Here is a 115343-nt window from a genome sequence, read left to right as displayed (position 1 = left end):
ATGGTTTTTCCCTTTAGTAGGCTTCGAAAATTTTAAAACACTTCAGATATTATCATTGCTTATAAACGGAATGTTTTTTTATTTTATTCATGTTGTGATTACCAAAAAAATCATGGATGCTGATAAAGACATTATGAATTTCAAGTCTGAAGTTTCGTTTTTAAAGCAGCAGCTCAATCCACATTTTTTACTGAATGCCATGAATAATCTTTATGGAGAAGCCTTGTCTGAACCAGATAAAGTACCTGACCGAATCCTGAATCTTTCTGATATGCTGCGCTACCAAATCGAGGCCACAAAAAAAGATTATGTTTTGGTTGAAGAAGAAATTGCTTTCGTGAAAAAATATATTGAATATTATACCTTTAGAAACAATCGCTTAAATGTGACCCAAAATTTTAACGGCAATTTTGATGAAATAGAGATTCCGCCTTTGTTCTTTTTGCCTTTGGTAGAAAATGCGGTAAAATTCTCTTCTGAAACGGCAGAGCCTTTTATTATAATAGATTTAGAAGTAAAATCCCGAAATTTGACTTTTACAATAAAAAACAATTTTATCGATTCGGGATCACGACTTTCGAGTACGGGAATTGGAATTGAAAACTTAAAAAGACGTTTAGAAGTTTACCGTTTAAGACATGACTTAAGCTGTAAAAAAGAGAAAAATATGTTTGTTGTAAAATTAAGTATATGGCACTTACCTACCGCTGTCTTATAATCGACGATGAATCGCCGGCACATAAAGCGCTGGCTTCGCATATTTCAAAATTTGATGAACTGGAGCATTCCGACAGTGCTTTCAGCGGAATGGAAGCGCTCAAACTGCTTAATGCCAACCAATATGATATTATTTTTCTGGACATTAATATGCCTGTTATTTCCGGTGTCGAATTAATGGAACTCCAACCCAACCGACCGCTCACGATTGTAACAACGGCTTATTCTGATTTTGCACTTTCAGCCTACCAAAACGATGCGATTGATTATCTGCTAAAACCCATTTCACCTGATAAATTTGCTAAAGCGATTGAAAAAGCTAAAACGTATTTCTCCGGAAATAGCCTGAAAAAAGAAAACAATACTGATACCAAAGTTCTTTCGTACCGCTTAAACGGACAAAATATTGATATGCCGCTGTGTGACATTATTTATATCGAAAGTCTGGGCAATTATATGAAACTCTATTGTACCAGGTTCAATTTGCCTCATATTGTCTATGGTTCGCTTTCGAGCATAGCCTCAGAAATTGACAGTTCAAGTTTTGTTCAGGTTCATCGCTCTTATATTGTAAATGTCAACAAAATCTCTGCTGTTACGTTTAAAAACCTTACTATGTCTAACGGCGAAGTGATTCCTGTTGGGCGCAAATACCAGATTTTACTGGATAGTTTCCTGAAGTAACATTTATTTAAACAACATTTTAAAATCCTCAACTTAAATTGGTTGAGGATTTTTTTTACTTTTAACACTGAATTACCGTACAAATACCTGATGCAGATTATCTAAATTTCGGTAATCTTGCTTCAACAAATGTTAAAGTAAACTAACCAAAAACAACCATGATAAATTCTCCAGTATTAGACACCGCTATTGGGTTAATTTTTATTTTCCTAATATATAGCTTGCTGGCAACTTCTATAAACGAAGCAATAGCCACCCTTTTTAGTTTAAGAGCACGAACATTAAAAAGAGGCATAATTGAAGGCATGCTATCTGACTGCAAAAACAACCAATGGGTATGGAAAAGCACTTTAGAATCTATTGGATCTTTTTTTAAGGAATTAGGCTTTTTAATAATAGGCTATAAACCTAAAAAGAAAAACAGACTGGGAGATAAATTTTATGATCATCCTATTATAAAAAATTACGGTTCAAGCGATCGTTTTTCAATTCCGTCTTATATTCCAAAAGAGAATTTTTCAACTATACTTATCGAAATCTTAGATGAATATTGGGATAAACATAAGAATAATATTGCCGCATATCTAAAAGAAAACAATATTACAGATGTTGTTGATTTAGAAAATCTCCCTCAAATTACTAAAATAAGCTATTTGGTAAAATATCTCCAAAAAACTGAAAAACCAAAGGATGATTGTAAAGAGGAAGACATGCATATCGATAAGGAAATCCTAAAGATATTGGAATTGTATCTTAACAAAAGCTACCAAAATATAGAAACTTTTACAGCTCAATTAGAAAAGTGGTACGATGACACCATGAACAGAGTAAGCGGCTGGTATAAAAGACAAACACAGTTTATTTTATTTTTTCTTGGTCTGGCTATAGCTATAACTTTCAATGTCGATATTATTGATATTGCCGGAAAACTCAGCACAGATAAAGACGCAAGGGATAAACTGGTGGAAATATCCATTAAAAGTGCTGAAGAATTAAAAGATGATCCAAGAGTACAGCCGAAGACTCAAAATCCAGATTCAACTGCTGTAGAAAAAGATAGCGCTTCTATTGCTGACTACAAAAAAGAGGTTGAAAAAGTAAAAACAGAATTAAACGGCAGAATTAAGGATGCTAATAATTTACTTGCTGTTGGCTGGGGAGATTATGGTCGCAAAAAAGACAGTATAACTTATATCGAAAAATATAAAAGTTGTTTTAAATCGTTTAAGGATACCATCAGAAAAACAGATAGTATAAAGTATTTTAAAACACAGGCTTTAGTAAATCAATATTCTAAAGACACTTCTTCTACTGGAAAGAAAAAACTAGCTGAACTAAAAAAGATATTTAAAGAAGATAGTATTCAGTACAATGATACCATAAAATTAAATCAAAAAGCTTTTGCTGAATTATACAAATCAAAACAATACCGAATTAAAGCGTCTTACGTTTTCTCAAATTTTTATAAAGGGAGAAAGCCTTTAGGTTTTTTGTTGTTAGCTTTTGCTATTTGTCTTGGTGCACCTTTTTGGTTTGATTTATTGCAAAAACTAATTAAAATTAGAGCGGCGGGCAAAAAAGAAGAAACCGGGGATGGAAGTGCAAATTCAAATTCTACCTCAACTTCACCTCCTGTACAGGTAACAGTAAACAACAATACTAACCCCGAAGCAATAGGATAGTTATGGAACGATATAAAGTAATAGTACCCAAACTTAATGTACGTAAAGCCCCTGTAGCTGATTTTAATGATAAAAGTAACATTATCACTACTGTTAGTGACGGATTAGTTCTTGACTTAGAAGAATATCATAATGTTCCTAATCCAGGTTTAGGAAAATGGTATACGGATGGGAAGGGGCAATTTTATAGTGGATTAGGGCTGGTAGGAGAAGATCTAAAAGTAAATAAACTTGTATCACTTAAATATCCTTGGTGGATAGATAACAATCTATACTCTATCCCTGAATTATGGAAAGAAAACGAAAAAACAAAAGTAACAATTGCACTGCTAGATACTGGAATTAGCGAACATGAAGACTTTAACTTCAACAATATTATTGGCTATAATTACTTGGATAATTCAGCTAATTATAAAACAGATATTAATGGACATGGTACACATCTCGCTGGTATTATGATAGCCCAAGGCAAAAAAACATATGGAGTAGCACCTAATGCTAATTTATTTGTTGCAAAAGTATGTGATGATTCGGGAACGCCAAATATAAAAGCTGTTAAAAATGCTTTATTAGACATTTATAACTCTAAAAATGGAGCTAGTGGCATTTCAATAATTAATATGAGTTTTGGCTTAAAAACAATAAATGAAGATGAATATAAAATAAAGTTAGAAATAGAAAGCCTATTAAGGCAAATATATATTGAAAAAAAAATCATCTTAATTTCTTCAAGTGGAAAAATTGATGATAAAAAAGATTCTTTCCCATCAACACTGAATGAATGTATATCAGTAGGTTGTTTAAATTCAAAATTTGAAAGACATCCATTTTCTAGAATTACAAAAACCTTAGACATAATGGCTCCAGGAGATGAAATACTATCTTCAAATGGTATAAACAATGTAAAAAAGGACTCTGGAACAAGTCAAGCCGCAGCTTATATTAGCTCAGTATGCGCATTAATATTACAAAGACAGAAAATCTTAATTACAGATCCTGAATTTGTTAAAAAAAGTCTTTTTGCCTCAGCTTATTCAAATTCATTCCCATTAGAAGAATATGGACACGGAATTGTAAATCCTAATAAATTTTATACTGATCTAAAAAACTAACCTAAATGAAAAAAAATCTAACCATTGTTTTTATTGCTTTTATAATTCAAAGTTCATTCTGCCAAAATGCATATTATGATGCCTTGAATTTAAAAGAATGTATAGTAAACGGTAAATTTATCCTTAGCACCGATACAACTGATACTGATTCAAATTTGAAAATGGCAAAATACTTGATCATAATCAATAAATACTATAATAATAAATTCAAAACTCCAAAAGAGATACATGATAATCTAGGCGATTATGACCCCGAATCTCCAAACGAAAATTACAATCCTTTTCTTGCTCAATATTTAAGTCCTGGAAGTGTTCAAAGCTTTGATTTATCATCGACTTCAAAGAAAAAAGCATTTGAAAATTTATCTAGTGGTTTTTCAATAGGCGGCTCTACCAATGTTACAAACTTCGCTGATGGTCTTGCTAAATTTCTAATCAAAAGAGCCAAACAAGAGTTACTAATTTCTTTTTTTAACAACTTAAGAGACTCAAATAAAAACCCAGAATTTGCTATTTTATTTCCAAACACCAAATTATTGGTCGATAATTTTGAATCATGGGAATATGCTAATATTATCAATACTTTAAAAGAAGCATTGAATAAGGATTTAAAGCAACTTTTAGGTAATATCCCTAATTTGGTTAATCTTAATACAACAAATAAAAAATATACAGCAGAAGTTAAAAAAAGAGTAACAGCCATTCAGGCTTTCTTTAGTTCAGATGATGGTAAATTATTTTGTGCTTCCTTAAATATTGGAAATGGTTTCATAACCGGACAAAAAATACCAGATATTATACATTCTATTACAGGCCCAAATTCGTTAGCAAGTATTTCTACATTAACATCCGATGAAAAAAATGTTTTCAAATTATTAGATATTCTAAGTTATAGTATAAGAAGTAATGAATATGGGAAAAGTTATATTTCGTATTCTGATTTCAGTGGCTTATCAAGCGATACAAAAAAAATATTTTTAGGATTACTATATCAACAATTAAAAAATGAAAATATAGAAATTTCAGGAGTTAAACTTTATGACTTCTTACAAACAAACAGTCCTAAAATAGAAAATTTCGTTATTAATTTAATCTCTAATTCAGACGCCATTACAGATGCATATAACAAATTATCCGAAGCAAAGAAAAAAGGGGAAACTGATTTAACACCTTATTGGAGTGTAATATTTGAAAATGCAAATTCTTTTTTTCAAACGACATTAAATTTACAGTCAATAGATTCTAGATTTAAATTCTCAGACAACTTTAAAACAGTATTGAATTTAAGCACTAATACATTAGGAATAGCAAGTGAAATTTCTAGTAAAAATTACAATGCAGCAATTGTTAGTACACTTAATCTGATTTCTGAAAATATAAAAACTAAAAATGGAGACGAATTCAAAGGCTTCTTTGTAAAATACGGTTCATTTGCTGCTAATGTAGTTGAAGCACAAAACAGTGACGAAGTTGAAGAAGCAATAGAATCTGTTGCTTTACCTGTAGGAAGTGCTTCTATCAAGAAAAAAACATGTTTTAATATAGCTTTAAATGCTTATTTAGGAGGTTTTTATGGTAACGAATATTTAGCAGACAAATCAAGCAATAAATGGGCAGCTATAAGCGGTGTATATGCTCCTGTTGGAGTTGCTTTTAGTTGGGGAATTAATCAAGGAGGTACAGGTTGCAAAGTTGGAGACTTTTTTTTCAAAGGCTTTTCTCTAACTGGATTAATTAACATAATTGATATTGGAGCAGTTGCTTCCTTTAGATTACAAGATACTACTACTGAAAAACTTCCTGAAGTCACTCTACAAAATATTTTAGCACCCGGTCTCGGAGTTGTGTATGGATTGCCTAATTTTCCTTTATCTATAGGATACACATACCAATTAGGTCCTACACTACGAAACATTACTCCTGAGGCGGCAACAGTATCTCCGCAATTAAACAGAAGATGGCAGTTCTTTATAGGGGTCGATATTCCAATATTTAATTTTTACACTAAATCGAAATAATTTATACCATATATTTAAACTAAAAAGCTACAGGAACTTTTCATACTGCAGCTTTTTTTAATTTCAAATCCTCTAAACAAAAACACAAAATTCTTACATTTAGCATCACCAATAAACAAACCCAAATCACACAAAATGAAAAACCTCATTTTATTATTCACATTGATAATTACCACAATTTCATTTGCACAAACTGAAAATCAAGTCAATAGAGAAGAAACAAGAACCGCTGACGAAAAAATTGAAGCCACTTCGCAAATAGTTAATTATGATAATGAAATATTTAAAGCAGGAAGTATTGAAGTCAATCCAGACTATCCGGGAGGTGCTGAAGCCATTAATGCTTACCTAAAAAAGAAAATTAAAGTGAGTAAAGAAGAACTTGAAAAACAAGGGTCTCAAAAAGTTTTTGCTCAATTTGTAATAGAAAAAAACGGACGTTTGAGCGATATCAAAATTCTAAGAAGCAACAGCAATGAATTATCAGAAGAATTTACCAAAGCTCTTAAAACTATGCCGAAATGGAATCCTGGAAAACAAAACAATAAAATTGTTAGAAGTTCTTATATTTTAATTTACCAGCCTAATAGTTAAGAAATGAATTGGGCAATTCAACATACCGTCATTTTACCGAAGCGATAGAACTTGAAAAGTTTAACCAGAGTTCTAATTAATATCTTACACACTAAAAAACATAAAGAACCCAAAAAGCTGCAAGCCAAAAATTGCAGCTTTTTTATTTCTTATAAATCTAATCTTTAAAAAAAGTATCTTATCAAAATATTTTTCTTACATAAATAGTTACCTTAGCAAACCAAGAACTTTTTAATGTAATTTTTTAGAAAATGTCCATTCTTAATTTCCTATTTAGAAAATCAGAGTTAGAATGTCCAAGATGTCTCGGTAAAGGTTTTGTTGACTGGGACGATATCCGACGTTTGAATAAACTTTTAAAATGGGTTCCAGCTCCCTGCGCCTACTGTAATGGTTCTGGTAAAACGACTAAAGAAATGCTTGAAAAAGTTCCTGTAGATATTACGTATCTCACTATTGATTTACCGGAATCTGAAATTGAAAAAATAAAAAACGGCGACCCGGAAATACTTGAAAAAGGGAAACAAAAAGAAATCTTTTTAGAAAATCTTATAAAATATGTCCAGGATCATTATCTGGATAAAAATATGGCAGCTGAAGATATTGCCGATTTATACCTTCGTACCGAAAATGAAAATGCAGAGTTTTCTATAGAAAGACAAAACCTAATTCTATACATTCAGCGGATAATCGAACTCAAAAAATCCGAACTAAATTAGTTAACTAAATCTGTACATAATAAAAAAACTTAGCAACTTAGAACCTAAAAAAATCAAAAAACAGGTATAAATACGCATTGCCAGAACTTTAATAAGTACTAAACTTGCTATGAATAATTTTTTCTTTTAGAATATAGTCTTCCGCAAGGAAAGCTTGTAAATTTTGTCAATTTTTTTGAAGCTAAAAAAGTGAGATTTTTAATCGCTGGTAACGATTAAAAATCTCACTTTTACTTTAATATTACATCAAAGTATTAGTCGCTGCTTTGTTTATAAGCCGCAATTTGTTGTTCTAAATGAGTGATAATTTTTTTTAAACTATCAATCGTTTCTTTACGCGCATCCGCAAGCTCTTTATAATTAACACAATGCTCTGTAACCCTTTCAACCCTTTTATAAGTCTCGCCGGCATCACGTAAAACATTCAGTTTAATCATATCTCCTTCGCCAGTTAATAGCCATTCCGGATCAACATCGGTATACTTTTTTAAGATATTCTCTAACTTATCAACTCCTATTGTTTTATTATTTTTTAACTGGCTTGCAAAGGAGCCGTTCGACATACCTATTATTCTTTCAAAGGCGCTAACTTTTACCCCTTTATAGTCTAAATATTGTTTAATCCTGATTAATGTGTTCTCTCCCATATATTATTTCTTTAGAAAAAATCCTACAAATACTTGTTTTTAAGAAATTACCCGCCTACATTTGTCTTACTTTTAATACAAAATAAGCCATGGACAAAAATATAAAATCTCAGCCAAGTTACAACCAAGATGTGTTAAAGATTATAAAAGAAAAGCACGGTTATTCTTACGATTATATCAGAAAGTCTATTCGAGGAGACCGTACAGGCATTATATGCGATATTATAAAGGCTGAATATAAGAGACTTGACAATGAATATAAAATTGTAAGAGAAAGCCAGGTTAATAAATTAAAAGAAGAAAAAGAAAGCATAAATAAAAAACTCAATAGAGGAAATATATAAAAATAAAGATTACCAAAAAGAAAGCCCCCCGCTCCTATCGTCATCTGGAGTTCATTATCTATACAAGAACCCTAACTTTTATATTTTTATGAAGGGGGTCTTTAAAATCTATTTCCGCAATAGAAAAATACTTAGACAAGTGACTGATTCAGAACTGTCTAATACAATCTTCCGGAAAGGCACAGCCGTAAAGATATTTTGTCTTTACGGCTTTTGTTTAGCGATAAACCAAGTTTATTCTAAAATAGAAACTTTCTCACTTACGCAGATATAACAGCCTTAACAATCAAAAAATTATATCTTTGCATTTCCACGCCACAAAACAAATTAAAGCCCGGAATCAATATGACACGAGAACATTATATTCCCTTTAATAAGGAATTCTTACTCGAGCAACAAATTGCAGCTTTCGCCGAAGACAAACAAAAGGTTGATGATTTTAAAAAACTATTCGATATAATCGAACATTATTATCATTATGAATCTTTTAACCTAAATCGAAACCTAAAACAAAACTACGCCTTATACGATCCGGATTTAAGCGAAAAGGAACGTGAAAACTTCATTTCTAAAAGTGATTTTTCTGTTTTTAAAGAAACACTCCTTGCTGTTTTAGAACGTGGAAATTATTACAGAATTGACCAAAGTACTTTAAAAGAAGCCTTTCGCGAATCTGATTTAATAGGCCTAAACCTTGCCATTGATTTTAATGCTTTTAAAGATTATGAACTGTATGCGCGCGGCCATCATAAAACAAAAGAAAAAGTCAGAAAATATTATTTCTGGAAGAAAAAAGTTGAAATAGAATATTACGATCGCGTCCTTATCTATCTTAATTACAGCGATGCCGATTATTTAACCAAAAAGAAAGTAAAACTTGGTAAAATGCCGATTGATCCGGGATCGATCGCTTTAAAAATCTTTAAGCGGGTTCCTAAAAACGATCTTGAAACTATTTTTCCAAACGCAGTTCCTAAAATGTCTTTAAAAGACAAACTGCTACTTTGGGTTCCGGGACTTTTTGGTGGTCTTTCGTTATTAAGTGCCAAAGTAATTCCGGCTTTAATTAATATGTACGATGCCTATCAAACAGGTGAAACTATCGATTTATTAAACAGTAAAACGTTTTTAAATCAAGGATTAATCGCGTTAGGAATTTTAGCAGCGTATTGTTTTAGACAATACAACAATTTTATAAATAAGAAAATCAGATATTCTAAAATGCTTTCAGACAGTTTGTATTTTAAAAACATCGGAAACAACAGCGGTGCCTTTTATTCTCTTTTAAATTCATCCGAAGAAGAAGCTTTAAAAGAAACTATTTTGGCATATTCATTTTTAAACAAAAGTCAAAACCCGCTGACGGCTTCTGAATTAGATCTACAAATCGAATCCTGGTTTAGTTCGAAGTTAAAAACTGAATTGGATTTTGATGTAAATGATGCTTTACTAAAACTAAAAAGCATTGGCCTCGGAATTGAAACTAACGGAAAATGGACCGTTATTCCCGTAAACGAAGCGCTCATTAAAATTGACGAATTGTGGGATAATGTTTTTGATTATAATGTGACTAAAAAAATCTAATTTCAGTTTCACGCATATCTGGCAGATTGAGCAGATTTTTTAGAAGATACTTTGGTGTATATTTCTTTTTTAAAAACCTAAAAACGAAATCCACTAAAACTGCATAATCTGCGAGAGAAATTTTATTCGGTAATAAACCAAACAGAAATTTCATTAGATTTACGGTAACTAACCTTAAAACCACAAAAATGAGAACTTTAGATCAATGGTTTGCAGAATATGCCGTAAGTCATCAAAATCCTAAAAACAAAGCCATACACTACATTTGTGTCCCGGCAATTTATTTTTCTATTGTTGGCTTATTAATGAGTATTCCGAGTAGTATTATTGCCAATACTTTGCAACTTAATGCGCCTATTATCGAAAACTGGGCATTTGTAGTTTTACTTTTTGTTCTCGTTTTTTACATCAGATTATCGATTGCAATGGCCGTAAAAATTGCCATTTTTTCAGGAATTTGTTTAATTGTAAATTATTATATCGGACAGGTTTTTCCGTTGTGGGCATTTTCAATCGGTGTTTTTGTTATTGCATGGATTGGCCAGTTTTACGGACATAATATTGAAGGGAAAAAACCTTCGTTCTTAAAAGATCTTCAGTTTTTATTGATTGGTCCGGCTTGGGTTGTAGAAAATTTGTTTTCAAGAAAATAACAATCTAAATTTCCAATAAAAAATCAAATTTTATGGAATCCATAGTTTCTTATACCCGCGAACAATATCAATATGTAAAAGGCTCCAGAAATGTCTTGTTTGAATATTGCGAAACGATTTCCGCAGAAGATTTTGTGAATCAAAACAGCTCTTTTGGGCGCGGCGGCAGTATTAGAAATCTACTGGTTCATATTGCCAACACTTATGAATATTGGATTGCCAATTTTGCTTTGAAAAAAAATAGAATCTATGCCGAATATGAAAACTATAAAACCATAAAAGAGGTTAAACTTCTTTTTGAAATTGTAGACGATTTTATGGAAGAATTTATCTCACAAATAGATCAAATTAAAGATTTCGAAATCCAAAACACCCAAAACACTGCAAAACCACTACAGCTTTTCAGCCATGTTATCACTCATGAATATCATCACAAAGGTCAAATTTTATCCCTTAGCAGACATTTGGGGTATACACCTGTTGATACTGATATTATGAGATAAGTTAGAACCGTAATATTCTGCTGGTATATTTTTTGGATTTAGAAAGAGTAAACTATTAATAACTTCAAAATTATACATCATGAAAGTAACGTATTATGGCCACTCTTGTTTTTCGGTTTTTGCAAATGGAAAACACCTTCTCTTCGATCCTTTTATTACGCCAAATGAATTAGCAAAAGATATTAATGTTGATGAAATAAAAGCAGATTACATTTTTATTTCGCATGCGCATTATGATCATATTTTGGATGTAGAAAGAATTGCTAAAAACACCGGCGCTAAAGTTCTCGGAAACTTCGAAATCTACAACTGGCTTTTAAAAAACGGAATTGAAAACGCACACCCAATTAATCCCGGAGGAAAATTTAGTTTTGATTTTGGAACTGTAAAATCCGTAATTGCACAGCATCCAAGCAGTTTTATGGACGGAACTTATGGTGGAATCGCAACTGGTTTTGTCCTTACAACCGTTGACGGAAATTTCTATTACAGCGGCGATACGGCCTTGACTTTAGATATGCAGCTTATTTTGAAATTTGCTAAACTTGATTTTGCCGTTTTCCCAATTGGCGACGGCTTAACGATGGGAATTGAAGAAGCTATTGAAGCTGCAAAACTGGTCGAAGTCAATAAAATTTTAGGTGTACATTATGATACTTTCGGTTTTATAAAAATGGATCATCAAAAAGCTTTGACTGATTTTCAAAACGCAAATCTGAATTTATTTCTGCCAAAAATTGGTGAAACAATCGAGTTATGATTTTCTATATTTCGCTAAAAACTTTTTTTTATGCGATATAACACAAAAAGCAAAAAATTAAAAAACCGCTTTTTAGCTTCAAAATCCTTGATTTACAATTATTTTTCACGCGGGCATTAAAATTGTTTGATTGAGATTATTAACCATTTTCAATCACAAACTATGAAATCATTTTCAATCGTACTTGTTGGTTTAATACTCATTTTAAATTCACAAATCATGAACGCACAAAACAGTAAGGCCCTGAACTCAAAAACTGAATTTGCAGAAGTTTCCGGGCGAAAAATTGCTTACCGATCAATTGGAAAAGGAACACCAATTATTTTAATTAACCGTTTTAGAGGAACACTTGATACCTGGGATCCGTTATTTTTAGATCAGCTGGCCGAAAAACATCAGGTTATTACTTTCGATTATTCAGGAATTGGATATTCAACCGGAAAACTGCCAACAGATGTAAAAGAAGTTGCCAAAGATGTAAAAGATCTGGCTGATTATCTCAAAATCAAAAAAGCAATTTTCATGGGCTGGTCATATGGCGGATTGGTTACACAAGCTGCCATGCATCAATATCCTGATTTGGTTACACATACCATATTGTTAGGAACAGGCCCAATAGGAAAAAGAGTTGTACCGCTTGAACAATCTTTTCTGGATCATGCTTTAAAGCCTATAAATGATTTTAATGATGAAGTGATTCTTTTCTTCGAACCAGAATCCGAAGAAAGTACAAAAGCCGCAAAAGCATCTCACGATCGAATTGCTCAAAGAATTGATGTTTCTAAAATTCCGTCAACTATGGAAGTTTTTCAGCTGTATTTTGCAGGAGGCGAAAATGCTGCCGAAGACAAAGAAAATTACAGAGACAAACTTAAAACAACCAAAACACCAATATTAATAATTTCCGGAGATCACGACACAAGTTTTGCTGTAGAAAATTGGTATCCGCTGACCAAACAGCTCCCAACATCACAGTTAATTATTCTGCCGCAGACAGGGCATGCTCCTCAGCATCAAAATATTCCATTGGTAGTAAATTACATCGATAATTTTCTGCAGAATACGAAATAGATTTTCCGGAAATTAATTTCAAAAGGTTTTAGTCTCAAAAAAGAAACTAAAACCTTTTTTATTTTAATACATTTATACTTGCTAATCTCAAATGAATCTTCGTTAATTTTATAGACCCGCAAAATCAATACATTATGAGAAAAATAATTGTTTTGTCGATGATTTCGTTAGATGGCGTGATGCAGGCGCCGGGCGGACCAAAAGAAGATCAATCAAATGATTTTAAATTTGGAGGCTGGACAGCACTGTTTGGCGACGAAGTGTATGGTAACGCTGTAAAAAAAGAACTACAGCCAGCAGATTATCTTTTAGGCAGAAAGACTTTTGAAATTTGGGAAGACTATTGGCCCAAACATGCCGATATATGGCCGGGAATTAACGACGGAAACAAATACATTCTCTCTAAAACCAGAAAAAAATCAGACTGGAAAAATTCTAATTTTATTGAAACTGTTTCCGATATAAAAAGACTTAAAGCTTCTGAAGGTTTAGACATTCAGGTTTGGGGCAGCAGCGAACTTGTTCATTTACTTTTGAAAAATGATTTAGTTGATGAACTAAAATTAAAAATTCATCCAATCTTACTTGGAAAAGGAAAACAACTATTTGATGACAATGCACATCCATCCGGATTTACTTTAACTGAAAACACCGTTACAACAACCGGAGTAATTTTAGCCAGTTATAAACGGGCAGGAGATATCAAAACAGGTAACGCCGGAGAAACTATTAAATAATTAACCTTAAATAAACCAAAACATTAAAACCATGGAGAACAAAAACAATGTACCTGTATTTACGCTGAGTATTGTAGCGATAATTGTTGGTGTGGCAATTTATAAACAATTTGACTTTGAGACTTTAAAATTTGAGAAACCGGCACTGGCTGCTGTCTATTTAATAGTTTTTGTTTTTTCTGTTTTTGTTCTAATTAAAAATTTTATAAAAAAACGTTCTGAGAAATAATTAAGTTATTCAAGAAAACTTTGAAGGCAGGGTTTAATTTACTTAGCCTTCATTGCTCTTATTAATTTATCATTACGTTTGTCTGCTCTTGAATTTTGTAAGGAAATCACAGCCCAAATTGCAGCAGGAATCCAGCCAATTAAAGTAATCTGCAAAATTAAACAGATAATAGCAGTAAAAATTTTACCTCTCAATAAAAAAGAAAGCCACGGAAAAAATATTGCAATTAATGTCATCATAATAAGTTTGATATTTTTAGTTAAAACATTTTTAGCTCAGTTTCGACTCCCAATTTAGCAAAGTTTTCTCAAAACTATAAAAAGCCTGCAAAATTTAAAGTTTTTCAATCTTGAATAGTTTTTCTGTTTGAATTAATAATATGGGTTAGAGCTGCATTTCGTTCAATTTATTACAGTATTGAACCTATGAAATTTTGGTGCAAACTCAGGAAGTTTTTAGTACTATTGAAGTGACATTTTGCAACGTTGAACCCACCATTTTGCAAGAATATTTTATATCTTCCGAAAAAAATTAACAATTAAAAACCAACCATCTAGAATGAAACACTTTTTTTCAATTATTACACTATTTATTTTTATCAGCTGTTCAAGTCCTAATAATACAGAAGAAGTTCAAATACCAGATCCAAAAATTGAAAGCGTTTCGACTAATTCAACCAATATAGGCGATACTATTATAATTAAGGGAGAAAATTTTGACCCAAATTCAACTTATATTGTTACATTTAATGGTACTAATGGGCAAATTACTCAAATTACTTCAACTACAATAAGTGTAATAGTTCCGGTGGGTACAACTTCTGGTCAGCTTCTATTAAATGCAAATGGGGTAAAAGTTAATGGAGGTTATATTTCTATAATTGGTCAAAATCGTCTATTTGCACACAATGAACATGAAAACATTGTCGAATTAAATCCTACTACAGGTATAGTAATCAAAAACATAGTTTACGGTACAGAATCTGATTATTTAAGTGAATTAGAATATTTTGCCCCAACAAATGAAATTATTGGACAAGGATTTATTTCAAACAGCGGAAATAACATTTACAAACTTTTTAAAGTGAAGCTTGCAGACAAGAGCGTAAAAGAAATTACTTACAAAGGTTATGACCAATTGATCGTAACAACAACAGGAAAATTATATGGGTACATATTGTATAAAGGCCTTATTGAATTAAATCCCAATACAGGTTCCGAAATTGGAAGCTTAATAAATACCGGAAGTGATCTAATTTACGGGTTTATTTACAATCCTAAAACAGATGAAATAATGGGAGATAAAGATAAAGTTGAGAATGGAAAAGTAATCCACAGACTTTGCAAAATAAAACTTTCTGACAAGTCAGTATCTGAAACGGTTTATTACGGCTATGACGAATTAATTCCTGCGACCAACGGAAAATTATATGCCTTTAGATCTACCAAAAAAATAGTAGAACTTGATCCTGCTACGGGTTCAGAAATCAAAACTTTAGTAAATATTACCGACGAATATATAAGCCATCTTACGTATTACCCGCAGACCAATCAAATAATTGGAAAGAAAATTATATACAATAATCACATTCCTACCTATAAACTTTTAAAATTAAACCTATCAAATAATTCATTATCCGAAAATAACATCATTCAGGATGATTATCACTATTTTATTGTAACCAATTAAAAAGAGATCGTCCGGCAGATATATTTAGAAAACGAAATGTTATTTTTCTATAAAGTAGTCGATGCACAAATTCAGTTTGAAAAGAACGAAAAAGGAGAAATTTCAAATTTATTTTTATTACAGAACGGAAAAAAGATAGAAGCAAAACGTACGAAATAAAATCTGCCGCCAACACACGCTGTAAGCAATTTGTGCATTTGGCTGAATTTAAAGATAGTTTTGTATTTGGAAATTGTGCATAATGAAAAATCTCGCGTCTTTTAATCTCAAACTCATGCAGCGCCTGAACACTTGCGGTACTATCTTTCAACACTAGGAAAAATCAATAACATAATATAACAAATGATTAAATTGAAAAGTATTGCCCGTTTATTTACATGTATTACTTCCGTATTGGTTTTATCAGCTTATACTGTAACGGAAAATCCTATAATCACAAAACAAAAAAAACAAAGCGTCTCAGAAGTTTCAGGAATTTATGAGTTTCAAACAAGCTGGCTTCAGTCAACTGCTAATTTTAAACCCGATGGAACTTTTGAAATGAGTTATTCAATTGGCGAAAAACATACAACTTCTGGAACCTGGACTATTAAAAAAGATATCTTAATTCTAAAAAACGATGACAATTTCCCTGCAAATAAAAAATGGCTGATTAGAAATGATAAACTTTATCCCATTTTAAAATCAGCAAAGGAATATGATATGAATTTTTTCTATACTGCAAAAAAACAAACTGTTGAAAAAGCAAATTGTGCTGTATTAAAAAATTGCAGACTAAGATATTCTGAAGCAAATGATGATTCGACTTACATAACAATAAAAGACAATGTATTTATGGAGTTTCCAAATGCCGATAAAGAGTATATTAAATCAAACCTCGAATGGGTAAACGAGTGCGAATACAATGCAACAGTAACCGAATTAACTGCTAGCGGCCTAAACTTTAAAACAGGCGACAAAATAAACGTCAAAATTGATAAAATCGACAACGATATGATTTACTACACAGCCTCTTTTGAAGGTCAAACCGTAACAGGGAAATTTATAATTATGAAGTGAGAAGTGGGAAGTGGGAAGTGGGAACTTAGGAGTCATAAAAAAGCCTGCAAAATGTATATTTTGCAGGCTTTTTAAATTGTATAGTGACCCCGGAGGGGTTCGAACCCCCAACCCTCAGAGCCGAAATCTGATATTCTATCCAGTTGAACTACGAGGTCAGTTAATTTTAGATTTATGATTTTAGAATTCAGATTAAATCTAAAATCTAAACTCTAAAATCTAAAATTTTTATTTACGAAAGTAACTTCTTTACAATTGTAGAAATGGTTTTTCCTTCAGCAGTTCCGCCTAATTGAGCAGATGCTAATCCCATTACTTTACCCATCGAAGCAATTCCGGAAGCTCCTGTTTCTGCAATGATTTTTGCAATTACAGCTTCTACTTCTGCTTCGCTTAACTGAGCTGGTAAAAACTTTTCAATTACTGCTACCTGAGCCAATTCTGGTTCAGCTAAGTCAGGACGGTTTTGCTCTGTAAAGATTCTTGCGCTTTCTTTACGGGTTTTAACTAATCTTTGAAGTAATTTAATTTCTTCATCTTCTTTTAAATCTTCTTTAGATCCTGAAGCTGTTGAAGCTAATAATAATTCAGATTTTACTGCTCTTAATGCTTCTAATGCTACTGTATCTTTTGCTTTCATGGCCGTTTTGATCTCGTCCATGATTTTTGCTTGTAAACTCATCTTTATGTTTTATTTAAATAAGCTTTTGCTTATAAATTGATATTTGTATTGAAAGTTGTTCTCGACTTTTTATAAATAATAAACATTTGTCAGGCTGAGTCGAAGTCCTTTCCGAAAAAGAAACCCTTCGACTACGCTCAGGGTGACAATATTATTTTAAAAGTACTATTTAAAAGTCAAATTTCTAAATTCTGTGCGAAGATAAAAAAAATAACCCGAAAATTAAATCCAATTTTCGGGCTATCCTTATATTAAGATTGTAAAAATTAATCTACGTTGTCGTGCAAAAATGAATTATTTGAACGCAATTGCAAATCGTTGTTACTATCAGTTCCTACTGAGATTCTCGAATTTGTATTATTTGATTGTGAATTCGATAAATCGATTCCTAATCTTTTATAAGCCGGCTCTTTTTCCAGCTCATCGATTCTTGAAACGTTATTGTGGAATTTATAATTAAATTCTTTTAGTTTCTTTCTTCTTTCTTCTGCTCTTAAACGAAGTGTTTCTTCAATTGTTAATTCCATTGGAGAAACTTCTGAAGTTGTTGTAAAATCTGGCTGACTTGCAAAATCAGCTCTTGGTTTCAGAGTGATGTTCAATTCTTCCGGAACCGTATCTTCAACCACTTTTTCAACTGGTTTTGAAGATGTTAATTCATTTTCAACTTCCATATATTCTTCAAGAGAATATTTGATGATTCCGTTGTCAGAAAGTTCTGTTACAGGCACAAATGAAACCGGATCGTTTACTTTAATGTTACGAGTTTCGTTTGTCAGTTCAAAAACAATTTTATTATCCTGTTCTGCAACTGGCTCTCTTTTAACTTCTGGCTCTGATTTGAAAAGCGGAAGATCAAATGAAAAAGTTGTTTGTTCTTCTCTTTCAAAAGTTCTCTGCTGTACTGGTTTTACTTCCTGAACCGTCTGCGCCGCCGGAGTTGTAATTTTAAAATCAATATCAGTAATTGGCGAAACGATTTCAAAAGTTACGTCCAGGTTTTTAATAAACTCAGACATTACAATCAATTCTTCCTGATTGATTGTTGGTGTTATCGGAGCAACTGGAGCTTGTACGGGAGCAACCGTATCTTCCATTAAATCAAAAATAACTTTCTCTTCTGATTTTGCAGTCGGTGTTTCTGCATTCAAATCAAAAGAAGCAAGTGGTTTGTTTGTTAAATTATGAACACTTCTCTGCTCATCTTCTAACGTATGAATGATTTTTTTAGGCTCTGTATTAACAATTTCGTTTTGCTGTTCAACATCAAAACCAGTAGCAATAATAGTTACAGCAATAGCATCACCAAGGCTTTCGTCTTCTCCAACCCCCATAATGATATTTGCATTATAACCTGCTTCTGCCTGAATGTGATCATTGATTTCTCCGATTTCGTCAAGCGTTATTTCATCAGATCCAGAAACGATAAGCAACAATACGTTTTTGGCACCTGTAATTTTGTTATCATTTAATAATGGAGAATCCAATGCTGATACGATTGCATCTTTGGCTCTGTTTTCTCCCTGCGCCACAGCAGATCCCATAATAGCCGTTCCGCTGTTTGCCAAAACGGTTTTGGCATCACGTAAATCGATATTTTGGGTATAGTGGTGCGTAATAACTTCGGCAATACCTCTAGAGGCTGTTGCCAAAACTTCATCTGCTTTAGAGAATCCGGCTTTGAAACCTAAATTTCCGTAAACTTCTCTTAATTTATTGTTGTTGATAACAATTAAAGAGTCAACTTGTTTACGTAATTTTTCGATTCCTAATAATGCCTGCTCCTGACGTACTTTCCCTTCAAACTGAAACGGAATTGTCACGATACCTACTGTAAGGATTTCTCTTTCTTTTGCTAATTGTGCAATAACGGGAGCTGCACCAGTACCGGTTCCTCCACCCATACCAGCGGTAATAAATACCATTTTAGTCCCGCGGTCTAACATTTTTTCAATGTCAGCGATGCTCTCAATAGCCGATTGTTGTCCTACATCAGGATTTGCTCCTGCTCCAAGACCTTCTGTTAAATTTACTCCTAACTGAATTTTGTTAGGCACTGAACTATTTTGTAATGCCTGAGAATCAGTATTACAAACTATAAAATCTACCCCTTTAATACCCTGTTTAAACATGTGGTTGATGGCATTACTGCCTCCTCCGCCTACACCTATTACTTTGATTACATTTGATTGATTTTTCGGTAAATCAAATGAAATACTTCCAAATTCTGAGTTGCTCATCATCTTTTTGGTTTTTGAAATTCTTATTTAATACATTTTTTACCTCTTGACTTGGGGCAAGAAAGTAATCCTTCTCTTTTATTATTCTGCGTTGTCTAAAAAATCTTTGATTTTATCGACATATCTATCAAAAAATGATCTCCTGATTTTTGTTTCTGTAGATTCTGCACCAGCCTTTACTGTTTTTACTTCTCTTGGCTGTTCGATAGTTTCTACTTTCTCAACGTAGTTTTCTTCTACTTCGTATCGCTGTTGTACAGGCGGTTCTACATTTCTGTAAACCACTTTTGGCTGTTCATTTACAACTTCCATTCTAATAGCACTTTGCGTTCTATTTTCGATGCTGTTCATTACTAAACCAACTGCTGTTGCAAATAACGGACTTGAAATTTCTTCGCTTGAATTTCCTGCTAAATGCTCATTTGGATATCCAATTCTGGTGTCCATTCCGGTGATGTATTCAACTAACTGCTTAATGTGTTTTAATTGAGCACCTCCACCTGTAAGAACAATTCCTGCAATTAATTTTTTGCGTGGATCTTCGTGTCCGTAAGCTTTGATTTCTGCAAAAACCTGTTCTACGATTTCCACTACTCGGGCATGGATAATTTTAGAAAGATTTTTTAATGAAATCTCTTTTGGCTCTCTTCCTCTTAAACCTGGAATTGAAACAATTTCGTTGTCTTTGTTTTCTCCCGGCCAGGCTGACCCAAATTTTATTTTTAAAAGCTCTGCTTGTTTTTCGATAATCGAACAGCCTTCTTTAATATCATCTGTAATTACATTTCCTCCGAAAGGAATTACAGCGGTATGACGAATAATTCCGTCTTTAAAGATCGCTAAATCGGTTGTTCCACCTCCAATATCGATAAGTGCAACTCCAGCTTCTTTTTCTTCCTGACTTAAAACAGCATCTGCCGAAGCTAATGGTTCTAATGTTAATCCTGATAATTCAATTCCTGAACTCTGAATACATCTTCCAACATTTCTGATTGAAGAAGCCTGCCCTACTACAACGTGAAAACTAGATTCAAGTCTTCCGCCGTACATTCCGATAGGTTCTTTAATTTCAGATTGTCCGTCAATTTTAAATTCCTGCGGCAGAACGTGAATAATTTCTTCTCCCGGCAACATCGCCAGTTTATTAACCTGATCGATTAGAAGCTGAATATCTTTTTCGCCAATTACTTCTTCCGGATTATTACGGCTGATGTAATCTGTATGCTGAATACTTCTAATGTGTTGTCCGGCGATACCCACAACGACATCTTTTATTTTGTAACCTGAATTATTTTCTGCTTCAAGTATTGCTTGCTGAATAGACTGAATAGTTTGAGTGATGTTGTTTACAACACCTCTGGCAACGCCTAAACTTTTGGATTTACCAATACCCAAAATTTCCAATTTGCCATACTCATTCTTTTTGCCTATCATGGCAACTATCTTTGTTGTTCCAATATCTAGACCTACTGCAATATTATCTTTTTCCATTTTCTATTATTTTGTGCAAACTACTTGTTCCGTAAACCTAAGGTCAATCTTGCTGTATTTGTATAACGAACTATCTAAAACTGCTTTTTGAAAAAAGGCCTTATAGTTTCTAAATTTTTTATCAACATTCATTGTACGACCAAAATCTATGAAGTAATCATAGTTTCGATTAAACATTTTTAGGCTGCCATTAGGCATAATTTGTATTGCAATGATGTTTTTTTTCAAAAACGCATCGTCGTAAATTGTGCGAAATAAAGCTGCTAAATCTTCGTTATTTTTTTCATTTATTGCCCCTGAAACAAGAGGAACTCGCGCCGTAAAATTATCTGACAAGGGCATTTTATTACCCTCATAGTCAATATAAAAAGAGCGATCACCATCATAAACTCGCGCTATTGGTGTCTTCTGTTTTACTACCGCTTTTAGAACGCCGTCGATACTTACAAAAACATCTGACTTCTCAATCATGTCTTGCGTATCAAGGTTTTTTTCTATCTTATTCAAATCTACTTCATCTTTTCTAATACTGGAAGCGTCCCTTTTATTTTCTATCAACAATTTATTAACCGTTTCCGGTTTTACAAACAGCGTATTTTCTCCTACAAAAACGACCATAGATTTTTTTAATTTTCTATCTCCATTTCGGTGCTGAGCGAAAGAATATAAAAAAAGTACGAGCCCTAAAATGAGTACTAATCGAATATTTGTCCAATTAAATATTTTCATTTAGCATTTTTTTGATTGACGGTACCATTTCACCAATATCACCAGCTCCTATTGTTACAATTATTGGCGCATCACTGGCTTTGATTTCCGCTAATAAATCTTCTTTTGCAACAATTTTTTTGTTCGAATTGGTCATTTTTTCCAGCAGCCATGGCGATGTAATCCCTTCCATCGGTAATTCGCGTGCCGGATAAATATCCATTAAAAACACTTCATCAAACTGAGAAAGGCTTTCGGCAAAACCGTCGGCGAAATCTCTTGTTCTGCTGAACAAATGCGGCTGGAAAACTGCCAGAACTTTGCGTCCCGGATATAATTCTCTAACTGCCTGATGAACAGCATTTATTTCTGTTGGATGATGTGCATAATCATCTATGTAAACTAAATTATCAGATTTAATTTGATAAGAAAAACGTCTTCTAATTCCGTTAAATGAGGCAATAGCTTTTGCAATGGCGTCGGTTGGGGTGCCATACGTTTTCGCCATTGCAATAGCCATTAACCCATTCATTAAATTGTGTTTTCCCGGCAGCCCGAAACGAAGATCTTTCATGATTTCTGATGGCGTCTGCACATCAAAAACATAACTTCCGTCTTCAATTCGAACATTATAAGCTTTATAAACGGCATCTTCATTTATAGCGCACTGAACACCTTCAAGAGGCAATTCTTTGGTTATAAATAATTTACTTTTATCTTCTACTTTCGAAGCAAATTCTACAAATGAAGCCTGGATAGCATCACTTGTTCCGTAAATATCCAAATGGTCTGCGTCCATTGAGGTTACGCAGGCAATATTAGGATGTAAATGCAGGAACGAACGATCAAATTCATCTGCTTCTACAACGGTTACAGTTTTTCCGTTTCCAATTAAATTAGAATTATAATTCTCTACAATTCCGCCTACAAATGCCGTAACATCAGCCCCGCTTTCGTATAGAATATGTCCTAAAATACTTGATGTTGTGGTTTTGCCATGTGTTCCGGCAACAGCGAAACTAAAAGTGTCTTTGGTGATAATCCCTAATACCTCGGCACGTTTTTTAATTTGGTAGTTTCTTTCAATAAAATAATTCCACTCTGAGTGCGTTTTTGGAACTGCCGGCGTAAAAATCACAAGTGTATTCTCTACATAATAATCACTCGGAATTAAACTAATATTGTCTTCAAAATGAATATCAATACCGCTTTCGATTAATTCACTAGTAAGCATTGATGGTGTTTTGTCGTAACCTGAAACCTGTTTTCCTATGTATTTGAAATAGCGGGCCAGGGCACTCATTCCGATGCCTCCAATACCAATAAAATAAACGTTCTGTATTTGATTTAAATTCATTTTAATTTTGCTTTAAGCATTATGTTTTAGGCTTTAAGCCTTAAAATTTAATCCTATTTTCAAACTCATTTACCACTTATAATTTTATAAAAAACTAGTAATTAAGCTTTTATATTTTTTCGTTCTTTTCTAACCAAAATTGCCTAAAATACTATTCGACAATTCTCTGAATGTTTCATAATTTTTCTAAAAAGTTATATTATAACAACTTTTTAATTTCTTCCACAATCACTTTTGTTGCATCTGGTTTTGCCAATTTTTTAATATTGGCACTTAATTGTTTTTGTTTTCCATCATCTTTCAGCAGCGCTTCAAAAACAATGCTAAACTCGCTGTCCAGCTCAGATTCTTTCAACAAAATTGCACCTTTGGCTTCTACAATTGCCTGTGCATTTTTAGTTTGGTGATCTTCAGCTACATTTGGAGACGGAATAAAAATGACCGGTTTACCCACAATGCATAATTCTGAAACTGATGACGCTCCTGCTCTCGAAATTATCACATCTGCAGCGGCATAAACAAAATCCATTCTTTCAATAAAATCAACCACTTTTACGTTTGGTTGATTGTGTTTTTTGTAATCTTCAAAATATAATTTTCCGCATTGCCAGATTATTTGAACATCTTGCGAAAGAAAATTTGGCAATTCTTTTTCAATTAACTGATTGATTCTTCTCGCTCCTAAACTTCCTCCCAAAATCAACAGTGTTTTTTTATTTGGGTCTAAACCGTAAAAAGCAATAGCTTCATCTCGTTTGCTTTCGATATCAATTAAATCCTGGCGAACCGGATTTCCTGTCAAAACGATTTTCTCTTTTGGAAAAAATCTTTCTAAATTTTCATATGCTACACAAATTGCATTGGCTTTTTTGCTTAGCAATTTATTGGTGATTCCCGGAAAAGAATTCTGTTCCTGAATTACTGTCGGAATTCCAGCCGACCCTGCCGCCTGCAATAATGGTCCGCTGGCAAAACCTCCCGTTCCAATAACTACATTAGGTTTGAATTTTTTAATGATTCTTCTTGACTCTAATAAACTGCTTGCTAGTTTTAAAGGAAACATCATATTTTGTAAAGTCAGTTTTCGCTGTAAACCGGCGATCCAAAGACCTTTTATTTCGTAACCAGCCTGAGGCACTTTTTGCATTTCCATTTTGTCTTTGGCACCTACAAAAAGAAATTCAGCATCCGGAAATTGTGATTTTAATTCGTTTGCAATCGCAATTGCAGGATAAATATGTCCTCCTGTTCCTCCTCCGCTTAGTATGAATTTATGCTTTGTCATAACTAGTTTTATCCTTTTATTTATTTAAAACTGCATTCATCGGATTTCTTGAATTATCCTGAATTGAATACATTGCTTCTTCTTCGTAAATTTCTTCTCTTTCATCTACCGGCAGATCTTCTTCGGCTAGTTCTTTGTCTATCAATCTTTGAAGCGCTTCTTTTCTTCTTTCTTTTTCTTGTTGTTCTTCGGCGATTTCTTCTTCTTTCTTGGTTACACTAATGATAATTCCAAGTGAGAAACAAGTCATCCAGATTGAACTACCTCCGGAACTTATCAGCGGAAGTGTCTGCCCTGTTACCGGCAGCAATTCTACGGCAACCGCCATGTTAATCATCGCCTGAAATATCATCGGAAATCCGAGACCGACGACGACTAATTTTCCGAATAATGTATTGGCTTTATGTGAGGCGATTACAAATCGGAATAACAATAATAAATACAACAGTAATATTGAAACTCCGCCGACTAAACCATATTCTTCTACTACAATCGCATAAATAAAATCGGAAGATGATTGTGGTAAAAAGTTTTTCTGAACGCTTTTTCCCGGTCCTAATCCGCCTAATCTTCCTGAGGCAATTGCAATTTTTGCTTTTTCAATTTGATAATCATCTTCATCTGGTTTATCTGTGGTAAAGTTCATAATACGGCTTTCCCATGTTGAAACCCTGCTGAAGAATCTTGAATCCGGAAATGCTTTTGCTACCAAAAGGAAAAACGCCAGCATTATAACTCCTGAACCAATAATAAACGCAATATATTTTAATGGATATTTCCCAATAAACGTGAGCATCATTACCATTGAAAAAATCAACGCTGTTGTCGAAAAGTTAGCTGGTAATATTAATGCTAATGTGATAAATACCGGAACCCAAAGCTGAATGAATGAGGTTTGAAACGGCTCATTTTCTTCTTTGGTTTTCGACAAATAACGTGCTACGTAAATAAACAATACGCTTGCCGCTAATGTTGATGTCTGAAACGTGATCCCAATGAACGGCACCTGAATCCAACGGCTGGCATTGGCTCCTGCAATTACGGTTCCTTTCAACAAAGTATACAACAACAACAACCAAACTATTGGAAGCGCAATTTTAGAAATCGCTCTAAAATAATGATACGGTACTTTGTGAACCCAGTAAATAATCAGGAAACCAATACAAACGTGAGCTAGGTGTTTTACTAAATAACCCAAGGTATTTCCGGTTCCGTGACCTATGTACGCCAGATTACTACTTGCACTAAAAACAGGCATAAATGAAAACAACGCCAATAAAGCCACGAATGACCATATTACCCTGTCTCCTTTTAATTTGTTTACCAGCTCCTTCATATTTTAGATTTTAGAATTTAGATTTCAGATTTTTTCTTCCTAAACCTTTAAACTAATTTTTACTATTTATCCTGTTGTTTACTGTTTTTAAACTACTTACAAAAATGGCAGTCAGTTCATTTCCTTCTTTCCAAATTATTTCTAATTCAGATTTTGCAATCCACATTTTTTCTTTTATAATTTCTAACCAAAACAAAGTTTCATCTGCTTCTTCTAAAACAATATTCATTTTAGCTACAAATTCTCTATCGCTTCTGGCTCTGCATACTGCTCTGTAATTTGCTCCAACAGATGTTCCACTTCTTACTATTTGATTAGTAATTGATCTAATCACATTTGTATTTGGCATTTTCTCCGCCAATTCAATTATCATTAATGAGAACTTTTTGGTTCTCACCTTCATTTCATCCGTCGTCATAATCAAAAAGAACTTTTTAAGTTCAAAGATTGAACAATCTAAAATCTAAAATCTAAAATTATAAATTATGCACTGCTTGTTTAAATTGTTTTCCTCTGTCTTCGTAGTTTTCGAATAAATCGAAACTTGCGCAGGCTGGAGATAATAAAACTGCATCGCCTTTTTCTGTTAATCTTTGAGCTGTTTTTACAGCGTCGTTCATGTTGTTTACTTCAACCATAATGTCTACTACGGCTCCAAAAGCATCAATAATTTTACGGTTATCGATTCCCAAGCAAATGATTGCTTTTACTTTTTCACGAACCAATGGCATTAATTCGTTGTAATCGTTTCCTTTATCAACTCCACCAACAATCCAAACTGTTGGAACATTCATACTATCTAGAGCAAAAAAAGTAGCGTTTACATTTGTTGCTTTTGAATCGTTGATATATTGTACATTCTGGATTTTTAATACTTTTTCTAAACGGTGTTCAACACCTTGAAAATTAGATAAACTTTCACGAATCGTTGCATTTCTAATTTGCATCAGTTTTGCTACAGAGCTTGCTGCCATTGCGTTTTTCATATTATGTTTTCCTTCTAACGCAATGTGTTCTGTATCCATTGTAAACTCTTCTTGGTTGATCTTTATTTCCATTTTATTGTTATTTATAGAAGCTCCTTCGTCAAATGATTTTGTCAATGAAAAAGGAATTAATTTTGCTTTTGTTTTGTTGTTTTTTAACCATTCTGTGCTTGCCTCATCGTCTGCATCGTAAATGAGATAATCACTTTCGGTTTGGTTCATCGTTATTCGGAACTTCGAATTGATATAATTTTCATATTTATATTCATATCGATCTAAATGATCCGGACTGATATTGGTTATGATTGCTATATCCGGCCTATAATCTATTATTCCGTCTAACTGAAAACTGCTTAATTCAAGAACGTATGCGTCGTATTTATTTTCGGCTACCTGCCAGGCAAAACTCTTTCCTATATTTCCTCCCAAGCCTACATTGAGTCCGGCCGATTTAAGCAAATGATGCGTCAACATTGTTGTTGTTGTTTTACCGTTACTTCCTGTAATTCCAATGGTCAATGCTTCTGTGAAAGGCTTTGCAAATTCAATTTCCGAAATCACTTTTATTCCCGCTGCAACTAGTTTTTTTACTATCGGAGACTTGTCCGGAATTCCGGGGCTTTTCATCACAACATCAGCATTTAGAATTAAATCTTCAGTATGCTGTTCTTCTTCCCAGGCAATTTTATTAATGATAAGAACTTCTTTATAGCTTTCTTTTATCTTTCCAAAATCCGACACAAAAACATCGTATCCCTGCTTTTTTCCCAGGATCGCGGTTCCAACACCGCTTTCTCCTCCTCCAAGTACTACTAGCCTCATCTATCTTAGTTTTAATGTAACAATTGATAAAATGGCTAACATTACGGCAACAATCCAAAAACGGGTCACAATTTTACTTTCGTGATATCCTTTTTTCTGATAGTGATGATGAAGCGGCGACATCAGGAAAATTCTTCTTCCTTCGCCAAAACGCTTTTTAGTGTATTTAAAATAACTTACCTGAATAATTACCGAAGCACTTTCGGCAAGGAAGATTCCACAGAATAAAACGATTAATATTTCTTTACGAACTGCAATCGCTAAAACAGCGATGATTCCGCCAATTGTCAAACTTCCTGTATCTCCCATAAATACAGATGCCGGAAATGAATTGTACCAAAGAAATCCAATTAACGCTCCAACAAATGCTGATATAAAGACAGTCATTTCTCCCGAATTGGGTATGTACATTATATTGAGGTAATTTGAGAAAATGATGTTACCGGAAACAAACGTAAATATTCCGAGTGCGAGGACCGAAATTGCAGAAGTTCCTGCCGCGAGTCCGTCAATTCCGTCTGTTAAATTAGCTCCGTTTGAAACTGCTGTGATAATAAAAATCACAACCGGAATAAATACTAACCAAGCCCATTTCTCATATCCATCTCCCATAAAAGACAATACTTCGGCATAATCAAATTCGTTGTTTTTTACGAAAGGAATTGTAGTTGCTGTAGACTTTTCTTCAACTCCAGCAGGTACAATAACAGTCGAGTTTACAGCAGTTTTAAACACATCTGTACGACCTGTATCTGTTCTTACTGTAACGGCAGGATTAAAATAAAGAACTGCTCCAACAATGATCCCAAGACCAACTTGACCAATAACTTTAAAAATTCCTTTTAATCCTTGTTTATCTTTTTTGAATATTTTGATATAATCGTCTACAAAACCAATCGTTCCCATCCATAAAGTAGTTACAATTAGCAATACGATATAAATGTTATGCAGCCTCGCAAACAACAAAACCGGAATTAATGTGGCAAAAATGATAATTAAACCTCCCATTGTTGGTGTACCGGCTTTTTCATTTTGACCTGCAAGACCCAATTCACGCACCGTTTCTCCTACTTGCTGACGGCGCAAAAAGTTAATTACTCTTTTACCATAAATTGTTGACAAAAGCAATGAAAGCATAAATGCCAATGCCGATCTAAATGTGATGTATTGGAAAACCCCCGTTCCAGGAAGGTCCAATGTTTTGTCAAAATATTCAAATAAATAGTACAGCATATTTTTCTATTTTTTTAAATTCCAATCTCAAATTAAATTCCAATTTTTTAAAAACCCAAAATCTAAAGTTTATTGGGATTTGGAATTTCCTCTTTATTATTTATTTAGTTGATCTAAAATTTCTTTTACTGTTTCCATATCGTCAAAATGATGGCGAACACCATTTATTTCCTGATAGGTTTCATGTCCTTTTCCTGCAATCAGAATAATATCATTTGGCTGAGCCAATTGACAAGCGGTTTTAATAGCTTGTTTTCGATCTGTAATTCTTAATATCTTTTTATAATTATGAGCTTCTACACCTTGTTCCATTTCATCTAAAATCACTTCCGGATCTTCGTTTCTTGGATTATCTGATGTTAAAATTGCTTTATCACTAAGATCTGTTGCAATTTTTGCCATAATTGGTCTTTTTGTTTTGTCTCTGTTTCCGCCGCAGCCTACAACTGTAATCAATTGTTCGTTTTTTGTACGGATATCATTTATCGTTTTTAAAACATTTTCTAAAGCATCAGGAGTATGTGCATAATCTACAACAGCTGTAATTCCACCATCTGATACGATATATTGAAAACGACCTGAAACACTTTCTAAATCAGACAATAAACGCAACGCCTCAAGGCTATCCAGTCCTAACTCAACAGCTGTTCCGTAAATTGCTAAAACATTGTAAGCATTAAAAGTACCAATCAGTTTCACCCAAACTTCGTTATCATTAATTTTTAATAATAAACCCGATAATTGGCTTTCTAAAATTGTAGCTTTAAAATCAGCATACGATTTCAGAGCATACGTAAACTTTCTTGCCACAGTATTTTGAAGCATTACAGTTCCGTTTTTATCATCAATATTTGATAACGCAAAAGCCGTTTTTGGCAGCGAATCAAAAAATGATTTTTTTACATCTCTGTATTCAGCAAAAGTGGCATGGTAATCTAAATGATCGTGCGAAAGATTCGTAAAAATTCCGCCCACAAAATGCAAAGCTTCTGTACGTTTTTGATGGATTCCGTGTGAACTTACCTCCATAAAACAATGCGTAACTCCAGCTTCGATCATTTCATTTAAATAATGATTAATGGTAATTGAATCTGGTGTTGTGTGCGTTGCCGGATACTCTGTTTCATCAACCATTATTTTTACAGTTGATAATAACCCCACTTTAAATCCTGCTTTTTTAAACAACTGAAATAACAATGATGCTATAGTTGTTTTTCCGTTTGTTCCTGTTACTCCAACTAATTTTAGTTTTGCAGAAGGATCTCCAAAATAATTAGCCGCCATAAAAGCAAGCGCCGCATTAGTATCTTTTACCTGAATATAAGTAACCTCTTTCTGAATATTTTCAGGAAGTGTATCACAAATAATAGCTTTTGCACCAAGTTGAATCGCTTTTTCTATATAATCGTGTCCATCAGAAAGCGAACCTCTGATTGCCACGAAAATATCATTTGCTTCTACTTTTCGTGAATCAAATTCTATTTTTTGGATATTGATATCTGTTGAACCAGTTACAGATTCAATAGCCACTTTATATAATATGTCTTTTAGTATTTTCACGATAATTCTAATACTATAGTTGTGTTTTTAATAATACTCTGACCAGCCTGAATTGACTGATTTTTTACTTTCCCTACTCCATTTACTTTTACTTTTAAACCTAAATTTTCCAGTAAAGCAATGGCATCCATTCCCGGCATTCCTTTTAAATTAGGAATTTGATTTAATTTTTTGTTTGATTCTTTATCAAACTTATCATAACTGATTTCTTGTTTTGGAATCTTAGAATCCAGTTGTTTTATTTTATTTGTTGATGGCGCATCTGTAAATATTTTTTGGGCAATTCTTTTAAAAACCGGCCCTGCCACGTCTGCTCCGTAATAATTATTTTTTGATGTATTTGGTTTATGTACCACTACAATACATGAATATTTTGGATGATCTGCCGGAAAATATCCTACGAATGAAGACGCATAATACAATGCTGATTTCCCTTCTTTTCCTCCATAATTCATCTGAGCTGTTCCTGTTTTTCCTGCCATCGAAAAATCTTTCGAATACAATTTAGATGCTGTTCCTTTTTTAACTACATTCAATAAAACTGCTCTAATTTTTTTAAGCGTTTCAGGCGAACAAATTCTCGGATTAATAACTTCTGTATCAAATTTTTTAATGGTTTTATTCCATTCTTTAACTTCTGATACAAATTGCGGCTTCACCATTACACCATTATTAGCAACTGAATTGTAAAATGCCAGTGTCTGCATTGGTGTAACTGAAACTTCGTATCCAAAAGCCATCCAAGGGAGTGAAGTTCCTGACCAGCTTTTATCTCCCGGATGCGGGATAATCGGCCTACCTTCTCCTTTAAAATGTAATCCTAAAGTTTTATCTAAACCAAAATTTTTAATATGATTTACAAATTTTGACGGGTTGCTTTTGTAATTATTATAAACTGCCTGAACCATTACAGTATTTGACGAAAGTTCGAATCCGCGTGCTAATGAAACTTTCCCATAGCCCCCATTATGCGAATCACGAACAGATCTTCCGTAATATTTAACAACACCGCCGTGGCTGTCATAAACCGTACTTGTATCTGCTACTTTATCTTCTAAAATGGCCATTAAATCGACTAGTTTAAAAGTCGATCCCGGTTCGTGAGATTCAGCAATGGCATAATTTGTTGTTTCGTAATATGATCCGTCTTCTGCTCTTCCTAAATTAGAAATGGCTTTTACGTAACCTGTTTCTGTTTCCATAACTACAACGCAGCCGTGATCTGCTTCGTAATCTTCTAATTGTTTTAAAAGAGCGTGGTGCGCAATATCCTGAATAAAAACATCAATTGTAGAAATTACATCGTAACCGTCAATTGGATCTACTTCGTTTACATCACGAATGGGTTTCCATTGTCCTTTTGCAATTTTTTGCTTTAAAATTTTACCGTCTTTTCCGTTTAGGTAACTTTTAAAAGCCCACTCTATTCCTTTTCCTACTTCTATTCCTGTAGCTGGATCGATACGATCGTAACCAATGGTTCTTTCTGCAATTTTACCAATTGGGTGTTTTCTAACTGTCTCTTGCTCAACGATAATTCCGCCTTTAAAAGCTCCTAATTTGAATAATGGAAATCCTTTGATTTTCATGTATTCTGTATAGCTTAAATTGCGGGCGATTAAATAATATCGATTTTTATTTGTTCTCGCTTTTCTTAATTCTTTTTCGTAATAACCAGATGGTCTGTCTAAAACTGTTTCTAAAGAATCAGACAATTGTTTTACATATTTTTCAAAAGTTTCTTGCTTTGGCGCTTTTGCATCAAAACGAATCTCATAATTTGGAATTGATGTTGCCAGTAAACTTCCATCTGCTGAATAAATATTTCCTTTATTGGCCGGAATTACAAAATTTCTAACTGTACGCTGTTTTGCCAGTTGTCTGTAATGATCTCCTTCAACCCATTGAATATTAGTTAATTTAACGACAATAGCAATTGCCATCAAAAAGATGAAAATTGCTACGAGGTAAATTCTGTAGGATATATGTTTATCGTCTACTGCCATATTCTTTTAAAGAAACTTTTTTCTTCTTCTTTTTTAACTTCTATTTTTATTGGTGGAACTGTCGATGGAAAAATTTGTTTTTCCTGCATCTTATCTGATATCGTTGATTCCATTTTTAATTTCATCAGTTCAGAGCGTCGGTCTACAAATTCAGATCTGAGCTCTTTTACTTCATTATTTAATTTTGCGATTTCAAAAACCTTTTGCTCGTATCGCTGTGTATTTGCAATCATTAAAATCGCCAGCAGAATTATAAAAACAATAAACCGCCAGTTTTTTACTGCATCATCGTTTATTAAAAATCTTGCTTTTAATATGCTAAATACTCCGCTTTTCATTTTTTCTACCTATATATATTATAGCTTCTCAGCAATTCTCAATTTGGCACTTCTTGCTCTATTGTTGATTTTGATTTCTTCGTCGTCCGGAACAATCAGTTTTCCAATAGTTTTAAACGGTACTGAATAGTTTCCGTAAAAATCTCTTTCTGGTTCACCTTCAAACATTCCGTTTTTAATAAATCTTTTTACCAGTCTGTCTTCAAGAGAATGATATGATATTACTGAAAATCTTCCTCCTGGTTTCAAAATTTCAAGAGACTGTTCAATAAATTCTTTCAAAACATCCATTTCCTGATTTACCTCAATTCGAATGGCCTGATAAATCTGAGCCAATATTTTATTTCGAACTTTCTCCGGTAAATATCTTTTTAAAACTTCTTTCAGTTCATCTGTCGTTTTGATTGGGTAATCTCTTCTTGCTTCAACAATTGTTCTTGCCAAAACCGGTGCGTTTTTCAACTCCCCATAATCAAAAAAAACACGACGTAAATCCTGTTCTTCATATTCGTTAACTACACGAAAGGCATTCAAATCATTTTTCTGACTCATCCGCATATCGAGTTCAGCATCAAATCGGGTTGAAAAACCTCTTTCAGGAACATCAAACTGATGTGATGAAACCCCTAAATCTGCCAGAATTCCGTCAACCGCTTTTACACCGTGAAAACGAAGAAACCTTTTTATGAATCTAAAATTCTCATTAATCAGCGTAAATCTTTCGTCTGGCAGTGCATTTGCCAATGCATCTTCGTCCTGATCAAAAGCAAACAGCTTTCCGTTTGGCCCTAATCGTCTCAAAATTTCTTTTGAGTGTCCGCCGCCGCCAAACGTAACATCTACATAAATGCCGTCTGGTTTAATATCTAAACCATCAACCGTTGGATGAAGTAAAACCGGATTATGATATTCCATTGTCGTCGTCATTAATATTTCCCATTACTTCCTCGGCTAAATCAGCAAAATCCATATCTTCGCCGCTTATTGATTTTTCATATAAATCTTTATCCCAAATTTCCACAATATTAACCGCAGATGAGAATACAACATCTTTAGAAATACCTGAAAAAGTCACCAAATCTTTTGGAACAAGCAATCTTCCTAATGCATCAATCTCTACCACTTTTACGCCGGCAGTAAATCTGCGAATGAAATCATTGTTCTTCTTCACAAAACGGTTCAACTTGTTAATTTTCGCCATCATCAAATTCCATTCATCCATTGGATACAATTCAAGACATTGTTGAAAAACAGAGCGCTTCAGGACAAAACCGTCCTGAAGAGAGGTCGCCAGCTGCTTTTTTAAAGGTGCAGGTATCATTAACCGCCCTTTTGCATCGACTTTACACTCGTATGTCCCTACAATTGAATTCAAGAAAAACTACTTAACATGTTATACAGCAAAAATATAAAAAAAATTACCACATATTACCACTAAATACCACTTTGTTAATAAGTTTAACCACTTTTCTACCACCTTGTTTAATTATAACCAAATCAATACTTTAGATATTAATCAGTTCGAAGATCAATTCTTTTAACAATTACGAAAAATAAATAGTATTTTCCTTAAAAAAGTAATTATTATGCAATGAATTTAACATATTCATAATGTAGTAAAAAACATTCTAAAACCTGATTTTTAACCACTTATAAGTTCTACTAAAATTATGTAGTTAAAAAATCGCAGCAAAAATTCATTTTTATTTATTAAACCCTATATTTGTCGAAATTGAAATTGGCATAAAACTAGATGGACAAAAACTACAAAAAAGAAGGCAAATACAGCTATTTTGAAGCTGGCGAAGGAACTCCAATTGTTATTTTACATGGATTAATGGGAGGTCTTAGTAACTTTGATGGTGTAGCGCAATATTTCCCAGCGAAAGGATACAAAGTTGTAATCCCGGACTTGCCAATATACACTCAAAGCATTTTAAAAACAAACGTAAAAAGTTTTGCGAAATACGTAAAAGACTTTATCACTTACAAAGGATTTGACAAGGTTATTCTTCTAGGAAACTCTCTTGGAGGACACATTGCTTTGTACCATACAAAACTTTATCCAGAAAAAGTTGCCGGACTTGTAATTACAGGAAGTTCTGGACTTTACGAAAGCGCAATGGGAGACAGCTATCCAAGAAGAGGCGATTACGAATACATCAAAACAAAAGCTGAAGCTGTATTTTATGACCCAAAAATTGCAACTCCGGATCTTATCGACGAAGTGTATGCAACGGCAAATGATCGTATCAAATTAATTAAAACGCTGACTATTGCCAAAAGTGCAATTCGTCATAATATGGCAAAAGATTTACCAAAAATGACAGTTGAAACCTGTATTATTTGGGGTAAAAATGATACTGTAACACCCCCAAATGTTGCTGAAGAATTTAATACTTTATTGCCAAATTCAACTTTGTATTGGATTGACAAATGTGGACATGCTGCTATGATGGAACATCCTCAGGAATTTAATGAAATTCTTGAAAAATGGCTTACCGAAAAGAATTTATAGCATCTAACTTTTGATATTTGAGGTTTTAAAACCCGAAAAAACATGAAAATTAATACCGCCGAATTTATTGTCAGTAATTCTGATGCATCAAAATGCCCGAAAGATTTTCTTCCGGAATATGCATTTATAGGCAGATCCAACGTTGGTAAATCATCATTAATAAATATGATTACCAATAATAAAAACTTAGCCAAAACATCGGCAAAACCGGGAAAAACACAATTGATAAATCATTTTAAAATCAATAATAACTGGTTTTTGGTCGATTTACCGGGTTATGGTTATGCTAAAGTTTCAAAAAAAACAAAATCAGTCTTCCAACAGTTCATTACTGATTATTTTGAAAACAGAGAACAATTAGTGTGCGCTTTTGTTTTGATTGATATTCGTCATGAAGCTCAAAAAATTGACATTGAATTCATGTCATATATGGGCGAAAGCGAAATTCCGTTTTGTATTATTTTTACCAAAGCAGATAAAATCAGTAAAGGAAAAATTGACTCCCATATTGCCGCTTATCGCAAACAAATGTTTGCCAACAATTGGGCCGAAATGCCTCAGTATTTTGTAACCTCATCTACAGAATCAATCGGAAAAGAAGAACTTTTGTCTTATATAGACGAAGTAAATCAGGAAGTTTTTAAAAATAACTCGGAATTTTAGAGTTAAATTTCCAATGCTTCAAATTCCAAATCCCAAGGTAAAAATCAAATTTTAAAATATAAAAAATCCCAAATTCCATTTTAAATTGGAGTTTGGGATTTTTTTATAAATATTCATTCTCAAATATTGGAATTTGGAATTTTTATTTATTTTGAAATTTAAAAAAACTTACTTCGCAAGTTCCAGTTTTTCTGCAAAGTAATCACAGAAGTCCTTCATTGTATCCGACATTTTTTCGTCATCTGTTGCTCGTTTAAAAGTATCAGCCATAGCCACTAAAGTTTGGTGAAAGAAAACTTTCATTTCATCTACAGGCATATCTTTTGTCCACAAATCAATACGCATTGTTTCCTGCGCTTTACTGTCCCATATTGACAACATGATCGCTTTTGCTTCTTCTTCGGCAACACCGCCATCTTGAGCGCTCCATGTTAATTTTTCCGGAACACGGTTTTCGTCTAATTCAACGTTGAATTTAATTTCTGATTTTATAGTATTTGACATTATTTCTTAGGTTTATATTTTGACTTTTCGAAAATTTCTTTTGCGTTTACTTTTAATAATTCCGACAGCGATACATTGTTATTCTTCATGTACGAACGAACAATCTGCCAGCCTATCCAGGCCCCAACCCTTCCCGGAGAATCATTATCTATTTCTAAATAAAATTTAGAGAATGGAGCAGGTGCTATAAATCGGGTTGTAAGTTTAGGATCTAAACTATACAACATTTCATTTTCAAGAAAATATCGCCACATATAGCTTTCATTTTCTTCACACCATTTTATTTGTTCGGGCGTATATCCCATTTTTTCTGCATCTGTATAATTTGGCAAAAGCAAATCTTTTGCATACAGCTGTTTCCCTTCAAAAATCATTTGTGAAACTAAATTTTTATCAGGAAAAGCCGGGATGTTTCTGTATGTAAAACTCGAAACCACATCCGGCATAATTTGTCTTTCTTCAAAATTGTATTTTATATAATTAGGAAACTCATAAAACTTATGATCTTTGCCTAAATACAACTCCAAAGCAACCACAACCAGACTGTCTGCATAAATTGCCTTTGCATTATAGTCCATTTCTCCAATTACAGTAACTACTTTTGGAGTTTTAGTTTTTGGGAAATAATATTTTACGTGTTTAAAAAGTTCATTGAATTCTTCGCGAACAGGCTCAAAGTTGCTGTATTTTTTTTGTACTTCTTCGTAGACTTCTCTCCAAATTGGCTCTTTCATTTTTTGAAGCCAGATATTATCATCATTTCCAGGAAAAAAGTATGGATATTGTTTTTTTAATTTAGAAAGATCTTCAGGTTTGGTTTCAAAAAACGCTTTATCAAAGCGTTCAACTTTAATATCAACCGGAATTTCTTCTACTTCTTTTTCAACCTTTGTTTTTTGGTCACAAGACAAAAAAAACAAGCACAGAACCACTACAAAGCGATACATTTTCATTTTATTTTATTTAGATTTGTGTTGCTGGATTTTTAGGTATTTTTTTACTTAAAAAAATAATTCTGCAAATATACATCCCTCCATCTTAAAACTTGAACTATTATGGCTAAAAAAAGCACAATTCAGACAGAAAAAGTAAATACACATATTGTTGAATGGTTAAAAAACTATGCGGCTAATGCAAAAGTAAATGGTTTTGTAATCGGAATCTCAGGTGGAATTGACTCAGCAGTGACTTCTACCTTGTGTGCGCAGACCGGTTTGCAAGTTTTATGCGTTGAAATGCCGATACATCAAGCTGAAAGTCAGGTATCAAGAGGAAGAGAACATATTGAGCAGCTAAAAAAACGTTTTTCAAATGTCTCAAGTGTTAAGACTGATTTAACTGACACTTTTGAGGCTTTTAAAGCAGCTGTGCCTACTTCAAAAGATTCAACAAAAGTTAATTTATCGCTAGCCAACACAAGAGCACGATTAAGAATGACTTCTTTATACTATCTAGCTGGAATTCACGGGCTTTTAGTGGCCGGAACAGGGAATAAGGTAGAAGATTTCGGTGTAGGATTCTACACAAAATATGGTGATGGAGGTGTCGACTTAAGTCCAATTGCCGATTTAATGAAATCTGATGTTTATGCTTTAGGAGAGTATTTAACAGTTCCGGAATCAATTTTAACAGCTGCTCCAACTGACGGACTTTTTGGAGATAACAGAACCGATGAAGATCAATTAGGCGCTAGTTATGACGAACTTGAATGGGCAATGATTGCCGCAGAGTCAGGAAAATCAGCAGATGACTTTAATGGGAGAGAAAAATCTGTCTTTGAAATTTATAAAAGATTAAACACCAGCAACAAGCATAAAATGGAAGCAATACCCGTTTGTTTGATCCCAAAAACGTTAAAATAATTTTTTTAACATTTGTCAATAATTAATTACAGAATTTATTTATTAATTTTACAGCTCCAAAAACATGATAACAATTCTAAAAAGGTAAAATTATGATTAAAGTATGTCTTGCAGACAATCATCCTGTGACTCACTTTGGCGTTAAGTCTTATTTCAAAGACCACGATCAAATTTCAATTGTTGCCAACGTAGGCAATTTTTCAATGGTTAGAGATATTCTTCAAACGAAGGAGATCGATATTCTAATCTTAGATTTAGAATTAGAAGGTCTTTCAAGTATCTTCGAAGTAAAATCAATCTTGAAAAATTTCCCAAAGACAAAAATTGTAATTTTCAGTGACCTAGCTGAGCAAATGTATGCTCCAAATGCTATTAAAGCTGGAGTATCTGGGTATGTACACAAAACAGAAAAACTTGAAACTTTAGGTCTTTCTATTATTAAAGTACACGAAGGAAAAATTATCATCAACGAAACAGTTCGCAAAAACATGGCCCTTATTGCTAAACAAAGCAAGAGCGAACGTTTGTACAGAAAACTTTCTAACCGTGAAATCGAGGTTTTACGTTATTTAAGTGATGGTAAGAAAAACAACGAGATTTCTAAAATCTTAAGTCTGAACGAAAAAACGATCAGTACTTACAAACTAAGATTATTAACGAAATTAAACGTTACTAACTTAGTTGACTTAGTTAACAAAGCTAAAACTTTAGAAATTATCTAATTAATTTGATGGGAATTTGATTTGCTTGGGCAGAATCATCAACCATAAAAAAAGCTCTATATTGTTAATCAGTATAGAGCTTTTTGATTTTTACCCGCCATGGTAAGGCACTACTACCCTTCCGAGCTTTTTAGAGAAATTATTCAATAGTTTCGAATAATCAACCACCATCGATAACAATTCTGAATTATCTTCCTGAGGATCTGTAATCAGTGTGTTTTTCAATTCATGAATCAGTTTTGAAACCAAAAACCATCTCATGGAAAAAATTGTATCAGAAACATTTTGCTCAATAGTTACGTTTTTATGTTTCGGATAAATATTTTGTCCTTCCCAATTATGAATGGTTACTTTTTCGTCTTCCATCAGAATATTGGTTACTTCCTGAGCAAATTCAGGCTGTAAATGCATTAGATATTTATCTAAACTAAACGTTTCATTTTGATTATAAAAATCAATTAATCCATTAAAAATATTCTGAAATAATTGATTTGATAGTTCTACCTCGTCTTCCTGCAGACTTAGATAAATTTTCTCGTAAACCTTATATTTTCTTTTTTCAGAAACCTCTTTTACATTCCCTTCTTCATCTGCTTTTAAGAAAACATCTTCAAAGTCTTCTAAAACATTTCCGTACAACAATAGTATTTCGATAATCTTTCTTTCGAAACCGTATAAAATATCTACTTTTTCAGGTCCTTGCTGATGTCCCATATCACCAGGATAATAATCCTCGGGCGGCCCGGTTCGCGGATCTTCCGGATCTCCTCCTGAATAATTGGCTTGTTTTGAAGGCTGGTTTCTAACAACCTCAAAAGGTTTTTGTTCCTGTTTTTGTCTTTTATTTGCTTCAGAAAGATCTTTTTGAATCAGCTGTGCCAGCGTACTTACTAAAACTTGTTCAGAAATATCCATAATTCGGGCACATTCCTGAATATAAACTTCGCGCTGAATTCTGTCCGGTATTTTCGAAATACTGGCAACCATATCTCGGATTAAATCGGCTTTTTTTATAGGATCGTTTTTGGCTTCTCCCATCAAAATAGAAGCTTTAAACTGTATAAAATCTTTACTGTTTTCTTCTAAATACCGCACTAAATCGTCATGCGAATTTTTTCTGGCAAAACTATCCGGATCTTCTCCATCGGGGAAAGCACAAACTCTAACGTTCATTCCTTCTTCCAGAATTAAATCGATACCTCGAATAGAAGCACGAAGTCCGGCAGCATCTCCATCAAAAAGTACGGTAATATTTCGCGTTAAACGATTTACTAATCGGATTTGATCTGGTGTTAAAGCTGTTCCCGAAGAAGCAACTACATTTTCGATTCCGGCCTGATTAAACTGAATTACATCGGTGTAACCTTCAACGAGATAACAATTATTTTGTTTGGCTATAGCCTGCTTTGCCTGAAAAATTCCGTAAAGTACTCTGCTTTTATGGTAAATATCACTTTCTGGTGAATTGAGGTATTTTGCTGCTTTTTTATCGTTGGTTAAAATACGTCCTCCAAAACCCAAAACACGTCCCGACATACTGTGAATAGGGAACATTACACGCCCTTTAAAACGGTCAAAAGGACGATCTTCTCTCGCAATGGTTAAACCTGTGCTTTCCAGAAATTCCAGCTTATATCCTTTTCCCAGAGCTTCTTTTGTTAAAGCATCCCAGGTTTCAGGAGAATATCCTAAAGCAAATTTTTTGATGGTTTCATTTGTAAATCCTCTTTCTTTAAAGTAAGATAAACCAATTGCTTTTCCTTCTTCAGAATTAATTAAAACATCCTGAAAATACTTCGCCGCAAATTCTGAAACCAGATACATACTTTCACGAACATCTGTTATGGCTTTTTCAGCCTCTGTCTGCTCGGTTTCCTCAATTTCGATATTGTATTTTTTAGCTAAATAACGAATAGCTTCGGGATATGTAAAATGGGAATGTTCCATCAAAAAGGCAACGGAATTTCCTCCTTTTCCGGAACTAAAATCTTTCCAGATACCTTTTGCAGGAGATACCATAAAAGAAGGCGAGCGCTCATCTGAAAACGGGCTTAATCCTTTAAAGTTACTTCCTGCACGCTTTAAATTAACAAAATCGCCAATAACCTCCTCTACTCGAGCAGTTTCAAAAACGGCGTCTATGGTACTTTGTGAAATCAAAACGTTAGATTATTTTTTAAAAATTAGAGCCTGTAAAAGTACACAAATCAAACCTGAATTTACAAAAAAAAGTGCCTCTTTCGAAGCACTTTTTCTACTTACTAAACTCAACTTTATTTTTAATTTAAATCGAAACGTAATCCTAAAGAAATATTATTCTCTTTCACTAAATTATCCTGAAACAACGGATTCAGATCGTATTTAAGATACAAACTCACATCTCTGTAACCAATGTAAGAACTCAAACCGTAAATAAAATTATTTACATTATAATCGCCTTTTATTCTCGTTTTGTATTTTAAATCATCTTCTTCAAACTTCAAAATTTGCTTTGATTTTACGTTGATTCCGGCATAACCACCCACTCCAAAACGAAAACTTTTATGTGTTTTAAAATAGGTTTTCCCATTTTTTTCTATCGGTCTTGTAAAATCAAATTCTAAATGTACCGGAAGCACCAAATACACATTTCTAAAACGAGATTCTGTTAAATGTACCGGATTTACTTCAAGGTCTGTCTGATCGCCGTTTACAACAAAACTTCTGTTATCTGTTGCTCGAATGTTATTATACATTAATGAAAGTCCGTATTTTGCATGAAGCAGATTGTCGTTTTTCATTAATCTTGAATTATAGGTAAAACCCCATTCGTAGAAATGCGAGCCTATAAAACTATAATTTGAATCCTGTAGTTTTCCGTCGACCATAGTGTTGTTTAAACCCATCGCAAACACAAACTGCGATGTTGTTCTTTTTTCGCCATGAATAGAATCTTTATGCTGTTTTGGAGATTTCCAGCGAATCATATACACTCTCGAAGAATCTTCTTTGATTTTTCCGTCGACTTTTTTCTGCACTAAATCGTTTAGTTCGTTTTGAGCCAAAGTAATTTTCTCTTCCATAATTACTGCTCTAGCTTCTGCCAATTCTTTTTTACGCTTATCGGCCTGTTCCTGTGTAATTTTTCCTTCTGATAACTGAACATTTACTGCTTCAACTTCTTCCTTTAAAGCTTCTTTTTCTTCTTTTGTAATCTTCTCAATTTTATTGGCTATTCTTTTTGTTTCAGATTCGAAAGTTTCTTGTCCCAGAACTTTGCTTACAAATAAGAAAACGAGGATTACGAGGTAAATGGTAAAATTTTTCATGATTGATTTTTTTTATTGATTGTGATTGATGATATTTTTTAATTGTGAATGGTTAATTGTGAATGGTTAATTGTGAATGGTTAATTGTGAATTCTATCTCCCCCCGGATTAAAATCCGGCGCTACGATATGGATCGTTCCTTCGGAACTTTAAATCTATATTTTTTATTCTTGCTCTCTTTTTTCTTTCTTCTTTCTTCTTGCTTCTTACTTCCTGCTTCCTGCTTCCTGCTTCTAAAAATCTAGCCTTACTCCTGCTGATTTCTATTCGCTAAAGCAACTTTTACCGTTTGGTAGTTTTTATTGACTTTTGTGATTACTTTTTCCCGAAACGAAAGTTCAAGTTCACCATCGACCTGATTAAGCAAATCGGCTGCATTTACTCTTACTTTTGCTTTTTTTACCGGATTTTCTGCTAAAACTTTATTCTCGGCCGTTTCTAATAATTGGTCTACATTTTCTTTTTTAGAATTTTCGGCAACTGCACTTTGATTGTTGATTGATTGTTTTTCCTGATTATTGATGATTGAAGACTCCTCTATTTGATTTGATTCATTTTTACTAGTTTTATTTAGTGTTTGATTAAAGTTGTTTTCTTTTTTATTTGATTTTTGATTTGAAGTTTCTGTCAAAGCTTTTTCAACAATTACTGTTTCAGCCTGAACTGAATCAGCTTTATTTAAGATTGGTTTTGTAACAGAATTTGTTTTAATATTTTCTTCGATTACAACACTTTTAACAACTTCAACTGAATTTTTCTTTTGATTGAAAAAGAAAGTTCCAACCAATAAAAAACCAATAATACTCGCAGCTATATAAAACCATTTTTTATTTTTCTTTGGCTTTTTTCTTCGGCGATACTCAACATAGCGTCTAATCGATCCCAGGCTTTTTCACTAGGTTCAATTTTGCGTTGATTTAATTTTTCACGGAAATCCTTTTCAAAATTATTCGGTTCCATTATCTTGTTTTTTTAAAATAGTAATTTGTGTTTGCAGCATTTTCCTGGCGTGCGATAATTGCGATTTCGATGTTCCTTCATTAATTCCTAACATCTTGGCAATTTCATTGTGTTTATATCCTTCGATGGCGTATAAATTGAAAACCATTTTATAACCATCTGGCAGAGCATCAATTAAAAACTGAATTTGTTCTACCGTAAACTGGCTGTCGATTTCATTAAAACTTTCTTCTGTAAAAAATTCATCTTCGGCAAAACTTACTTTTTTCTGAACTCTTAAATACGAAATACATTCGTTAACCATAATTCTCCGAATCCAGCCTTCGAAACTTCCTTTGTGTTCAAAGTTTTTCAGATTGGTAAAGGCTTTCATAAAAGCGGTTATCATTACATCTTCTGCCAGCTGAATATCTTTTATATATTGTCGGCAAACGCTTAACATTTTCGAAGAATATTTACCGTAAATCTGCTGCTGCGCCTGACGATTGTTTTCGACAGCCAGCTTTATGATTTTGGTTTCTTCTTGATGTAAATGAATAATTTTCATTAATACGCTTTCGGTTTGGTTTTGGTTTTAGAAACAGACTTCTATTAGCATAGACGCATAGAGTTTTGAAATGGTTGCATGGGGAGAAAAATTTTCAATAAAAAAAATCAAAATCCCAATAAAACAAAAATAGATAACTGATTTACAACAAAGTAAACCAATTATCTAATTAATAAATTTTCTGATTTTCTAATTAAAGAAACTATTTCTTTCTCTCAATTACATAATTCACCATCAAAGTAAGAGCTGATTTAAACTCAGAATCTGGATAGTTTTCTAAAAGAGAAAGCGCTTCCTGCTGGAATTCGACCATTTTGTTTTCGGCGTAAGCCAAACCATTATTATTTTTTACAAAGGCAATAACTTCTTTTACGCGTTTTTTGTCTTTGTTGTGGTTTTTGATGGAGTTTATCAACCACTTTTTTTCCTGCGGAGTACAAGTATTTAAAACGTGAATTAAAGGCAAAGTCATTTTTTGCTCTTTAATATCGATTCCGGTTGGTTTTCCGATGGCTTCTTCGCTATAATCAAATAAATCATCTTTGATTTGAAATGCCATTCCGATTAGTTCACCAAACTTTCGCATATTTTCAACCTGAATTTCATCTTCAATTACGGCTTTCGCGCCAAGCGCACAACAAGCCGCAATAAGTGTTGCTGTTTTTTTCTGATGATTTCGTAGTAAACATCTTCGGTAATATCAAGTCGGCGAGCTTTTTCTATTTGAAGCAATTCTCCTTCGCTCATTTCACGAACGGCAACAGAAATGATTCTCAATAAATCGAAATCACCATTATCTATAGAAAGCAATAAACCTTTAGACAATAAATAATCTCCAACCAAAACGGCAATTTTATTTTTCCAAAGCGCATTGATTGAGAAAAATCCGCGACGGCGATTACTGTCATCAACCACGTCATCGTGAACCAAAGTTGCAGTGTGAATAAGTTCAATTACCGAAGCACCGCGATAGGTTCTTTCGTTTACAGTACCGCCAGAAACCATTTTTGCAGTAAGAAAAACAAACATCGGACGCATTTGTTTTCCCTTGCGGTTTACGATATAATAAGTGATTCGGTTTAATAACGCAACCTTCGAAGTCATCGATTCATGGAACTTTTTCTCGAAAAGTTCCATCTCGTTAAAAATAGGCTGCTTTATTTGAGACGTAATATTCATTTAGGTTTCAAATATACTATTTTAAATAAAAATACGTTGTGTATTTTAGGTTAGGATTTTAATATTTTACATCATAATCTAAAAACACCCTCCAAAAATAGCTCTAACTAATACTGATTTGAATTCATTAACTAAAAAAGAACCCAAAACTATTTATTTATGAAAACAAAATTTTTATTAATTGGAACATGTATAATTACATTGTCTTTTTTCATTAGCTGTAATTCTGATGAAAAAACAAATGACGGATCATCAGCTGCGATTACAAATGACGAAATTATAGCTAATGCTAAAATTGATGCCTCTGTAGAAGACGTTACGAATATTGCTGAAGATCAATTTAGTGCTCAGCTTAACATAAATTCAAAACCTAGTGGACCAATAAAAAGTTTCCTTCCAAGCTGTGCCACAATCACTACCGTTTTAACCAATAATACTTGGACAAAAACCGTAGATTTTGGTGTTGAAGGATGTACACTGAATAACGGAAATACCGTAAAAGGAAAAATGGTTGTGTCTTTTTCAAACGATTTTAGCTCTTCTACCCAAACCATCAGCTATACATTTGAAGGGTTTTATCATAATGGCAGAAAACTTCAAGGAAGCAAAAGCATTGTGAGAACGATTAAAGAAACCAATATATTGGTAACGCCACATCCAGTTTCAACGGCTTCGATAGATTTAACAATTACTTTTGATGATGGAAAAGTGTATACCAGAAAAGGTAGTTTGGTAAAAGAAATGACTTCTGGTTATGATACTTGGTTTGATTGGGATGATAATGTGTTTGTTGTTACAGGAAGCGGCTCTACAACTTTCCCTAATGGAGATACTTTTTCGGCAGAAATTACAACTCCATTAGAATTTAATGCTGCATGTAGAAAATCTTTTGCAGTAAAAGGAATTGTTTCTATCACTAAAAATGGCGCTTTAGCAACTATTGATTATGGAAACGGAGAATGTGATACTCTTGCAACAGTAACAAAAGACGGAGTTACAGAAGAAATAGATTTGAAAAAATAAGCATCCTTTTTGTCCAAAATAAAAAGCATTAAAAACGAGAAATACTTCTGTTTTTTAATGCTTTTTTATATCGTGTAAAACCAATCAAATGTCCCGATGGGACATATGCCCGATTGTCAATATTTTTTTTCTACCTATCAGATACTCCTAGCGGAGTATATTCTGGTGAATATTTTTATGCTTCTTTATTGGCTAATTGTCCGCAGGCTGCGTCAATATCTTTACCTCGGCTTCTTCTTATCTACCGATCAGATACTCCTAGCGGAGTATATTCTGGCGAATATTTTAGGCTTCTTTGTTGGCTAGCTGCCCGCAAGCGGCGTCAATGTCTTTTCCTCGGCTTCTTCTTACTTTTACCACTACTCCAATATTTTCTAGCGCTTTTATATAAGCCATAATCGATTCTTCTGAAGCTTGTTGGAATTCACCATCATCAATCGGATTATATTCAATCAAATTGACTTTACAAGGCACATATTTACAGAATTTAACCAAAGCATCAACTGAAGCTTTATCGTCATTAATTCCTTTCCAAACTACATATTCGTATGAAACTTTGCTTTTTGTTTTTCTATACCAATATTCTAATGCTTCTCGTAAATCTTTTAACGGAAAGTTTTTACTGAAAGGCATAATGCGGGCACGCGTTTCGTCTATAGCTGAATGCAGAGAAACTGCCAGTTTAAACTTCACATCGTCATCTGCCATTTTTTTAATCATTTTCGGAATTCCTGAAGTAGAAACCATAATTCGTTTTGGAGACATTCCTAAACCTTCCTCTGATGTAATCATATCGATAGCTTTAATGACATTATTATAATTCATTAAAGGCTCTCCCATTCCCATAAAAACAATATTCGAAAGTGGATGATTGTAATATAGACGACTTTCTTTATCTATAGCCAGAACCTGATCGTAAATTTCGCCTGGTTCTAGATTTCGCATTCTTTTTAATCTTGCTGTTGCACAGAAATTACAATCTAAACTGCAACCAACTTGACTAGAAACACAGGCAGTAGTTCTTGTTTCTGTCGGAATTAAAACCGATTCAACCACTAGTCCGTCATGAAGTCGAACGGCATTTTTTACTGTTCCGTCACTACTCTTCTGCATTGTATCAACCTTAATATGATTGATTACAAAATTATTCTCAAGCATTGATCTTGTAGCTTTCGCTACGTTTGTCATATCGTCAAAACTGTGAGCGCCTTTGCTCCACAACCACTCATAAACCTGATTTCCACGGAAAGCTTTATCTCCATTTTCAACAAAAAAATCGCGAAGCTGTTCTTTTGATAAGGCTCTTATGTCTTTTTTCTCCATTTGCATGCTGCAAAGTTAATCACTTTTGCCATTTTTTGTTTGGTTTTTGCATTCATTCTTAATTAAGCTTCAAAAAAAGCTGATCAAAAAATTATATTGGCATTTTCCCACACAGAATACAACACATTAACAAACAAGCATTTAGTAATTAATTTCATTTTAAAAAATTAAAATCATAGCAATAATAAGGCTTTACGCACCTTACTATAACAATTTAATAAAACTTTCATCATGATTTTTATCATTCCTTTTCTTTCGTGCGCGCGATAATTTTGGTCCAAGAAATAAGAAAAAGTTTTTCATTCTCTAACCACTAAATGAATTTTAAAACTTCCTTATTTAAATGATTAACCTATACTTTATCAACATGAAAACAATTCAATCCTTTTTACTAACAGTAATTTTCACCACAATTTCATTACATACAAATGCACAAAGAAATTATACCGTAGCTGCAAACTCAACTTTTGAAGTAGCGGGAACCTCTACCGTACACGACTGGGTAATGAAATCTACAGAAGGAACAGGAACAGCCAATTTAATCATTAAAGACTCTAAACTGACAGGCATTAATAGTTTAAATGTTTCCTTATTGGCTGAAAGCTTAAAAAGCTACAAAGCAAGCATGGACAAAGTGGCTTATGAAGCAATGGATACCGAAACACACAAATACATTGAATATGTTTTAAAATCTGCTGAAAAGCTTGATGAAACAACTTGGAACTTAACGGGTGTTTACACTATTGCAGGCGTAAGCAAAGAATTTAAAACTCAGGTAAAAGTAACTACAAACAAAGGAAGCATCATTTTGCAAGGTTCTAATCAAATTACTTTTGGCGATTTTGAAATGACACCTCCAAAAGCTGCTTTGGGAGTTGTAAAAGCAGGAAAAGATCTAACTGTAATCTTCAATATTATCTTAAGCTAAATCTTAATGTTAAAAAACATTCTTTTTTAACATTTTATCTCTTCGAATTAAATGTTAAAAAATAGCAATTCAATAAAATGAAGCATCTCTTTTTGCGTAACTGATCGATTCTATAGAAAATGAAAACGTTGTAGTTATTAAATACCTATTTAATAAAATTTTAACAATGACTTTTATCATGTATTAAGCTGATTTATAGAAGGATCTTTGATACAAGTTAAAACAACATTCTTAGTACTAAATAGAAACTGGCCGACAATTAACTTATTTTTTATAATATAAACATGACAAAAATGAAAACAAATACATTAAAACTTTTCGCCGTTGTAACAGCATTTTTAGGAATCAGCTCTTTTGCAACAGCACAAAAATCATATGCTTTAGATAGCAAATCAACTTTTTCTGTTGCGGGTACTTCTACACTTCACGACTGGGAAATGAAATCGACTTCTGGAACTGGAACAGCTACTTTAAACATTACTAACGGAAAACTAACAGACATTGAAGCTTTGACTGTAACTCTTTTAGCAGAAAGCGTAAAAAGCGAGAAAAAAAGCATGGATAAAGTGGCTTATGAAACTTTAAAAACAGACAAAAACAAAAACATTAAATATGTTCTTAAATCTGCTGAAAAAGTAAACGAAACAACTTGGGAACTTACAGGAACTTATACCATTGCTGGAGTTAGCAAAGTTTACAAAACCTCTGTAAAAACAACGGTTACAAAAGATGGTTTAAACCTTCAGGGAACTAACAAAATCACTTTTACAGATTTCGGAATGAAATCGCCAACGGCAATGCTTGGAACAATAAAAACAGGTCAAGACCTAACACTAAAATTCAATTTAAACTTTAATTTATAAACGCCATGAAGAAAATTTATATTCTATTCGTCACATTAATCAGCACATTTGCTGTTCAGGCACAAGTAAGCTTTGGAAACATGCAAAACCAAATCTCTAGAGGAAAAGACGGTATCAACGTTTTTGACGTACAAAAAGACACTAGAGAATTTAAAGGTCTTAGTATTGACCTTGGGGGTGCTTTCAACATGGATTTTCAAGCAACAAATTCATTCAACGACCAACCTAATAACATTACGACTACAACTACTACAGCTACTGGAACAACCACTAGATCAATTACAGGGTATCGTTTAATGAATACTGAAAACAATTTTACTCTTCCTGCTGCTGATATGTATATTGGTGCTCAATTATTTGATGGAGTAAGAGTTAATTTAGATGTTTATTTGGCTTCAAGACACCACAATGATTCTTATGTAAAAGGTGGTTACTTACAAATTGACAAGTTAGACTTCATCAAAAAAGATTTCTTGGCTGATGTAATGAAATATGCTACAATTAAAATTGGGCAAATGGAGAACAATTTTGGTGATGCTCACTTTAGAGGTTCTGATAATGGTAATACAATCAGAAATGCATTTGTTGGAAACAACATTATGTATTCTTTCACTACAGAAATGGGTATGGAGGTTTACTACAACAGAAATGGATTGGTTAGCATGTTAGGTGTTACAAATGGTAACTTAAATCAAAGTAATGAAGAAGTTTTTTATCCTGCTGGTCCAAACGCTAATACAACGCACAGCCCTTCAATCTTAGCTAAACTTGGTTATGATAAACAGCTTAATCAAGATTTAAGAGTAAGAATAACTGGTTCTTATTACCATAATGCAAACCTTGGTAATGCAAACATATATGCGCTAATAGATCAGGATTTGGTTATTGGGGTATTTTGAATAATAACGCTTACAAAAACACGATCACTAAGACTGATGCTGATGGTACTGTTATTTCTACAACTACTACAGATGTTCCTACTAGTTTTAATAAAACATCTACTCCAGAGGCAACGTTCAACCCTAATTTCAAAAATTGGGCTACTACATACATGATTAACCCTTTTGTAAAATATAAAGGACTTGAATTCTTCGGAACAATCGAATTAGCATCAGGAGGAGATAAAGCTGGAACTGATGACAAACGTACTGCTAATCAATATGCTTCAGAGCTTATTTACAGATTTGGAAACACTGAACAATTCTATATTGGAGGAAAATACAATACCGTATCTGGAAAATTATCTAATGCTGATGCTAAAAAGGTTACTGTAGATAAATTTGAAGCAAGTGCTGGTTGGTTTATGACTAAAAACATTTTAGCTAAACTAAACTACGTTAATCAAAAATATAAAGATTATTCACAATTTACTGGAGATCCTACTACTGGAAATCTAAACAACTTTTATGGTGGTAAATTTGAAGGTTTAGTATTCGAAGCAACAATTGCATTCTAATATAAAAAAAATGAAAACAAGATTTTCAATCTTAATTATGGGTTTAGCACTTTTCTTTTTCTTCGGAAGTGCTAAACCCACTTTTTTTGCAGAAGATACAGCTGTGCCTATCAATAAAATAAAAATAGAAATCACAGGTCTATCAACTGTTGGCAAATACAATTGCTCAAACACCTTTTCTATAAAGGATACTGTTTACGTAAACTCAGTTAAAAAAAACACTTTTAATACTGACATCAAAATGTCAAACTTTGATTGTGGCAACAAAATAATGACGAAGGATTTGCAAGGAACAGTAAAAGTCAAAAAATTCCCCAACAGCACAGTTTCCATAAGCGATATAAAACCAGTGGGGAAAAATTACAAATGCAGATTAAACTTTTTTATAACAGACAAAACACTCAAATACAAAGATTTTATGCTTTATAATACCGACGATAAAATCCAAGGAACGCTTAGTTTGAAATTCTCTGATATTGAGTTGGAGCCACCAGTAAAAATGGCTGGTTTGATTAAAGTAAAAGACGATATTGTAATTAATTTTAGTTTATACAAAAACTAATATTTTTCTTCCAAAAAAAATAAGGAGAATCAACATAGTTTTAAAATTTTGGCATAAGAATTGTTTTGTTCTTAAAAGAAAAAATAATCTTACAAAGAGCTCAATCATTTTAAAATTTGTAATTTTATTTTTCAGCCATGTAACCTTTAAGTTTTATCAACCTAAAAAAAATTGAAATTATGAAAAAACAAATTTTAAGTTTAGCTGTTATTGCTTTATTAGCATTCGCTGTTCAATCATGCGAGAAAAAAGAAAACAAACCTGCAGAAGATGAGTTAACGCTCGGCAACAAAGTAGATTCTCTTACCTCTGATATCGAAGAAGTAAAAGATAGCGCGGTAAGCAAAGCTGAAAATGCAGCAACTAAAGCAAAAGATGCAACAGAAACTGCAGCTCAAGACGTAAAAGACGCGACTAAAAAAGCAGCAAATGATGTGAAAGATGCCACCAAAAAAGGTGCTGAAAAAGTAGAAAATGCTGCAAAAGCTGCAAAAGACGGAACCGTAAAAACAGCTAAAGAGGTAAACGAAGCTTTGAAAAAATAAATTTCATAGTAATCTTAACAGAAACCATCCGCTCACGGCGGATGTTTTTTTTTATGCCCAATCGCAAGCAGATATTTTTGTATTTTTGTTTTCAAATTACAAGATACTTCAACATGCATTTTATATCTCAAGAATTAGAAGATTACATCGAACAGCATTCTGAAAATGAACCAGAATTGCTAGCGAAACTTAATAAAGAAACCTACCAGAAAATACTTTTGCCAAGAATGCTAAGCGGTCATTTTCAAGGCCGTGTTTTAAGCATGCTTTCAAAATTAATTCGTCCAGTCAATATTCTTGAAATTGGAACTTATACGGGTTATGCGGCTTTGTGTCTATGCGAGGGGATGCAGGAAAACGGACAACTTCATACCATTGATATCAAAGAAGAATTAGTCGATTTTCAGCGAAAGTATTTTGACGCATCGCCTTGGGGAAAACAAATTTTTCAGCATTTAGGGGAAGCCGTAAACATTATTCCAGATTTAGACCTGAAATTTGATTTGGTTTTTATTGATGCCGACAAAGAAAACTACTTGAATTACTGGGAAATGATTGTTCCAAAAATGAATAAAGGCGGTATCATTTTATCTGATAATGTTTTATGGAGCGGAAAAATTCTAGAACCGGTTCATCCAAACGATGTCAGCACAAAAGTGCTTTTAGAATACAATCAGCTTTTAAAAGACGATCCAAGAGTGGAGACTGTTTTATTGCCAATTCGTGATGGATTGACGGTTAGTCGTGTTCTATAAATTTTTAGATTCTAAGGTTCTGAGACACTAAGATTTCTAAATTTTTAAACTGAAAAATATATTATTGAATTGCCTCCAGCTTTAGCTGGAGGAATCTGATCTAGAATCCAAGGCTTTAGCCAAATTAAGCAATCGATAATTTGGCTAAAGCCTTTTTATTTGCCCATAAAAAAACCTCCAGCTAAAGCTGGAGGCAATTTATAATATATATCTTTAAAAAACTTAGTATCTCAGAATCTCAGAATCTTAAAAACTTAGCACCTTTAAAAAACTTAGTATCTCAGAACCTTAGTATCTTAGCATCTTAAAAATCTATCCCGGAAAATACTGCGGTTTCAGCTTTCTATAAACTAAATAAAGCAAAAATCCGAAAAGAGCTCCGAAGAAATAGCCAGTAAGAATATCACCTGGAAAATGCAATCCTAAATAAATTCGGCTGTAAGCAAAAATTAAAGGCCACAGAAATATAAATCCGAAATATTTGAAATAGGGCTTTAGAATCAAAAATAAAAAAGTCGCAACCGCCATAGTATTAGCTGCATGTCCAGAGAAAAAACTATATGATTTTCTAACCTGTACAACTCTAATAATTGAATTTATTTCCGGATCATTGCATGGTCGCAAACGCTGGAAAGTATGTTTGAATAAGTTACAGGTTTGATCTGTAAAAGCAATCAAAACTGCAATAAAAAGCAATAAATACAGGGTTTGTTTTCCTCCTATTTTTTTATAAATAAGATAGAATAGAAATAAGAAAAATGGCGTCCAATACAATTGATTGGTAATAATAAGCCATAATTTATCGTATGTTTCAGAACCTAATCCGTTAAGAAAGATTAAAAGATCTTTATCTAATTCCTGTATTTTTTGAAGCATTACATTTGGCGTTTTATAGGTCCAGAAAGAGTGTCAATATCTTCTTTTACCTTTTCGATTTCAGTTGCAGTATCTCCTAAAAGATTTCCTGTATCTCCAAGTAAATTTGATTTTGCATTGTTAATTTCTGCATTGATATTTCCAGTAATATCGTTCAGAGATTTTGCATCAAGACCATTTGCCTCTGCTCCTTTCTGAATTTCGCTTTTAATATCATTAGTTGCATTTTTTAATTGAGCCATAGCTTTTCCCATTGTACGTGCAATTTCTGGCACTTTATCTGAACCAAAAAGCATTAGCACTATAAACAGTATAAAAACTAATTCTCCTCCTCCTATACCAAACATAACTTTTAATTTTGTAGTCACAAAGATATTAAATTTTGCAGCTTAGAGTTTTAAAATTAACTTAAAAAGTCCTTGAAAATGCATTTAATTAAAATAAAAAAGCTCATCAAGCATTTATAGACTTGATGAGCTTTTTATATTTTTTTAATTTATCTAGTCAAATTTTGACTTTGTTTCCACTTTTGGCCAAGAGTTATTGGTTACATCAATATCAGCCGTTAGCAATTGCGGGTCAATTTGAATACTCTTAATTGCTTTTGTTGTAGCATAAACTTTTTTAGCGGTATCATTACTTTTTCTCCAGATTTGTGCTGGATATTTGTAATTATCTTTAGAACCATCTTCGTAAGTAATCTCAACCAAAATAGGCATGATCATTCCGCCTGGCTTGTTAAATTCTACTTCGTAGAAGTACTTAGGAGATTTAATGCTAGCTTTTTCTTCTGCTGTAAAAGTCTGATCTACATAATCTGCTAAAGGTTTGAAATCTTGCACTTTTAAAGCTTTTTTTCTTAGAATCACTTACTTCTGCATTATCTCCTGCAACCAAGTAAACAAAAAGGTCCTTTTTCATATCCAAAACGTCCTTTTCTAACTTTTACGTCTTTGATATCTGTAGTTGGAGTATCTGAAACGTAATATTGTTTTACGTCTTTAATTCCGATATCAACAAAATCAGTTGAATAGAACCAACCTCTCCAGAACCAATCTAAATCTACTGCTGAAGCATCTTCCATTGTTCTAAAGAAATCTTCTGGGGTTGGGTGCTTAAACTTCCATCTGTTTGCATATGTTCTGAATGCATGATCGAATAATTCTCTTCCCATAACTACTTCTCTTAAAATATTAAGACCTGTAGCTGGTTTTCCGTAAGCATTATTTCCAAATTGGTGAATCGTTTCAGAGTTTGACATAATTGGTTCTAAAAACTTCTGATCACCACTCATGTAAGGAACAATATTTTTTGCAGGTCCTCTTCTTGATGGGAAATTTGAATCTAATTCTTGTTCAGCTAAATATTCTAAAAATGAGTTTAAACCTTCATCCATCCAAGTCCATTGACGCTCGTCAGAGTTTACAATCATTGGGAAGAAAGTATGTCCAACTTCGTGGATAATAACACCAATCATTCCGTTTTTAACTTCTTTGCTCGTTACCCCATTTTCATCAGGACGACCAAAATTCCAACAAATCATTGGATATTCCATACCTTGATCTTCTGCAGAAACAGAAACTGCTTTTGGATAAGGATAATCAAAAGTATGAGAAGAATAGCTTTTTAGAGTATGAGCAACTACCATTGTAGAAGTTTCTCCCCAAAGCGGGTTTGCCTCTTTTGGATAAACAGATTCTGCCATTACGGTTCTGTTTCCAATTTTCACAGCCATTGCATCGTAAATGAATTTTCTTGAAGAAGCAATCCCGAAATCACGAACATTTTTAGCGCTGAATTTCCAAGTTTTTTTCTTCTCAGAAAAACCTTTTTCTGCTGCTTCTGCTTCTGCCTGCGTTACAATAACTACAGGTTTATCAAATGATTTTTGTGCTTGTTCGTATCTTTTTACCTGTTCAGCTGTAAATACTTCACTTCTGTTCATTAATTCTCCAGTTGCGTCGATTACGTGATCTGCAGGAACTGTAATGTTTACATCAAAGTTTCCGAAAGGAAGAGCAAACTCTCCGCTTCCCCAGAACTGCATATTCTGCCATCCTTCAACATCATTGTAAACCGCCATTCTTGGATAGAACTGAGCGATTACATATAATTTATTGCCATCTTTCTCGAATAATTCATATCCTGAACGACCGCCTTCTTTTCTATAGTTATTGATATTGTACCACCATTTAATAGAGAATGAAATTTTTTCCCCAGGTTTTAAAGGCGAAGTCAGATTAATACGCATCATGGTTTCGTTGATCGTATATGACATTGGATTCCCTTTAGCATCTTTTACCTGTTCGATATTAAAACCACGCTCTAAATCTTTCTTTAAATATTTAGAAGAAAAACCTTCAAGCGGTAAAACCTGATTGATTTTTTCGCCCTCTGCTAATGAAGTCTGTCCATTTGCTCTTGCTTGATTTTGGTCCAGCTGAATCCATAGATACTCTAAGCTGTCTGGTGAATTATTAGTGTAGGTGATGGTTTCAGATCCGCTTAATTTTGAATTTTTATCATCCAATTCAACATCGATTTTATAATCTGCTTGTTGTTGGTAGTAAGCTGGCCCTGGAGCTCCAGAAGCTGTACGAAACATGTTTGGTGTTGCCAGCAAATCGTACATTTGGCTAAACTTGTTCGTGTCGTACTTTCCCTGTTGTTTAGTAGGTGTGGTTGTTGCTTTATCCTGCGCCACTAACATTGCAGGAAAAAGTAAGAATAATGAAAGTTTTTTCATAAATTTTTAATGGTAATTTCTTTAGGCTGTGAAAATAGTAATTAAAACATTAATTTTACCAATACATTAATATTTTAACAATTCTTTCCTTGAAGATTCTGTAAAAAGAACACTTCTTTTTGTGTCGAATGCTGAAATATGTGTAATGTTTTGCTGTTCTGAGTTCCAATCCACCAAAATAGTGTTTGAAATCTCAAGGGTTTTGAATTTATCTATATCCTTAATTCTAGAATAACAAACCAAAACATCATCAGCTTCAACTTCTTTAGATAAAAAAGTTATGACCTTTTGCTGTCCATTTACTTTAATTGAAAAATGTTCAGATAGATATTTTTTTAATAATTCAACATCTGCCGGAGTTTCTTTGCTAGTACCAACAAATGTCTTTTTGTGATACTTTTTCTCCATAGCATTATTCAAATCATCAATAAAAATTCGGGAAGTAATCTGCAGCATCTTCTTTTCAGCAGCATAATTTACTTGAAAAACCCCTACATAAAATTTATGAAAAGCAAATGCCGAAGTCAATACAAACAAAACTCCAAGCAAGGGATAAATTATTCTTTTTTTCATTTTTGAGCAGCCTCAGCTTTCTTAAATTCTTTATTCTTATTAATCATAAAATCCATCAACTGAAACTTCTGATCTGGATCTACCAATTCTTTAGAATGCGGATCGTTTGAGCAATACATCAAAAACAATTCGACTTCATCATCTTTAAGATTGAGTGTTTTAGAATAAAAATCTTTTGTAAAGTTATCTTTAGCATATTCTACAAAAGCAATATCTGTGATTTCTTCCTCTTTTACTTCGTCTTTTTTGCTCAAAAGCTTTTTGACGTCTTTAAAAATTCGAACAAAATCGGTACCATATTTTATGGTCTGATCAGAAAGCATTGCATTATTTTTTGCGGTAGACTGTTTATCGTCTTCAAACTGCATATCTACATATTTCTGAGAACCACCTTGTAATGATTTTACTTTTAATTCCTTATGAACTACAACTTCTTTAAGCTGATTATTAACCAAATCCAGCTTTATTTTCAAAAGAACCTCAGCACAATCTTTTTCAGTTAAAACCACTTTTTTTGATTGAAATGTCAAGCCAGAAAACAACAAAGTATCTTTAGGTTGTGCCATGATATCAAACAAACCGCCAGAACCAATAAATGTTCTGACATTCGCATTAATATTCATTACATAACCACTTTCAATGGCCAAAAAATCGTTTATAACCTGACCGTGTAATGGTTTCCTGAAACCGTTTTGCCCTAATACAAATTGACAAAATAAGCAGACAACGAGTACTCCTAGTTTATTTTTCATTTTCGAGAATTATTAGATATTTTCTTGCTAGATCTGTAATTAAAAACATACTCATTGTTTTGTTTTTAGTATTCAAAGATACAGCAAAATCGGCATCATCCACACAAAATAATTGAAATCCTTTAATATCATCGACAGGAATTTTCAATCTATCTGTATAATAATTCTCCTCAAAAAGATATTCCAATTTTCTAAAAAGTGCTTCTTTCTTCTCTACATTCACTTCTTTTTTCAGCATTGCAGTCCGTCCCGAAATTTTATTTAATAGTTTATCAATAGATGTTGAAGTCGCAGTATAAACTTTTCGTTCTGCTGGCGTGTATTTTTTTTGTCCGTACGGAATAATCCCAAGATTTTCGGCTGTTATATTAGCATTTTCATTAACAACCACCTCTTTCAGCTCCACTTCTTTTGCAGTCATTTTTACAACTAAAGAGCTATTTATTAAATGTTCTGGAGCAATTCTAATCCTTACAGGATCGAGATTTACGGCTGAAAAAACCAAAACATCTCCTTCCCGAACAGCAATGGAAAAATTACCATCAGAGTCAGAAACGGCAGTTGCTTGAGTAGCATTATTTATAATATTTACTCCTTCAACAGGACTAGATTGCTCTTGCACTTTTCCTGCTAAAAGTTTAACATCATTTTTTTGCCCAAAACCAATCTGAACAAAAAAAAGAAAAACAACAATGGCTATAATCTTATTTACTCTCACCAGCAATCATTTCTTTATATTTAACAGCCAATTCTCCTAAAAGAAATTCTGTAGAAGTTTTATTTTTAGAATTCAAAATAGCCGTAAACTTATCATTTTCTATAGCATAATATTCAAACCCTTTCACATAATCTGCCGGAATTTTTAATCGGTCAATAAAATGATCTAGGCTAAACATATTTTCCAGAAGTCTCATAAAAAACTCCTTCTTCTCAACAGCAACTTCTTTTTTAAGCATAGCCGTTCTTCCAGAGAAGAAATTTAGCAACGGATCCGCAGAAATAGAACCTCCAGCCATCATTCCCGCATCTGCTGTAGCATTTAGCGCAGTCGCTGTCTGCAACTTACGCTCCGCTGCAGTGTATTTCTTTTGTCCTAAAGGCACTATCCCTAAACTTTCAGCATTAATATTATCGTATCGCTTCACAACAACTTCTTGCAGTTGATACATCACCATAGTAAGATTAACAGAAAAATTAAGATTTGAAAAATCTTCTTGCTTCAATAAGACTCTTTTTTCTTTAAAACTTATTGAAGAAAAAACCAGCACGTCATCAGGCTTTGCTAAAATCGAAAAAGATCCGGATGCATTTGTCGTTACCGTTTCTTCTGTTTGCGCATTAATCACATAAACACCTTCTAAATCTAAGGTATTAGAAGTTACTTTCCCATTAAAAACAGAACGTTCCAGAGTTTGTGACCAGCAAGCTTGCCCCGCCATAACAATTAAAAAACAAGTAATTTTCTGAAACAAAATGAAATAAATTAAAAATATTCTTAAAACGGTAAAAATATCCTAAGTCATTCCAAATTTAATATTAACGACATGGTAAAAATATGTTAATTAAAATATTAAAAATTCAAACAAAAACAGAGTTTTTAATACCTTTAACAAACAAAATTTGAGTTTAAGAATCATGAAAAGCATTATCATTGCAAGCACTTCTACTTTGCACGGAGGCAACTACTTAGAATACATTTTACCTACTTTAAAAACACATTTTAAAAATTGCAAAACAATTTTATTTATCCCCTATGCTCGTCCAGGAGGAATTTCGCATGACGAGTATACGCAAAAAGCATCAGAAGCTTTTAACAGCATCAATATCAATGTTAAAGGAATTCATGAATTTGAGAATCCACAGGATGCAATAAAAAATGCTGAGGGAATCTTTACCGGCGGAGGAAACACTTTTTTATTGGTTACCCAGCTTTACAAAAACAATATTATGCAGTTGCTTTCTGAAACCGTAAAAAACGGCACGCCTTATCTTGGCTCAAGCGCTGGAAGCAACATTTGCGGTTTATCAATGCAGACCACAAACGACATGCCTATTATCTACCCTCCAAGCTTCCAGACTTTAGGATTAATTCCATTCAACTTAAATCCGCATTATCTGGATGCCGATTTGCAATCTAAGCACATGGGAGAAACTCGCGAAACAAGAATAAAAGAATTCCATGCTTTCAATTCAATTCCTGTTTTAGGTTTAAGAGAAGGGAGTTGGCTGGAAGTTAAAGGAGAAAAAATTACTTTGAAAGGAGCTTTGTCTGCGAGATTGTTTCAGCAAAACCAAGAAGCTCAAGAATTAGAAACAGAAAGCGATTTGAGCGATTTGAAATAATTTTTTAAACCATATAAGTGATATAAGTTCATGTTAAAAGCTCAATAAAAAACTTTTATTTTTCTTATATCACCTATATGGTTCAAAAAACACAAAAACAAAAAAGCCTCAAACAAATGTTTGAGGCTTTTGAAGAGCGAAAGACGAGGCTCGAACTCGCGACAACCAGCTTGGAAGGCTGGAGCTCTACCAACTGAGCTACTTTCGCATTAACCGGGTGCAAAACTAAAAAATTTAATTTTTAAAACAAAATAAAAATCAAAAAATTTATTCTCACATAAAGTAAAACGTGTTTACTTTTTAGAGCGAAAGACGAGGCTCGAACTCGCGACAACCAGCTTGGAAGGCTGGAGCTCTACCAACTGAGCTACTTTCGCATTGGTTGTGCAAATATAGAAAGAAAGTTCAGTTCAAAACAAGCTTTTGGGCAAAAAAAATCAATAAAATTCAACATTTTTTTATAACTTATTTAAAATTAAAAAGTTATAAAAGTATTATTTTTTCAAAAAATCATGATTACAATCAGAGAAATTCCATCAAAAGAAACTTATACCGTTCGTCAACCTGTTTTAAGAAAAGGAAAACCTATAGAAAGCTGTGTCTTTGAAGGAGACGACCTAGAATCTACGCATCATTTCGGTTTATCTGAAAACGAAAATTTAACAGGAATTATTTCGTTATTCGAAAAAATCAATCCTATATTTGCCGCTCAAAATCAAGCTCAGATTCGAGGGATGGCTGTTTTAGAAATCCACCAGAAAAAAGGAATCGGAGAAGCTTTGGTAAGACATTGCGAGGTGTATTGCAATGAAAACCAAATAGATTTAATTTGGTTCAACGCCAGAACTGCTGCTGTCGGATTCTATCAAAAAATGAATTACCAAACACTTGGCGAAGCATTTGATATTAAAGATGTTGGCGAACATTATTTGATGTTTAAAAAATTATAAAATGAAAAAACTTTACTCTTTAGTAGTAATATGCCTCTTTTTGGGCTGTAAAAAAGAAGACCCAAAACCTACACCTATTATCAAAAAAAAGGTGCCAGCAATTATACTTACTGACGAGAGAACAGTTGAAATAGATACAGCATTAATAGCAGTTTATAAAAGTGAAACCTTAAAACAGTTTTATGCCGGATCTGAGAATCAAACCGTATGGGGAAACCTTAAAAAGAGAACTTTTGTTTTATCGCAATTAGAAAAATCAGAAGAATTAGGCTTAGAACCAGAAGATTATAAAATATCTCAGCTGAAAAAGTTTGAAAGCAAAGTCGCTTCGTTAAACGATAAAGATTTGGCTACGTATGATATTTTGCTGACTTATAATTTTGAAAAATATCTAAATCATATCTATAAAGGAAAGCTAGATCCTAAGAAGCTGTATACCAATTGGGATTTGGACGAAAAAGAATTTGATGTGAATTCTGTTCTAATTAAAGGATACAACAAAAATAAATTAGATAGCATTGTAGAAAATATTCAGCCTAAAACAGAAACATACAAAGAACTCCTAAAAGCGTTGGAAATCATTAATACTTTTCCAGATGACAACATAAACACAATTGAAGCAACTGATAAAATTGTTTTAAACGATACGAATCCTGCTTTAGCAAACATTAAAAAAAGACTTTTGTATTGGAATGACATGTCTGGAAAAGATAGTCTTAGCAATATTTACAACCACAAAACTTTTGAAGCAGTTAAAAGATTCCAAGAAAGACACGGATTAGCCTCTGACGGAGTTATCGGAGCTGGAACTATTCGTGCCCTAAATTATTCTAAAGAAGATCGAAAAAAACAGATTATAGCCAATTTAGAGCGTTGGAGATGGTATCCGTCAGAATTGGCCGAAAACTATTTCATTATCAATATTCCAGATTACAGCTTAAATGTTGTCGAAAATAAGGACACCACTTTAGTTAGAAATATTGTAGTAGGAACCAGCAAAAGAAAAACTCCTATTATTACTTCTTTTTTAAAAACGGTTGTTTTTAATCCGACTTGGACTGTTCCTCCGACAATTTTAAAAGAAGATGTGGTTCCGGCTATGAAAAGAAACCGAAATTATTTGGCTAATAAGAACATTACTATTTACGATACTGCCGGAAAAGTAGTTTCGCCAATGGCATGGAATGAAAATAAGCCAAACAACTATCGTTATGTACAAAGTCCAGGCTATGACAATTCATTGGGATTAATGAAAATCTTGTTCCCAAATCACCATAGCGTTTATTTACACGATACCAATCACCGCAATATTTTTGGACGCAATAACCGCTCTATGAGTTCTGGCTGTGTACGTGTTGAAAATCCATTAGAACTTGCTCAACATATATTAGACGTTGACGGAAACTGGCCACAAGATAGAATTGACACTATTATTGCGAGTAAAACAACGATGAGTTTCAAGATTACCAAAAAATATGCTTTATACCAGTGGTATTGGACAGCATGGAGCAAAAAAAATCAGCTCATTTTTAGAGCTGATATTTATGATTTAGATTCGGATTTATATAAGCAATTAAGAAATTAGCCTCTCTTCCATCGCAAAACTTCTTGACGGATGGTAGATATACAAACACGATTTGTCTTTTATTAATTCGATAATATCATTTGTCAATTCAACTGGAACTGCAGGACAGCCTTGGCTTCTGCCTAATCTTTTATGATCTCTAATGAAAGATTCAGACACATAGTCTGCACCGTGCATTACAACGCCTCTTTCGCGAGCATTGTCATTTACGCCATTTTCTAAACCATCTAAACGCAAAGAAGCACCATGTTTTCCTTGGTAAATTTCACCAGTAGCATAAAAACCTAAACTGCTTTTAAATGATGAATTAAGATTTGAAAATGCTGAAGCAAATTCTTCTCCCGTATTTCTCCCGTGAGCTACAAGCGAATTAAACAAAATTGTATTGCTCGTTAAATCAATCACCCACAAACGTTTAGTGTTTGATGACAAACTGAAATCAATTAATGTTAGGATATTTTTCTTGATCACTCCTCTTTCTTTCAACAAATAAAATCCTTTTAAAGCTTCTGAGAAAGTTCTAAGCTCAGGCATTTTAAAATTGTTGGAATTTAATGAGTTATAAACGCTCTCGATTTTAGAATCAACTGTAACTTTTTCGACTTTAGCAATCGCCTTTACAGTGGCATTTTTTTTAAGATCGGCTGTGTTTTTTGAATCTTTTCCAAAAGACAATAGCAAAAACACAAATAACGGATAAATTTTGTAAATCATTGAATTTCTTTAGGTTAAACAAAAAATTTGGGTATCGCAAAAATATAAAAAAATCACGCCTTGCAAAATACAAGCCTGATTTTCAAGGCTTTTTTGCTTAAACTTTAACATTATTAACACAAATTTGCTTTTTCTGTAAGATTTTATCTTACGTTAAAAATCACAACATTTTAAGCCATTTCTTAAAAAAAGTAAAACAAAATGAAAAATCTAGAAAACTAAACTGTAACAAGTAGAACAAAATTGAGTCTATTGCTACTATAAAAAATACATTTGCATTTTATTTCGCATCAAAAAACCAATGAAAAAAATCATATTCTTCTGTTTTCTATTATTCTCTGTGTGGAGTTATGGCCAAAAAAAATCAATTCAGGCGCAAGTAACTTCGCATACTATATCTATTGATGGAAAGCTAGACGAACCTGCTTGGGAAAATGTTCCGGTTGCCACAGACTTCATTATGCTGGAACCAGACAACGGAAAAGCTATTCCGTATGAAAAACGCACAGAAGTTAAAGTCATATATAATAATGACGCCATTTATATAGGCGCAATGATGTATGATGACGACCCTTCAAAAATTTTAAAAGAGATTTCTCAGCGTGATAATTTTGGAACTGCAGATCTATTTGGCGTTTTTATAAATGGTTTTAATGACGGACAACAAGATTTTATGTTTTATGTTTCAGCAGCCGATGTTCAAGGCGATTGTATCATGACCGATGCAAATGGAGAAGACTATTCTTGGGATGCTGTTTGGATCAGTAAAGCTGCTTTGGCTGATAACGGATGGATTGTCGAGATGAAAATTCCATATTCAGCACTGCGTTTTTCTGGAGAAAACAAGCAAATCTGGGGAATCAATTTTTTCAGAGAAATTAAACGTGACCGTTATAAATATACTTGGAATTTTGTTGACAGAAAGATTGGAACTTTTACACAACAGGCCGGAACTCTGGAAGGAATTGAAAACATTAAACCTCCTACTCGACTGTTTTTTATGCCTTATGCATCGTACTATCTAAATGCTTCCGACGGACAAAAGACCTACGGAACAATAAAAGGCGGAATGGATATTAAATATGGTATAACGGATGCTTTTACAATCGATGCTATTTTAATTCCTGATTTTGGACAAACAAAATATGACGATCAGATTTTAAATCTCGGACCTTTTGAACAACAATTTAATGAAAATAGAGCCTTTTTTACAGAAGGAACAGACTTGTTCAGCAAAGGAAATATATTTTATTCGCGCAGAATTGGAGGTGCCCCTTCAATTGATCCTGAATTAAATGAAAACGAAGAAATTACCGAATTGCCAGCGGCCGTAAATCTGGTTAATGCTCTAAAATTATCAGGAAGAACAAAAGACGGACTCGGCATTGGAGTCTTAAATGCCGTTACAGAAAAAACTTTTGCTACTATAAAAAATACTGAAAGTGGCGAAACAAGACAAGTAATCGTTGAACCGCTTACCAATTATAATGTTTTGGTTTTGGATCAGCGTTTTAGAAAAAATTCTTCGGTTACTTTTATCAATACAAATGTTAGCCGCAACGGGCATTCTAGAGATGCAAACGTAACTGGCCTAGCGTGGGATTTAAATACAAAAGCCAATACCTATAGTTTATTCGGAAATGTAAAATACAGTTTAATAAACGATATTAAGGATAAAAGCGGTGTTTTTTCTACAATAACTTTGGCCGAAACTAGCGGAAATTATAGATACAGTATAGGCTCTGATTTTGTCACTAAAGATTACGACCCGAATGATCTGGGGATAAATTTCTACACCAATTATTATAATTTTTATGGAAATGCCAATTATAGAATTCTAAATCCGACTAAAAAGTTCAATACCTTTAGAATCAATTATAATATGTATACCGAATTCAATAAAGAATCTGGAAAATTACAAGACAATAATATTAATGCGAATTTAAATTTAACTACAGTAAAAAATAATTACTACGGAACTGGCATTACTTTTTACCCATTAGAAATTAATGATTATTATGAACCGCGTGCAGAAAACAGATATGTGACAATTCCGAGAAAAATAGAAACTTGGGGAAGCATTTCTACCAATTATAACCACAAGTTTGCGATTGATCTCAATGGAACTCTTAATGTGTTTGATGAATCTGAGCGTATTACCTATGGCTTTGATATTGGTCCGAGATACCGTTTCAGCGATAAATTATTACTGACTTATTTCTTTAGTTATATTAGAAAAAATAATAACAAAGGCTATATCGATCAGGTTGATGGCGATGATAACAAAACCACTCCAAACGATATTATTTTTGCCAATAGAAATGTTATTACATATTCTAACACTTTAGGAGGCAAATATGCCATAAACAGTGCTATGACTATAAATCTGGCTGTCCGTCAATATTGGTCTTATGCTGATAATAAAGACATTCTGACTTTAGAATCAAATGGAGATCTTAGTCCGTATCCGCAATATACTACCAATAAAAATTCAAGCTTTTATTCTTGGAATGCCGATTTGTCTTATTCTTGGTGGTTTGCGCCAGGAAGCCAGATTTCTGCTTTATACAGAAACAACGCCTCTAATTTTGAACGAGTTATTGATAAAGATTTCAGACACAATGTAGCAGGATTATTAAACAATGATGCCTTAAAACACATTTTTTCTGTTAGCGTAAAATACTTTATTGACTATAATGCTGTCAAAAATAAAGTTAGAAAAAGAGCTTAGCGTGAATTAATTTTAAAAAATAAAGGCTTCTTCAATTAAATCAATATTTTTTTTTATAGTTCATTTTATTAAATATAAATGTAACATTCCTCAGGTTTCAAACTTTAGAAATGCCTTATATTTGTAGAAAACAAAAAAGTAATGAACAAAAAAGTTATCCTTATGATTTTAGACGGTTGGGGAAAATCTCCTGACCCTAAAGTATCTGCAATAGACAATGCAAATGTTCCTTTTATAAACAGTCTTTATAAAAACTATCCAAGCGCACAGCTTAGGACTGACGGATTAAATGTTGGTCTTCCTGAAGGACAAATGGGAAACAGTGAGGTTGGACACATGAATCTAGGCGCAGGAAGAATTGTGTATCAAGACTTAGCCAAAATAAATTTAGCTGTAGAACACAAAACTTTAGCAAAAGAGCAAGTTCTTATTGACGCTTTTACTTATGCTAAAGACAACAATAAAAAAGTACACTTTTTAGGATTAGTTTCAGATGGTGGTGTTCACTCACATACTTCTCACCTTCGCGGATTAATTGATGCTTCACAAGAATATGGTTTAGATCAGGTTTATGTTCACGCTTTTACAGACGGACGTGATGTTGACCCAAAATCTGGAGCAAAATACATTCACGATTTAGAAGATTATATTAAAGATACTCCAGTAAAAATCGCATCTATCGTAGGACGTTACTATGCAATGGATCGCGACAAACGTTGGGAACGAGTAAAATTAGCTTACGACTTAGTTGTAAACGGTGTTGGAACTCCATCAACAAATGCTGTTGCAAGTGTTTTGTCTAGCTACGAAAAAGATGTTACTGACGAATTTATCGAACCTGTTGTTATCGTTGACGAAAATGCAAAACCTCTTGCCACTATCGTTGAAGGTGATGTTGTAATCTTCTTTAACTTTAGAACAGACAGAGGACGTGAACTTACTGAAGCGCTTTCTCAGCAAGATTTCCACGAGCAGAACATGCACAAACTAAACTTATATTATGTAACATTGACAAACTACGACGAAACATACCAAAATGTGAAAGTAGTTTACAATAAAGATAATATTACCGAAACACTTGGTGAGGTTTTAGAAAAAGCTGGCAAAAAACAAATTAGAATCGCTGAAACTGAGAAATATCCGCACGTAACTTTCTTCTTCTCTGGAGGTAGAGAAACTCCTTTTGAAGGTGAATCTAGAATTTTGAGAAATTCTCCAAAAGTGGCAACTTACGATTTAAAACCAGAAATGAGCGCTTACGAATTGGTTGATGCTCTTGTTCCAGAATTGAACAAAGGTGAAGTTGATTTCGTTTGTCTGAACTTCGCAAACGGAGACATGGTTGGACACACCGGAATTATGGAAGCTGCAATTAAAGCTTGTGAGGCTGTTGACGCTTGCGCGAAAAAAGTAATCGACGCGGCTCTTGCTAATGATTACACAACAATCGTAATTGCCGATCACGGAAACTGCGAAACCATGATTAACCCTGACGGTTCTCCAAACACAGCACACACGACAAACCCAGTGCCGATCATTTTAGTTGACAAACAACTAAAAAACATTCAAGATGGTGTTTTAGGCGACATTGCTCCTACTATTTTAGAATTAATGGGAATTCAGCAGCCAAATGCCATGACTTGTCATTCATTATTGTAGAAAATATTTTTCTTTATAAAAAAGAGGCAAATTTTAAAAATTTGCCTCTTTTTGTTTTTACACTTTTTTGTGTCAGCCTGAGCGAAGTCGAAGGCTTATGAAACGTAAGAGGGCTTCTACTCCGCTCAGCCTGACAACCGCATTATATTTTGAAGTGTTTTTTATCAAACAATAAAATAATGATAAATCTGCTCAACGCCATAAATGACAAGCCCAATCACACCACCAACCAAAGTTCCGTTGATTCTGATATATTGAAGATCCTTCCTATTTCTAATTCCAGCTTTTCAGAAACTTCTTTCCCATCCCAGCTTTTTACGGTTGACGAAATCAAATCTCCAATTACTTTTTTATTATTCAAAAGCATCGAAAGCAAATCGTTTTTAATAAAACCATTTATTTTGTCAATCATAATAGGGTCTTCTTTAATTCCATTTCCAAAAGTCTGAATCAATCCTGCAATATTACTTTTAATTGAAGAATCATCACCTTTATTTAAATCATTAGTAATTGACAATTTAATTTCATCCCAAATGCTATTGATATAATCCTGCACTTCTTTTTTTCCAACAAAACCCAAAATCATATCATTGATTTTAACTCTCATTTCTTCAGAGTTTTTTACTTTTTCTAAGAAATTAAAAATGTATTCGTCAATTTTTAAACGAACTGCACTTTCTGGCTTTTTAGCTTCATTTAGAAAGTCCTGCAAACCATTAAAAACCCCTTCTGTAATACTTTTATCAGCCAAACCAAAACTCAATAAAGGCGTTGATGCTTTTACTTTTTGACGAATTAAATCTTTGTTATTTGTCAGTTCAGCACTCATTACTTCCAAAAGATTGGTCAGCATTTGATTTTTCAAATCTCCTTTCTGTAAAGGTTCTAAAGCCAAAGCCACCCAATCGCCAAAATTTATTCCTTCCAATTTTTCTTTAAACTGAACCTGTATAAATCGTTTTACATCTTCATCTTTAATGGTTCTTAAAATTCCCGGAATGATATTTACAGCAACTGCATTGGCAATTTTATTTGCATTTTCTTCTTTCGAAAGCCAATCTGAAGCTTTAGTTGCAAAATTGAATTCGTCTAATTTTATTTCTAATTTTTCTCTATCTAAAAACTCTTCAGAAACAAAATTTCCTAAGTTCTCTCCAATTTCATTTTTCTTAGTCGGAATAATTGCCGTATGCCAAATCGGTATTCCCATTGGATGGCGAAATAGTGCCACGACAGCAAACCAATCGGCAATTCCGCCCACCATAGCTGCTTCGCTAAAAGCCTGAAGCATTGGGATTTTAAAGTAAATGGCAATTATAAAAAGAAGCACCGCAAAACCCAAAAGCGACAAAGCTGTTGCTTTCATTTTCTTTAATGCCTTTACTTTAGCTATATCTTGATCAGTTGAAATTTCCATAATTATAAACATTTGTACTACTAATTTATGGCTTTTTTCTGAAAGCCTCACGAGTTATTAGCCACGAATTCACGAATTATACCAAAACTTCACCTTTAAATTCTTTATCAATGAAGTTTGTGAAATTCTATTTTTAAAGATTTTTATTTGAGATAATTCGTGAATTCGTGGCGAAAAAAAATTACATAAAAAATGAGATAAAAATTGTACTTTTGCCAACTGAAAATGGAAAAAATATGATTATCCAAAAGACTAGAGAGGAAATCGAATTAATGCGCGAAAGTGCTTTAATCGTATCAAAAACATTAGGAATGATTGCTTCTGAAATTAAAGAAGGAGTTACAACATTATATCTTGACAAATTAGCCGAAGAATTTATTCGTGATCACGGTGCAGTTCCAAGTTTCCTTGGATTGTACGATTTCCCGAATTCGCTTTGCATGAGTCCAAACGCTCAGGTTGTTCACGGTATTCCTAATAATATTCCTCTTAAAAACGGTGATGTTATTTCGGTTGACTGTGGTGCTTTTAAAAATGGTTTCCACGGAGATCACGCTTACAGTTTTGAAATTGGAGAGGTTGCGCCTGAGGTTAAAAAACTTTTACAGGTAACTAAAGAATCTCTTTACGTTGGAATTAGAGAATTTAAAGCTGGAAATCGCGTAGAAGATGTTGGAAATGCGATTCAAAAATATACTGAAGCTCACGGTTACGGAGTAGTTCGTGAATTGGTAGGACATGGTGTTGGGCAAAAAATGCACGAAGAGCCAGAAATGCCAAACTACGGAAAACGAGGACGCGGAAAGCTTTTTGTAGAAGGAATGGTTGTAGCAATTGAACCTATGATTAACATGGGAACTAGAAACATCAAACAACTAAAAGACGGTTGGACGATTTTGACTGCTGATGGAAAACCAAGCGCGCATTTCGAACACGATGTTGCATTAGTTGATGGAAAACCTGAATTATTATCGACTTTTAAATACATCTATAAAGCCCTTGGAATTGAGAGTAATGAAGAAGATGAATTCAGACAAATTCCGTTAATCGTATAAATACAACCCCGAATCAAACCTGTGAAAAAACTATTTAAATTAGTCCTTAACACTATTCCGCGTCCATTATTAATTCGTTTGAGTTATGTGGCGCGTCCAATTTTAGCTTTCTCTTTGAGAGGAGATAAATATACCGATCCAATCGATGGAAAAAGCTTTAAATCTTTTCTGCCTTACGGATACGGAAAACAGCGTAATAATGTGCTTTCGCCAAGTACACTTTCTTTAGAAAGACACCGTTTACTTTGGCTGTATTTAAACGATCAGACCGATTTTTTTACAGCGCCAAAAAAAGTATTGCATTTTGCTCCAGAACAAGCTTTTTATAAAAGATTCCGTAAGCAAAAAAACTTAGATTACACCACAACTGACTTACTTTCGCCATTGGCTGATGTAAAAGCAGATATCTGTAATTTGCCTTTCAAAGACAACGAATACGACGTTATTTTATGCAATCACGTTTTAGAGCACATTCCAGACGACACAAAAGCAATGCAGGAATTATACAGAGTTTTAAAACCAGGCGGAATGGCGATTCTTCAAATTCCTCAGGATTTATCTCGTGAAGTTACTTTTGCAGATGATTCGATTACAGATCAGAAAGAACGCGCTAAAATCTTCGGACAATACGATCACGTTCGTGTTTACGGACGCGATTATTTCGATAAATTAAGAAGTATTGGTTTTATTGTGATCGAAGAAGATTACACTAACAAAATTGCACCAGAATTGGTTGAAAAATACTGTTTAGCAAAAGGCGAGATTATTCCGCTTTGCTTTAAACAGGAAAACTAATCTTTTCACCATATAAGTGATATAAGTTCATTTAAAAGGAGTTTTCAAAATAGTAATAATTTGAAAACTCCTTTTATTTTTTTGCCCAAATCTAAATTACAAGCCTAACCAAATCCCTAAATCTTGGAACCTACAAAATCATTTCAGTTCTGTTTTGACATCAGTTTGGAAAAAAATCTGAATGTCTATATTCCAACCGCCTACATCGTTGAGAATACTAGTGAAATCAAATATTTAGACAAAAAAGCAAGTCCTGATGTACTTGAAAGTTTCGGAATCACTTTTGATAATTTAGATTCCAACTCAAAAAGAATATTAACAGCTTGTGATTCTCTTAAACCTGAATTTATTTTTAAAAAGTTCGGAGCTAAAATTAAGTCAGCTAAAACAATTGCTGACTTACAAAAAGATTCAAAAATTGAATTTGCCATTCGTCAACATTTAAAATTCAATTTAAGTTCGTTTTATGATTTGATTGTAAAAGAACAATTTCCTCTGTCTTTAAATCTTGGACCTGAAAAAGATTTTTACCGCTCAAGAGTCAGCATCGACCCGCTTGATTTTGAACCGCAGATTCAGTTTGACAAACATCCAGAAGGCATTACTTATACTTTATCTTTAAAGGAAAATGAAACTATTTTCCCTCCAATGGACAGCAAAGTTGACATTCTTTTAGACGAACCAGGCTGGCTGATTATCAATAAAAAATTGGGGCAATTAAAAGAGTTGAACTCTAAAAAACTTATGCCTTTTTTAAAGAAAAAATCTATTGAAATACCATCAAAATTAGTTGATGATTACTTCAAGAGCTTTATTCCTCAAATCGCAAAAAAAATTGACATAGAAGCGACAGGTTTTGAGATTGAACTTCGTGACAAAATCATTTCCTGCACGATTCAGCCTATTCATGACTTCTTTAAAAACTGCTATTATCTTAATCTTTATTTTGATTATAACGGATATTCATTTGATGCGAGCAAAACTAAAAAGACACATTCTTTTGTAGATTTCAGTATTGCCAATGAACCTAAAATAATTCAATTTAAAAGAAATCCTGACGAAAGTTCATATATCGAAAAATTAAATGGAATTGGTTTAACCAAAATCAAAAACGAATTATTTGGATTAAATTCAGAAGCTGAAAACACAGATCCTTTCATCAATGTTCAGCTGATTATTGATCATAAAGAAGAACTGAAAAATTTAGGTTTTACTATTGACAACCTAAAACTGGAAAGCAAAGAAATCATTACGGAAAACTATACCATTTCTGCTTCAAAAGAAACTGCTGGTGATTGGTTCGACATTAGAATAATAATTACCGTTGGAAATTATAAAATCAATTTCAGCGAAATTATTCCAAACATAAAAAGCAAAGAAAGGCTTTTTGCTTTGCCTGACGGAAACTACTTTTTGATTCCGCTAGAATGGTTCAGCAAATACGGTTCGCTGGCAAAATTAGCCAAAATAGAAAATGGCGTTCTTTTGTTGCGCAAAAGCAATTTTACGGCTTTAGACGGAATTTCAGAAATTGACAGTGATTTAGATCAAATTCATCAAGCTGAGTTTACTGGTTCCGACTTAATAAAAGCAACTTTAAGACCGTATCAAATTGATGGCGTAAAATGGCTTTTAGGACATTTCAATTCCAATATGGGCGCGTGTTTGGCTGATGACATGGGACTTGGAAAAACACTGCAAACTTTGTCTGTTTTGGTTTCTGTACAAGAACAATTAGGCTTTACAACCAAAACCACCAATTTTGATTTGTTTGCCAACGAAACTACGATTGAAAGAGAACCATTAAAAGCTTTGATCGTTCTTCCGTCTTCGTTGGTTTTTAACTGGTTTAATGAAGCTGGAAAATTCACGCCGCACTTTTCGAAAATGCAATATGTGGGTAATGACAGAAAAATGCTAGCGAGCAGAATCAATTCGACCGATTTGATTTTTACAAGCTACAGCATCATTCATCGAGATATATCTATTTTAGAAAAATACGATTTCCGCTATTTGATTTTGGACGAAAGTCAATACATCAAAAACAAAAATTCTAAGATTTTTAAAGCTATAAATAAAATCAGTACAGGACATAAAATTGCTCTGAGCGGTACACCGATCGAAAATTCGCTTGACGATTTATGGTCACAAATGCAGTTTATCAATCCTGAGATTTTGGGCAGTTATGCTTTTTTTATGGAAAATTTCAAAAATCCGATTGAGAAAAAGCAAAATGAAGAAGTTTTAGCAGAATTAAAAAATCTTATCGCTCCTTATATTTTAAGAAGAACCAAAGAACAGGTTCTAAAAGATTTACCAGAATTGACAGAGCAGATTTATTACTGCGACATGGATCCCGAACAAGAGAAATTATACGAGAAAGAGAAATCTAAGGCTCGTAATTTCTTGCTTAAAACTGATGGTTCTGGACCAGACAAAATCAACATTATTAATACTTTGATGAAGCTGAGACAATTGAGTAACCACCCAAAAATGGTCGATCAAGAATCTGAAATTGATTCTGGAAAATATATTGCGGTTACCAATTATCTTGAAAACTTAGTAAAAGCAAAACAGAAAGTCATCATTTTCAGTTCGTTTGTTACCAATTTAAATTTTTATACCGATTGGTGTAAGGAAAACAAAATAGATTTCTGCGAAATTACAGGCGAAACTCCTGCAGATAAGAGGGAGCAGCAGGTTAAAATGTTTCAAGAAAAAGAAAATCCGCTGTTATTCTTTATTTCGCTTAAAGCGGGAGGTGTTGGCTTGAATATTACAAAGGCTTCTTATGTTTTATTCTTAGACCCTTGGTGGAATCCTTTCGCAGAAAAACAAGGTGTTGCACGTGCGCACAGAATTGGGCAAATGAATAAAGTAAATGTGATCCGTTTTATTTCTAAAAATACGGTTGAAGAAAAAATCATCAAACTACAGGAAAACAAAAAATTATTGTCTGACTCGCTTTTAGAAGAAAGTTATATCAATGATGAAATTGAAGGCAACTTAGAATATATTTTAGGAAATTAATCGTTAAATCCAATAGAACGGCATCTTTTTCGTTACATAAAATTGTTATATTTACAATCTTACAATATTTTAAGATGCCGAAATTTTTATTTACAAGCTTTATTTTTCTTTTTATTTTCACTTTAGCGAAAGCTCAAGAGAAAGAAATAGATCCTCCTTATAATATTAAAACCGTTTCGTTTATTCAGAATGGCAGTAATGTTCCGCCCATTTTCGAATTAGGTTCAGCATTTACCTTTCAATTTGATGATTTGTTTGGCAATGAAGCCAATTATTACTTTGAAGTTATTCATTGCGATTATAATTGGATTCCAACGCAAATTCCAAAAACGGACTATATTCTTGGAATGGATAATCAGAGGATTACCGATTTTTCTAATTCGTTTAATACACTGCAAGTTTATACACATTATAGACTTTCTTTTCCAAATCAGTTTACACAATTATTGAAGCTTTCAGGGAATTATATGCTGCGAATTCTAAATGAAGACCGAGAAGTTGTTTTCTCGAGAAAATTCATTTTATATGAAAACCATTGTACTGTTGGAGCACTAGTAAAAAGAAGCCGAAACTTAAGTAATATTGATTACAAACAGAACATAGAATTTACGATTCTGTCTAATGATATTGTTTTTCAAACTCCGCTGCAAAATGTAAAAGTGCTTTTACTGCAAAACGGAAACTTTCATACCGAAATAAAGAACATTGTTCCTCAATACACAATTGGGAACCAGCTGATTTATAAATATGACAAAGAGACCCAGTTTTGGGGTGGAAACGAATTTTTATATTTTGAAAATAAAGACATTAGAGCCGCCAGTAATAATGTAGCCAAAGTAGGCTCTAACAATGATATTTACAATTCGTTTCTGTACACTAACGCCGCAAGAGGAAATCAGATTTATACGAATTATGAAGATGTAAACGGAAACTTTGTGGTAAAGAACATCAACGGTTCTAACAACGATATTGAAGCCGATTATGCTTGGGTTTATTTTACACTCTCTGCTCCTGCTTTTAGAATGAACAAAGACATTTATATTTCTGGAATGTTTAATAACTACAGTCTTTCTCCAGAATATAAAATGGACTACAATAATGATAAAGGAGTTTTTGAAAAAGCCATTATGATTAAGCAAGGTTTTACAAATTTTCAATACACAGTTGCAGATAAAAAAGGAGTTGTTGATTTTGAAAATGCCATTGACGGAAACTTTTATCAGACTGAAAACGAGTACACCATCTTGGTGTATTACAAAGAAGCTACAGACCGTTATCAGCGTGTAATCGGAAAAGGAAATGCAAACTCTATCAATATAGTCAATTAAAACAATGTTAAGGTTTTAGATTAAACGATTTTTTTTTGTAGCTTTGCCTCTATAACACTCACATATATACGGCGTTAGTATGGTTTCTCAAATTACACGAGGCATAAAAATATCTGTTTTGACTAGTTTTGAAGGTACATACTTCAAAAACTACAAGATTCATTTTGCTTTTAGCTACGTAGTTACGATCGAAAATCATAGTAAAGATTCTGTACAATTAACTTCTCGCCATTGGGAAATTTTTGATTCTCTAAATGATTTAGAAGTTGTAGATGGTGAAGGTGTAATAGGCAAAAAACCAGTTTTAAAACCTGGCGAAAACCATACTTACAGTTCAGGCTGTTTATTATCGTCTCCTTATGGCGCAATGAAAGGTCATTTCAATATGATCAATTTTACTACAACGAAAACATTCAAAGTAATTGTACCTACTTTTAGAATGTGTGCTCCTTTTGCATTAAATTAAGATATAGTCTACATCTATAGCTTTTATCGTTATCTTAATCATAAAATTGTCAATTTATTAATTTATCCTTTGTACTTTTGTGCAGCGTTAGATTATTCGTAACAAAACAAATCGTCTAACTTTAAATTGTCTAATTCACAAATTTAAATAACATGCTTAAAGGATTTTTTCATGTACCAAAAGCGGTAAACGAGCCTGTAAAAAGCTACGCACCGAACTCACCAGAAAAAGCAGCTGTTCAGGCAGCTTACACTACAATGTGGAACTCTCAGATCGATGTTCCTTTATATATTGGAAGTGAAGAAATCAAAACTGGAAATACAAGAAATATTACAGCTCCTCATGATCACCAACATGTAGTTGGAAAGTATCATTTAGCTGAAAAACAACATATCGAAAAAGCGATTGCTACTGCGCTTGAAGCTAGAAAAAAATGGGCAAACATGGCATGGGAACAGCGTGCTGCTATTTTCTTAAAAGCTGCTGAACTTATCGCCGGACCATACAGAGCTCGTATCAACGCTGCAACAATGATTGGTCAATCTAAAAATATTCATCAGGCAGAAATCGATTCTTCTTGCGAATTAATCGACTTCTTAAGATACAATGTTGAGTTCATGACTCAAATCTACAACGATCAGCCAAAATCAGATTCTTCTGTTTGGAACCGTGTAGAATACAGACCATTAGAAGGTTTTGTTTACGCTATTACTCCATTCAACTTTACTGCTATCGCTGCAAACCTTCCTGCTAGTGCTGCTATGATGGGTAACGTTGTGGTTTGGAAACCAAGTGACAGCCAGGTATTTTCTGCAAAAATTATTATCGATGTTTTCAAAGAAGCTGGAGTTCCAGACGGCGTTATCAACGTAGTTTTTGGAGATGCTTTAATGATTACTGATACTGTTTTAGCAAGCCGTGATTTTGCTGGTGTTCACTTTACAGGTTCAACTCACGTATTTAAAGATATCTGGGCTAAAATTGGTGCAAATATCCACAATTATAAAACGTATCCAAGAATCGTTGGAGAAACTGGTGGAAAAGATTTTATCATCGCTCACCCAAGCGCAAACGTAAAACAAGTAGTTACCGGAATTACCCGTGGTGCTTTTGAATTCCAAGGTCAAAAATGTTCTGCTGCTTCGAGAGCTTATATCCCACAAAGTTTATGGCCAGCTGTAAAAGAACAATTAATTGCTGACGTGAAATCTATGAAAATGGGTTCTCCGGAAGATTTCGGAAACTTTATTACGGCAGTTATTCACGAAGGTTCTTTTGATAAATTAGCTAGTTATATCGACCAGGCTAAAAAAGATCCTGACGCTGAAATTATCGTTGGTGGTAATTACGATAAATCTAAAGGTTACTTTATTGAGCCAACGGTTATTGTAACGACAAACCCAAAATATACTACAATGGAAACTGAGTTGTTTGGACCAGTTATCACTCTTTATGTTTATGAAGATGCTAAATGGGAAGAGACTTTAGAATTAGTTGATACTACTTCTGAGTACGCTTTAACTGGAGCAGTTTTCAGCCAGGATCGTTATGCTATTGAAGTAGCGACTACTAAATTGCAAAACTCTGCTGGCAACTTCTACATCAATGACAAACCAACTGGAGCTGTTGTAGGTATGCAGCCATTTGGTGGAGCAAGAGCTTCTGGAACTAACGATAAAGCAGGTTCTGCATTGAACTTATTGCGTTGGGCTTCTCCAAGAACTATTAAAGAAACTTTTGTAACTCCAGAAGATTACAGATATCCGTTTTTAGGTTAATCTGAGTTTAGAGTTTAGATTATAAAAAATCCGTAAGTTTCAAATGAAACTTACGGATTTTGCTTTTTGATTCTATATATATAATGCAAGATAATCTTCTATTAATCTTCCACTTACATTACCAAATAAGACACATCATATTTAATACACAATGCGTTATACAAAAATTGTAGTACTTTTCTTATATATCTAATTATCAACAACATACATTGTCAAAAAAACATATTTTGATATTTTAAAAACTTCTTGTTCCACTCTAAAAAGAGACATCACTCTAAATTTGTCCCTGTAAATAATTACAAATTAATCAGGATAAACAAATTAAAAAATATGAGAAATTTAAACAATGTTCCTAATGTAATAATGGAATCAAAAAGTATTGGACATCCCATCGATTTTAAATGGACTAAAAAGAAAATTAATCAGCTTCTTGATCCTTTAGAAGAAGGAGAAAGTTTAGAAAAAACTTTAATGCAGATTAATCATAAAGCTTCAATGGGATTAACTGCAGCACTTTTAGAATGGGTATATTGGCGTTTTACAGGTTACAGCCATGAAGTAAACGATATTCAAAAACGTATCGAAGCGCTTTGGTGTTCTATAAATAATCGTGAACAAACAAACCCTTTATTATTTGATACCGATCTTGAAATATCGGCAGCCGGCTCGGTAAACGGAGCATTATGGATCGCCCTAATGAATGTTAGAATGATTGATGTACGATACAGAAAAGGTTCATACTTTTTACAAAGCGAAATTATCGGATTAGCTTTACTTGCTCGTCACATTACTCCAAAAAAGAGAAAATTTGATAAATGGTTTATAGAAACTGTAGAAAAGTTAATTCAGTTGTATCCGTGTCCTTATAAAAATGCTGAATTGGATGAAACAGATGAAGCTGTTTATGATTCATCAAATGAGCCTGTAATCTCTCGTGAGTTTTTCTTTGATTCTGAATTCAATTACAGCAAAGAAGCATCAGAAAATGCCATTCACAACTTTATTGATAATTTAAATATAAAAGCAAATCCTTTTTTAGATTTCTCAAGAAAGGCATCTTAATAGTAAAAACTATTAATTCAAAAAATAACCCGGAAAGAATTCTTTTCGGGTTATTTATTTTATATCAGTTTAAGGTTTAAATTTTAAAGGAAGATGAACCACTTTTTTAGTTTCAAAAAATTCATCCTCAAATATTTCTGCCAAATCGTATAAAGTCGCATTTGGAAAATCTTTTAATTCTTCGGCTAGATCTCCGCCTTTTAAATATAGAATTCCATTTTTTAAAGTATGCTTATGCTGTTTTTTGATTTTATCTTTAATCCAGGAAACAAAATCAGGCATATTGGTTACGGCACGGCTTACTATAAAATCAAAATCTCCTTTTACCAATTCTGCACGTTTTTGTTCTGCTTTTACATTTTTTAATTCTAATGCATCCACAACTCCCTGAACCACTTTTATCTTCTTGGCAATAACATCAATTAAATAAAAACGGGTTTCAGGAAAAAGAATCGCAAGCGGAATTCCGGGAAAACCACCGCCTGTTCCAACATCCAAAACTGTTGCTCCGGGTTCAAATTTCATGATTTTGGCAATTCCTAACGAATGTAAAATGTGTTTTGTGTATAATGAATCAATGTCTTTACGCGAAATAACATTAATTTTCTCGTTCCAATCGTGGTATAAAAAGTCTAATTTTTGAAATTGTTCTATTTGAAGTTCCGTCAAATTGGGAAAATATTTCAATATCTCATCCATTGCTGTAAATTTTTAACAAAAGTACTACTTTACGATTGAAATATTTAACTCAATTTTGCAAATTGAAAATTTATAATAATTACCTTTGAAATCTATTTAAAATAATTATGAATAACACCGCTCCAACTTTTGCAAGGCAAGACAATCTGAAGTTTTTCAGAACACTTAATTCTCGGGTAAACAATTACTTCAAGGAGAATAATATTCAGAAAACCGGAAATTGGAAATTACACTTAAAAGCTGTTATTCTATTTGCAGTTTTTCTAACTCCTTATTTTTTAATTCTTACTCTTGATATGCCTTTTTGGCTAATGCTGTTACTTTCTGTAGTAATGGGAGTTGGAATGGCCGGAGTTGGAATGAACGTAATGCACGACGGAAATCACGGTTCGTATTCAAACAAAAGCTGGATCAATAAATTTATGGGCGGAACAATTTATGTTTTGGCCGGAAATGTTTACAACTGGCAGGTACAACATAATGTACTTCATCATACTTACACCAATATTCCCGGACATGACGAAGATCTGGATGCAGGAAGAATTATTCGTTTTACAGAACATGCTCAATGGTATAGTTTTCATCGTTTTCAGCATTATTATTCTGTTTTCTTATACGGATTATTAACTTTCAATTGGGCTTTAACAACCGATTTTAAGCAAATGCGTAATTACCTTAAAAGAAAACTATCTTATGGTGAACCAAAAAATCCAAAAATTCTTTGGACAACATTAATCATTACTAAAATGATCTATGTTTCAATCTGGATTGTTTTACCAATTTTAATTGGAATTACGTGGTGGAAAGTTCTAATAGGATTTTTTGCAATGCATTATACAGCCGGATTAATCTTAAGTATTGTATTTCAATTAGCACACGTTGTAGATCACACTACAAATCCTTCTCCAAACGAATTAGGAGAAATGGACAATACATGGGCCGTTCACCAATTGTACACTACAACTAATTTTGCACCAAAAAACGCAATCGTAAACTGGTACACAGGCGGATTAAATCATCAAATCGAACATCACATTTTTCCAAATATCAGTCACATTCATTATGGGAAAATTGCACAAATCGTAAAGGAAACAGCAAAAGAGTGCAACTTACCATATTATGAATATAAAACAATGCGAAGTGCCGTTATTGCTCACTTTAAGCATTTACGTGAATTGGGAATGAAGCCAGAATTAGCATAAAAAACTAAAAAAAATCTATTAATAATTAACCTTCCTTAATAGGCGCAGCAAATTAAGGACATTCAAAATTTTTATAATGAATCATATTCTTTCGGACAGAATCAACAACCTTGCAACTTCGCAAACATTAGCAATGGCCGCTTTGGCAAGAGAATTAAAAGCACAAGGAAAAGACATTATCAGTTTAAGTTTAGGTGAACCAGATTTCAACACACCAGACTTTATCAAAGAAGCTGCAAAGAAAGCAATCGACGAAAATTACAGTACGTATTCTCCAGTAGATGGTTATTTAGAATTAAAAGAGGCTATCTGCAGAAAATTCAAAAGAGACAATGATTTAGAGTACAAACCATCTCAAATCGTAGTATCTACAGGAGCAAAACAATCTTTATACAACATTGCACAAGTAATGTTAAACGACGGTGACGAAGTTATTTTACCGGCACCATACTGGGTTTCTTATTTCGAAATCGTAAAACTTTCTGGCGGAGTTCCGGTTGAAGTGCCAACTTCTGTAGAAACAGATTTCAAAATTACACCAGAACAATTAGAAGCTGCTATCACGCCAAAAACAAAAATGATGTGGTTTTCTTCTCCATGTAACCCATCTGGGTCTGTTTACAGCAGAGAAGAATTAACAGCGCTTGCAAAAGTTTTAGAAAAACACCCAAATATTTACGTAGTTGCTGATGAAATTTATGAGCACATTAATTTCTCAGGAACTTTCTGCAGTATCGGTTCAATTCCGGGAATGTTAGAAAAAACAATCACTGTAAACGGAGTTGCAAAAGCATTTGCCATGACAGGATATAGAATTGGTTACATCGGAGCTCCTGAATTTATCGCAAAAGCGTGTACAAAAATCCAGGGACAAGTAACATCTGGTGCAAACTCTGTAGCACAACGCGCTACAATTACAGCTGTAGATGCAGATCCGAAAGTATTAAACGAAATGGTTCAGGCTTTCCACGGTCGTAGAGATTTAGTGGTTGGATTATTAAAAGAAATTCCGGGAGTAAAAATCAACGTTCCAGAAGGTGCATTCTATGTATTCCCAGACGTTTCTTCTTTCTTCGGAAAAACTTTAAAAGGGCACGAAATTAAAGATGCAAACGATGTTTCTATGTATCTCTTAGCTGAGGCAAACGTAGCAACAGTAACCGGAGACGCTTTCGGAAATCCAAACTGTATTCGTTTCTCTTATGCAACAAGCAACGATATTTTAAAAGAAGCATTACGCAGAATCAAAGAAGCTTTGACTGCATAAACATATTCTAAGTTTTATTAAAAACGGCTTAAGGTTCAAAAGTTTCATCACTTTTATACTTTAAGCTGTTTTTTTATGAAGCTATTTTGGGCGTATCCCTCACGCAAACCGTAAAACGAGAAAATTCATTTTCAAAAGAAAAAATCCCTTAGATCTCCTAAATCTGCGAGAACAAAAAACATAAGTTTCAAAATTCCCATTCTACAATATTATAAAATCAGATTTGCAATCCTGTAAAACATAACACTTTATAAATCGCCAACTTTGTAATGTATTAATTTTAAAACTATCAAGTCATGATACATACAGATGAAACCACACAAGAAACGGTTAAAACTTTAGAAGGATTAATTTCAATTCTTGAAGATGGAAAACTAGGATATACCAATGCAGCCGAACATGTAGACAATCTGGCGATGAAAAGTGATTTTCTGGACTATGCACGCGAAAGAGCCTTGTATATTGTAGAACTTCAGGACGAAATCAATAAACTCGGAAAATCAACCGATACTTCTGGCGGAGGTCCGCTTGGAGCTCTACACAGAACATGGATTGATATTAAATCTTCTTTCACAGGAGGAGATACTGAAGCCATTATCAATGCCTGTATTACAGGTGAAGAGGCAGCAATTGAAAAATATAAAATGGCACTCGAAGAAAACCATCTTGAACACAGTCAGGTTTTCGTTGTTTCAAAACAACTAAATGGTATTCAAAATACTTTATCACAAATTAAAATGAGAGCAAACTAATCGATTGGTTCATGCTTTTTTTAAAACCGTCTTGGTCTTCGGATCGGGCGGTTTTTTTATTATAAAGTTTCAAAATAAATCTTACATTCGCCGCACCATTTAACTAAACCAAAAATTATGACCTTAACTCTACGCTATTTTATTACTATTGTTTTTACAGTATTATTTTCATCTCATTCAAAAGCTCAAACTACGGGCAAATTTATCAAAGCTTCAATAGGTTTTGGATCAAGTACATCACATTATAAAGAAGAAAATCCAGAAGTAATAGATGGCTTTGGTTTTTATACACAAGGAGAATATGTAGTAGGTATAACGAAATGGTTTAGCGTAAGGCCATACGCAGGAGCTATTTTTACCTCAACAGATGAAGATAAAATTAAAAACCCAGAAGGTTACAAAGTAGAAACTAATGCTTTTTTTCTTGGAACAAAAGTTCGTCTTTGTGCTCCTATTCCTTGGGTTGCTCCTTTTGTAGAAACAGGTATTGGAGCTTCTATAGGCTCTTTTGAAACCTATACAAACTATGTTAATGAGAAAAAAAATGGTGTAGTAGCACATATTCCAATCGGTTTTGGGCTTGCAGTAGGCCCAAAAAATAATATAGAAATTGGATTTTCTTTTTATGGAAACTTAACTTCTCAGCAATCTTTTGGAGGATTTACAGCAGGATATTCTTTTGCATTAGATTAAAAATCTCGTTTATCATTATTCCATATTAAGTTAACAAATTCAAAAAAATCGCTTCATCACTAGCAAACTCGAATAATTTATTAGACCTTTGCACACTTTTTTTCGGGAATACCACAAAAGTCTAAAGTTTTAGAAATGAAGAAGAAAATCGAAATATTAGCTCCTGCCAGAGATTTAATTGGAGGAATCGCAGCCATAAATAGTGGTGCCGATGCTGTATATATTGGTGCGCCGCAATTTGGCGCACGTTCAAATGCCAACAACTCAATCGAAGATGTGGCTGAATTGGTAAAATACGCTCACCTATTTAACGCACAGGTTTTTGTGGTTATCAATACTATTTTATATGATAACGAATTAGAAACTTGCCGCGCCATGATTTGGGAATTATATGATATTGGTGTAGATGCACTAATTATTCAGGATATGGCGATTATGGAAATGGACTTACCTCCTATCGTCCTTCACGCCAGCACACAAGCTAATAATCGTGATGCAGACAAAATTAAATTCTTAAAAGACGCTGGTATCAAACGTGTGGTTTTAGCACGTGAATTAAACCTGCATCAAATTAAAACTATATACGATCACGCTGATGTTGAGCTAGAGTTTTTCGTAACTGGAGCATTATGTGTTTCTTTTAGCGGAAACTGTTATATGAGTGTGGCAAACGGAGAACGCAGTGCGAACCGTGGTTCTTGCGCACAAAACTGCCGTTTACCCTATAACTTAATCGACGGAAACGGAGAAACTTTAATCAGAAACAGTCACTTACTTTCGATTAAAGATTTAGACGTTTCAGATCAGATTCCGAATTTGATTGAAGCTGGAATTGTTTCTTTTAAAATCGAAGGACGTTTAAAAGATGTGGCTTACGTAAAAAATAACGTATCTTATTTACGTCAAAAATTAGACAGCTTTTTAGAGGGAAGCGATAAATACACTAAAGCTTCTTCTGGAAAATGTACGTATACTTTTGATTCTACTTTAAGCAGAACTTTCAATCGTGGTTACACCGATTATTTCGTAAACGAAAGACACAGCTCTATTGGTTCTTGGGAAAGCCCAAAATCAAAAGGTCAATATATTGGAAAATTAATCCGAACTGTTGGAAACGCTTACGAAATCGAAAACGGCGAATTATTAAACAACGGCGACGGACTTTGTTTCATCAACGAAAATAATGAAGCCGACGGAATCTACGTAAACAAAGCCGAAAACGGAAAAGTATATCCAAACGTTTTAAAAGAAATCAAAGACGGAACTTTCATTTATAGAAATAACGACGCTGCTTTCATCAAAATTGTTGAAAGAGAAGATAGTGCCGTTCGTAAATTAAGCACCACTTTATTGCTTACTGAAACGGAAACTGGTTTCCAATTAATCGCAACCGATGAAGATGGAAATGTAAGTACTGTTAACTTAGAACATCCAAAAGAGCAAACAAAAACGGGCGAGTCTATAGAAGAAAACATTAAAACGCAATTAGCAAAAACAGGTTTCACGCCTTATACAGCTGATGAAATCAACATTATGTTTTCTCAAAACTGGTTCCTTCCTATTTCAAAAATCAACGAAATGCGAAGAAATGTTTACGAACAATTATCAGAAATTCGTTTGGCAAATTACGTTCGTGAAGAACATCAATTGGTAAAAACGTCGCATCCGTATCCAGAAACGAAACTGGATTTTATGTACAACGTTTCGAACAAAACAGCTCGTAAATTCTACGAACGTCACGGTGTTACCGAAATCGAAAAAGCTTTTGAATTACAATGGGATCCAGGAAAATCTCGTGTAATGACAACTAAATATTGCATTAAATACGAATTAAAAAAATGCCCAATACATCAAAAAGACATAGTTGGTGTTAAGGTAAAAGAACCATTAGTATTGAAACAGGGAGAATTGGAATATAAATTAAAATTCAACTGTAAACCCTGTGAAATGGAAATCTGGGAAAAAGATGCTGAATTTGAGATTGAAGAAGATCATTTTCATTAATATTATTTAACCGCAACATTTTTTTACCGCAAAGAGCGCAAAGGAATACGCAAGGTTCGCAAAGATTTTAAACCAATCTTTGTGAACTTTTTTATTTTGGGCGTGTCCCTCCGGGTCGGGCTATCCGCTACAAGTCCTCGCCTGTTCGTTACTCACGGCTGTAGGCTTTCCACTTCTATCCCTCACGCAAACGATTTTATAAGAACTTTTACGTTTACAATTTCATTTCATACTCCCACAATCTTGTCATTCCTGTAAAGGTTAGATATTTCGGTAACAAAATTTACCTTTAATAAATTTTGTTGCGATGAGAAATAACAGTCAGGATTCAACATTAGAGAGAAACTATTTAGAGAAGTATCGTTTTTTAATAAAAGAATATGAGCAAGTAAAAAACAAGACTCATCCGTTGCATAAAAAGGCGATGGATTTTTACAAGGCAAATGACACCTGCAGAAAAAGCTTCTTAAAGTATTATAACCGTTATAAGCAGAGCGGTAAGTCTTTGGATCTGCTTCCTCAGAAGCGTGGTCCAAAATACAAGACAAGACGTCCTCTGCCATTTATAGAACGAAAAGTAATTGAATTAAGGGAAAAAGGAAACAACAAATATGAAATTGTTAGTATCTTAAAGCCAAAATTAGGAAAAAACACACCTTCATATTCAGGAGTTTATAATATTTTAAAGCGTAATAAAATAAACAGGTTAACTCCGAAGATTAAAAAGAATCATCAAAAAATAATCAAGGAAAGAATGGGACAGCTTGGTCATATTGATTGTCATCACTTAAGCAAAAGCATCATAAAAGGAGAAAATCGAAAATTGTACTTAGTATGTATAATTGACGACTACAGCCGGATTGCCTGGGCAGAATTAATCCCAGACATCACTAGTTTAACGGTTATGTTTGCGTCATTAAAATGCTTAAACATCTTAAGCGATCATTATGAGATAAAATTTGAAGAGATTTTATCTGACAATGGACCTGAATTTGGAATCAAAACCAGCCAGCAGAAATATAACCATCCTTTTGAGAGAATGCTTATGGAATTGGGAATTGTTCACAGACATACAAAACCTTATAGACCACAGACAAACGGGAAGGTCGAACGCTTCTGGCGAACTCTTGAAGATGATCTGCTCAGAGAAACTGATTTTGATTCTTTGGAAGAACTAAAAGAAGAATTATTACAATATTTATATTACTATAATCACGAAAGGCCACATCAGGGAATTGATGGAAAAAAGCCAATCGAAATGATAAATCCGTTACCGAAATAAGTGACTTTTACAATTCCGAGGAACGAGGAATCTCCGCGAGTAACTCCGTTCCAATAAGCCAATCTTTGTCGAGCTACTTGCGGAGATTCCTCGTTCCTCGGAATGACAAACTGTGTGGTTAATTAATACAATAATCAAACTAAAATCCGCCGAATCTCCAAAATCAGCGTGAGAATAAATTTCATTTTATTTATCTTTACTCTCAAAATAATTTTAAATGGAATCAAAAAGCAACATACAAAAACACGCAGTCATTGCTGGACTTTTTGTGTGTGCTTTTTTTCCATTATTAATTTTTTCAAAAAGCCTTTTCATCGACTTATGTATACAAATATGTGATTTTGGCTTTTTTTGGAATCCAATATTTTGGGGAATCATTTTTCCATTTTTTATTGTTTTCCTCTTTTGGAATACCTCTAAAAAATTAAGCTATTCATTAAATCAAATAACTTATTTTCAAGCTTGCTCTCAATTTTCTTTTGGAGTAAGTTCTAAATTCATACTATCACTTTTTACAATTTACATAATTGGATTATTTATTAATGGACTATCTGTTGTATTAAAATCACAAATTCCATATGTAGTTTTGTTTTCAATACTAATGATTTTATTTCTGTCATTCGTATTAATGATTCTAACTTTCATAAGCAGTTTAATAATTGTAAAAGTGAGTCAAAACACCCAAACTTTAAATCAAACAAAATGAAAATACTACTCCTAGGTTCAGGCGAATTAGGCAAAGAATTTGTCATTGCCGCACAACGAATCGGACAAACCATAATTGCAGTTGACAGTTACGAAAATGCACCAGCTATGCAAGTCGCACACGGTTTTGAAGTCATTAATATGCTCGACGGCGAAGCGCTTGACCGAATCGTAGCCAAACATAAACCTGACTTTATCGTTCCCGAAATAGAAGCCATTCGCACCGAACGTTTTTACGATTACGAAAAACAAGGAATCACCGTTGTTCCTTCAGCGAAAGCGGCAAACTTTACCATGAATCGTAAAGCAATCCGTGATTTAGCTTCGAAAGAATTAGGTTTAAAAACGGCAAAATATCAATACGCAACCTCAGCCGAAGAACTTCAAAAAGCCGTTCAGGAAGTTGGAATTCCATGCGTTGTAAAACCTTTGATGTCTTCATCAGGAAAAGGACAATCAACAATCAAAACAGAAAGTGATATAGAAAAAGCATGGCAATATGGCGTTGCAGGTTCGCGTGGTGATGTAATCGAAGTAATTGTAGAAGCCTTTGTAGATTTTCATTCTGAAATTACACTTTTGACGATTACTCAAAATAATAATCCAACTTTGTTTTGCGCTCCAATTGGACACAGACAAGAACGTGGCGATTATCAGGAAAGCTGGCAGCCGGCTTTAGTTTCTGAAAAAGACTTATACGAAGCTCAAGATATGGCCGAAAAAATTACAGAAGCTCTTGGAGGCGCGGGACTTTTTGGTGTTGAATTTTTCCTGACTAAAGAAGGCGTTTATTTCTCTGAACTTTCTCCGCGTCCGCATGATACCGGAATGGTAACTTTGGCCGGAACACAAAATTTCAACGAATTTGAATTGCATTTAAGAGCCATTTTAAGTCTTCCAATTTTCGAAATCACTTTAGAAAAAGCTGGGGCAAGTGCCGTAATTTTAGCATCAGAAGATTCTACAAATCCAACTTTTACCGGAATTGAAAAAGTAGCTGCTTTACCAAAAACTGATTTCAGAATTTTCGGAAAACCAACTTCCAGACCTTACCGAAGAATGGGAGTTGTTTTAAGTCACGATACACTTTCAACGCCAATTAAAGAAGTAACAGAGCGCGCCAAAGAAACGGCAAAATTAATAACTGTAAATTCTTAACTATGAAAAATATATTATTAGCAACATTCCTTTTTATTGGAATTGCAGTACAAGCGCAAAGCAAAAAGAAATTTAACAATCCAACCATCGTTGAAGCTTCATGTGGAGAATGCCAATTCGGTCTGAAAGGTGAAAGTTGTGATTTAGCCGTTCGTATTGATGGAAAATCCTATTTTGTTGATGGAACAAAAATTGACGAACACGGCGACGCTCATGCTAAAGATGGATTTTGCAACGCCATCAGAAAAGCTTCTGTTACGGGAGAAATCAAAGGAAACCGATTTATCGCTACTTCATTCACTTTAATTGACGATAAAAAATAATGGCATTAATATTAGAAAACATTGCTAAACACGTTTCTCTCACTCCAGAAGAACAAGAACTTTTTTTATCTAAATTAGAAACAAACACTTATAAAGCCAAAACGCTTTTATTAAACGCTGGCGAAGTTTGCAAACACTCCTATTTTGTAAATTCAGGCATTTTAAGAAGTTTCAATATCAACGATAATATTGTTGAACACGTTCTTTCTTTTGCTTGCGAAGGCTGGTGGATGAGCGATATGTACAGTTATTTTTCGCAAAAACCAGGACAGCTTTTTATTGAAGTTTTAGAAGAAGCAGAAGTCGTTTCTTTATCTAAAGAAAATCAAGAGCAATTGTATCTTGAAATTCCGAAGCTGGAGCGCTTTTTTAGAATTCTAATTGAAAATTCTTTAGTCGCTAATCAACAAAGATTAATGGACAATTTAAGCTTGCCTGCCGAAGAACGTTTCGAAAAATTCACTAAAAAATACGGAACATTGGTACACAAAGTTCCTCAAAAACAAATCGCTTCTTTCATTGGTGTAACACCAGAATTCTTCAGCAAAATGAAAGCAAGACTTTTGAAAAAGTAAAATTAAACCATTAAGACATTAAGATTCATTAAGCTAGACTTAATCTTTCTTATTTTTTTAAGAATATAAAGCTTAACTTTCTTAATATCTTAATGGTAAAAAAAAGAATTAAAATTGCTCAACCTCTGTAGAATGTTCCATTGCCGTTATTGCTGATTTTCCTAGCATTACCGTATTTTGTACAGCATCGAAATAAGAAGTTCCCACAAAAGCTTGATGTTTTACAGCTCTGAATCCGTTTTTCTGTAAAGCAAATTCACGTTCCTGCAATTCAGAATAACCTGCCATTCCGCGCTCTTTGTAGGCTTTAGACAATTCAAACATACTTGTATTCAAAGCATGGAAACCTGCTAAAGTAATGAATTGAAAACTATATCCCATTTCGGCCAAATCTTCTCTAAACGTTTCCATTTCGGCAACTGATAATTTTGCTGCCCAATTAAAAGATGGCGAACAATTATATGCCAACATTTTGTCTGGAAATTCTTTTTTCATTGCTTTTGCAAACTTTCTCGCATAATCTAAATCGGGATTGCTGGTTTCCATCCAGATTAAATCGGCGTATGGTGCGTAGCTCAAACCTCTCGCAATTCCCTGCTCGATTCCGTTTTTTACATAAAAGAAACCTTCTGTCGTTTTTTCTCCAGTCAAAAATTTTCTATCTCTTGGGTCGGCATCGCTTGTTAGCAAATTAGCAGCATCGGCATCTGTTCTCGCAACAATTAAAGTTGAAACCCCCATAACATCTGAAGCCAAACGCGCTGCAATTAATTTGTTGATCGCTTCCTGAGTCGGAACCAAAACTTTTCCGCCCAAGTGCCCGCATTTTTTAGCAGAACTTAACTGATCTTCAAAATGAACTCCAGAAGCTCCGGCTTCAATCATAGATTTCATTAATTCGAAAGCATTTAGGTTTCCGCCAAAACCAGCTTCGGCGTCAGCCACAATCGGAACTAAATAATCTTTTTTATCTTCAATTTTATTTACAGTCTGAATCTGATCAGCACGCAATAAAGCGTTGTTTATCTTTTTTACCACCATCGGAACGCTGTTTACAGGATAAAGCGATTGGTCAGGATACATTTCTCCTGCCAGATTTGCATCAGCAGCAACCTGCCATCCGCTTAAATAAATTGCTTCTAAACCTGCATCGACTTCCTGAATCGCCTGATTTCCAGTCAACGCCCCCAAACCCGCAACATAATCCTGACTTTTTAACTTTCTCCATAATTTCTCCGCACCCATTTTGGCAATAGAATGCTCAATTTTATAAGACCCTTGAAGTGTTACTACTTCACTCGCAGTGTAAGGACGTTCAACACCTTTCCATCTCGGGTTCGTAATCCAATCGTTAATCAATTCCTGAATTCTGTCTTCTGTTGTTTTCATAAGTATAGTTTAAGTTAAAGTGGTTAGTAAAGTTTATAGTTTATAGTTTTCAGTCTCAGTTATCAGTTTTAACCGGACTTAAATAGTTTTAAGAAGATCTGCGTAAATCTTTTCGTTCTCATTTTATCTGCCTGATCTGCTAAATCTGCGTGAAAAAATTATTCGCCCGAAGATTTAGCAGATCAAGCAGATTTTTTTTTCTTATAAATATTTATAGCAAGGAATCGTTAAGAAATCCACAAAATGCAGATTTACAACCAATCTTTCCAGCAATTTTTCGGCTAATGGAAACTGCTGTTTTTCATGATTTTCTTCTCCTAATTCTTCCTTGATTTTTCTGAATTCATCTAAAGCCAATTCATGATAATACGCCAAATCTAATTTTCGTCCATTATCCAAAACCACTTTATTCTGAAGCCATTGCCACAATTGCGATCTTGAAATTTCGGCAGTTGCAGCATCTTCCATCAAATTATGAAGCGCTGCTGCGCCTTGTCCGTTCAACCATGAAGCCAGATATAAAACCGCTACATTGATGTTTTTTCGAACACCGTTTTCTGTGATTAAACCAATTGGCGGTTCAATCAAATCGGCTTCTGTGATTCTTCGATGTTCTCTTTTAATATGAATTTGATTTGGCGTTGGCATTCCTTTATCAAAAATCTCTTTTGCTATTGCTACTAAATCCGGATGCGCTACCCAGGTTCCGTCGTGACCATTTCGAACTTCACGCTCTTTATCGGTTTTCACTTTCGCGAAAGCGATGGCATTAGCTTCTTCATTATTCTTAATCGGAATTTGAGCTGCCATTCCGCCAATCGCATGAATTCCTCTTTTATGACATCTCTGAATTACCAGATTTGAATACGCATTCATAAAAGGCGAAGTCATATTTACCTGATCGCGATCCGGAACAATGAATTTTGGATTTTTTCTAAACTTTTTAATGTAAGAGAAAATATAATCCCAACGTCCGCAGTTCAAGCCCACGATATGTTCTTTCAATTCATAAATGATTTCATCCAGCTGAAAACTTGCTGTTATGGTTTCAATTAAAACAGTCACTTTTATGGTTCCTCGTTTCAGATTTAGATAATCTTCTGTAAAATCAATTACAGTATTCCACCATCTTGCTTCCAGATAATGTTCCAATTTCGGAATGTAGAAATACGGCCCGGAATTGTTTTCCAAAAGTCTTTTATGATTATGAAAAACATATAATCCAAAATCTACCAAAGAACCCGAAACTTCATTTCCTTCAATTAAAACATGTTTTTCAGGAAGATGCAAACCTCTCGGACGCACAATCAGCGTTGCGATTTTTTCGTTCAAATGATAGGATTTCTGCTTCACCAAATCCGTAAACGTGATGGTTTTATTAACGGCATCAATCAAATTCATTTGTCCGTCCATCAGGTTTTGCCAGGTTGGCGAAGTGCTGTCTTCAAAATCGGCCATAAAAGTTTTTGCTCCAGAATTTAACGCGTTGATAATCATTTTGCGATCTACTGGCCCAGTAATTTCTACTCTTCGGTCTAATAAATCTTTCGGAATTTCTCCAACTGTCCAATTACCTTCTCTGATGCTTTTGGTTTCTGGAATAAAAACCGGCATAATTCCCTGATCAAAAGTGACTTGTTTCTGTTCTCTTTGTAAAAGCAGTAATTTTCTTTGCGATTCGAATTTTTTATGCAATTCGATAATAAACGCAGTGGCTTCTTCTGTCCAGATTTTTGGATAAGCAAGCTTTTTGTCGGCCAGGAATTCTATAGCCATTTCAGTGATTTCTAATTGGTTTTTCATAGCTGCAGATTTTAATTTTTTATTTACAAAACAGATTTTCTGTTATCATTTTCATTTCGTTAAAAACACATCAATCATAACTAATTCATAATTAATAAGTTTCAACGATACAATGTTATAAAAAAGTTTTTTACAAAACAAGCGAACGTTCGCTAAATTTTAAAAATATTTTTTTGGCGATTATTTTTAGATTACTTACATTTGGATTATGGATATTGAAAAAGACTATATAAAGCTGATTTTTGGGCTAAAAATGAAACAAGTTCGTACGCAAAAAAGCTTGTCTCTTTTTGGTTTGGCCAAACTGACTAATCTTTCAAAATCGTATTTAAACGAGATTGAAAAAGGAAAAAAATACCCCAAAGCGGATAAAATTTTGCTTTTATGCAAGCATCTGGACGTGACTTACGACCAAATGGTGTCCTTAAAACTCGATAACAACCTCGCTCCGATTGGCGAAATCCTGAAATCCGGAATTTTAAAAGAGATTCCGTTAGAGCTTTTCGGGATTCAGGAAGCGGATTTAATTGATATTATTGCCAATGCTCCAGCCAAAGTCAATGCGTTTATTAGTACAATAATAGAAATTGCACAGCATTATAATTTAAGCCGAGAAAGTTTCTTTTTGGCGGCTTTGCGTTCGTATCAGGAAGCGCACAGCAATTATTTTGAAGATTTAGAAGAAAAAGTAATTTCGTTTTCGAAGTCATTTCAGATTAATCTGGATTCTAAAATTAGTATTGAAGAATTAGAAGATATTCTAAAAGAAGAATACGAATATAAAATTGAAGAAATTGCTTTTACAGATCAGGAAGCTTTAGATGATTTGCGTTCGATTTATGTTCCGAAAAGCAAGACTTTATTGCTTTCTACAGAACTCGATGCTCCGCAAAAAGCTTTTATTTTAGCCAAAGAAATTGCTTATAATTATTTAAAAATATCCGATCGTTTGCTGACTTTCAGCTGGATTAAGTTTGAAAATTTCGATCAGGTTTTACATAATTTTTACGCTTCTTATTTTGCGGGCGCTTTGTTATTGCCGAGAAAATTAGTGGTTGATAAAATCAATTTATTTTTAGAAAATGAAAATCCGAAACCGGAGGAATTTGTTCAGTTAATTGAAAGTTTTGAAGTTTCGCCTGAATCATTTTATCAGCGATTGACTAATTTATTACCAAAAGATTTTCAGCTGAAAAATTTATTCTTTTTAAGATTGTCGCACAAAATCGGTTCTGATTTTTATCAGATAAATAAAGAATTACACATTACGCATCAGCAGGAACCGCACGCCAACGAAACGAACGAACATTATTGCAGAAGATGGGTTTCGGTAAAAACAATCGACGAAGCTATTAAACAAAATAAATCTCATTTTTTTGATGCTCAAATTTCGAGCTACGCCAATAGTGGGAACGAATATTTGGTTTTTTCATCGGCTACAAAAGATCCTTTTGCAGAAAATTATATTAGAAGTATATCTGTTGGAATTTTAATTAATCCAACAATGAAAAAGAAATTCAAATTCATTGACGGAAAACCTTTGGTGAAACGAATTGTTGGTGTAACTTGTGAAACTTGTGCCGTAAAAGATTGTTTGGAAAGAAGCGCTCCGCCGACAGTTTTGGAGAAAGAGAAACGTCATGAAAATACCGATGCTGTTGTGCAGCAGTTTATAAATCAATACAGTTAAACGATTATGAAATATTTTGCTTTACTAATAACCTTGTTTTTTATCAATTTCAACCAAAAAACTGAAAAACTTACTGGCCGTTATAATTATTTAATTGAAGAAGATAATGTTTATATCCAAAAAGATAAAATTACTTTTAATGATAGTGTCTTCAAATTTGACAACAAGTATTTACCAAAAGGAAAAATCTCTTATGGAAATGAAATACTATTGGATAATTTTATCAATATTGACTTGATTATAAGTATTCCGAAAGATCAGATTAAAAAAGATACTATTGATTTTTTTATTCATAATAAACAAAGTCCTGTTTCTAATTATCTTGATGTAGTTACCGGAAAAGGGAAATTGGTTAGGATTAAATAATTTTCATTTAGTTCTCTCCCTTTTGTCTAAATGACAATATTGTCGAGTTTGATTGTATAATTTGTAAATACAACAACTTTACAATCATTAATAATAACAAAAAAGAGGAAACATATTGTTTCCTCTTTTTTGTTATTATTAATGATTATTGCGATACTACAATTCGTTTTGTTTAATATTATACCATCTATTAACATCTCCTCTATTTGTTATAACTATTGTTGTACCCGTTTTTTGAATATCAAAGTCAAACTGAGTTGCACCTCCATCACCTGAGCAGCCTGTAACACCCGAAACTGACTTTATAGCTAAAGAATTTCCATTTGCATCAAGAACCGCAGCTTTATAAAGTATATCTCTTGCCTGCCCGCCTGCGAATGAAATTACATTATTTGAAGTAACTAAATTTGCTATAGCCGTTCTTCCACAGTTATTACCCACTGTTACCGTAAACATTGCAGTGTCTGCCGAAAAATCTAAAGTAATTGTTTTAGACTCACCTGGAGCAATATTTCCTGTAGAGTATAAAGCTCTTCTTGGTAATGGTTGTGGCGTTTTTTTAACTACACCATCTGCACCAACAATCAAAGCTGACTCTGTACCAAGTGAACTTGTTGCTAAACCTTCAAGTTTTAATGGGTCTGCAGCAGCTTTAACATGTAAAGCGTTACTTGCTGCTGTTCCACCAAGTCCTATCCCCACATTACCAGTCGTTTCAGCAATAGTAAATGCATTTTGGCCTTTAGAACTATTGTAAATACCAAATGATCCATTGCTTTTATACAAACCAAAATAATTTGTATTTGATGTTGTTCTATCTAATATTTGCGCTTCGTTTTTAATATAAGCATTATTTATATTTTGAATATTTTTGCTAGACATATCCAAATTTTGTGTAGCAATATGGTTACCTAAGTTATCACCAGCTCCAATAGACGCTGCAGATTTCCATACCACATTACCATTAGCATCTGCTGATGTTGCAATATATCCTGCAGCAGGAGCTACACCATCTGTACCTTTTGAAATTGCCGCCCCAGTCAAAGTTGTTTTTCCTGATGTTTCATCAATTGCTAAATCATTTTTACCCGTTCCTTGATTCCAAATTCCAAATACACCATCTTTTTTCCATAAGCTTGTATATTTAGTATTTGTAGTTGTAACATCATTAATTTTCAACTGGTAATCAACACTAGCAGTAGCAATTTTGTTAATATTTTTACTTGCCATATCAAGATCCTTAGTCGCAGTATGGTTTCCTAAGTTATCACCAATACTTGATGCTGCAATTTTATGCACATTTCCACTTGCATCACTTGTCAAAATTGATTCTGACGCAGTCCCTGCTGGAAGATTATTTACAGTCAAAGTGCTTGAAAGAGTTAAAGGACCGTTTATCCAAACATTATTATTTTCATTAAACGTCATTAAATCTAGGTTTTTTGAACTATTCCAAAGTTTAAAAATTCCGTTTGATTTGTAAAAATTAAATGTATTTGTATTAGCAGCATCTGATCTATCAGCAAATGTCGCTTCAGATTTAATTCTGGCTACATTAATATTGTTAATATTTTTACTTGACATATCAAGATCCTGAGTCGCAGTATGGTTTCCTAAATTATCACCTTTTGCCGTAATAGTTGCAGGGTCTGTCCAAGTAAGATTTCCAGAAGCATCAGAAACTGCTACTTTTCCTGCACCAGCACCTGTTGTAATTTGTGCAGCAGGAGTTGTTGTTTTTGTTGTAGCTGTAATATTTGCTCCAGTTACTGTTCCTGTTGCTGTTACATTAGTCGCTCCAGTAATATTTTTTGAACTCATTACTAAATCCTGAGTTGCAGTATGATTTCCTAAATTATCCCCTTTTGTTGTAATAGTTGTAGGATCAGTCCATGTTACATTACCTGCAGCATCAGAAACTGCTACTTTTCCTAAACCAGCACCCGTTGTAATTTGTGCAGCCGGAGTTGTTGTTTTTGTTGTAGCTGTAATATTTGCTCCAGTTACTGTTCCAGTTGCTGTTACATTTGCAGCATTTGCAATATTTTTACCACTCATAGCTAAATCCTGAGTCGCAGTATGATTTCCTAAGTTATCACCAGCTCCTAAAGAAGCAGCAGATTTCCAAACCACATTACCATTAGCATCTGCTGATGTTGCAACATAACCTGCCGCCGGAGCTACACCATCTGTACCTTTTGAGATTGCCGCTGTAGATAATGTGGTTTTATCTGTAGCCTCATCAATCATTAATGGATTTGTACTCTTTGAACTATTCCAAATTTTAAAGACTCCATTATCTTTATAAAGACCAAAATATTTAGTATTTGATGTAGTTCTATCTAATATTTGAGCATCATTCTTAACGTAGATATTATTAACATTATTAATGTTTTTAGTGCTCATATCAAGATCCTGAGTAGCAGTATGATTTCCTAAGTTATCACCTTTTGCTGTAATAGTTGTAGGATCTGTCCATGTTACATTACCTGCAGCATCAGAAACTGCTACTTTTCCTAAACCTGCACCTGTTGTAATTTGTGCAGCCGGAGTTGTTGTTTTTGTTGTAGCTGTAATATTTGCTCCAGTTACTGTTCCAGTTGCTGTTACATTTGCAGCATTTGCAATATTTTTACCACTCATAGCTAAATCCTGAGTCGCAGTATGATTACCTAAATTATCGCCAGCTCCTAAAGAAGCTGCAGATTTCCAAACCACATTACCATTAGCATCTGCTGATGTTGCAACATATCCTGCCGCCGGAGCTACTCCGTCTGTACCCGCATTAATTGCCAGATTGTTAACAGTTGTCTTTCTAGTACTTTCATTTATAGATAAGTCTATTGTTGATTTTGAACTATTAAAGATTTGTAAATTACCATTATACTTATCTAATCCAAAATAACTTGTGTTACCTGTTCCTCTATCTGCTATTTCTACTTCAGTTTTGACAAAGGCACTATTGATATTATTAATATTTTTACCTGACATATCAAGGTTTTGAGTCGCAGTATGATTTCCTAAGTTATCACCTTTTGCCGTAATAGTTGCAGGATCAGTCCAGGTAAGATTTCCAGAAGCATCAGAAACTGCTACTTTTCCTAAACCAGCACCCGTTGTAATTTGAGCAGCCGGAGTTGTTGTTTTTGTAGTAGCAGTAACGTTTGCCCCAGTAATTGTTCCCGTTGCTGTTATATTTGCTGCATTTGCAATATTTTTACCACTCATGGCTAAATCCTGAGTTGCTGTATGATTTCCTAAGTTATCACCAGGAGTAACAAAAGAAGCCCTTGTAACCCATTTTAAAACACCATTTGCATCAGCAACCAAAACATTATCGGCAGTAGAACCTGCCTGTAAACCCTGTACAGACAAAGTATTTGCCGCTGTGGTTGTAATCACTGATGATTTTAAAAGTGCGCCTCCTAACTGAACTTTACCGTTAGTTGCTGTTAATCCGTTATCGGCAGCAATCAAAGCATTTACAGATGTATCATCACATAAACTTACCCAGCGTGTTTTGTTCCAATACTCGACACAGCCTGTTGTTTTATTATAAATCGTAAGTCCTGAACCTTTGTCATTTCCTTGTACAGCAAAAGCATCACGCTCTGCAGTCGACATTTGAGGCAGTCTAAGCCCGCCTTTGTTAAGCAACTCTAAAACCGAGAAAGCTTCAGGCTCTTTTTTGCCCCCAATAGTCATCTGGGCATGCATATTTACCGAAAATAATATGGCAAAAAATGCAAGCCATACACAAAATAAATTTTTCTTCATTTTTAATCCTTTAAATTGGTTTTTTTTTATAAATTTGTAATCCTTCACTTGTTATTTTATATAAAAAAACAACAAGAATTCCTGACGAAAAGCGTTAGAGCTATTCGCATGTATATATTGTGGTGGTGGTATTTAAAAAATAAGCGGTATCGAAATATTATTTCAATATATAACTTGTAAGAAACTGTAATCTCAGTTTCTCTATTAGATTATCAGATAATCTTGAGGTATTATCTGTATTTTGTTAATCTATGCTTATCTGGTGTGGTATTTAAAAAATGTAAAAAAGATGTTTATAAAAATTTACAAGCTTATATGGTATTTTAATGCTGCAAAATCTATAACAACTTTGCTTTCTTCGGCTGTGTACTTATAGTGTTTTCTGAACCAGATTCATAATTAAATCCTTGTTTGCTTTCTCCATTGTTTCATAATCTCTTTTTATACTATCCGGCGTTATACCGTGAACGGTTCCACTTACGCTTTTGCGTATATAATATTTTGAAACACCGTATTTTAAAAACAAAGCTTCTAAAATAATCGAATCATAGGATTTGTAGATTTTTGTCTTACTTTTATCCATTGCGTGGTTTCTTTTAAAAATTGAGGCAAAGATATAAACAAGTTTATAACTGAGCAACGAAAATGTAACATTTCCTACAATTTTAACACAAATGACTGAGTTACAAAGAATTAAAATAGCTCTAAAAGCACTGATAAGTCTGGGCACCGCGAAGAATCAAGAGGAAGTTGGAAAACTCTTAGGATACACAAATAAATCTTCATTTTCACAAGTTATTAACGGTTTAGTTAACCTTCCTGTTGATTTTATTGACCGATTATGCAGCTTAAATTCTATGATTAATAAAAATTGGATCAAAAACGGAACCGGAAACGTATTAAAAAACACCCACAATACTAACCAAGTTTATACTGAGGAAATTTTCTCCAACAAAACAATTACTAATAAAAATAACGATCACTTAACAAAACAAAACCTGTTTCTGTTATCTGCCGACGCTATGATTGAGTACAATTCCGGAAATAAAGAAATTATAGAACACAATGCTACAAAATTTTTGATTCCCACTTTTAAAGGATCTGATTATTTAATTACCGTAATTGGAAGTTCCATGTATCCCAAATATAACAATGGAGATATCGTAGCCTGCAAGCATTTATCAATAAACACTTTCTTTCAGTGGAACAAAGTGTATGTTGTAAATACCGAGCAGGGTATTTTGGTAAAACGTATCTGTAAATCTGAAAATGATGATTTTGTAAAGATAGTAAGCGACAATAAAGATTATGAACCTTTTGAATTAGCTAAATCTGATATTCTTTCTATTGCGATCGTTACCGGCGTTATCAGATTAGAATAAAAAAATTTGACTTTATTTTAGTTTCTTTCAAAAATGTAAACAAGTTTATGTTTTTAAATTTTCTAGATTTTTAACTTAAACATGCAGCACAAGGATTTGTTAACAATTTAATGTCTTTGAGAGGAACGAAGCCTAGCGCACTAAGAAATTATATTTTTATAATTGCAAATCTTTGAGGAGTTTCTTGCGCAGATATTTTTAAGTATAGTTTGTCATCTCGACGAACGAGAAATCTGCGCAAGTAGCTCGACATAGATTGAGTTTTTTTTTTGAGGAATTGGTTTGCGGAGTTTCTTGCGCAGATCTCTCCTTCGTCGAGATGACAAGATTGTGAGGATGACAAGATTATAAGAATTGTTAAACACATAGTTTGTCATTTCTGTAAAGGTTAGATATTTCGGTAACAAAATTTACCTTTAATAAATTTTGTTGCGATGAGAAATAACAGTCAGGATTCAACATTAGAGAGAAACTATTTAGAGAAGTATCGTTTTTTAATAAAAGAATATGAGCAAGTAAAAAACAAGACTCATCCGTTGCATAAAAAGGCGATGGATTTTTACAAGGCAAATGACACCTGCAGAAAAAGCTTCTTAAAGTATTATAACCGTTATAAGCAGAGCGGTAAGTCTTTGGATCTGCTTCCTCAGAAGCGTGGTCCAAAATACAAGACAAGACGTCCTCTGCCATTTATAGAACGAAAAGTAATTGAATTAAGGGAAAAAGGAAACAACAAATATGAAATTGTTAGTATCTTAAAGCCAAAATTAGGAAAAAACACACCTTCATATTCAGGAGTTTATAATATTTTAAAGCGTAATAAAATAAACAGGTTAACTCCGAAGATTAAAAAGAATCATCAAAAAATAATCAAGGAAAGAATGGGACAGCTTGGTCATATTGATTGTCATCACTTAAGCAAAAGCATCATAAAAGGAGAAAATCGAAAATTGTACTTAGTATGTATAATTGACGACTACAGCCGGATTGCCTGGGCAGAATTAATCCCAGACATCACTAGTTTAACGGTTATGTTTGCGTCATTAAAATGCTTAAACATCTTAAGCGATCATTATGAGATAAAATTTGAAGAGATTTTATCTGACAATGGACCTGAATTTGGAATCAAAACCAGCCAGCAGAAATATAACCATCCTTTTGAGAGAATGCTTATGGAATTGGGAATTGTTCACAGACATACAAAACCTTATAGACCACAGACAAACGGGAAGGTCGAACGCTTCTGGCGAACTCTTGAAGATGATCTGCTCAGAGAAACTGATTTTGATTCTTTGGAAGAACTAAAAGAAGAATTATTGCAATATTTATATTACTATAATCACGAAAGGCCACATCAGGGAATTGATGGAAAAAAGCCAATCGAAATGATAAATCCGTTACCGAAATAAGTGACTTTTACAGAGATGACAAACTATATAGCTTTTAAACGCCAAAAGAACCTTACCAAAAAATTAGAACCTTTGCCCCTTTGAGCCTTTGATCCTTAAAAAAAACCTTAGTATCTTAGAACCTCAGAACCTTCAAAAAAAAACCTTAGAACCTCTGCCCCTTTGTACCTTTGATCCTTCAAAAAACCTCAGAACCTTCAAAAAAAACCTTTCTTAATCTACATTAAGTGTGTTTCATTGACCTTGTTGGTATCTTTGTACTATAAAAATAACAAAAGGTCAAAATCATGGAAAATATAGTATTGCACAAAGCAGAATCAAGAGGAAATGCAAATCACGGATGGCTAAACGCTTATCATAGTTTTAGTTTTGCCAGCTGGTACAATCCGGACAGAATTCAGTTTGGAGCGCTTCGTGTTTTGAACGATGATACGATTGCTGCGGGAATGGGATTTGGAACTCACCCTCATGATAATATGGAAATTATTACGATTCCGCTTGAAGGTGATTTGGCTCATAAAGACAGTATGGGAAATACTGAAATCATCAAAAATGGAGATATTCAGGTAATGAGCGCCGGAACTGGTGTTCAACACAGCGAGTTTAATCCAAATGCTGATCAGCAGACTAAATTATTGCAGATTTGGTTGTTTCCAAATAAAAGAAATGTTACACCGCGTTACCAACAAATCACTTTGGATGTTGCTGACAGACATAACAAATTGTCTCAGATTTTATCTCCAAATGCAGATGATGAAGGAGTTTGGATTCATCAGGACGCCTGGTTCAATATGGGTAATTTCGATGCCGGAGTTACTGCTGAATATAAAATCAAAAAAGAAGGAAACGGAGTTTATGCTTTCGTTTTAAAAGGAAATGTTACTATAAACGGTCAGGAATTAAACAATCGTGACGCTGTTGGAATTTCTGGAACTGATACTTTAAATATTAAAGCAAACTCTGATGCTGAATTTTTATTGATGGATATTCCGATGCATTATTAATTCAGACAAAAAACAATTAATACCTGTACTTTGAAACGATAATAAATCTGAAAATCAGATTATTATCGTTTCTTTTTTTATCCATTTCAAAAAAGAAAGACTAACTTTATAAATAAGAAAATTGGTCTGACTTTAAAATTAAATTCATCCTTAAAATTTTAAACCATGAATCCAAATAACCTCACTAAAGAATATACAAACGGCGAAGTAACAATTGTATGGCAATCTGGAAAATGCATTCATTCTGCCAATTGTGTCAAAAATAATCCGGACGTTTTTCGCCCAAAAGAAAAACCATGGATTACACCGGAACATTCTACAACTGAAAAAATAATTTCTACTGTTAATAAATGTCCATCAGGAGCATTGACATTTTATATGAATAATAAAAGCTAAGCTTTACGCATTAAGTTTTTTTGCCACAGATTAAAAGGATTAAAGTGATTTTTTTATTCGCCACAAATTGCACAAATTTTCACAAATTTTGATTCAATTTATTTCGTGGAAATTCGTGTAATTCGTGGCAATATATTTTTTTTAATCATTTTAATCTGTGGCAAAAAAAAAATACATTTTTTATTTCTTAATCTAGGTTAAGTGCTTCAGGACAACTCTCACCGTAACTTTGTCCTATCAAAATGAAACAAATTAATTATTTAAAAATATTTAAAAAATAAAATTATGGCAACTACAAAATGGTCAATTGACCCAACTCACTCAGAAATTGGTTTTAAAGTAAAACACATGATGTTTACTAATGTTTCAGGAAAATTTGGAACTTATGATGCTTCTGCAATCACAGAAGGAGACAGTTTTGATAATGCAGATTTCAGTTTTTCTGCTGATATCGCTTCAATCGACACTGCAAACGCAGATCGTGACGGACATTTAAGAAGCGGTGATTTCTTTGACGCTGAGAATCATCCAAAATTAACTTTCAAATCTTCTGCTTTCAAAAAAATTAATGATGGTGAATTTGAATTAACTGGAGATTTAAACATTAAAGGTGTTTCAAAAACAGTAAAATTCCCGGTTGAATTTAGCGGAATCATGACTGATCCTTGGGGAAATACAAAAGTAGGTTTAAGCATAGAAGGAAAAATTAATCGTAAAGATTGGGGTTTAAACTGGAATTCTGCTCTTGAAACTGGAGGCGTTTTAGTGGGTGAAGAAGTTCGTTTGAACATTGAATTACAATTTGTAAAACAAGCCTAATCAGGTTTTAGATTTAATTGGTTGGTTATTGAAACCCTGCGTGAGGACGCAGGGTTTTGTTTTTTTTCTGCCACGACCCAAGCGATAGCGAACAGACGAAGTAATTGACGAATTTATTTCACGCAGATTCAAAGTGATTTTAGCAGATTTGCGCAAATTTAATTTTATAATCTGCTTAAATCTGAAATCTGCGTGAAACTAAAAAAATAGCCACAGATTAAAAAGATTTTCACAGATTTAAAATCCAAATAATCCTTTTAATCTGTGGCTAAAAAAAATCAACGTACTGTGTTTCTAAATTCTGTTGGCGACATTCCCGTTTGTTTTTTAAAGAATCTGGAGAAATACGAATAATCTTCGTAGCCGACTTTGAAGGCCACTTCATTTACGGCTAATTGTTTGTCGATCAGCATTCTTTTAATTTCCAGAATCACTCGATCTGTGATAACTTCTGTTGCGGTTTTTTGGAGAATTTCATTGCAGATTCTGTTTAAATGTTTCAGCGTAATATTTAATTTTTCGGCATAGAAAGATGGCAGTTTTTGGGTTCTGAAATATTCTTCTAAAAGCGATTCAAACTTATTGATTTTGATATTATACGAGTGTGCCTGATGCGAATAGGTTTCGCTGTATTTTCTCGAAACTTCTATATGAATACAGTCTAGTAAATTCAGTAATTTATCTAACTGAAATTTATTATCCTTGCTATTTTCCTGAATCAGCAAATTGAAATAGGGTAGAATTTTTGGAATTTCAGCTTCCTCAAAAACCATTTCCGGCCGGTTATGAATAGAATGGTAAAAATTATAATCGTTAATCTTTTTCTGTCCGAAATACAAATTATACAATTCCTGCGAAAAGATGATCACAAAACCTTCAACATCTTCAGACAAACTCCAGTGATGCATCTGTCCGGGCTGAAGCACAAACAGACTTCCTCTTTTAATTTCAAATTGATCAAAATCGACTTCGTGTTTTCCTGAACCTTTCGTAAAAAACACCATTAAATAAGAGTCATGACGATGTGGTTCTTCGACAAAACTGTGGCTTTTTAAATGCTCTTTAAAAGTATTCACATAAAAGTCACGATGAATATCGTTACAGCTAAAATTCTGAACACTATAAATTGGATATTTTTTCATTTTGGAATTTGGAATTTGGGATTTATCATTTAAAATTTTAATCAAAATGTCTTTATTGTGCTATAAGTAGCGAAGATACTAAAAAGGCTTTTACACTACTACAAATTAACTTTGTATAAACAAAAATCAACAATATCATGTCAAGCGCATTAACTCATATTTTAAAAAACGAATGTCCTGTTTGTCATAAAGGAAAAGTTTTTACAGACAAAAATATTTTTCTAAATTTCAGTTTTCCAAAAATGAATGAATACTGCAGTCACTGCCATTATAAATTCCAAAAAGAGCCTGGTTATTTCTTTGGCGCCATGTACGTAAACTATGGATTAACAGTAGCTCAGGGAATTGCAACGTATTGTATTGCACAGTTTTTCTTCGAAACAAATTTCGATCTCCGAATCCTTCCTATCATTGCTGTTGTTATTACTTTACTTACTCCTTTTAATCTCCGTTTTTCAAGATTAGCATGGATTTATATGTTTAAGGATTATACGAGCTAAAAAAATAGTACTTTTGCCTTCCAATTGAAACTAATTTTCAATTTTAAAAAAAAGTAAAAATTAAATTAGACAAATGAAAGCATACGTATTTCCGGGTCAGGGTGCGCAATTCACAGGAATGGGCAAAGACTTATATGAAAATTCGGCTTTAGCCAAAGAATTATTCGAAAAAGCAAATGAAATTCTAGGTTTCAGAATTACAGATATTATGTTTGAAGGCACTGCCGAAGAACTAAAAGAAACTAAAGTTACACAGCCAGCAGTATTTTTACACTCTGTTATTTTAGCTAAAACTTTAGAAGATTTCAAACCGGAAATGGTTGCAGGACATTCTTTAGGAGAATTCTCTGCTTTGGTTGCTAACGGAACTTTATCTTTTGAAGATGGTTTAAAATTAGTTTCTCAGCGTGCTTTGGCAATGCAAAAAGCCTGCGAAATCACTCCATCTACAATGGCTGCTGTTTTAGGTTTAGCTGATAATGTTGTTGAGGAAGTTTGTGCTTCTATCGACGGTGTTGTAGTAGCTGCCAACTATAACTGCCCTGGACAATTAGTAATTTCCGGTGAAACTACTGCTGTTGAAAAAGCTTGTGAAGCTATGAAAGCTGCAGGAGCAAAACGTGCTTTGATTTTACCTGTTGGAGGTGCTTTTCACTCGCCTATGATGGAACCAGCAAGAGAAGAATTGGCTGCAGCAATTGAAGCAACTACTTTCTCTGCTCCAATTTGTCCAGTATATCAAAATGTTACTGCAAATGCAGTTTCTGATGCTAATGAAATTAAAAAGAACTTAATCATTCAATTAACTGCTCCTGTAAAATGGACTCAGTCTGTACAGCAAATGATCGCTGACGGTGCTACTTTGTTTACTGAAGTTGGCCCAGGAAAAGTTTTAACTGGTTTGATTAATAAAATTGATAAAGAAGCTGCTGTTGCTAATGCTTAATCGTAGAGGCGCATCGCAGTGCGTCTTTCGTATCTAAATCACATAAAAAATCCTCATAGACTTTAATTGGTTTATGAGGATTTTTTATTTAATATTTTATTTTTAAGATTTATTCTTCCAAGGATAAGCTTTTATTCTTTTCGACATTTCCATTTTAAATTCTTCAGGAGTCAATCCTTTAGCAAATTCAGCATCAAAATCAAAGGTTTCACGATCTATACCTTTAAATTTTGGTTTTTGAATTTCGTATTCTACACTTGGCTCTTCAACCTTATTATTCTTTTTATTTTCTTTATCCGAATTCATTATTCCTACAGTTTTAATTCTTACAAATTTACAAAAATAAAATGGATCAAAATTTATACAGTTTCCTTTTCCTTCTTTTTGTAGTTAATAATAAAAACTCCCAAAATAATCAGGATCGTTGCAATTATAAAATCAATGGTAATTTTTTCATCTAAAATCAACCAGCCAAAAAAGACCGCAATTATCGTGTTGATATAAGCCAAAATAGAAACCTGAACCGGAGTAACATGTTTCAACGCATAATTATAACTGAAGAAAGCAATTACAGAACCAAAAATTGACAAATATAATGCTGCTAAAATACTTTTAGCGCTCCATAAATTCACATCAATAGTTGGCGAAAAAATAAATGCCAAAACAATCTGAATACACGAAGCCATTGTAAACTGATAAAATAAATTAAGAACTATATTTTTAGATTTATTGCCATGAATTTTGGTATAAATTGTTCCGGCAGCCCATGCGGAAATCGCAAACCCCATAAACATCATTCCGATTCTGTAATCGGCATCTAAAAAAGATCCCAGTCCATCTTTAAATATAAAAACGACTCCAGAAAATCCTATTATAACTCCAACAAATCCTCTTAAGCTTGGTTTTTGCAGTTTAAACAAAATACTACCCAGAAAAATAAGTATAGGAGACATCGCACTGATTACCGAAGCGAGTCCGCTTGGCACAGTCTGTTCTGCAACGGTTGTAAAACCATTTGCCACTACAATCATCAAAACAGAAGGAACAAGCTGATGTTTTAAATTTTCCCAGCCAATCCATTTCAATTCTTTTTTGAATAATAAAATAATCATCATGATCATTCCCGCAAGACCTTGACGGATTGAAGTTACAAACCAAGGCGGAATAGTTTCAACCGCAACTCTAATTCCTAAAAATGTTGTACCCCAGATAATTCCAACAGCCGCTAATGCAAATATTAATTTATAATCTAAACTTTGTTTCATGATAATCAATAGCTAAAAAAAATCCCAAACTATATTACTATAATCTGGGATCTTAAAATTTATAATTTTATTAAAAATTACTTATTCCTTACTTTTTGTTCCCATTTCCAAGCACTTGCCATTGCTTCGTCCAGACTTAATTCAGCCTTCCATCCTAAGACATTATTTGCCTTATCTGTATTTGCGTAAGCTTCTGTAATATCTCCTTCACGACGAGGCATCATTTTGTATGGCAATTTTTTATCGCTTACTTTTTCAAAACTATGAATGACTTCAAGAACTGAACTTCCTTTTCCTGTTCCTAAATTGAAGGTTTCTACTTTTGTTAAATTCTTTTTATTTAACAAACGCTGTAAAGCAATAACGTGTGCTTTTGCTAAATCTACAACATGTATATAATCACGAACAGCCGTTCCGTCTGGCGTTGGATAATCATTTCCAAAAACCGATAATTCCTGACGTAATCCTACTCCCGTTTGTGTAATAAACGGAACTAAATTTTGAGGAACGCCCAACGGTAATTCACCAATCTCTACAGATTCGTGCGCTCCCACCGGATTAAAGTAGCGCAATAAAATAGCACTGATATTGGTAACTTTAGCTGTATCTGTAATAATTTCTTCTCCAATTTGCTTTGTGTTTCCATAAGGAGACATGGCAGTTTGAACCGGAGCATCTTCTGTAATTGGCATTTTTTCGGCCTGACCGTAAACCGTGCAAGAAGAGCTGAAAATAAAACTTGCTTCAGGTTTTTGCTGCAATTCCTGTAAAAGATAAACTAAACTGCTAATGTTGTTTTCATAGTACAACAATGGCTGTTCAACACTTTCACCAACAGCTTTTGAAGCTGCAAAATGAATAACTCCAGTAACATCATTATGTTTTTTAAAGAAATCCCGAACGGCACTTTTTTCTCTTAAATCAATTTTTTCGAATAAAGGCGTTTTTCCTGTAATGGCTGTAATTCCTTTTAAAACATCTTCTGAAGAATTGGAAAGATTATCAATTATCACCACTTCGAAGCCTTCATTTTGCAATTCGACTACGGTGTGAGAACCGATAAACCCTAATCCTCCTGTTACTAATACTTTCATTTATTTGGTTGTTTTGTGGTTATTTTGGCTTTATTATTTATTCAAAAATTCTAAAACAGAATCTGTAATAAATTTAATCTGTTCATCGTCAAGTTCAGTATGCATTGGCAAAGCAATTACTTCCTGCACTAATTGGTTTGTAACCGGAAATTGCTCTTCTTTATAACGCGGATCTAAATATGCTTTTTGAGAATGTAGTGGAATTGGATAGTAAATCGCACATGGAATTCCTTTATCCAATAAATGCTGCATTAAAGCATTTCTATCTGCATCTAAAATTCTCAATACATATTGATGAAAAACGTGATCATTTTCGTTTGCATCAAATTCCGGAGTAATAATATGTTTACTTCCGGCAAAAGCCGCATTGTATTTTGTTGCCGCTAGTCGACGCGCTTTATTGTATTCATCCAACAAAGGTAATTTTGCATTTAAAACTCCAGCCTGAATACTATCTAAACGTGAATTTACACCTACAACATCATGGTGGTAACGCTCATACATTCCGTGATTTACAATTCCGCGGATAACGTGTGCTAATTTATCATCGTTTGTAAAAATGGCTCCACCATCTCCATAACAACCTAAGTTTTTAGAAGGGAAGAATGATGTAGCCGCAACGTGACCAATTGTTCCCACTTTCACTTTTGATCCTGATTTAGAAACATAATCAGCTCCAATTGCCTGTGCATTATCTTCAATTACATACAAATTATGCTCGGCAGCGATTTCCATAATGGCATCCATGTTTGCAGCACGTCCGAATAAATGAACCGGAACAATCGCTTTTGTTTTAGGCGTAATTGCTTTTTTAACAGCATCAATATCAATGTTCATATTGTGCAAATCAACATCTACTAATACCGGAGTTAACTGTAACAAAGCAATAACCTCAACAGTAGCAGCAAAAGTAAAATCAGCCGTGATAACCTCATCGCCCGGTTTTAAATCTAATCCCATCATAGCAATTTGAAGTGCGTCTGTTCCGTTTGCACAAGGAATAACATGTTTTGCCCCTAAATAATCTTCAAGATTTTTTTGAAATTGATGAACTAAAGGTCCATTGATATAAGTATTAGTATCTAAAACTTCCTGAATCGAAGCATCAACAGTACTTTTTATTTTTTCATATTGACTTTTTAAGTCAACCATTTGTATTTTTTTCATTTTTTGATAATGTTTAAACTAAAGACGCTGTTTTCAACAGAAATCTCTAAAAGGAGGAACAAAAATAGTTATTAATAGCTTCAAACCAATGAAAATAGTCCAAAGAAATGTAATTTAGCTGCAAAAATTATTACATGCTTTTTTTATACAATTTAACTATACACATCGCAGGATTTTTCTTAAGAATCATAGCGCTATTTAGTCCGAAAATTAAGCTTTTTGTTGAAGGCCGAAAAAATGTTTTTTCAACTTTAGAAGAAAAAATAAAACCGGGAGACAAAACAATTTGGTTTCATTCTGCATCTCTGGGCGAATATGAGCAAGGACTTCCGGTAATTGAAAAAATTAAAGAAAAATATCCTTCACATAAAATCATTGTAACTTTTTTTTCTCCTTCGGGATATGAAATCCGCAAAAACAACACAGTTGCCGATGTTACCATTTATCTGCCTTTAGACACCAAAAACAATGCAAAAAAGTTTTTAAAATTAGCTCATCCTGAATTTGCTTTTTTTATTAAATATGAGTTTTGGCTTAACTATTTAAAAGAACTTGAAAAAAGCAAAACTCCTACTTATTTAATTTCAGGAATTTTTAGAGACAGCCAGATGTTTTTTAAATGGTACGGAGGTTTTTATAGAAAAGCATTAAAAGCTTTTACTTATTTTTTTGTTCAAAACGAAAGTTCGAAACAAAAAATCGAAGCTATCGGATTTAAAAACGTAATTGTATCCGGAGATACTCGTTTTGACAGAGTTGCAGCTATTTTAGAAAGAGATAATACACTTGATTATATTGAAAATTTTAAAGATGGCAAGCAAGCCATTGTTATTGGAAGCTCGTGGCCAAAAGACGAAATTTTAATTGCTGAATACATAAATCAGGCTCCAGAGAATGTGAAGTTTATAATTGCTCCGCATAATATAAAAGCAGACCAAATAGCCAGTTTAAAATCGCAGATCGCAAAACCAACTATTCTATTTTCTGAAAAAGAAAATAAAGATCTATCTCATTATAATGTTTTTATAATTGACACAATTGGGCTTTTGACCAAAATTTATAGTTACGGAACGGTTGCTTATGTTGGAGGAGGTTTTGGAAATCCCGGAATTCACAATATTCTGGAACCTGCAACATTCGGAATTCCAATTGTGATAGGCCCTAATTACTCCAAATTTTCCGAAGCGGTTTCTCTTGTTGAACTCGGAGGCTGTATTTCAATTGCCACTAATTCTGAATTAAAAGAAATTCTGGATCGTTTACTAAATGACGAAAACTTTTTAACAGAAAAGAGCGCTATCTGCAGATCTTTTATTCAAAATAACAAAGGAGCTACAAATACAATTTTAAAAGTTGTTTCGTAACCCATATTGGGCTAAATCATTATTTTGAGTCGTAAATATTGTCTCAACTGATAATTGTTTGTTTTTTTTACTCGATTTCATCTTTGATATAATCCTTAAAAAGCAAAATAAACTGCAATGAGATAAACAAAACAGCCAATTCATACGCAGAATATGCAACAAAAAATTATTTATACAAAACATTAGATAATTTAAGATAATTTTATAATTTTGGCATATTCTTTGATAAATAAGATAAACGTGAGCAAGGAAAATATTTTAAAAAAAAAGTGAAAAAATATTTTACGTATTAAAAAATTTATATCTTTGCCACGAATTAATAATTAACCTTTTATAATAAAGTAAGATGAAAAAAGTATTTTTAAGTTTAGCTGTTGTTGCTGTTTTAACTGTTGTATCTTGTAAAAAAGCTGACGCTGCAGCTACTGAAACTGTAGATTCTACTGCTGTTGCTGTTGATTCTGCTGCTGCTGTAGTTGATTCTGCTGCTACAACTGTTGACTCTGCTGCTGCAAAAGTTGACTCTGCTGCTACTAAAGTAGAAGAAGCTGCTAAAGAAGTAAAAAAATAATTAGAACCTAAATTCTAAAGATTTTAAAACCATCGAGATCGATGGTTTTTTTTATGCTTAAAATTTAGGAAATTCCAATATTTTCAAATTCCAAATTCCAACAAATCCAACTTCCCTGCAAAGCCTAATAGAAGTTTAAAAAAAATCCAACAACACATAACGCATTATTGGAATTTGGAATTTAAAAATATTGGAGTTTTTTTTTTTAATCTTCAACCTCTTCTTCAACAGAAACCTCCTCATCTTCAAAAATCAATTCATTTGATGAGAAATCCAGAATTTCCGCTTTTGAAGCATAAGTAACTATTTCCTTTATCCCTTTTTGCAAAAGCAATTCTGTTGTGTATTTTCGACTTGTTGCGAAATGAAGATCACCCAGCATCAATTTAAAAAAATACTTTCCTCCAGAGCCTTTAAATTTTAAAAATTTAGCAAGTTCAATTGTCTTCTTGAATTTTTCAATATCCTCTTCACACTCAAACCTCAATTCATAACTTAAACTTGTAAAAATCACTTTCCCTTTTCTGGAAGTAAACACAAACTTATATTCATCATTAAATCGCCTGCTAATTACAAAAGCACCCATATTTTGATTGTTGATTTTAGATTTTGGATTTTAGATTGTTGGTTTTAAATTTTAGATTTTAGATTGTTGATTTTAGATCATTAATTATCGATTACTAATCATTAATTGCTCCAGAACAAAACCTCAGACCCTTAGAATCTCAGCACCTTAGTACCTTTTAAAGAATTTACAAACAAAAAAAGCCTCTTCAAAAGAAGAGGCTTTAGTACTCAGAGCGGGACTTGAACCCGCACGAACATTGCTGTTCACTGGATTTTAAGTCCAGCGTGTCTACCAATTTCACCATCCGAGCATTGTATGGTTTTGAGCGAAAAACGGGGCTCGAACTCGCGACCTCGACCTTGGCAAGGTCGCGCTCTACCAACTGAGCTATTTTCGCATTTTCAAATTCTGTTTAAGAACCGCAACACCTGATTTGTTTCGTATTGCGAGTGCAAATTTAGGACATTTATTCAATTAAACAAGCCTTTTTCTAAAAAAAAATCCAGTTATTTTATAACATTCTGATAACCTAAAGTTTAAACTTGAAAAATTTTTAAATTTTATTTCTTGGTCAGCATCCTCTTAATTTCATTAAGCTTCATTAGCGCTTCAACCGGAGTAATAGCGTTAATATCAAGACCTAAAATCTCTTCTTTAATCTCTTCCAGTAAAGGATCATCAAGATTAAAGAAACTCATCTGCATTTCATCATTAGCAGATTTTATTCCGTTTAATGCATCGCTGGAATGATTTTTCTCCAATTTCTTTAATAGTTTCTGCGCTTTCGAAATCACCAGCTGCGGCATTCCCGCCATTTTCGCAACGTGAATTCCAAAACTATGTTCGCTTCCTCCTTTTACAAGCTTTCTAACGAACAGAACAGTATCCTTTAATTCTTTTACTGCAACATTAAAGTTTTGAATTCTATTTAAAGATTCTGTCATTTCATTCAACTCATGATAATGGGTCGCAAACAATGTTTTTGGTTTCGACGGATGTTCGTGTAAAAATTCGGCAATTGCCCATGCAATCGAAATTCCGTCATACGTACTGGTTCCTCTTCCAATTTCATCCAGCAGCACCAAACTACGATCTGAAATATTATTCAAGATCGAAGCCGTTTCGTTCATTTCAACCATAAAAGTAGATTCTCCCATCGAAATATTATCAGAAGCTCCTACTCTGGTAAAAATTTTATCAACTACTCCCATTCTAACACTATCAGCAGGAACAAAACTTCCCATTTGAGCCAAAAGCACAATCAGGGCCGTCTGCCTTAAAATAGCCGATTTACCCGACATGTTGGGTCCGGTAATCATGATAATCTGCTGCGTTTCTCTATCCAGAAAAACGTCATTAGCAATATATGGCGTTCCTACCGGCAATTGCTTTTCGATTACCGGGTGCCTTCCGTTTTTAATATCGAGTTCAAATGTATCATCGATTTCAGGACAAACATATTGATTCTCTATAGCCATTTGAGTAAAAGAACACAAACAATCTAATTGCGCAATTAAATACGCATTCATCTGCACCGGTTTTATATAAGTTGCAATCCAGGCAACTAACTGCTCAAAAAGCTCCGATTCGATTTTGTAAATTTTCTCTTCAGCTCCTAAAATTTTGGTTTCGTATTCTTTTAGCTCTTCCGTAATATAACGTTCGGCATTCACTAAAGTCTGTTTACGAATCCATTCTTCCGGAACTTTATCTTTATGCGTATTTCTAACTTCAATATAATATCCAAAAACATTATTGAATGATATTTTCAGAGAAGAAATTCCGGTACGCTCCGATTCTCTTCTTTCAATACCTTCCAAAAATTCTTTTCCGGAAGTTGAAATCGATCTTAATTCATCCAATTCTTCATTAACACCCGCTGCAATTGCATTTCCTTTTGAAATAGCAACCGGTGCATCCTGATTTAGAGTATTTTTAATTTTTTCTCTCAGCAAATCGCATGAGTGCAGACTGTCTCCAATAACTTTTACTGCTTCCTGCGGACTTTGAAGCGCCAATGTTTTAATTGGAATAATGGCATCCAGAGATTCTTTTAAATAAACAACTTCACGGGGCGATACTTTTCCTGCTGCAATTTTAGAAATCAAACGCTCTAAATCTGAAACCTGTTTAATTTGATATTGAATATTTTGTAAAACTTCCTGATTTGATTTTAAATACGAAACCACATCATGACGTCCTTTTATTTTATTAGAATCTTTAAGAGGAAGTGCCAGCCAGCGTTTTAACAAACGTCCGCCCATTGGCGAAAGCGTCTTATCGATTACATCTAAAAGTGTTACCGCATTTGGATTATAGCTGTGATACAATTCTAAATTTCGTATTGTAAAACGATCCATCCAGACATAAGCATCTTCTGCAATACGCTGAATAGCTGTAATATGCTGTACTTTATTATGCTGTGTTTCTGATAAGTAATATAAAATTGCCCCGGCAGAAATAATTCCTTCTTTTAATTCTTCAACTCCAAAACCTTTTAAAGAATTGGTTTGAAAATGCTTTGTCAGGGTTTCTAAAGCGTAATCTTCTTTGTAAATCCAGTCTTCCAGAAAAAAGCTGTGAAAATCTTCTCCAAAGGCATTTTTAAAATCGGTTTTACAAGTTTTCGGGACCAAAACTTCACTTGGATTAAAATTCTGCAGTAATTTATCAATGTATTCTGCATTTCCCTGAGCCGTTAAAAATTCTCCTGTTGAAACATCTAAAAATGAAATTCCGATATTTTTATTAGCAAAATAAACCGATGCTAAAAAGTTATTTGTTTTTGATTGTAAAACCTCATCGTTTAGAGAAACTCCCGGAGTTACTAATTCTGTAACACCTCTTTTTACAATTGTCTTAGTCATTTTAGGATCTTCAAGCTGATCACAGATCGCTACACGAAGTCCGGCTTTTACTAATTTTGGCAGATAAGTATTAACAGAATGATGCGGGAAACCAGCAAGAGCTGTTTCAGTATCTGAGCCAGCGCCTCTTTTTGTTAAAGTAATCCCAAGAATTTTAGAAGCTCTGATGGCGTCTTCACCAAAGGTTTCATAAAAATCCCCTACTCTGAAAAGCAGACATGCATCAGGATATTTTGCCTTGATTTCATTATACTGTTTCATTAAAGGTGTTTCCTTTACCACTTTTTCTTTAGCTGCCAAAATTGATATGTTTTAAATGAAAAATTAAGACAGCGAATTTATAATTTTTTAATGGCATAACGAAGGCTTGAAAAATTAAAATATTTTAAGATTTTTTTATATACAGATATAAGAATTTTATATAGCTTTGTTCATCATTAAAAAAGACCCTAGAAGATGAAAAAAATAATTTTATTCGCTATGTTAGCTGTAGCTGGTATTACAGCTGCTAATGCACAATCAACTAAAAAAGCTAAAGCTGCTAAAGTTGCTAAAGTTGAAGGAGCTGGAATGCTTTTCGAAACTGAAACTATCGATTATGGAACTATCGCTCACAATGCTGACGGTAAAAGAGAGTTTGTTTTTGTAAACAACGGAACAAAACCGTTAATCATTACTAACACTCAAGGTTCTTGCGGATGTACAGTTCCTACTACACCAAAAGAGCCAATTGCTCCAGG

At 33.5% G+C, this 115343-nt stretch carries 106 protein-coding genes, 5 tRNA genes and 4 pseudogenes (1 of these 115 running past the window's edge); 62 read left to right on the top strand and 53 right to left on the bottom strand.

Annotated features, from left to right (window positions below):
• Positions 1–70 precede the first annotated feature (70 nt).
• The 7 genes from ABDW27_RS16355 to ABDW27_RS16325 all read left to right on the top strand — a co-directional run bounded on the left by ABDW27_RS16355 (position 71) and on the right by ABDW27_RS16325 (position 7526).
• The gene (locus ABDW27_RS16355; protein WP_343696863.1) at positions 71–718 is read left to right on the top strand and encodes a histidine kinase; all 648 of its coding nucleotides are present in this window, start codon (positions 71–73) and stop codon (positions 716–718) included.
• Entirely contained in the window at positions 691–1401 is a 711-nt protein-coding gene (locus ABDW27_RS16350; protein ID WP_343696862.1) for a LytTR family DNA-binding domain-containing protein, read from the top strand. Before ABDW27_RS16355 ends, ABDW27_RS16350 begins: the two co-directional genes overlap by 28 nt.
• Before the next feature lie 158 nt (positions 1402–1559).
• Positions 1560–3083 (top strand): hypothetical protein, encoded by a 1524-nt coding sequence (locus ABDW27_RS16345; RefSeq protein WP_343696861.1) that lies wholly within the window; start codon positions 1560–1562, stop codon positions 3081–3083.
• A gap of 2 nt (positions 3084–3085) precedes the next feature.
• Positions 3086–4195, top strand: a complete 1110-nt coding sequence (locus ABDW27_RS16340; RefSeq protein ID WP_343696860.1) for a S8 family serine peptidase — start codon at positions 3086–3088, stop codon at positions 4193–4195.
• A 5-nt stretch (positions 4196–4200) separates the two neighbouring features.
• Positions 4201–6213: a hypothetical protein gene (locus ABDW27_RS16335; RefSeq protein ID WP_343696859.1), complete on the top strand. Its 2013-nt coding sequence runs from the start codon at positions 4201–4203 to the stop codon at positions 6211–6213.
• Positions 6214–6348: 135 nt separating this feature from the next.
• Positions 6349–6807: an energy transducer TonB gene (locus ABDW27_RS16330; RefSeq protein WP_343696858.1), complete on the top strand. Its 459-nt coding sequence runs from the start codon at positions 6349–6351 to the stop codon at positions 6805–6807.
• Between the two features lie 251 nt (positions 6808–7058).
• On the top strand, positions 7059–7526 hold the full coding sequence (locus ABDW27_RS16325; protein WP_343696857.1) for a hypothetical protein: 468 nt from the start codon (positions 7059–7061) through the stop codon (positions 7524–7526).
• Between the two features lie 254 nt (positions 7527–7780).
• Here the strand turns inward: ABDW27_RS16325 and ABDW27_RS16320 are convergent, their stop codons facing one another.
• Complete coding sequence (locus ABDW27_RS16320) at positions 7781–8173, bottom strand: hypothetical protein (RefSeq protein ID WP_343696856.1); 393 nt, start codon at positions 8171–8173, stop codon at positions 7781–7783.
• An 89-nt stretch (positions 8174–8262) separates the two neighbouring features.
• Here ABDW27_RS16320 and ABDW27_RS16315 point away from each other — a divergent pair, with 89 nt between their 5' ends.
• From ABDW27_RS16315 to ABDW27_RS16280, 8 genes are all read left to right on the top strand, one after another.
• Entirely contained in the window at positions 8263–8517 is a 255-nt protein-coding gene (locus tag ABDW27_RS16315) for a hypothetical protein (protein ID WP_343696855.1), read from the top strand.
• A 345-nt stretch (positions 8518–8862) separates the two neighbouring features.
• Positions 8863–10101 (top strand): TMEM143 family protein, encoded by a 1239-nt coding sequence (locus ABDW27_RS16310; RefSeq protein ID WP_343696854.1) that lies wholly within the window; start codon positions 8863–8865, stop codon positions 10099–10101.
• A gap of 188 nt (positions 10102–10289) precedes the next feature.
• The gene (locus ABDW27_RS16305; RefSeq protein ID WP_343696853.1) at positions 10290–10754 is read left to right on the top strand and encodes an Mpo1-like protein; all 465 of its coding nucleotides are present in this window, start codon (positions 10290–10292) and stop codon (positions 10752–10754) included.
• Positions 10755–10786: 32 nt separating this feature from the next.
• On the top strand, positions 10787–11257 hold the full coding sequence (locus ABDW27_RS16300; protein WP_343696852.1) for a DinB family protein: 471 nt from the start codon (positions 10787–10789) through the stop codon (positions 11255–11257).
• Between the two features lie 79 nt (positions 11258–11336).
• Positions 11337–12017 (top strand): metal-dependent hydrolase, encoded by a 681-nt coding sequence (locus ABDW27_RS16295; RefSeq protein WP_343696851.1) that lies wholly within the window; start codon positions 11337–11339, stop codon positions 12015–12017.
• Positions 12018–12179: 162 nt separating this feature from the next.
• Positions 12180–13088, top strand: a complete 909-nt coding sequence (locus ABDW27_RS16290; protein ID WP_343696850.1) for an alpha/beta hydrolase — start codon at positions 12180–12182, stop codon at positions 13086–13088.
• Positions 13089–13222: 134 nt separating this feature from the next.
• A complete protein-coding gene (locus tag ABDW27_RS16285) occupies positions 13223–13825 on the top strand; it encodes a dihydrofolate reductase family protein (RefSeq protein WP_343696849.1) in 603 nt (200 codons plus the stop codon).
• Between the two features lie 31 nt (positions 13826–13856).
• Entirely contained in the window at positions 13857–14054 is a 198-nt protein-coding gene (locus tag ABDW27_RS16280; protein ID WP_343696848.1) for a hypothetical protein, read from the top strand.
• A gap of 38 nt (positions 14055–14092) precedes the next feature.
• On the opposite strand, the gene ABDW27_RS16275 is transcribed toward ABDW27_RS16280, so the two are convergent.
• Entirely contained in the window at positions 14093–14293 is a 201-nt protein-coding gene (locus tag ABDW27_RS16275) for a YqaE/Pmp3 family membrane protein (RefSeq protein WP_343696847.1), read from the bottom strand.
• Between the two features lie 319 nt (positions 14294–14612).
• Between ABDW27_RS16275 and ABDW27_RS16270 the strand changes: the two genes are divergently transcribed.
• Positions 14613–15743: an IPT/TIG domain-containing protein gene (locus ABDW27_RS16270; protein WP_073412389.1), complete on the top strand. Its 1131-nt coding sequence runs from the start codon at positions 14613–14615 to the stop codon at positions 15741–15743.
• A gap of 342 nt (positions 15744–16085) precedes the next feature.
• Entirely contained in the window at positions 16086–16802 is a 717-nt protein-coding gene (locus ABDW27_RS16265; RefSeq protein ID WP_073412393.1) for a hypothetical protein, read from the top strand.
• A gap of 84 nt (positions 16803–16886) precedes the next feature.
• Here ABDW27_RS16265 and ABDW27_RS16260 read toward each other — a convergent pair.
• The 16 genes from ABDW27_RS16260 to ABDW27_RS16185 form a co-directional block, all read right to left on the bottom strand.
• Positions 16887–16960 (bottom strand) — tRNA-Arg (locus ABDW27_RS16260).
• Positions 16961–17034: 74 nt separating this feature from the next.
• Entirely contained in the window at positions 17035–17484 is a 450-nt protein-coding gene (locus ABDW27_RS16255; protein ID WP_281235175.1) for a GatB/YqeY domain-containing protein, read from the bottom strand.
• Positions 17485–17750: 266 nt separating this feature from the next.
• Positions 17751–19727, bottom strand: coding sequence for a cell division protein FtsZ (gene ftsZ / locus ABDW27_RS16250; RefSeq protein ID WP_343696846.1), 1977 nt, complete (start codon positions 19725–19727; stop codon positions 17751–17753).
• 78 nt (positions 19728–19805) lie between these two features.
• The gene (ftsA, locus tag ABDW27_RS16245; RefSeq protein ID WP_343696845.1) at positions 19806–21215 is read right to left on the bottom strand and encodes a cell division protein FtsA; all 1410 of its coding nucleotides are present in this window, start codon (positions 21213–21215) and stop codon (positions 19806–19808) included.
• Between the two features lie 6 nt (positions 21216–21221).
• Positions 21222–21944, bottom strand: coding sequence for a hypothetical protein (locus tag ABDW27_RS16240; RefSeq protein WP_056204843.1), 723 nt, complete (start codon positions 21942–21944; stop codon positions 21222–21224).
• Positions 21931–23280, bottom strand: coding sequence for a UDP-N-acetylmuramate--L-alanine ligase (gene murC / locus ABDW27_RS16235; RefSeq protein WP_343696844.1), 1350 nt, complete (start codon positions 23278–23280; stop codon positions 21931–21933). Before murC ends, ABDW27_RS16240 begins: the two co-directional genes overlap by 14 nt.
• Positions 23281–23479: 199 nt before the next feature.
• Positions 23480–24565 (bottom strand): undecaprenyldiphospho-muramoylpentapeptide beta-N-acetylglucosaminyltransferase, encoded by a 1086-nt coding sequence (gene murG / locus ABDW27_RS16230; RefSeq protein WP_343696843.1) that lies wholly within the window; start codon positions 24563–24565, stop codon positions 23480–23482.
• 16 nt (positions 24566–24581) lie between these two features.
• The gene (locus tag ABDW27_RS16225) at positions 24582–25901 is read right to left on the bottom strand and encodes an FtsW/RodA/SpoVE family cell cycle protein (RefSeq protein ID WP_343696842.1); all 1320 of its coding nucleotides are present in this window, start codon (positions 25899–25901) and stop codon (positions 24582–24584) included.
• A 52-nt stretch (positions 25902–25953) separates the two neighbouring features.
• Positions 25954–26319, bottom strand: coding sequence for a four helix bundle protein (locus ABDW27_RS16220; protein ID WP_343696841.1), 366 nt, complete (start codon positions 26317–26319; stop codon positions 25954–25956).
• Positions 26320–26377: 58 nt separating this feature from the next.
• Positions 26378–27709 carry a UDP-N-acetylmuramoyl-L-alanine--D-glutamate ligase gene (murD, locus tag ABDW27_RS16215; protein WP_343696840.1) on the bottom strand — a complete coding sequence of 444 codons (1332 nt, stop codon included), beginning with the start codon at positions 27707–27709 and terminating at the stop codon, positions 26378–26380.
• Positions 27710–28942 (bottom strand): phospho-N-acetylmuramoyl-pentapeptide-transferase, encoded by a 1233-nt coding sequence (gene mraY, locus ABDW27_RS16210; protein ID WP_343696839.1) that lies wholly within the window; start codon positions 28940–28942, stop codon positions 27710–27712.
• Positions 28943–29038: 96 nt separating this feature from the next.
• Positions 29039–30502, bottom strand: coding sequence for a UDP-N-acetylmuramoyl-L-alanyl-D-glutamate--2,6-diaminopimelate ligase (locus ABDW27_RS16205; protein WP_343696838.1), 1464 nt, complete (start codon positions 30500–30502; stop codon positions 29039–29041).
• Positions 30499–32508 (bottom strand): penicillin-binding protein, encoded by a 2010-nt coding sequence (locus ABDW27_RS16200; protein ID WP_343696837.1) that lies wholly within the window; start codon positions 32506–32508, stop codon positions 30499–30501. The genes ABDW27_RS16205 and ABDW27_RS16200 overlap by 4 nt, the downstream gene beginning before the upstream one ends.
• On the bottom strand, positions 32499–32846 hold the full coding sequence (locus ABDW27_RS16195) for an FtsL-like putative cell division protein (RefSeq protein ID WP_343696836.1): 348 nt from the start codon (positions 32844–32846) through the stop codon (positions 32499–32501). The genes ABDW27_RS16200 and ABDW27_RS16195 overlap by 10 nt, the downstream gene beginning before the upstream one ends.
• An 18-nt stretch (positions 32847–32864) precedes the next feature.
• Entirely contained in the window at positions 32865–33773 is a 909-nt protein-coding gene (gene rsmH / locus ABDW27_RS16190; RefSeq protein WP_343696835.1) for a 16S rRNA (cytosine(1402)-N(4))-methyltransferase RsmH, read from the bottom strand.
• A complete protein-coding gene (locus tag ABDW27_RS16185; RefSeq protein WP_343696834.1) occupies positions 33748–34221 on the bottom strand; it encodes a division/cell wall cluster transcriptional repressor MraZ in 474 nt (157 codons plus the stop codon). The genes rsmH and ABDW27_RS16185 overlap by 26 nt, the downstream gene beginning before the upstream one ends.
• Positions 34222–34599: 378 nt before the next feature.
• Between ABDW27_RS16185 and ABDW27_RS16180 the strand changes: the two genes are divergently transcribed.
• Together ABDW27_RS16180 and yihA are read left to right on the top strand one after the other, a co-directional pair.
• Positions 34600–35364 (top strand): alpha/beta hydrolase, encoded by a 765-nt coding sequence (locus ABDW27_RS16180; RefSeq protein WP_343696833.1) that lies wholly within the window; start codon positions 34600–34602, stop codon positions 35362–35364.
• A gap of 42 nt (positions 35365–35406) precedes the next feature.
• Positions 35407–36027, top strand: a complete 621-nt coding sequence (gene yihA / locus ABDW27_RS16175) for a ribosome biogenesis GTP-binding protein YihA/YsxC (protein WP_343696832.1) — start codon at positions 35407–35409, stop codon at positions 36025–36027.
• Positions 36028–36195: 168 nt separating this feature from the next.
• Here yihA and gldC read toward each other — a convergent pair whose 3' ends face one another.
• Both gldC and gldB read right to left on the bottom strand, forming a co-directional pair.
• Entirely contained in the window at positions 36196–36531 is a 336-nt protein-coding gene (gldC, locus tag ABDW27_RS16170; protein ID WP_343696831.1) for a gliding motility protein GldC, read from the bottom strand.
• On the bottom strand, positions 36531–37484 hold the full coding sequence (gldB, locus tag ABDW27_RS16165; protein WP_343696830.1) for a gliding motility lipoprotein GldB: 954 nt from the start codon (positions 37482–37484) through the stop codon (positions 36531–36533). The genes gldC and gldB overlap by 1 nt, the downstream gene beginning before the upstream one ends.
• Positions 37485–37586: 102 nt before the next feature.
• Between gldB and nadE the strand changes: the two genes are divergently transcribed.
• Together nadE and ABDW27_RS16155 are read left to right on the top strand one after the other, a co-directional pair.
• Complete coding sequence (nadE, locus tag ABDW27_RS16160; RefSeq protein ID WP_343696829.1) at positions 37587–38393, top strand: NAD(+) synthase; 807 nt, start codon at positions 37587–37589, stop codon at positions 38391–38393.
• Positions 38394–38485: 92 nt separating this feature from the next.
• Positions 38486–39115, top strand: coding sequence for a response regulator transcription factor (locus tag ABDW27_RS16155; protein WP_121362197.1), 630 nt, complete (start codon positions 38486–38488; stop codon positions 39113–39115).
• Positions 39116–39205: 90 nt separating this feature from the next.
• On the opposite strand, the gene dnaG is transcribed toward ABDW27_RS16155, so the two are convergent.
• From dnaG to ABDW27_RS16125, 6 genes and pseudogenes are all read right to left on the bottom strand, one after another.
• Positions 39206–41275 carry a DNA primase gene (gene dnaG / locus ABDW27_RS16150; protein ID WP_343696828.1) on the bottom strand — a complete coding sequence of 690 codons (2070 nt, stop codon included), beginning with the start codon at positions 41273–41275 and terminating at the stop codon, positions 39206–39208.
• A gap of 119 nt (positions 41276–41394) precedes the next feature.
• A complete protein-coding gene (locus ABDW27_RS16145) occupies positions 41395–42423 on the bottom strand; it encodes a hypothetical protein (RefSeq protein WP_343696827.1) in 1029 nt (342 codons plus the stop codon).
• 247 nt (positions 42424–42670) lie between these two features.
• Positions 42671–43210, bottom strand: coding sequence for a hypothetical protein (locus ABDW27_RS16140; protein ID WP_343696826.1), 540 nt, complete (start codon positions 43208–43210; stop codon positions 42671–42673).
• 23 nt (positions 43211–43233) lie between these two features.
• Positions 43234–43383, bottom strand: a complete 150-nt coding sequence (locus tag ABDW27_RS16135) for a hypothetical protein (protein ID WP_343696825.1) — start codon at positions 43381–43383, stop codon at positions 43234–43236.
• On the bottom strand, positions 43370–43930 hold the full coding sequence (locus ABDW27_RS16130; RefSeq protein WP_343694039.1) for an RNA polymerase sigma factor: 561 nt from the start codon (positions 43928–43930) through the stop codon (positions 43370–43372). The genes ABDW27_RS16135 and ABDW27_RS16130 overlap by 14 nt, the downstream gene beginning before the upstream one ends.
• 202 nt (positions 43931–44132) lie before the next feature.
• Positions 44133–45109 (bottom strand): annotated as a pseudogene (locus ABDW27_RS16125) (polyprenyl synthetase family protein).
• A gap of 159 nt (positions 45110–45268) precedes the next feature.
• On the opposite strand from ABDW27_RS16125, the gene ABDW27_RS16120 reads away from it, so the two are divergent.
• Entirely contained in the window at positions 45269–46132 is an 864-nt protein-coding gene (locus tag ABDW27_RS16120) for a hypothetical protein (RefSeq protein WP_343696824.1), read from the top strand.
• Between the two features lie 285 nt (positions 46133–46417).
• Here the strand turns inward: ABDW27_RS16120 and rlmN are convergent, their stop codons facing one another.
• Positions 46418–47461, bottom strand: a complete 1044-nt coding sequence (gene rlmN, locus ABDW27_RS16115) for a 23S rRNA (adenine(2503)-C(2))-methyltransferase RlmN (protein WP_343696823.1) — start codon at positions 47459–47461, stop codon at positions 46418–46420.
• Between the two features lie 337 nt (positions 47462–47798).
• Between rlmN and ABDW27_RS16110 the strand changes: the two genes are divergently transcribed.
• The 7 genes from ABDW27_RS16110 to ABDW27_RS16080 all read left to right on the top strand — a co-directional run bounded on the left by ABDW27_RS16110 (position 47799) and on the right by ABDW27_RS16080 (position 52564).
• Entirely contained in the window at positions 47799–48383 is a 585-nt protein-coding gene (locus ABDW27_RS16110; protein WP_242502499.1) for a YceI family protein, read from the top strand.
• A 293-nt stretch (positions 48384–48676) separates the two neighbouring features.
• Positions 48677–49246 (top strand): YceI family protein, encoded by a 570-nt coding sequence (locus ABDW27_RS16105; RefSeq protein WP_242502500.1) that lies wholly within the window; start codon positions 48677–48679, stop codon positions 49244–49246.
• Between the two features lie 5 nt (positions 49247–49251).
• Positions 49252–50145, top strand: coding sequence for a hypothetical protein (locus ABDW27_RS16100; RefSeq protein ID WP_343696822.1), 894 nt, complete (start codon positions 49252–49254; stop codon positions 50143–50145).
• Positions 50142–50702: a hypothetical protein gene (locus ABDW27_RS16095; RefSeq protein ID WP_343696821.1), complete on the top strand. Its 561-nt coding sequence runs from the start codon at positions 50142–50144 to the stop codon at positions 50700–50702. The genes ABDW27_RS16100 and ABDW27_RS16095 overlap by 4 nt, the downstream gene beginning before the upstream one ends.
• Positions 50703–50712: 10 nt before the next feature.
• The gene (locus ABDW27_RS16090) at positions 50713–51264 is read left to right on the top strand and encodes a hypothetical protein (RefSeq protein WP_343696820.1); all 552 of its coding nucleotides are present in this window, start codon (positions 50713–50715) and stop codon (positions 51262–51264) included.
• Positions 51265–51443: 179 nt separating this feature from the next.
• Positions 51444–51809 (top strand): hypothetical protein, encoded by a 366-nt coding sequence (locus ABDW27_RS16085; RefSeq protein WP_343696819.1) that lies wholly within the window; start codon positions 51444–51446, stop codon positions 51807–51809.
• Between the two features lie 113 nt (positions 51810–51922).
• Entirely contained in the window at positions 51923–52564 is a 642-nt protein-coding gene (locus ABDW27_RS16080) for an O-methyltransferase (protein WP_109191925.1), read from the top strand.
• Between the two features lie 312 nt (positions 52565–52876).
• On the opposite strand, the gene ABDW27_RS16075 is transcribed toward ABDW27_RS16080, so the two are convergent.
• The 7 genes and pseudogenes from ABDW27_RS16075 to ABDW27_RS16045 form a co-directional block, all read right to left on the bottom strand.
• On the bottom strand, positions 52877–53440 hold the full coding sequence (locus ABDW27_RS16075) for a phosphatase PAP2 family protein (RefSeq protein WP_343696818.1): 564 nt from the start codon (positions 53438–53440) through the stop codon (positions 52877–52879).
• Positions 53440–53787: a twin-arginine translocase TatA/TatE family subunit gene (locus ABDW27_RS16070; protein WP_111422740.1), complete on the bottom strand. Its 348-nt coding sequence runs from the start codon at positions 53785–53787 to the stop codon at positions 53440–53442. Before ABDW27_RS16070 ends, ABDW27_RS16075 begins: the two co-directional genes overlap by 1 nt.
• Positions 53788–53940: 153 nt before the next feature.
• A pseudogene (locus tag ABDW27_RS16065) lies at positions 53941–56186 on the bottom strand (M1 family metallopeptidase).
• 66 nt (positions 56187–56252) lie between these two features.
• Positions 56253–56759, bottom strand: a complete 507-nt coding sequence (locus tag ABDW27_RS16060; protein WP_129746443.1) for a DUF6702 family protein — start codon at positions 56757–56759, stop codon at positions 56253–56255.
• Entirely contained in the window at positions 56756–57511 is a 756-nt protein-coding gene (locus ABDW27_RS16055) for a hypothetical protein (RefSeq protein WP_129746444.1), read from the bottom strand. The genes ABDW27_RS16060 and ABDW27_RS16055 overlap by 4 nt, the downstream gene beginning before the upstream one ends.
• On the bottom strand, positions 57501–58229 hold the full coding sequence (locus ABDW27_RS16050) for a carboxypeptidase-like regulatory domain-containing protein (RefSeq protein WP_343696817.1): 729 nt from the start codon (positions 58227–58229) through the stop codon (positions 57501–57503). Before ABDW27_RS16050 ends, ABDW27_RS16055 begins: the two co-directional genes overlap by 11 nt.
• Positions 58216–58950, bottom strand: coding sequence for a carboxypeptidase-like regulatory domain-containing protein (locus tag ABDW27_RS16045; protein ID WP_343696816.1), 735 nt, complete (start codon positions 58948–58950; stop codon positions 58216–58218). The genes ABDW27_RS16050 and ABDW27_RS16045 overlap by 14 nt, the downstream gene beginning before the upstream one ends.
• A gap of 196 nt (positions 58951–59146) precedes the next feature.
• On the opposite strand from ABDW27_RS16045, the gene pepE reads away from it, so the two are divergent.
• Complete coding sequence (gene pepE, locus ABDW27_RS16040; protein WP_343696815.1) at positions 59147–59854, top strand: dipeptidase PepE; 708 nt, start codon at positions 59147–59149, stop codon at positions 59852–59854.
• Between the two features lie 135 nt (positions 59855–59989).
• On the opposite strand, the gene ABDW27_RS16035 is transcribed toward pepE, so the two are convergent.
• Both ABDW27_RS16035 and ABDW27_RS16030 read right to left on the bottom strand, forming a co-directional pair.
• Positions 59990–60062, bottom strand: a tRNA-Gly gene (locus ABDW27_RS16035).
• A gap of 96 nt (positions 60063–60158) precedes the next feature.
• Positions 60159–60231, bottom strand: a tRNA-Gly gene (locus tag ABDW27_RS16030).
• Positions 60232–60366: 135 nt separating this feature from the next.
• Here ABDW27_RS16030 and ABDW27_RS16025 point away from each other — a divergent pair.
• Together ABDW27_RS16025 and ABDW27_RS16020 are read left to right on the top strand one after the other, a co-directional pair.
• Positions 60367–60804, top strand: coding sequence for a GNAT family N-acetyltransferase (locus tag ABDW27_RS16025; protein ID WP_343696814.1), 438 nt, complete (start codon positions 60367–60369; stop codon positions 60802–60804).
• 1 nt (position 60805) lies between these two features.
• Positions 60806–62389, top strand: coding sequence for a L,D-transpeptidase family protein (locus ABDW27_RS16020; protein ID WP_343696813.1), 1584 nt, complete (start codon positions 60806–60808; stop codon positions 62387–62389).
• On the opposite strand, the gene ABDW27_RS16015 is transcribed toward ABDW27_RS16020, so the two are convergent.
• Positions 62378–63103 (bottom strand): murein L,D-transpeptidase catalytic domain family protein, encoded by a 726-nt coding sequence (locus ABDW27_RS16015; RefSeq protein WP_343696812.1) that lies wholly within the window; start codon positions 63101–63103, stop codon positions 62378–62380. The two genes, ABDW27_RS16020 and ABDW27_RS16015, sit on opposite strands and share 12 nt — an antisense overlap.
• A 301-nt stretch (positions 63104–63404) precedes the next feature.
• Here ABDW27_RS16015 and ABDW27_RS16010 point away from each other — a divergent pair, with 301 nt between their 5' ends.
• Both ABDW27_RS16010 and gpmI read left to right on the top strand, forming a co-directional pair.
• Positions 63405–65834, top strand: coding sequence for a DUF5916 domain-containing protein (locus ABDW27_RS16010; RefSeq protein WP_343696811.1), 2430 nt, complete (start codon positions 63405–63407; stop codon positions 65832–65834).
• Between the two features lie 141 nt (positions 65835–65975).
• Positions 65976–67493 (top strand): 2,3-bisphosphoglycerate-independent phosphoglycerate mutase, encoded by a 1518-nt coding sequence (gpmI, locus tag ABDW27_RS16005; RefSeq protein ID WP_343696810.1) that lies wholly within the window; start codon positions 65976–65978, stop codon positions 67491–67493.
• 164 nt (positions 67494–67657) lie between these two features.
• Here the strand turns inward: gpmI and ABDW27_RS16000 are convergent.
• Positions 67658–68757, bottom strand: a pseudogene (locus ABDW27_RS16000) (DUF445 domain-containing protein).
• 389 nt (positions 68758–69146) lie between these two features.
• On the opposite strand from ABDW27_RS16000, the gene map reads away from it, so the two are divergent.
• The 7 genes from map (at position 69147) to ABDW27_RS15965 (ending at position 78424) form a co-directional block, all read left to right on the top strand.
• A complete protein-coding gene (gene map, locus ABDW27_RS15995; RefSeq protein WP_008467219.1) occupies positions 69147–69965 on the top strand; it encodes a type I methionyl aminopeptidase in 819 nt (272 codons plus the stop codon).
• 21 nt (positions 69966–69986) lie between these two features.
• The gene (locus ABDW27_RS15990; protein ID WP_343696809.1) at positions 69987–70760 is read left to right on the top strand and encodes a methyltransferase domain-containing protein; all 774 of its coding nucleotides are present in this window, start codon (positions 69987–69989) and stop codon (positions 70758–70760) included.
• 123 nt (positions 70761–70883) lie between these two features.
• Positions 70884–73790: a DEAD/DEAH box helicase gene (locus ABDW27_RS15985; RefSeq protein WP_343696808.1), complete on the top strand. Its 2907-nt coding sequence runs from the start codon at positions 70884–70886 to the stop codon at positions 73788–73790.
• A 74-nt stretch (positions 73791–73864) separates the two neighbouring features.
• Entirely contained in the window at positions 73865–75118 is a 1254-nt protein-coding gene (locus ABDW27_RS15980) for a DUF5103 domain-containing protein (protein WP_343696807.1), read from the top strand.
• A gap of 79 nt (positions 75119–75197) precedes the next feature.
• Positions 75198–75584 carry a Co2+/Mg2+ efflux protein ApaG gene (gene apaG, locus ABDW27_RS15975; RefSeq protein ID WP_008467225.1) on the top strand — a complete coding sequence of 129 codons (387 nt, stop codon included), beginning with the start codon at positions 75198–75200 and terminating at the stop codon, positions 75582–75584.
• Positions 75585–75736: 152 nt separating this feature from the next.
• Entirely contained in the window at positions 75737–77362 is a 1626-nt protein-coding gene (gene pruA, locus ABDW27_RS15970) for an L-glutamate gamma-semialdehyde dehydrogenase (protein WP_343696806.1), read from the top strand.
• Positions 77363–77692: 330 nt separating this feature from the next.
• On the top strand, positions 77693–78424 hold the full coding sequence (locus ABDW27_RS15965) for a hypothetical protein (protein WP_343696805.1): 732 nt from the start codon (positions 77693–77695) through the stop codon (positions 78422–78424).
• Between the two features lie 69 nt (positions 78425–78493).
• On the opposite strand, the gene rsmG is transcribed toward ABDW27_RS15965, so the two are convergent.
• Positions 78494–79123 (bottom strand): 16S rRNA (guanine(527)-N(7))-methyltransferase RsmG, encoded by a 630-nt coding sequence (gene rsmG, locus ABDW27_RS15960; RefSeq protein ID WP_343696804.1) that lies wholly within the window; start codon positions 79121–79123, stop codon positions 78494–78496.
• Positions 79124–79230: 107 nt separating this feature from the next.
• Between rsmG and ABDW27_RS15955 the strand changes: the two genes are divergently transcribed.
• The 6 genes from ABDW27_RS15955 (at position 79231) to ABDW27_RS15930 (ending at position 86323) form a co-directional block, all read left to right on the top strand.
• Positions 79231–80325: an acyl-CoA desaturase gene (locus tag ABDW27_RS15955; protein WP_343696803.1), complete on the top strand. Its 1095-nt coding sequence runs from the start codon at positions 79231–79233 to the stop codon at positions 80323–80325.
• Between the two features lie 76 nt (positions 80326–80401).
• Positions 80402–81592: a pyridoxal phosphate-dependent aminotransferase gene (locus tag ABDW27_RS15950; RefSeq protein WP_343696802.1), complete on the top strand. Its 1191-nt coding sequence runs from the start codon at positions 80402–80404 to the stop codon at positions 81590–81592.
• A gap of 296 nt (positions 81593–81888) precedes the next feature.
• Complete coding sequence (locus tag ABDW27_RS15945) at positions 81889–82344, top strand: PA2169 family four-helix-bundle protein (RefSeq protein WP_343696801.1); 456 nt, start codon at positions 81889–81891, stop codon at positions 82342–82344.
• A 117-nt stretch (positions 82345–82461) separates the two neighbouring features.
• Complete coding sequence (locus ABDW27_RS15940; protein ID WP_343696800.1) at positions 82462–83037, top strand: hypothetical protein; 576 nt, start codon at positions 82462–82464, stop codon at positions 83035–83037.
• A 135-nt stretch (positions 83038–83172) separates the two neighbouring features.
• Complete coding sequence (locus ABDW27_RS15935) at positions 83173–85041, top strand: U32 family peptidase (RefSeq protein ID WP_343696799.1); 1869 nt, start codon at positions 83173–83175, stop codon at positions 85039–85041.
• Positions 85042–85348: 307 nt separating this feature from the next.
• Positions 85349–86323 carry an integrase core domain-containing protein gene (locus ABDW27_RS15930; protein ID WP_343695512.1) on the top strand — a complete coding sequence of 325 codons (975 nt, stop codon included), beginning with the start codon at positions 85349–85351 and terminating at the stop codon, positions 86321–86323.
• A 519-nt stretch (positions 86324–86842) separates the two neighbouring features.
• On the opposite strand, the gene ABDW27_RS15925 is transcribed toward ABDW27_RS15930, so the two are convergent.
• Entirely contained in the window at positions 86843–86968 is a 126-nt protein-coding gene (locus ABDW27_RS15925; RefSeq protein WP_343696798.1) for a hypothetical protein, read from the bottom strand.
• Positions 86969–87019: 51 nt separating this feature from the next.
• On the opposite strand from ABDW27_RS15925, the pseudogene purT reads away from it, so the two are divergent.
• From purT to ABDW27_RS15910, 3 genes and pseudogenes are all read left to right on the top strand, one after another.
• Positions 87020–88186, top strand: a pseudogene (purT, locus tag ABDW27_RS15920) (formate-dependent phosphoribosylglycinamide formyltransferase); the annotation flags it as partial.
• Between the two features lie 2 nt (positions 88187–88188).
• Positions 88189–88509 (top strand): DUF6370 family protein, encoded by a 321-nt coding sequence (locus ABDW27_RS15915; RefSeq protein WP_343696797.1) that lies wholly within the window; start codon positions 88189–88191, stop codon positions 88507–88509.
• Positions 88509–89084 (top strand): Crp/Fnr family transcriptional regulator, encoded by a 576-nt coding sequence (locus tag ABDW27_RS15910; protein WP_179001464.1) that lies wholly within the window; start codon positions 88509–88511, stop codon positions 89082–89084. Before ABDW27_RS15915 ends, ABDW27_RS15910 begins: the two co-directional genes overlap by 1 nt.
• A gap of 108 nt (positions 89085–89192) precedes the next feature.
• On the opposite strand, the gene aceA is transcribed toward ABDW27_RS15910, so the two are convergent.
• Both aceA and aceB read right to left on the bottom strand, forming a co-directional pair.
• Complete coding sequence (gene aceA / locus ABDW27_RS15905) at positions 89193–90473, bottom strand: isocitrate lyase (protein ID WP_343696796.1); 1281 nt, start codon at positions 90471–90473, stop codon at positions 89193–89195.
• A 201-nt stretch (positions 90474–90674) separates the two neighbouring features.
• A complete protein-coding gene (aceB, locus tag ABDW27_RS15900; RefSeq protein ID WP_343696795.1) occupies positions 90675–92276 on the bottom strand; it encodes a malate synthase A in 1602 nt (533 codons plus the stop codon).
• A 208-nt stretch (positions 92277–92484) separates the two neighbouring features.
• Here aceB and ABDW27_RS15895 point away from each other — a divergent pair, with 208 nt between their 5' ends.
• Both ABDW27_RS15895 and ABDW27_RS15890 read left to right on the top strand, forming a co-directional pair.
• Positions 92485–93966 carry an XRE family transcriptional regulator gene (locus tag ABDW27_RS15895; RefSeq protein ID WP_343696794.1) on the top strand — a complete coding sequence of 494 codons (1482 nt, stop codon included), beginning with the start codon at positions 92485–92487 and terminating at the stop codon, positions 93964–93966.
• A 6-nt stretch (positions 93967–93972) separates the two neighbouring features.
• Positions 93973–94332, top strand: a complete 360-nt coding sequence (locus ABDW27_RS15890; protein WP_343696793.1) for a hypothetical protein — start codon at positions 93973–93975, stop codon at positions 94330–94332.
• Positions 94333–94488: 156 nt separating this feature from the next.
• Here the strand turns inward: ABDW27_RS15890 and ABDW27_RS15885 are convergent, their stop codons facing one another.
• Both ABDW27_RS15885 and ABDW27_RS15880 read right to left on the bottom strand, forming a co-directional pair.
• On the bottom strand, positions 94489–98109 hold the full coding sequence (locus tag ABDW27_RS15885) for a hypothetical protein (protein WP_343696792.1): 3621 nt from the start codon (positions 98107–98109) through the stop codon (positions 94489–94491).
• Between the two features lie 370 nt (positions 98110–98479).
• Entirely contained in the window at positions 98480–98692 is a 213-nt protein-coding gene (locus ABDW27_RS15880; RefSeq protein WP_343696791.1) for a hypothetical protein, read from the bottom strand.
• Between the two features lie 91 nt (positions 98693–98783).
• On the opposite strand from ABDW27_RS15880, the gene ABDW27_RS15875 reads away from it, so the two are divergent.
• From ABDW27_RS15875 to ABDW27_RS15855, 5 genes are all read left to right on the top strand, one after another.
• Entirely contained in the window at positions 98784–99491 is a 708-nt protein-coding gene (locus tag ABDW27_RS15875) for a S24 family peptidase (protein ID WP_343696790.1), read from the top strand.
• Positions 99492–99925: 434 nt separating this feature from the next.
• On the top strand, positions 99926–100900 hold the full coding sequence (locus ABDW27_RS15870; RefSeq protein ID WP_343695512.1) for an integrase core domain-containing protein: 975 nt from the start codon (positions 99926–99928) through the stop codon (positions 100898–100900).
• A 287-nt stretch (positions 100901–101187) separates the two neighbouring features.
• Positions 101188–101904: a pirin family protein gene (locus tag ABDW27_RS15865; protein ID WP_343696789.1), complete on the top strand. Its 717-nt coding sequence runs from the start codon at positions 101188–101190 to the stop codon at positions 101902–101904.
• 165 nt (positions 101905–102069) lie between these two features.
• Positions 102070–102300 carry a (4Fe-4S)-binding protein gene (locus ABDW27_RS15860; protein ID WP_091492853.1) on the top strand — a complete coding sequence of 77 codons (231 nt, stop codon included), beginning with the start codon at positions 102070–102072 and terminating at the stop codon, positions 102298–102300.
• A gap of 285 nt (positions 102301–102585) precedes the next feature.
• Positions 102586–103119 (top strand): YceI family protein, encoded by a 534-nt coding sequence (locus ABDW27_RS15855; protein ID WP_343696788.1) that lies wholly within the window; start codon positions 102586–102588, stop codon positions 103117–103119.
• 278 nt (positions 103120–103397) lie between these two features.
• On the opposite strand, the gene ABDW27_RS15850 is transcribed toward ABDW27_RS15855, so the two are convergent.
• Entirely contained in the window at positions 103398–104261 is an 864-nt protein-coding gene (locus ABDW27_RS15850) for a helix-turn-helix domain-containing protein (RefSeq protein WP_343696787.1), read from the bottom strand.
• 137 nt (positions 104262–104398) lie between these two features.
• Here ABDW27_RS15850 and ABDW27_RS15845 point away from each other — a divergent pair, with 137 nt between their 5' ends.
• Positions 104399–104761: a DUF983 domain-containing protein gene (locus tag ABDW27_RS15845; protein WP_343696786.1), complete on the top strand. Its 363-nt coding sequence runs from the start codon at positions 104399–104401 to the stop codon at positions 104759–104761.
• A gap of 73 nt (positions 104762–104834) precedes the next feature.
• The gene (gene fabD, locus ABDW27_RS15840) at positions 104835–105707 is read left to right on the top strand and encodes an ACP S-malonyltransferase (protein WP_294960105.1); all 873 of its coding nucleotides are present in this window, start codon (positions 104835–104837) and stop codon (positions 105705–105707) included.
• Between the two features lie 102 nt (positions 105708–105809).
• On the opposite strand, the gene ABDW27_RS15835 is transcribed toward fabD, so the two are convergent.
• The 4 genes from ABDW27_RS15835 to ABDW27_RS15820 form a co-directional block, all read right to left on the bottom strand.
• Complete coding sequence (locus tag ABDW27_RS15835) at positions 105810–106013, bottom strand: hypothetical protein (protein WP_343696785.1); 204 nt, start codon at positions 106011–106013, stop codon at positions 105810–105812.
• 53 nt (positions 106014–106066) lie between these two features.
• Entirely contained in the window at positions 106067–106972 is a 906-nt protein-coding gene (locus ABDW27_RS15830) for an EamA family transporter (RefSeq protein WP_343696784.1), read from the bottom strand.
• A 77-nt stretch (positions 106973–107049) separates the two neighbouring features.
• Entirely contained in the window at positions 107050–108066 is a 1017-nt protein-coding gene (galE, locus tag ABDW27_RS15825; RefSeq protein WP_343696783.1) for a UDP-glucose 4-epimerase GalE, read from the bottom strand.
• 33 nt (positions 108067–108099) lie between these two features.
• The gene (locus ABDW27_RS15820; protein ID WP_343696782.1) at positions 108100–109233 is read right to left on the bottom strand and encodes a DegT/DnrJ/EryC1/StrS family aminotransferase; all 1134 of its coding nucleotides are present in this window, start codon (positions 109231–109233) and stop codon (positions 108100–108102) included.
• A gap of 134 nt (positions 109234–109367) precedes the next feature.
• Here ABDW27_RS15820 and ABDW27_RS15815 point away from each other — a divergent pair, with 134 nt between their 5' ends.
• Both ABDW27_RS15815 and ABDW27_RS15810 read left to right on the top strand, forming a co-directional pair.
• The gene (locus ABDW27_RS15815; protein WP_343696781.1) at positions 109368–110597 is read left to right on the top strand and encodes a glycosyltransferase N-terminal domain-containing protein; all 1230 of its coding nucleotides are present in this window, start codon (positions 109368–109370) and stop codon (positions 110595–110597) included.
• A 346-nt stretch (positions 110598–110943) separates the two neighbouring features.
• Positions 110944–111168, top strand: a complete 225-nt coding sequence (locus tag ABDW27_RS15810) for a hypothetical protein (RefSeq protein ID WP_232681552.1) — start codon at positions 110944–110946, stop codon at positions 111166–111168.
• A 205-nt stretch (positions 111169–111373) separates the two neighbouring features.
• On the opposite strand, the gene ABDW27_RS15805 is transcribed toward ABDW27_RS15810, so the two are convergent.
• From ABDW27_RS15805 to mutS, 4 genes are all read right to left on the bottom strand, one after another.
• A complete protein-coding gene (locus ABDW27_RS15805) occupies positions 111374–111754 on the bottom strand; it encodes a DUF1508 domain-containing protein (RefSeq protein WP_343696780.1) in 381 nt (126 codons plus the stop codon).
• 206 nt (positions 111755–111960) lie between these two features.
• Positions 111961–112046: transfer RNA gene (locus ABDW27_RS15800), tRNA-Leu, on the bottom strand.
• A gap of 14 nt (positions 112047–112060) precedes the next feature.
• A tRNA-Gly gene (locus ABDW27_RS15795) sits at positions 112061–112133 on the bottom strand.
• A 163-nt stretch (positions 112134–112296) separates the two neighbouring features.
• Positions 112297–114903: a DNA mismatch repair protein MutS gene (gene mutS, locus ABDW27_RS15790; protein ID WP_343696779.1), complete on the bottom strand. Its 2607-nt coding sequence runs from the start codon at positions 114901–114903 to the stop codon at positions 112297–112299.
• Between the two features lie 156 nt (positions 114904–115059).
• On the opposite strand from mutS, the gene ABDW27_RS15785 reads away from it, so the two are divergent.
• Positions 115060–115343, top strand: the 5' portion of a protein-coding gene (locus tag ABDW27_RS15785; protein WP_343696778.1) for a DUF1573 domain-containing protein. Its footprint extends 148 nt past the window's final position; 284 of the gene's 432 nt are visible here — the first part of the coding sequence; its start codon is at positions 115060–115062; its stop codon lies off the right edge, out of view.

The sequence above is a fragment of the Flavobacterium sp. genome (assembly GCF_039595935.1).
In the GTDB taxonomy this organism is placed as follows: Bacteria; Bacteroidota; Bacteroidia; order Flavobacteriales; family Flavobacteriaceae; genus Flavobacterium.
The sequence above is the reverse complement of the archived record's forward strand: the minus strand, read 5'-3'. Positions and strand labels throughout refer to the sequence as shown.

What these genes read in the sequence shown, in the direction of transcription:
- ABDW27_RS16355 (WP_343696863.1), top strand. Translation starts at nt 71, where the DNA reads ATGTTTTTTTATTTTATTCATGTTGTGATTACCAAAAAAATCATGGAT.
- ABDW27_RS16350 (WP_343696862.1), top strand. Translation starts at nt 691, where the DNA reads ATGGCACTTACCTACCGCTGTCTTATAATCGACGATGAATCGCCGGCA.
- ABDW27_RS16345 (WP_343696861.1), top strand. Translation starts at nt 1,560, where the DNA reads ATGATAAATTCTCCAGTATTAGACACCGCTATTGGGTTAATTTTTATT.
- ABDW27_RS16340 (WP_343696860.1), top strand. Translation starts at nt 3,086, where the DNA reads ATGGAACGATATAAAGTAATAGTACCCAAACTTAATGTACGTAAAGCC.
- ABDW27_RS16335 (WP_343696859.1), top strand. Translation starts at nt 4,201, where the DNA reads ATGAAAAAAAATCTAACCATTGTTTTTATTGCTTTTATAATTCAAAGT.
- ABDW27_RS16330 (WP_343696858.1), top strand. Translation starts at nt 6,349, where the DNA reads ATGAAAAACCTCATTTTATTATTCACATTGATAATTACCACAATTTCA.
- ABDW27_RS16325 (WP_343696857.1), top strand. Translation starts at nt 7,059, where the DNA reads ATGTCCATTCTTAATTTCCTATTTAGAAAATCAGAGTTAGAATGTCCA.
- ABDW27_RS16320 (WP_343696856.1), bottom strand. Translation starts at nt 8,173, where the DNA reads ATGGGAGAGAACACATTAATCAGGATTAAACAATATTTAGACTATAAA.
- ABDW27_RS16315 (WP_343696855.1), top strand. Translation starts at nt 8,263, where the DNA reads ATGGACAAAAATATAAAATCTCAGCCAAGTTACAACCAAGATGTGTTA.
- ABDW27_RS16310 (WP_343696854.1), top strand. Translation starts at nt 8,863, where the DNA reads ATGACACGAGAACATTATATTCCCTTTAATAAGGAATTCTTACTCGAG.
- ABDW27_RS16305 (WP_343696853.1), top strand. Translation starts at nt 10,290, where the DNA reads ATGAGAACTTTAGATCAATGGTTTGCAGAATATGCCGTAAGTCATCAA.
- ABDW27_RS16300 (WP_343696852.1), top strand. Translation starts at nt 10,787, where the DNA reads ATGGAATCCATAGTTTCTTATACCCGCGAACAATATCAATATGTAAAA.
- ABDW27_RS16295 (WP_343696851.1), top strand. Translation starts at nt 11,337, where the DNA reads ATGAAAGTAACGTATTATGGCCACTCTTGTTTTTCGGTTTTTGCAAAT.
- ABDW27_RS16290 (WP_343696850.1), top strand. Translation starts at nt 12,180, where the DNA reads ATGAAATCATTTTCAATCGTACTTGTTGGTTTAATACTCATTTTAAAT.
- ABDW27_RS16285 (WP_343696849.1), top strand. Translation starts at nt 13,223, where the DNA reads ATGAGAAAAATAATTGTTTTGTCGATGATTTCGTTAGATGGCGTGATG.
- ABDW27_RS16280 (WP_343696848.1), top strand. Translation starts at nt 13,857, where the DNA reads ATGGAGAACAAAAACAATGTACCTGTATTTACGCTGAGTATTGTAGCG.
- ABDW27_RS16275 (WP_343696847.1), bottom strand. Translation starts at nt 14,293, where the DNA reads ATGATGACATTAATTGCAATATTTTTTCCGTGGCTTTCTTTTTTATTG.
- ABDW27_RS16270 (WP_073412389.1), top strand. Translation starts at nt 14,613, where the DNA reads ATGAAACACTTTTTTTCAATTATTACACTATTTATTTTTATCAGCTGT.
- ABDW27_RS16265 (WP_073412393.1), top strand. Translation starts at nt 16,086, where the DNA reads ATGATTAAATTGAAAAGTATTGCCCGTTTATTTACATGTATTACTTCC.
- ABDW27_RS16255 (WP_281235175.1), bottom strand. Translation starts at nt 17,484, where the DNA reads ATGAGTTTACAAGCAAAAATCATGGACGAGATCAAAACGGCCATGAAA.
- ftsZ (WP_343696846.1), bottom strand. Translation starts at nt 19,727, where the DNA reads ATGATGAGCAACTCAGAATTTGGAAGTATTTCATTTGATTTACCGAAA.
- ftsA (WP_343696845.1), bottom strand. Translation starts at nt 21,215, where the DNA reads ATGGAAAAAGATAATATTGCAGTAGGTCTAGATATTGGAACAACAAAG.
- ABDW27_RS16240 (WP_056204843.1), bottom strand. Translation starts at nt 21,944, where the DNA reads ATGAAAATATTTAATTGGACAAATATTCGATTAGTACTCATTTTAGGG.
- murC (WP_343696844.1), bottom strand. Translation starts at nt 23,280, where the DNA reads ATGAATTTAAATCAAATACAGAACGTTTATTTTATTGGTATTGGAGGC.
- murG (WP_343696843.1), bottom strand. Translation starts at nt 24,565, where the DNA reads ATGACAAAGCATAAATTCATACTAAGCGGAGGAGGAACAGGAGGACAT.
- ABDW27_RS16225 (WP_343696842.1), bottom strand. Translation starts at nt 25,901, where the DNA reads ATGAAGGAGCTGGTAAACAAATTAAAAGGAGACAGGGTAATATGGTCA.
- ABDW27_RS16220 (WP_343696841.1), bottom strand. Translation starts at nt 26,319, where the DNA reads ATGACGACGGATGAAATGAAGGTGAGAACCAAAAAGTTCTCATTAATG.
- murD (WP_343696840.1), bottom strand. Translation starts at nt 27,709, where the DNA reads ATGAGGCTAGTAGTACTTGGAGGAGGAGAAAGCGGTGTTGGAACCGCG.
- mraY (WP_343696839.1), bottom strand. Translation starts at nt 28,942, where the DNA reads ATGCTGTACTATTTATTTGAATATTTTGACAAAACATTGGACCTTCCT.
- ABDW27_RS16200 (WP_343696837.1), bottom strand. Translation starts at nt 32,508, where the DNA reads ATGGCAGTAGACGATAAACATATATCCTACAGAATTTACCTCGTAGCA.
- ABDW27_RS16195 (WP_343696836.1), bottom strand. Translation starts at nt 32,846, where the DNA reads ATGAAAAGCGGAGTATTTAGCATATTAAAAGCAAGATTTTTAATAAAC.
- rsmH (WP_343696835.1), bottom strand. Translation starts at nt 33,773, where the DNA reads ATGACGACGACAATGGAATATCATAATCCGGTTTTACTTCATCCAACG.
- ABDW27_RS16180 (WP_343696833.1), top strand. Translation starts at nt 34,600, where the DNA reads ATGGACAAAAACTACAAAAAAGAAGGCAAATACAGCTATTTTGAAGCT.
- yihA (WP_343696832.1), top strand. Translation starts at nt 35,407, where the DNA reads ATGAAAATTAATACCGCCGAATTTATTGTCAGTAATTCTGATGCATCA.
- gldC (WP_343696831.1), bottom strand. Translation starts at nt 36,531, where the DNA reads ATGTCAAATACTATAAAATCAGAAATTAAATTCAACGTTGAATTAGAC.
- gldB (WP_343696830.1), bottom strand. Translation starts at nt 37,484, where the DNA reads ATGAAAATGTATCGCTTTGTAGTGGTTCTGTGCTTGTTTTTTTTGTCT.
- nadE (WP_343696829.1), top strand. Translation starts at nt 37,587, where the DNA reads ATGGCTAAAAAAAGCACAATTCAGACAGAAAAAGTAAATACACATATT.
- ABDW27_RS16155 (WP_121362197.1), top strand. Translation starts at nt 38,486, where the DNA reads ATGATTAAAGTATGTCTTGCAGACAATCATCCTGTGACTCACTTTGGC.
- ABDW27_RS16145 (WP_343696827.1), bottom strand. Translation starts at nt 42,423, where the DNA reads ATGAAAAATTTTACCATTTACCTCGTAATCCTCGTTTTCTTATTTGTA.
- ABDW27_RS16135 (WP_343696825.1), bottom strand. Translation starts at nt 43,383, where the DNA reads ATGGAACCGAATAATTTTGAAAAGGATTTCCGTGAAAAATTAAATCAA.
- ABDW27_RS16130 (WP_343694039.1), bottom strand. Translation starts at nt 43,930, where the DNA reads ATGAAAATTATTCATTTACATCAAGAAGAAACCAAAATCATAAAGCTG.
- ABDW27_RS16120 (WP_343696824.1), top strand. Translation starts at nt 45,269, where the DNA reads ATGAAAACAAAATTTTTATTAATTGGAACATGTATAATTACATTGTCT.
- rlmN (WP_343696823.1), bottom strand. Translation starts at nt 47,461, where the DNA reads ATGCAAATGGAGAAAAAAGACATAAGAGCCTTATCAAAAGAACAGCTT.
- ABDW27_RS16110 (WP_242502499.1), top strand. Translation starts at nt 47,799, where the DNA reads ATGATTAACCTATACTTTATCAACATGAAAACAATTCAATCCTTTTTA.
- ABDW27_RS16105 (WP_242502500.1), top strand. Translation starts at nt 48,677, where the DNA reads ATGAAAACAAATACATTAAAACTTTTCGCCGTTGTAACAGCATTTTTA.
- ABDW27_RS16100 (WP_343696822.1), top strand. Translation starts at nt 49,252, where the DNA reads ATGAAGAAAATTTATATTCTATTCGTCACATTAATCAGCACATTTGCT.
- ABDW27_RS16090 (WP_343696820.1), top strand. Translation starts at nt 50,713, where the DNA reads ATGAAAACAAGATTTTCAATCTTAATTATGGGTTTAGCACTTTTCTTT.
- ABDW27_RS16085 (WP_343696819.1), top strand. Translation starts at nt 51,444, where the DNA reads ATGAAAAAACAAATTTTAAGTTTAGCTGTTATTGCTTTATTAGCATTC.
- ABDW27_RS16080 (WP_109191925.1), top strand. Translation starts at nt 51,923, where the DNA reads ATGCATTTTATATCTCAAGAATTAGAAGATTACATCGAACAGCATTCT.
- ABDW27_RS16075 (WP_343696818.1), bottom strand. Translation starts at nt 53,440, where the DNA reads ATGCTTCAAAAAATACAGGAATTAGATAAAGATCTTTTAATCTTTCTT.
- ABDW27_RS16070 (WP_111422740.1), bottom strand. Translation starts at nt 53,787, where the DNA reads ATGTTTGGTATAGGAGGAGGAGAATTAGTTTTTATACTGTTTATAGTG.
- ABDW27_RS16060 (WP_129746443.1), bottom strand. Translation starts at nt 56,759, where the DNA reads ATGAAAAAAAGAATAATTTATCCCTTGCTTGGAGTTTTGTTTGTATTG.
- ABDW27_RS16055 (WP_129746444.1), bottom strand. Translation starts at nt 57,511, where the DNA reads ATGAAAAATAAACTAGGAGTACTCGTTGTCTGCTTATTTTGTCAATTT.
- ABDW27_RS16045 (WP_343696816.1), bottom strand. Translation starts at nt 58,950, where the DNA reads ATGGCGGGGCAAGCTTGCTGGTCACAAACTCTGGAACGTTCTGTTTTT.
- pepE (WP_343696815.1), top strand. Translation starts at nt 59,147, where the DNA reads ATGAAAAGCATTATCATTGCAAGCACTTCTACTTTGCACGGAGGCAAC.
- ABDW27_RS16025 (WP_343696814.1), top strand. Translation starts at nt 60,367, where the DNA reads ATGATTACAATCAGAGAAATTCCATCAAAAGAAACTTATACCGTTCGT.
- ABDW27_RS16020 (WP_343696813.1), top strand. Translation starts at nt 60,806, where the DNA reads ATGAAAAAACTTTACTCTTTAGTAGTAATATGCCTCTTTTTGGGCTGT.
- ABDW27_RS16015 (WP_343696812.1), bottom strand. Translation starts at nt 63,103, where the DNA reads ATGATTTACAAAATTTATCCGTTATTTGTGTTTTTGCTATTGTCTTTT.
- ABDW27_RS16010 (WP_343696811.1), top strand. Translation starts at nt 63,405, where the DNA reads ATGAAAAAAATCATATTCTTCTGTTTTCTATTATTCTCTGTGTGGAGT.
- gpmI (WP_343696810.1), top strand. Translation starts at nt 65,976, where the DNA reads ATGAACAAAAAAGTTATCCTTATGATTTTAGACGGTTGGGGAAAATCT.
- map (WP_008467219.1), top strand. Translation starts at nt 69,147, where the DNA reads ATGATTATCCAAAAGACTAGAGAGGAAATCGAATTAATGCGCGAAAGT.
- ABDW27_RS15980 (WP_343696807.1), top strand. Translation starts at nt 73,865, where the DNA reads ATGCCGAAATTTTTATTTACAAGCTTTATTTTTCTTTTTATTTTCACT.
- apaG (WP_008467225.1), top strand. Translation starts at nt 75,198, where the DNA reads ATGGTTTCTCAAATTACACGAGGCATAAAAATATCTGTTTTGACTAGT.
- pruA (WP_343696806.1), top strand. Translation starts at nt 75,737, where the DNA reads ATGCTTAAAGGATTTTTTCATGTACCAAAAGCGGTAAACGAGCCTGTA.
- ABDW27_RS15965 (WP_343696805.1), top strand. Translation starts at nt 77,693, where the DNA reads ATGAGAAATTTAAACAATGTTCCTAATGTAATAATGGAATCAAAAAGT.
- rsmG (WP_343696804.1), bottom strand. Translation starts at nt 79,123, where the DNA reads ATGGATGAGATATTGAAATATTTTCCCAATTTGACGGAACTTCAAATA.
- ABDW27_RS15955 (WP_343696803.1), top strand. Translation starts at nt 79,231, where the DNA reads ATGAATAACACCGCTCCAACTTTTGCAAGGCAAGACAATCTGAAGTTT.
- ABDW27_RS15950 (WP_343696802.1), top strand. Translation starts at nt 80,402, where the DNA reads ATGAATCATATTCTTTCGGACAGAATCAACAACCTTGCAACTTCGCAA.
- ABDW27_RS15945 (WP_343696801.1), top strand. Translation starts at nt 81,889, where the DNA reads ATGATACATACAGATGAAACCACACAAGAAACGGTTAAAACTTTAGAA.
- ABDW27_RS15940 (WP_343696800.1), top strand. Translation starts at nt 82,462, where the DNA reads ATGACCTTAACTCTACGCTATTTTATTACTATTGTTTTTACAGTATTA.
- ABDW27_RS15935 (WP_343696799.1), top strand. Translation starts at nt 83,173, where the DNA reads ATGAAGAAGAAAATCGAAATATTAGCTCCTGCCAGAGATTTAATTGGA.
- ABDW27_RS15930 (WP_343695512.1), top strand. Translation starts at nt 85,349, where the DNA reads ATGAGAAATAACAGTCAGGATTCAACATTAGAGAGAAACTATTTAGAG.
- ABDW27_RS15925 (WP_343696798.1), bottom strand. Translation starts at nt 86,968, where the DNA reads ATGAAAGTTAGAATCATTAATACGAATGACAGAAATAAAATCATTAGT.
- ABDW27_RS15915 (WP_343696797.1), top strand. Translation starts at nt 88,189, where the DNA reads ATGAAAAATATATTATTAGCAACATTCCTTTTTATTGGAATTGCAGTA.
- ABDW27_RS15910 (WP_179001464.1), top strand. Translation starts at nt 88,509, where the DNA reads ATGGCATTAATATTAGAAAACATTGCTAAACACGTTTCTCTCACTCCA.
- aceA (WP_343696796.1), bottom strand. Translation starts at nt 90,473, where the DNA reads ATGAAAACAACAGAAGACAGAATTCAGGAATTGATTAACGATTGGATT.
- aceB (WP_343696795.1), bottom strand. Translation starts at nt 92,276, where the DNA reads ATGAAAAACCAATTAGAAATCACTGAAATGGCTATAGAATTCCTGGCC.
- ABDW27_RS15895 (WP_343696794.1), top strand. Translation starts at nt 92,485, where the DNA reads ATGGATATTGAAAAAGACTATATAAAGCTGATTTTTGGGCTAAAAATG.
- ABDW27_RS15890 (WP_343696793.1), top strand. Translation starts at nt 93,973, where the DNA reads ATGAAATATTTTGCTTTACTAATAACCTTGTTTTTTATCAATTTCAAC.
- ABDW27_RS15885 (WP_343696792.1), bottom strand. Translation starts at nt 98,109, where the DNA reads ATGAAGAAAAATTTATTTTGTGTATGGCTTGCATTTTTTGCCATATTA.
- ABDW27_RS15880 (WP_343696791.1), bottom strand. Translation starts at nt 98,692, where the DNA reads ATGGATAAAAGTAAGACAAAAATCTACAAATCCTATGATTCGATTATT.
- ABDW27_RS15875 (WP_343696790.1), top strand. Translation starts at nt 98,784, where the DNA reads ATGACTGAGTTACAAAGAATTAAAATAGCTCTAAAAGCACTGATAAGT.
- ABDW27_RS15870 (WP_343695512.1), top strand. Translation starts at nt 99,926, where the DNA reads ATGAGAAATAACAGTCAGGATTCAACATTAGAGAGAAACTATTTAGAG.
- ABDW27_RS15865 (WP_343696789.1), top strand. Translation starts at nt 101,188, where the DNA reads ATGGAAAATATAGTATTGCACAAAGCAGAATCAAGAGGAAATGCAAAT.
- ABDW27_RS15860 (WP_091492853.1), top strand. Translation starts at nt 102,070, where the DNA reads ATGAATCCAAATAACCTCACTAAAGAATATACAAACGGCGAAGTAACA.
- ABDW27_RS15855 (WP_343696788.1), top strand. Translation starts at nt 102,586, where the DNA reads ATGGCAACTACAAAATGGTCAATTGACCCAACTCACTCAGAAATTGGT.
- ABDW27_RS15850 (WP_343696787.1), bottom strand. Translation starts at nt 104,261, where the DNA reads ATGAAAAAATATCCAATTTATAGTGTTCAGAATTTTAGCTGTAACGAT.
- ABDW27_RS15845 (WP_343696786.1), top strand. Translation starts at nt 104,399, where the DNA reads ATGTCAAGCGCATTAACTCATATTTTAAAAAACGAATGTCCTGTTTGT.
- fabD (WP_294960105.1), top strand. Translation starts at nt 104,835, where the DNA reads ATGAAAGCATACGTATTTCCGGGTCAGGGTGCGCAATTCACAGGAATG.
- ABDW27_RS15835 (WP_343696785.1), bottom strand. Translation starts at nt 106,013, where the DNA reads ATGAATTCGGATAAAGAAAATAAAAAGAATAATAAGGTTGAAGAGCCA.
- ABDW27_RS15830 (WP_343696784.1), bottom strand. Translation starts at nt 106,972, where the DNA reads ATGAAACAAAGTTTAGATTATAAATTAATATTTGCATTAGCGGCTGTT.
- galE (WP_343696783.1), bottom strand. Translation starts at nt 108,066, where the DNA reads ATGAAAGTATTAGTAACAGGAGGATTAGGGTTTATCGGTTCTCACACC.
- ABDW27_RS15820 (WP_343696782.1), bottom strand. Translation starts at nt 109,233, where the DNA reads ATGAAAAAAATACAAATGGTTGACTTAAAAAGTCAATATGAAAAAATA.
- ABDW27_RS15815 (WP_343696781.1), top strand. Translation starts at nt 109,368, where the DNA reads ATGCTTTTTTTATACAATTTAACTATACACATCGCAGGATTTTTCTTA.
- ABDW27_RS15810 (WP_232681552.1), top strand. Translation starts at nt 110,944, where the DNA reads ATGAAAAAAGTATTTTTAAGTTTAGCTGTTGTTGCTGTTTTAACTGTT.
- ABDW27_RS15805 (WP_343696780.1), bottom strand. Translation starts at nt 111,754, where the DNA reads ATGGGTGCTTTTGTAATTAGCAGGCGATTTAATGATGAATATAAGTTT.